The sequence below is a fragment of the Nocardia sp. NPDC049935 genome, from assembly GCF_055586645.1.
The window spans coordinates 1-110727 of record NZ_JBVJHV010000011.1 but is presented as its reverse complement, the minus strand read 5'-3'; the positions used below and the strand labels follow the sequence as shown (position 1 = coordinate 110727).

Below are 110727 nucleotides of genomic sequence, written 5' to 3'. Positions count from 1 at the left end.
CCGCCCACCGAGACCGCGCGCGATGAGGCAGCGTCCGTCCCGGCGGCCGAAACCGGCCTTCCCGCCGGAGAGAATTCCGCCGACAACGAGCCGTCCGCGGCCGGACCCGTCGACGATGCCGCGAAAACCGAGGCGGAAAACCCCGGTACCGGCGATTCCGACGGACCGGCACCGACTTCCGGCGGCCCCGAAGGATCGTGGGACTCCGGTCTCGACGCGAAGGCCGAACCCGGATCCGGCGAGCCGTGGGGGTCCGCCCCCGAATCGCAGCCCGTGCCGGGCCCCGCCGGGGCCTGGGCACCCGGACCGGACGGGCCGCCCCCGGCCGAGGGCCAGTGGGCGCCCGGTCCCGGCGGACAGTTCTCGCCCGCACCGGGGCAGTTCGCTCCCGGCGGTCCGGCCGGCGCCGAGTGGGACCAGCAGAACGGTTTCGCCCCACCACCCCAGGGCGGCAACGGGATCCCCTACGGCGCCCCGGCCGAGCAGTTCACCCCCGCCGCGCCCGGTCAGTTCACCGCGCCCGGGGCCGAGCAGTTCCCGCAGCAGTACGGCAGCGGCCAGTTCCCGCAGCCGGATCCGAACCAGTACCCGGCGGGACCGCACGGGAGTGGGCAATTCGCCCAACCCGACCCGAACCAGTTCCAGGACCCGGGCAACGCCTACGGCGGCGGCCAATTCGCGCAGCCGGGCCAGTTCCAGGCGCCGGGGCCGGGCCAATTCGACCAGCAGATCGACCCGTTCCAGGTGCCCGGACCCGATCTGTCGGCGACGCCGGGCAGCGGACAGTTCCCGCAGCCGGACCCCGGCCAGTACGCGGGCAGGCCGAATTCGGAGGCCCCCGGGGCCGCCCCGAGTTCGGCCGGCAGCTCGCCGTACAACCAGGTGCCCGGCGCGGATCAGCAGCAGCCCGGATACCCATCGGCCGGCGCCCCGGAACCGGGGCCGGCACCCGCTCCGGACGCCGAACCCGGCGGCCCGATCTACAGTTGGGCGCCGCCGCCGATGCCGGCCCCGCCCCCCGTGCCCCAGCAGCAGTTCCAGCAGGCACCGCCGCCGCCGATGGGCAACCACAACCCGCCGACCGGCCAGTTCCAGCAGCCGAATTGGGGCGCGCCGGGCCAGCAGCCGCCCGCGCAGCAGCAGCAACCGCAGCAGTTCGGCCAGCCGGGTCAGCAGCAGCCGGGCCAGTTCCAGCCGGGGCAGCCGGGCCAGTTCCAGCCGCGGCAGATGCCCGAACCCGGCCAGCTCGGTAACTCGGTCAACGATCTCAACCTGCTCAAACGGGCCCGCAAGGCCCCGCGCGGCGGCTGGCGCAAAGCGGTGCACAAGGTCTCCCGGGGCGCCATCAACCCCGGTGAATCGGCCGCCGATGTAGTGCACCGCGATCTGGTCGGCCGGGTGAACGCACCGGTCTACGGGGATTTCCGGATCGCGATCCTCTCCCTCAAGGGCGGTGTCGGTAAAACCACCACCACCGTCGGGCTGGGCGCCACCTTCGCTTCGCTGCGCGGTGACCGGGTGATCGCCATCGACGCCAACCCCGACCTGGGCACCCTGGCCCACCGGGTGCCGCGGCAGACCCGCTCCACCGTGCGCAACCTGCTGGAAGACCAGAACATCACGCGCTATTCGGATGTGCGGGCGCATACCTCCCAGTCGCCGAGCCGGCTGGAGGTGCTGGCCAGCGAACAGGATCCGGCGGTGTCGGAGGCGTTCAGCGAGGCCGACTACCGGCGGGCCATCGGCATCCTGCAGTCGTTCTACAACATCATCCTCACCGACTGCGGTACCGGACTGATGCATTCGGCGATGTCCGGAGTGCTGGATATGGCGAGTTCGCTGGTCCTGGTGACCTCCCCCGCCATCGACGGCGCCCGCAGCGCCTCGGCCACTCTGGACTGGCTGGATTACCACGGCTATTCGCATCTGGTGCAGCAGACCGTGGTGGTCGTCAACGCCTCCCGGCGTGGCTCCACCTCGGTCAACCTGGACCATCTGCGCCGGTTGTTCCTGGACCGCACCCGCGCCGTGCAGGTCGTGCCGTTCGACGATCATCTGGCGGAAGGCGCGGAGATCGACCTGGAACTGGTGAGCAAGCCGACCCGGCAGGCACTGCTGGAACTCGCGGCGATGGTCGCCGACGATTTCGCCAATGTGGACGGCTACCCGTACGGCAACCGCTACTGATCGAGCGCGGGCGGCGGTTCGGCGGTGACCTGCCGGGCCGCCACCGCGAACGAGTCCAGTACCGCGGCGATGGCGGGACGGTGGTCGGCCCGGGGCCGGGTCACCAGATCGTAGAGCCGGGCCGCCCGCACCCCGGACAGCCGCAACTGGGACAAGCCGGGATGGGTGACGACGTAGCGGGGCATCAGCGCCACCCCGTACCCGGCGGCGACCAGGGTCTCGATCATCCGGAAATCGTTGAGGCGCTGGACGATACGGGGTTCCACGCCGGTGACGGTGGCGATCGAGCGCAAGACGTCGTCGACCGGGAAACCGCCGCGGACGCTCAACCACGCTTCCTCGGCGAGTTCGGCCGCCGAGACCTCGGTCCGGCCGGCCAGTGGATGGTCGGGGGCCACCAGGACATCGATGGGCTCGCGCATGAGCACTCGCGAACTGATCCGGGGTCCGGCCACCGGAGCGGCCCGTTCGTCGCGGTGGGTCAGCACGATGTCGTAGTCGGCGAGCAGGGCGGGTGTCTCGTGCGGGGGGACGTCCTCGTCGCCCGCGACGATCTCCACCCCGCTCCCGGCCATCGCCGGCAGCACATGCGGTAGCAGCAGCGCGCCGCCGGAGGGGAACACACCGACCCGCACCTGGCCTCGCGGCGAGCCGCGATAGTGGGCCATCTCGGCCACCGCGCGATCGAGCGCGGCGAGCACTTCGTCCGCCCGGACCACCAGCGCGTGGCCCGCGTCGGTGAGCCGCACCCGGCGGCCGCTGGGTTCGAGCAGTGTGACGCCGGCCTCCCGGGTCAGGACCTTGAGTTGCTGTGAGACCGCCGACGGTGTGAGGGACAGCGCGGCGGCGACCGCGCCGATGGTGCCGCGATCGGCGAATTCGCGCAGGATACGCAGGCGTTCCACGGACAGGGAGGAATACGCGCCGACCATTAAGCAATACTAAATCATTACTCCATAACAATTCGATTGTGCTCACCGATCAATACATCCCACGATTAACGGGTGACCTACCGTGACCGCGCACTCGCCCTGACCGTCATCCTGCTGTGGGGCCTGAACTTCCTTGCCATCCGCGTGGGACTCGACCATCTGCCGCCGTTCTTCTTCGCCACGCTGCGGTTCGCGGTGATCGCGGTCCCGGTGGTGCTGTTCGTACCGCGCCCGGCGGTGCGGATGCGCTGGATCCTGCTCTACGGCGCCGGGTTCGGCATGCTGCAATTCGCCTTCCTGTTCACCGCGATGCGGGTGGGCATGCCCACCGGGCTCGCATCACTGGTACTGCAGTCCTCGGCGCCGTTCACCGTGCTGCTGGGCGCGGTACTGCTGCGGGAGCGGTTGCGGCCGGTGCAGATCGCGGGACTGCTGGTGGCGGTCTCGGGAATGGCCATCATCGGCTGGAATCAATTCGCCCACGCCGCACTGCTTCCGGTCCTGCTCACGCTGGCCGCCGGGCTCGGCTGGGCGTTCGGCAACATCGGCGCCCGCCAGGCCACCGTGGAATCACCGGGTATCAACCCCCTGCATCTGACCCTGTGGATCACCGCGGTCCCGGTGCTCCCGCTCTTCGCGCTGTCGGCGCTGTGGGAAGGTCCGGCGACCGGGATCCGCGCGCTCGCCGATACCTTCACCGCCGACGGCTGGCCCGCGCTGGTGGCCCTGGCCTACATCGTGGTACTCGGGACCGTGGTCGGGTCGGGGGTGTGGACCTACCTGATGAGCCGCTATCCCGCCGGAAGCGTCGCGCCGCTGTCGCTGCTGGTGCCGGTGGTCGGCTTCACGGCCGCGTGGGTCTTCCTCGGCGAAACGCCCGCGCCGGCGAGTCTCGTCGGCGGTGCGGTGGTCATCGCCGGCGCGTTCACGGCCACCGCGACGGCCCGCCGGGCTCCCGCCGCGACCCCCGGGGCCGACGCGGAACCGGCGCCCGACACGGCCGCGGCGACCGTCCCGCCGCGGACCCGTGCAGACCTTCCGGAGACCGTGCCCGCCGCCCGGATCGTGTCCGGCGACGAACGCGCGCGGGTCGCGGTGCGCTGAAAACCTGCCGGTAATTCGCTCGGCCGGTGCGCCGGACCGCGCACGCCCCGTTAGAGTATGGCCCGTTCGCCACAGCTAACCGGGTATAGGCAGTAGACGACATGACTGAATATCGGTGGCCCGCGCCGGGCACCGCAGGGGTATCGGATCGACCGGCAGGCGCCATCGGGGGCCGCGACCTCTCGCGCCGCACGATGCTACGGGCCGGTGCGGCGGCGGGGATCGGGGCGATGGCGGCCGGATCGCTACCGGCGGCCACCGGTCGTGCGGCGCCCGGAGCCCGGGTCGCCGTCCTCGGCGGCGGCGTTGCCGGGCTGACCGCCGCCCACGAACTCGCCGAACGCGGCTTCCAGGTCACCGTCTACGAACGGCGCGCCCTCGGCGGGAAGGCCCGCAGTATGCCGGTGCCGGGGACCGCGGCCGGTGGCCGCCCCGATCTGCCCGGCGAACACGGTTTCCGCTTCTTTCCGGGTTTCTACCAGCACATTCCCGATACGATGCGGCGAATCCCGTTCGGCGGGAACGCCAACGGCGTCTGGGACAACCTGATGGGCGTCCCCGATGCCCGGTTCGCCCGGGCCGACGCCGACGATATCCGCGCCCCCCTGGGTTTCGGCCGGATGGACGCCGCCACCCCCGCGGGGATGCGGGAGAGCGTCGCCTCGGTGATCTCCACCACGTTGAAGATGCCGCCCGAGGAGGGCCTGTTCTTCGCGAACCGGCTGCTGGTCTTCAACACCAGTTGCGACGCCCGCCGCCTGGGGCAGTGGGAACACACGTCCTGGTCGGATTTCGTGGGCGCGCACGCGCGGTCGCACGAATTCCGCGCGCTGGTTTCCCGGACGCTCACCAGCCTGCTGGTGGCGGCCAAGGACGAATTGGCCAGTGTGCGGACCATCGGGTCGATGGGTGAGCAGTTCCTCGGCAACCCGATGCAGATCGGCAACGACGGTGATCTGGACCGGGTGCTCAACGGCCCGACGAATACCGCGTGGATCGATCCCTGGGTCGCGCGGCTGCGCGAACTGGGTGTGCGTTTCGAACTCGGCGCCGAGGTCCGCGGGCTGGAAGTGCGGGACCGGCGGATCACCGGCGCCCGGATCGTCTCCGCCGGTGCGCAGGACACCGTCACCGCCGATCATTTCGTGGTCGCGCTCCCCGCCGAACGGGCCCGTGAACTGTGGAATGCCGATATCCTCGCGGCCTGGCCGCAACTGGCCGCGATGAGCCGGCTGGTCACCGACTGGATGAGCGGTATCCAGTTCTACCTGCGCAGCCGTCCCGACCTGGGCGCCGGTCACGCCGCCTATATCGACTCCCCCTGGTCGCTCACCTCGATCGCGCAGAACGCCCTGTGGGCGCGGAAACTGGACGAGTACGGTGACGGCACGGTCCAGGACTGCCTGTCGGTGGATATCTCCGACTGGAACACCCCCGGCATCCTGTTCGGCAAAACCGCCAAGGAGTGCACCCATGAGGAGATCGCCAAGGAGACCTGGGCGCAGATCCGCGCGCATCTCAACGACCGGGAGGAAATACTGCGCGACGCCGATCTGCACTCCTGGTTCCTGGACCCCGGTATCAGCTGGAACGCCGAACGCGGCGAGAACGCCAACGCCGACCCGCTGCTGATCAACACCGCGGGCTCGTGGGAGTTGCGGCCGGAGGCGCACGGCGGGGTCGAGAACCTGTATCTGGCGGGCGATTACGTACGCACCGGTATCGACCTCGCCACCATGGAGGGCGCCAACGAATCGGCCCGCGCCGCGGTGAACGCGCTACTCGACGTCACCGGTTCCGACGCTCCCCGCTGCCGGACCTTCACCCTCTGGCGCGCCCCGGAACTGGAACCGTTCCGCCTCGCCGACGCCGACGCCTACGCCGCCGGACGCCCCAACGCCTTCGATATCGCGCTCTGACGGTGTTTCCCACAATGGAGAACGACGACGGGGTCCGGGGCACCGGCGTTTCGGCTACAGTCCGGGCACCCGAGTCACGCTAGGACTCGGGTCGCCGACCACCACCGGGGCTTCTCGCAGAGGGCAATGCGTTCGTGATCGCCAGAGCACTGGCAGATATCCACCGGCGCGTTTCGGGCGATCTCGCTGCGATTTTCACGCATGAGGCAGTCGCCTACCGGCATCGCACCGGAGTGTTGTCCAACAACATGAGAAGCGGGTCGGGAACCATCGACGGCCTCGACCGGATCTGGACCCGCAATCTCCTGCCGGCAGATCAGTTCAGGCAATTTCCGAGCCCCAGCGATCGCGCCCTCCAGTTGTTGGAACGCCAGGGATCGATCCCCCGTGGGACCGGCCGGGCCGTCTACTGGCATGAGCTGAGTCGTGACACCTCCGAACTCGCGCCGCACGAACTGGAAACCCTCAGACATCTGACAGCCATCAACCGCAGACTGGACGAAATCGCGGCAGCCCGTGGGATCGACCCCACGCGGTTCCGCGCCGAGATCACCGCTGATCTCCGGACACTTGTCACCGGCAAACGCATAGCGATACGGGTGAGGCCCGAGGTTCTGACCGCTGTTCTGCACGACGGGCGTTTCAAGACTCGATTCGAAACCGGGAACTCGGCCGGTGGCACCAAGGACGCGGGGCGCGCTCAACTGGAGCGGACCTGGTTCGGCTACGACGCCGACAATCTGCCCGATCATTTACGCCCGGTATACGGATATGTGATGGTGAACGGCGAGCGGGTGGCGGCAACCGGGCCCAACGGCCTCGGCTGGTGGGAGCGACTGGAAGATTCCAAGTGGGCATTGGGAATCGGTAGCCCGGATATGCTCAGCGCGTACGGCGAGGTGCAGGTGGTCCTCAAATCCGATATCGCGCAACGGACCACGTTCACCGTGGGCGACAGCTGGAATTATCGAGAATCGACCTTTCCCTCTCATATCCTGAACCCGCAACCCGAGTCGTACAACGCCCTGCAACCACCGCTCGCATCGCGTGCCGAGCCCGGGGGCCTGTACCCATCGGAACTCCCGCTTCTGACTGTGGACCGGCAATACGAATCGACCTGGTTCGCGTCCTCGGACTTCGTGGAAGCACAGGTCCACGGCGGGGTGAGCGTGCGCGATATCGATCACGTGCTGCTGCCCGGGGAGCCGGCACCCGAGCTCCGCGGCGCTCTCGACGAAGCCGGCACGTCATGGCGGGTATTCGACAACGAGACCATCGCCCGCGAAGGCAGCCCGGCCGAACGGGAGACGGCGCGCGAACAGTTGATCGAACAGCGACGCTGGATCGATCACCGAATCGAGGTCTACAAAGATATGACCGGCGCCGAACGCAATGCGGATCCGCACCTGGATACGGCCTATGAACGACGTAGCGAAATGGGCCGGGAAATCGAGCGGCACATCGGGACTCCGAACGGTGGTTCCCAACCGGGCACCGATACGTCCCCGGCTGTGTAGCCGGCACCGCCGGATACAGCCACCCGCTGTCCGGCTTCGGGTCGCGTGCTCGGCCGCGCCGAGTGTGGGCCGGTGCGACGGCTCATTAGACTGCCCGGCGTGGCAGAGATATCGGTGCGAGGGCGGATCGCCCTCGGGGTGGCCGGCGCGGCGGCGTGGGCCTCCCGGAAGGCGGGCCGCGGTAACGGGTCGATGATCGGCGGGCTGCTCGCGCTGAAAGTGGATCCCGGGATCATGACGCAGCTGGGCCGCGGGCGGCGCAGCGTGCTGATCACCGGCACCAACGGCAAGTCGACCACCACCCGGATGACCACCGCCGCGTTGAGCACCCTGGGTGCGGTCGCGACGCAGGCCGACGGCGCGAATATGGACGCCGGTATCGTCTCGGCGCTCAATGTGCACCGGACGGCGCCGCTGGCGGCCATCGAGGTCGACGAACTGCACCTGCCGCATGTCACCGACGCGCTGCGGCCCGAAGCGGTGGTTCTGCTGAACCTGAGCCGGGACCAGCTCGACCGGGTCGGCGAGATCAATATGATCGAACGCCGGCTGCGCTCGGGCCTGGCCCGGCACCCCGACACCGTGGTCATCGCCAACTGTGACGACGTACTGGTCACCTCCATCGCCTACGACCATCCGAATGTGGTGTGGGTCGCGGCGGGCAGCGGCTGGGCCATGGACGCCACCAGCTGTCCGCGCAGCGGCGAGCCGATTCTGTGGGAGTGCACGCACTGGTACAGCACCGGCGCCGATTTCTCCCGGCCGCAACCGGATTGGTGGCTCGACGGCGACAAACTCTGCGGTCCCGACGGGGTCCGGATCCCGCTGCGGCTCGCGCTGCCCGGCCGGGCGAACCGCGGCAACGCCGCACAGGCGGTGGCCGCCGCGGTCGCCATGGGCGCGGAGGTGGAACAGGCCTGCGCCGCGACCGGCACCGTCCAGGAGATCGCGGGCCGGTACCGCACGGTGCAGGTCGGCGAGCACGCCGCCCGGCTGCTGCTGGCCAAGAACCCGGCCGGCTGGCAGGAAGCGCTGTCGATGATCGACCACAGCGCGGCGGGGCTGGTGATCGCGGTGAACGGCCAGGTGCCCGACGGCGAGGATCTGTCCTGGCTGTGGGACGTCCGCTTCGAGCATTTCGAGGATGTCCAGGTGGTGGCCGCCGGTGAGCGCGCCACCGATCTGGCGGTGCGGCTGACCTACGCCGGGGTGGAGCACACCACCGTCGCCGACCCGCTGCGGGCCATCGCGTCCTGCCCGGCGGGGCAGGTCGAGGTACTGGCCAACTACACCGCGTTCCGCGATCTGAACCGTGACCTCCAGGAGCGGGCGAAATGAGTGACTCGACGGTCCGTATCGGGCTGGTCCTGCCCGATGTCATGGGCACCTACGGCGACGGCGGCAACGCGCTGGTCCTGCGGCAGCGGCTGCGGCTGCGCGATATCGATGCCGAGATCGTGGAGATCACGCTGCCCGATCCGGTGCCGGACTCGCTGGATATCTACACCCTCGGCGGCGCCGAGGATTCGGCCCAGCGGCTGGCCACCCGCCATCTGCTGCGGTTCCCGGGCCTGCAGACCGCGGCCGGGCGCGGCGCCCCCGTGCTGGCGATCTGCGCGGCCATCCAGGTCCTCGGCCGGTGGTACGAGACCTCCAGCGGTGAACGCGTGGAGGGGGTGGGCCTGCTGGACGCCACCACCTCCCCGCAGCAGACCCGCGCCATCGGCGAGGTGACGACGAACCCCCTGCTCGCCGGGCTGTCCGCGCCGCTCACCGGCTTCGAGAACCATCGCGGCGGCACCAGCCTGGGCGCGGACGCCACCGGCCTGGCCCGGGTGACCCGCGGCGTCGGCAACGGGGTGGGTGACGGTCTGGAAGGTGTGGTGCAGGGTTCGGTGCTGGGCACGTATATGCACGGCCCCGCGCTGGCCCGTAACCCCGAACTGGCCGACCATCTGCTGTGCCGCGCGCTCGGTGTGGACTCGCTGCCCGCGCTGGAGCTGCCCGAGGTGGACCAGTTGCGCCGCGAACGCCTGCGCGCCTGATGAGTTACGACCATGTACTGCTGCCCTCGGGAGTCGCCTCGACCCCCGAGGAGGTCGACGCCTACCTCGCCGCCCAGCGCGGACAGCCGGAAACGGCCGAGGTCGCGGCGCTGGCCGAGGAACTGAACGCGCGCAACGCCGACCTTCCGGAATCGGATACTTTCCTCAGCGTGTCACCGCTGGGCGGCAACCCGACCGGCTCGGTGCTGCAGGTGCCCAGCCCCTACGACGCCATCGGTTTCGTCCGTGACCTGCTGTTCCGGCTCGCCACACCGCGCGACTACGCGGTCTACGACCCCCAGCTGACCTGGTTGATGGACCCGGCCGGGCATATCCCGGTGACCGTGACCCACGGTGGGGCCGGAGAGTTCCCCTATCTGACCGAGGCGCTGGCGCACCGGTGGGTGAGCGAACTGGCGGACCCGAACCCGTATCTCATCGTGGAGCGGGCACCGGAACGCTATATCCAGACCTACCGCCGCTCCCCGGACGATTTCACCGTCGAATACCGCGACGGCGGGCCCGACCGGCATTTCGCGGCCGAGGTGCCGGGACCGGCGACGGTCGCCGAGCTGATCTGGGACTGGACCCGCGAAGACGGCACCCGGATCGACCGGGTGCCGTGGCAGCGCCTGGAACTGTGACCGCGTAGCGGTTACAGTGCGCGCCGGCCCGAGAAGGCCCGGCCCAGGGTCAGTTCGTCGGCGAATTCGAGATCCCCGCCCATGGGCAGGCCGGAGGCGAGGCGGGTCACCGTGAGACCGGGGAAATCGCGCAGCATCCGCACCAGGTAGGTGGCGGTGGCCTCGCCCTCGGTATTCGGATCGGTCGCGATGATCACCTCGGTGACGTCCACGCCGTCGTCCTGGTTACCGATGCGGGTCAGCAGTTCCCGGATACGCAACTGTTCCGGGCCCACCCCGCTCAGCGGATCCAGGGCCCCGCCCAGAACGTGGTACCGGCCCCGGAACTCCCGGGTGCGCTCGATCGCCGGCACATCCTTGGGTTCCTCGACCACGCAGATCATGCTCCGATCCCGGCGCGGGTCGGCGCAGATCCGGCACAGGTCGCCGTCGGCTACGGTGCCGCACTGGGCGCAGAACCGGACACCCTCGCGGATCTTCTGCAGTACCGCCTGCAACCGGTCGAGTTCCGGTGGTTCCACCCGGAGCAGGTGGAAGGCGATCCGCTGGGCGCTCTTGGGCCCTACACCGGGCAGTTTGCCCAGCTCGTCGATGAGATCCTGAACCGGACCCTCGTACACCGCGTGACCCCGGAGTGGTCAGAAACCGGGCAGGCCGGGCGCACCGCCGGCCAGCGGGCCGAGCCGCTGCGCGGCCAGTTCCTGGGCGTTGGCCATCGCGTCGTTGACGGCGCCGATCACCAGATCCTGCAGGGTCTCGACATCCTGGGGATCGACGGCCTTGGGGTCGATGGTCAGCGCCAGCACCTCACCGGTCGCCTTGATGGTGACCCGGACCAGGCCGTTACCGGCCTGCCCCTCCACCTCCGCGGCGGCGATCTCGGCCTGGGCGGCCATCACCTGCTCCTGCATCTGCTGTGCCTGCTGGAGCAACTGCTGCATATCGAACTGACCTTCGGGCTGCACGGCATTCCTCTCTGGGGGACGGGATCACATTTCAGCCTAGACCGCCGCCATTCCGGAAACCGCCGCCCCACACCCACCTAGAATTTCGGACCTAACGGTCATTTTGGTCCCGCGTTACCGAGCCCTCCCTGGAGACACCGTGTTCAAGGCGTATCTGCCCGCCGCGCTGATCGTCGCAGTCGCCGTACTGCCCGGGGCCGCCGCCCACGCCGACCCCGTACCGGTCGCCGATTACGGCAACGGCTGCGTGATCGATCCGGCCGATCCCGCCCGCACCGTCGATTCCCTGCGGTTCCGGTGCACCGCCGCGCAGGCCAACACGATCTACTCCGCCGCCGAGGCCGGTACGGTGCCCTCCGGGGTGAAGAACGGCTGGGTCACCGCGACCTCGATGATCGAACCGATCGCGCCCGCGTTCTGGGTCGGGAAAACCTTCTACACCGGACCGGACGGCGGCCGGTTGATGAACCGGGTGACCGGCGCCGGTATCGAGGGCTGGCCGGCGAACGTCTTCCGCGGGCCGTCGCGTATCGACGGCAAGACCACGTGGGCGCTGGATTACGCGCCCGCCGTCACGCCCCAGGTCTACGACGAGATCCGTGAGGTCACGCCGGGGATCTGGCTGGGCTATTCCTGGTGGCGCGGCGCGCTGCAGACGCCGTTGCTGCTGTCGTTCGTACTCGCCTGAGCCCGACTTGTCGGTGGGCCCGGCCAAGATACGCGGACCCCACTCTTCCGAGGACAGGAACCCTTCCATGGCACCGACCATCGCCGCCACCACCTACGACTGTGACAACCCGGCAGCGCTCGCGGATTTCTACTCGAAACTGCTCGACCACCCCGCCGATCCGGTGGATCCCGGCGCCGCCGATTTCTACGCCACGGTCGGCCGGGAGTCCGGGATGACCCCGCCGCTGATGTTCCTCAAGGTGCCGGACAAGACCCCGGGCAAGAATTCGATCCACCTGGATCTGACGGCCACGGATCTGCGGGCCGAGGTCGAACGCGCCATCGCCCTGGGCGCCCGGCACGTGGGGGATTTCAACGAGTTCGGCCTGAACTGGACCACCCTCGCCGATCCCGAGGGCAACCTCTTCGATATCGCCGAGCACGACTGAGCGCACCGGCGGCCGTCCGGACGCCCGGCGCCGGACCGGTGCGGCGAGCGACCCGCCGCCGCACCGGTCCGCCCTGTCAGGCGAGTTCGCGTTTCAGGTTGCCCAGCACCTCGTCCTGGATCTTGCGCAGACCCAGGGGAGCGAAGATGCCCTCGAAAATGCCCTTGATCCCGCCGGCGCCCTGCCAGACGGTGTCCAGGGTCACCAGCGAACCGCTACCGGCCGGGGTGATGGTCCAGGTGCTGACGAGAGTGGAATTGGCGTCCTTCTCGGTGACCACGTGATCGGCCACGGTGACCTGGGCGCGGATATTGCGCACCCGGCTCTCGGTGGCCTGCAGCGTCCATTCGGCGACGGTTCCGTCGCCCTGGCCGCCCTCGACCACCTTGTAATCGCGGTAATGCGCCGAGAGAATCTTCGGGCGCACCTCCGTGTAATCGGTGACCGCCGCCAGCGTGCGCTGCGGGTCTGCGGCGACCTCGATCGAGCTGCCGGCTTTGACCTGTCCCACGGTGAACTCCTATCCGGATACGTTGTGACAGCCCCATCCTGCTGTGTACACGGCGCGCTGTCGCGTGCGGGGCGGGAACGGAATCCAGACAATTCCGAAAAATACCGTCAAGCACCGTGAACACTCCGACGAACGCGATGCAACGGATATGTGACATTTCGCCCTCGGCGCTCCCCCCGCTGTGGCAGATCGAGACCGAGTAGGACTAGCGTCTAACCGTGGCAATGAGTCTGTTGGGGAAGGCCGGCCACAATCCGGCCGCAGTTGAATCCGGTTTCGCCGCATATCGGGCAGGTGTGGAACGCCTGCTCGCGAGTTACCGTGCCATCCCGGCGGGCGCCGATGTCCGGCTTGCCAAGAAAACCTCGAACCTGTTCCGGGCCCGGGCGAAGAACACCGCGCCCGGATTGGACGTATCCGGACTCACCCGGGTCATCGAAGTCGATCCCACCGCCAAAACGGCCGAGGTCGCGGGAATGACCACCTACGAGGATCTGGTCGCCGCGACGCTGCCGTACGGCCTGGCCCCACTGGTGGTGCCGCAGCTCAAGACCATCACCCTGGGCGGCGCGGTCACCGGGCTCGGGATCGAATCGACCTCCTTCCGCAACGGCCTGCCGCATGAATCGGTGCTGGAGATGGAGGTGCTCACCGGCGCCGGCGAGCTGGTCACCATCACCCCGGACGGGGCGACCGGGGATCTCTTCCGCGGTTTCCCGAACTCCTACGGCACCCTGGGGTACACGACCCGGCTGAAGATCGAACTGGAGCCGGTGCGGCCCTATGTGGCATTGCGTCATCTGCGATTCCACGACCTGCGCGAACTCGAGGCCACCCTGGACAGGATCGTGCGCGAGCGCGCCCACGACGGGGAAACCGTCGACTATCTGGACGGTGTCGTCTTCAGCGCGGACGAGAGCTATCTGACGCTGGGCCGCCAGACCGACGAACCCGGCCCGGTCAGCGATTACACCGGGATGGATATCTACTACCGCTCCCTGCAGCACGACGGCCCGGAGCCGAAACGGGACCGTCTCACCATCCACGACTACCTCTGGCGCTGGGATACCGACTGGTTCTGGTGCTCACGCGCCTTCGGAACCCAGAATCCGAAGATCCGCCGGTTCTGGCCGAAACGCTATCGGCGCAGCAGTTTCTACTGGAAGCTGATCGCGCTGGACCACCGATACAACATCGGCGACAAGCTCGCCGCCCGCAAGGGGGATCCACCGCAGGAGCGGGTGGTGCAGGATATCGAAGTGCCGGTGGAGCGCACCGCGGATTTCGTGGAATGGTTCCTGCGCGAAATACCCATCGAACCGATCTGGTTGTGCCCGTTGCGGCTGCGCGATACCGGAAACCCCGGTGACGAGCGGCCGTGGCCGCTGTATCCGCTGCGACCCGAGCGCACCTACGTCAACATAGGTTTCTGGTCGGCCGTTCCCAAAACGGCCGGGCAGATAGATGGCGCGGCGAATCGTGCCATCGAGAAAACCGTCACAGAATTCGACGGACACAAATCCCTGTACTCGGATTCGTTCTACGAGCCCGAGGAATTCGCCGCCCTCTACGGCGGTGACAGCTACACAGAATTGAAGAAACGCTACGATCCCGGCCAGCGCCTGCTGGATCTGTATTCGAAGGCGGTGCAACGCAGATGACGACATTCAAGGACAGATCCGACGCTTTCGCGGACCTGGGCACCCGGCTCAGTATCGCCGAGGTGGTCGAAGCCCTGGTCGACGGCGATGTTCCCATCAAGCTGACCGCATACGACGGCAGCACCACCGGTCCCGTGGACTCCGAGTTCGCACTCGAGATCCGCAATCCGCGTGGTATCAACTACCTCGCCAACGCCCCGGGTGACCTCGGTATGGCGCGGGCCTACATATCCGGCGATATGGACGCCGCCGGAGTCCACCCCGGCGATCCGTACGCCATCCTCGCGGCCATGACGGACCTGAAGTTCAAACGTCCGTCGGCGCTGTCGCTGGTGGCCATCGCCCGCTCGCTGGGCTGGGAGCGGCTGCGCCCGGTTCCGCCGCCGCCGCAGGAGACCCTGCCCCGGTGGCGCCGGATCGCGCTGGAGGGCCTCCGCCACTCCAAGACCCGCGACGCCGAGGTCATCCACCATCACTACGACGTCTCGAACACCTTCTACGAGTACGTCCTCGGACCGTCCATGACCTACACCTGCGCCTGTTACGGCGACCGGGACTGGTCGCTGGAGCAGGCCCAGGAGAACAAGTACCGGCTGGTGTTCGAGAAGCTGCGGCTGAAGGAAGGCGATCGCCTGCTCGATATCGGCTGCGGCTGGGGCGGTATGGTCCGCTACGCCGCCAAGCGCGGTGTCCGGGTCATCGGCGCCACGCTGTCGGCCGAACAGGCGGCCTGGGCGCAGGGCAAGATCGCCGAGGAAGGACTCGGCGAACTCGCCGAGGTACGGCATTCGGACTACCGCGATATCGCCGAGACCGATTTCGACGCGGTGTCCTCGATCGGGCTCACCGAGCACATCGGGGTCCAGAACTACCCGTACTACTTCCGGTTCATCCAGAGCAAGCTGCGCGACGGCGGCCTGTTCCTCAACCACTGCATCACCCGGCACGACAACACCCGCACCACCAAGGCCGGCGATTTCATCGACCGCTACGTGTTCCCGGACGGCGAGCTGATCGGCTCCGGGCGCATCATCAGCGAGATCCAGAACGTCGGGCTCGAGGTGGTGCACGAGGAGAACCTGCGTGAGCACTACGCGCTGACCCTCGCCGAATGGTGCAAGAACCTGGTGGCCAACTGGGATGCCTGCGTGGCCGAGGCGGGCGAGGGCACGGCCAAGGTCTGGGGCCTGTACATGGCGGGCAGCCGGCTGGGATTCGAACGCAATGTCGTGCAGCTGCATCAGGTGCTCGGCGTGAAACTCGGCCCCGGCAAACTCCCGGAGGTACCGCTGCGCCCCTGGTGGCAGCCCTAGCCTCCCTCAGCTGAGCAGGTCGTCGAGGAACCGGATGGGGACTCGCGTCCCGCTCAGGGTGCGGACCGCGTCGGTTCCGTCCGGCGCGGTCAGCGGCAGATCGTCACGCAGTACGCGCAGGATCTCGAGTACGGCCGGCCCCGCGTCCAGCAGGGGCCGGCTCCACCCGAGTCCGGCGCAGGTGGCGACCGCGGGCGCCAGCAACGCCGCGGCCTCCCCCACCCAGCCCGCGGCGGCCAGGCATTCGGTGAGCAGCAGCGACATATCGAGCTCGGCCCGGGGCCTGCCCTGATCCCGGGTGCGGCTCTGCAGTGCCCGGGCGTGCCGGGCCGCGCGTTCGTCCTCGTCCCGGCTACCGGTGGCGAGCAATTCCCGGATGGTGGCGACCTCGCCCGCTTCCAGGGTCAGGGCCGTCGGCGGTTCGGCCGCCGCACCCGGCTCACCGGCCGGGACCAGACCACGGGCGGTGCTGCCGCCGTGGAACGGCGCGGCATCGGGCGGCAGCACACCCAGCCGGACCTGTTCCGCGCGGACCTGCGCGCCCAGCCGGCCGAGCTGATTGTCGGCGGCGATACGCGCCCCTTCGGCGAGCCGCACCGTGGCCGCCGGAAGGTCGCCGCGCAGGGCCTTCACCCGGGCGCCGGTGACGATGGTCGCGATCAGGGATTCGATCGGCCCGACCCGGGCCACCAGCTGGTAGCTCTCGTCCAGCAATTCCTCGGCCGCGACCAGATCGCCGCGCCGGTATTGGAGTTCACCGAGCAGCCCGGCCGCGGCGCGTACTCCGTTGGACCGCGGACCCGCCCGCTTCCGCGCGACCTCGTGGGCCCGCCGGTAGGCGTCGAGGGCCGCCGGGATATCGAGCTGTTCGTAGGCGATCAGTCCCCGTCCGCACCAGGCGAAGATCTCGCCGAGCGGCTCCCGCGACCGTTCCTGGTACGGCCGCGCCCATTCGAGCATTTCGGCCGCCGCCGGGAAATCGAATTCGCAGATCTGCACGTAGGCGTGGATATTGGCCGCGGTGGCCACCGTCCAGGCCGGGAGTTCGTCCGGATGCCGCAGCGATTCGGCCACGCGCTCCTGCACTCCGGCGGAGCGGTCGTGGGAGATCTCGTCGGCCGCGGCGAGCACCTCGGCCTGGCACCGCTGCCGGCGCACCTCGGAATCGTCCTCGGTACTGCGTGACAGCGCGTTCGACAACCGGTTCAGCGCCGACCGCGCGGCGGTGGACTGCTGCAGGTTCACATTCGCCCGCGCGACCGCCATCAGCAGTTTCGACCGCGAGGCCACCTGCTGCACCGGCAGTTTCGACACCGAACCCAGCAGGGTCGCCACCCGGGAACCGTCGATCAGATCCATACCGCCGCTCTCCAGCAGGTCGAGGGCGGTTTTGAAATCGGTACCGGCCAGCGAATGATCCACCGACTTACGCAGCAGCTGATGTTCGGCGTACCAGCGGGCGGCCCGCCGGTGCAGGGTCCGCGTCCGCCCGGTGCGTGTACGGTCCAGGCGCGCCCGCAGGTATTCGGCGAACAGCGGCTGCATCCGGTACCAGTCGGTGTCCTCATCGGTGCGGCGCAGGAACAGTTCCCGCCGTTCGGCCTGTTCGAGCAGTTGCGCGGCCTGCTCGTTCCCGGTGAGCGCGGCGGCCAGCGACGCGTTGACCTCCTCGGCGACCGAGATATCGGAGAGGAAGTCCAGCATCTCCGGTTCGAGCGAATCCAGCACGTTCTCGGCCAGATACTCGCGGATACCGTGCCCGCCCTCGGACAACCGGGCCAGCAGCCGGGTGGGATCGGGGTCGTCGCGCAGGGCCAGGGCGATGAGCTGGATGGCGGCGGGCCAGCCGTCGGTGGCCGAATACAGCTTGTCCAGCTGGTCGGAATCGAGATCGAACCCGTTGCGCTGGACCAGGATCTCCCCTACCTCGGCGCGGGTGAGGCGCAGCTGTTCGGAATCGAGCTGCACCAGTTCGTCGTTCACCCGCATCCGGCCGATCGGCAGATCGGAGGCGTCGCGGCTGGTCACCACGAACCGCAGGTGGTGGCAGCCGCTGTCCAGCAGCGAGGACAGCACCCGCAGCGCACCCGGGTCGGTGAGGCGATGCCAGTCGTCGATGATCACCACCACCGGCTCCCGGCTGGTGTGCAGTTCGTCGATGAGGCTGGATACCGCGTAGGCGACGGTATCGGCCGGGCGTTCCTCGAGCATCTGCCCGAGCCCGGCGCCGATATCGGGACGGACCCGGTGGATGGCCTCGATCAGATGCGCCAGGAACCAGACCTCGTTGTCGTCACCGCTGTCGATACCGATCCAGGCCGCCGGGAGGTCCAGCACCGCCAGTTCGTCACGCCACTGCGCGGCCAGCACGCTCTTGCCGAATCCGGCGGGCGCGTGGATCACCGTCAGCCGCCGTTCCACCCCGCGCCGCAGGATATCCAGCAACCGCGGCCGGCGTACCGGTTCCCGGGGCGTACTCGGCGGCCGGAACTTGGTGGCCGGACTCGGCGGCAGCGTCGTCGGACCCGATACCCAGGCGCCGCCGGTGGCGCGCGGTCCGGGACCGTGGTGACCGAGCCGCGGACCGGTCACGCCCAGTCGTCCACCCTCGGGTGTCCGCGCCGCCGTGCTCCCGCGCGGACCCTCGACCCCCGACGGTGCGGGCGCCACGGGCGCGGCGCCGCCGAGCAGCGCACTACGCGAACCCGACTGTGTGGGATGCAGCAGCGGCCAGCTGCGGCGCGCGGTCACCGACGGACGGTCATGCGGCGCCGCCACCGCGTCCAGTCCGGTGACCTCGGGATCCAGCAGCGCCATCTCGTCGGGGACCTGCCCGTGGGCACTCTGCACCGCGCGCAGCATCTCGCCGAACTCGTAGGCCGATTCCGGGCGGTCGGCCGGATCCTGGGCCATGGCCTCTTCGATCACCGATGCCACATCGGCGGGGATGTCCTGTTCGCGCAGATCGGGGACCGGCTGGGTGGTGATGCGCAGGAACTGCGCGACCACCCGCTCGCCCGCCTGCCGCTCGAACGCCGCATGGCCGGTGAGCAGTGCGAACAGGGTCGCGCCCAGCCCGTAGACATCCGAGCGGACCGTGGGGTCGGCGCCCTTGAGGACCTCGGGCGCGGTGAAGGCGGGTGAACCGGTGATCTGGCTGCTCGAAGTGCGGAAACCCCCGGGCATCCGGGCGATTCCGAAATCGGTGAGCTGCGGTTCTCCGTAGGAGCTGAGCAGCACGTTCGCCGGTTTCACGTCACGGTGCAGAATGCTGGTGCGATGCGCGCTCTCGATCGCGCCGGCCAGTTTCACCCCGGCTCGCAGCGTATCGGGCCAGCCGAGCGGGCCGTGGTCGTGCACGAGCCGTTCCAGCGACCCGTGCGTGGCGAACGGCATCACGATGAACGGCAGTCCGCTGGCGGTGACGTCGACCTGCAGGATATCGACGATATTGGGATGCCCGGACAGCCGGCCCATGGCATGTTCCTCGCGCAGGAACCGTTCCCGGCTCTCCGAGTCGAGATCGGAGGACAGCACCTTCACCGCGACCACCCGGTCCAATGCCCGCTGTACACACCGGTAGACGATGCCGAAACCGCCGCGCCCGATCTCCTGCGCCTCGGTGAAACCCATGGCCGCCAGTTCGGCGGCGATCTTCTCGGTCTCCTCGGCCCCGGCCCGGGCATCGGGCCCCGGAACGGCCATCGTGGGTTCGGGACCGGGCTTTCCGCGCTCGCCCGCTTCGGCCGCGGCGGCCTCGTCCGCGCGAACCTCGGCGGGCTCGCCGGTATCGGCGGCGACGTAGGCGACGTAGGCGTTCTCCGATTCGCGGCCCTCCGGGCCCGAACGCGCTCGTGGAGTCATCTCACCACCTCGCACTCGTAACGAATCGGCTGCGGCGGCCGGACCACCGCGATTCCGTTCCGGTCTTCCACTCCAACGTAGCGCGCCACAAACCCCGATGTGCGGGATTCCCGGCCGTTCGCGTGTCTACCTCGACCGATCCGATATCGACCGGTGACGTGCCCGGAACAGGACCACCCGCCCCGCGCGGTGCGCGGGACGGGTGGTCGTGGGTCGTTCCGGGAGGAACACCGCCCGGTCCGGATCCTTACTTACGCAGCGAGGCCGGAACCTCGAAGCGCTTGCCGTACTTCGCGGCCAGTTCGTCGGCGCGGGCCACGAACCCGGCCTGACCGCCCGGGTAGCCGACGATGAACTGGTGCACACCACCGGTCCAGGCCGGGAACCCGATACCGAAGATCGAGCCGATGTTCGCGTCCGCGGTGGACTCGAGCACGCCCTCGTCGAAACACTTCTGGGTCTCGATGGCCTCGGCGAAGAGCATCCGGTCGATCAGGTCCTGCAGCGGCGCGTTGAAATCGCGCACCGTCTTGAAGTGCTCACGCAGCTGCGGCCAGATGTTGAGACGCTTGCCGTTCTCGTCGTACTCGTAGAAGCCCGCCTTCTCCAGACGGCCCGGGCGGCCCTGCTCGACCATGTAGTCGACCACGTCGATGGCCGGATGCCGTTCGGTGCCCATGGCGGCGTCGCCGGCCTTGGCGGCCGCCTCGGTCTCCTTGGCGATCTTCTGCATGAGCTTCATGTTCAGCTCGTCGGTCAGCTGCAGCGGCGGGGCCGGGTAGCCCGCCTGCGAACCGGCCTGCTCGATGGTGGCGGGCTCGATGCCCTCGCCGAGCATGGCGATCGCCTCGTTGACGAAGGTGCCGATCACGCGGGAGGTGAAGAAGCCACGGCTGTCGTTGACGACGATCGGGGTCTTCTTGATGGCGAGGGTGTAGTCGAACACCCGGGCCAGGGCCTCGTCGGAGGTCCGCCCACCCTTGATGATCTCCACCAGCGGCATCTTGTCGACGGGCGAGAAGAAGTGGATGCCGATGAAGTCTTCCTGGCGCTTCACACCTTCGGCCAGGCCGGTGATCGGCAGGGTCGAGGTGTTGGAGCCCAGCAGCGCGTCGGGGGTGACGACGTCCTCGATCTCCTGGAACACCTTGTGCTTGAGCTCGGTGCTCTCGAAGACCGCTTCGATCACGAAGTCGACGCCGGCGAAATCGGCGACATCGGCGGACGGCTTGATCCGGTCGAGCAGCGCCTTGGACTTCTCCTCGGTGGTCTTGCCCCGGGACAGCGCCTTGGCCTCGATCTTCTCCGAGTAGTTCTTGCCCCGCTCGGCCGCCTCGATGGTGACGTCCTTGAGCACGACCTCGTAGCCGGCCTTGGCCGATACGTAGGCGATACCGGCGCCCATCATGCCCGCGCCGAGCACGCCGACCTTCTTGATCTCCTTCTTGGGGACATCCTTCGGGCGCGAACCACCGTTGTTGATGGTCTGCAGGTCGAAGAAGAAGGCCTGGATCATGTTCTTCGCGACCGGCCCGGTGAGCAGGTGCACGAAGTAGCGGGACTCGATCAGCGACGCGTCGTCGATGCCGACCTGCGAGCCCTCGACCGCCGCGGCCATGATGGCGCGCGGGGCGGGCATATTGGCGCCCTTGAGCTGCTTACGCAGGTTGGCCGGGAAGGCGGGCAGGTTGGCCGCGAAGGCCGGCGAGGCGGGGGTGCCGCCGGGGATCTTGAAGCCCTTCTTGTCCCAGGGCTGCACGCCGCCCTCGGGATTGGCCTTGATCCACGCCTTGGCCGCGGGGACCAGTTCGTCGATGGAGCCGACCAGCTCGTCGACCAGGCCGATCTCCTTGGCCTTGGCCGGCTTGTTGCGCTGGCCCTGCAGCAGCACGCCCATGAGCGCGGTCTGCAGGCCGAGCATGCGCACGGTGCGGATGATGCCGCCACCGGCGGGCAGCAGGCCGAGGGTCGCCTCGGGCAGGCCGATCTGGGACCCGGGGACATCGGCGGCGATCCGGTGGTGGGTCGCCAGCGCGATCTCCAGGCCGCCGCCGAGCGCGGCGCCGTTGATGGCGGCGACGACGGGCTTGCCGAGGGTCTCCAGACGGCGCAGCGCCGACTTGATCTCGTTCAGCTCCGCCATCAGCTCGGGGCCGTTGTCCGGGCCGACCTGCATCATGTTCTTCAGGTCGCCGCCGGCGAAGAAGGTCTTCTTCGCCGAGGTCAGCACGACACCGGCGATATCGTCCTTCTCGGCCTCGAGGCGCTCGACCGTCGCGGTCATCGACTTCTTGTAGAGGTCGTTCATCGTGTTGGCGCCCTGGTTCGGGTCGTCCATCGTCAAAACGACGATGCCGTCCGAATCCTTCTCCCAACCGATCATGTTGGCTTCGCTCACAGCTCTGTGTCTCCTTGTTGAATCAGTGACCGGTGGGATCAGACCCGCTCGATGATGGTGGCAACACCCATGCCGCCGCCGATGCACAGCGTGACCAGGGCGTACCGGGCGTTACGACGCTCCAGCTCGTCGACCATGGTGCCGGTGATCATGGCGCCGGTGGCGCCCAGCGGGTGGCCCATGGCGATGGCGCCGCCGTTGACGTTCAGCTTCTCGTCCGGGATCCGCAGATCCTTCTGGAACTTCAGCACCACGGAGGCGAACGCCTCGTTGATCTCGAACAGGTCGATATCGTCGACCGTCAGACCGGCCTTGGCCAGCACCTTGTGCGCCGCCGGAGTCGGGCCGGTGAGCATGATGGTGCTGTCGGCGCCGCTGGTGGCGGTGGCGACGATCCGGGCGCGCGGGGTCAGGCCGGAGGCCTTACCGGCCTCTTCGGTGCCGACCAGGACCAGCGCGGCGCCGTCGACGATGCCGGAGCTGTTGCCGCCGTGGTGGACGTGCTCGATCTTCTCCACGAAGTGGTACTTCTGCAGCGCCACCGCGTCGAAGCCGCCCATCTCGCCGACGCCGGCGAACGACGGGTTCAGCTTGGCGAGGTCTTCCAGGGTGGTGCCGGGACGCATGTGCTCGTCGCGATCCAGCACGGTCAGGCCGTTGATGTCCTTGACCGGGACGATCGACTTGGCGAAGTAGCCGCCGGTGGTGGCCTTGGCGGCCAGCTCCTGCGACCGCACCGCGTAGGCGTCGACGTCTTCCCGGCTGAAGCCCTCGATGCTGGCGATCAGGTCGGCGCTGACACCCTGCGGTACGACGTAGGTGTCGTAGTTGGTGGCCGGATCGAGCATCCAGGCGCCGCCGTCGGAGCCCATGGGCACGCGGGACATGGACTCGACGCCGCCGGCCAGGACCAGATCCTCGAAACCGGAGCGGACCTTCTGCGCGGCCATGTTCACGGCCTCGAGGCCGGAGGCACAGAAACGGTTGATCTGCACACCGCCGACGGTTTCGGGCAGGCCGGCGGTCAGCACGGTGGTACGGGCGATATCCGAGCCCTGGTCACCGACCGGGGAAACCACACCGAGGATGAGATCGGAGATCCGGTCCTCGTCCAGGTTCGGGAACCGCTTGCGCAGCTCCTGCACCAGCCCGGTGGTCAGATCGATCGGCTTGACCGAGTGCAGCGACCCCTTCTTGTTGCGGCCGCGCGGGGTGCGGATGGCCTCGTAGATGTAGGCCTCTGTGGTCATATCGGAGTGTTTCCTTCCTAGGAATACGCCTGCTGCGCACCTGGCGGGGCAGACGCGAGTTACCTCGCCGACCGGCCGTTCGACCGACCGTCCGTATTCAGTTGGGCCAGCATTCGGTTGGTCAGTGTCACGGGTGGGTCACCCGCGCGGGCATACGCTGTACAAACCACGGCACGCCCCGGCGGACGGGTACCCGGCGGACCGTACGTCACGGCCCACCATAGAACCTCGTCACGCCGAAGTCCGCAGCCACCCGCCCATACTACCGCCGGATGCGAACTCCGGTTAACTTAACGTGGTCGAACAGGTGCTTGTCAACCATTCAGCCGGGTGGCGCCCAGCTCACTGGCCAGCAATTCCAGAGCGACCTCGTCCGGGTCGCGCCGATCGCCCGGCGCGACCGGTCGCGCCGACTCCGCGAGCATCTCCTGTTCCTCCTCCGGAGTGGAGGCCGGAACCGCCGCCGCGCTGTATCCGTACTCCCCGCCGCCGGGGTCGTCCGGCAGATCGGGGAAGTCGGGGGGCGGCACATCGCCGTAGGGGTCCACGGCCGCCGATGTGCCGGATTTGGCCTGGCTGGGACGGGAGAAACGCGGCGGCCCGCCCGCGGTCCGACGGGACGGGGCGCGGCCCGGATCCTCGGTCCGGGCCGCACCGGACGCGGCCGGGTTCGCGGCACCGGCGGTGGAACTCTCGGTCGGCGGTGTCGCGCTATCGCCCGCCCGGCCGGACGGAGCGTCCTCGGCGGCGCGCCCGGCCGTGGACCGCCGGACCGGTGCTCGGCGACCGCCGCCGTCGGAGTCACCGGAATCACCGTCGCGCGCCGGCTTGCGGCCACCGCGCTCCCGGCCGGCGGACGCCCGGGCGGTCTGCTGCCCGGCCACCACCCAGCGCACCGGGTATTCGCGTCCGAGCACCGCGGCGACCGCCGAACGCACGGCCGACAGCGGCTGCGGCTGCGACAACCGCTGCACCAGCGCGGCATGGTGGGCCAACTGGATCTCGCCGTCCTCCACCCCGGCCACCGAGGCCCCCGAGGTGAGCATGGCCCCGATGGTCGGCCCGAACTCCCGGACCTTCACCTTGATCTCGGGCCAGGCCGCCTCGACCTCCGCCAGGAGGTCCTGGCCACCGGTCGCCGGGGTGGGCTCGGGCCCCGGTGCGGCGGGCGCGGGTTCCGCCGCGGCGGCGGGATCGGAGCCGGGCGCTGCGGCGGATACCGGCCCGGCGGCTGTGGCGGCCTCGGATCCGGGTGCCGAGTCGCTCCCGGGCCCCGAAACCGCGGCGGCCCCGGGCCCAGCGTCCTGCCTCCGGCCCGCGGCAGCTTCGGAACCGCCTTCGGGTGACCCACCGGGCCGGGCGGCGGCAGTCGGCCCGGGAACGGGCCCTTGGTCGGGGGCGGTCTGCGATTCCTCGGCGCGGGCGGTCTCGTATCCACCCCCGGCAGCCGATTCGGCCGACGGTACGGCGCCCCTGGCGGCACTCGAATCGCCCGCTTCGGCCTGCGGTCCGATCTGCTCGGTACCGGCCTTCGGCACCTCGGCCGCGGGCTCCGGCGCCCGCCTGGGCCCGACCTGTTCAGGGGGACCCACCCGGTCGTCCGCCGCGGCCGGAGCCGACGAGGTCGCGGGGGCCGGCGCGGCCGGGCGAGCCGGTGCGGGCCCGGAATCCGCCGGTTCACCCGGGACCCGATCCGGAGTCCGCGCCGTCCGGGACTCCCGGACGGCCGCCAAGGCCTCTGCCCCCCGGCGCCGCGACGGATCGGCCGGTGGACGAGCCGGCGCGGGCGCGGCGGCAGGCGCGGCTTCGGCGGGTCCGGCACCGGGAGCCGCCACCCCACCGGCGGCCACCCGCCGTTCCAGCTGCTCGAGCCGCTGCAGGGTCGCCGCGGCGGATTCGTCCGCCGCCGGCAGCACCATCCGCGAGCACACGACCTCGAGCAGCAGCCGCGGCGCGGTCGCACCCCGCATCTCCCCCAGCCCGGAATGCAGCAACTCGGCGCAGCGGGTGAGCGTCGCCGGGCCGATCCGCCCGGCCTGCTCCCGCATCCGGTCCATCAGATCGCCCGGGGCCGCGACCAGGCCGCGTTCGAAGGCATCGGGCACCGCCTGCACCAGGATCAGATCGCGCAGCCGTTCCAGCAGATCCACCGCGAACCGGCGCGGATCGTGGCCCGCCTCCATCACCCGGTCGACGGTGCCGAACAAAGCGGCGCCGTCGTTGGCCGCCAGCGCGTCGACAGCGTCGTCGATCAGCGCCACATCGGTCACCCCCAGCAGTGCGACGGCGCGCGAATAGGTGACGCCCTCGTTCCCGGCGCCCGCGAGCAACTGGTCCAGAACACTCAAGCTGTCCCGGGGCGAACCACCGCCGGCCCGGATCACCAGCGGATACACCGCCTCCTCCACCGGCACCCGCTCCTGCTCACAGATATCGCCCAGCAGGCCGCGCATGGTGGCGGGCGGCAACAACCGGAACGGATAGTGATGGGTCCGCGAGCGGATGGTGGGCAGCACTTTCTCCGGCTCGGTGGTGGCGAAGACGAAGATCAGATGCGCCGGCGGCTCCTCGACGATCTTCAGCAGGGCGTTGAAACCCGCCGTCGTGACCATATGCGCCTCGTCCACGATGAACACCCGGTAGCGGGACTCGGCGGGAGCGTAGAAGGCGCGGTCACGCAACTCGCGGGTGTCGTCCACACCGCCGTGGCTGGCGGCGTCCAGCTCGATCACATCGAGATTCCCACCGCCGCCGGGCGCCAGCGACACACAGGACGCGCAGGTACCGCACGGCGTCGACGTCGGCCCCTGGGCACAGTTCAACGACCGGGCCAGAATCCGCGCCGACGAGGTCTTACCGCACCCCCGCGGCCCGGAGAACAGGTAGGCATGACTGATCCGGCCGGTATCGAGCGCCGTACACAGGGGGTCGGTGACATGCTCCTGGCCCACCACATCAGCGAACGTTGCCGGTCGGTACTTCCGGTACAGAGCCACGGCCAGAGGCTACCGAATCTTCGGCCCCGCCTCCGGCGGGGCGGGTTGCGGGCCCCGAGGTCCCGTGTTTCGGCCCTCGAGACTCGTGGCTGCGCCACATGCGCTTCGAGGGCCGAAACACGGGACGGCCCGCAACCTCGGAGGGCCTCGCTGAACTCGGCGCCGGGTGGGGGCTCGGGGCGGGTGGGTCTGTTCGGGGGTGGGAGGGGGTTCCGCTCTTGGGTTAACGGCGTTACGCTAACGCCACTAACCTACTAGCCGGGGGCACCAATGTTGATCCGAATTGCGCATCTGGCCACCAGATTCCCGCGGGCGATACTCATCGGCTCGCTGGTGGTGGCCCTGCTCTGCGGCGTCTTCGGCGCCGGGGCGGCGTCCGGGTTGAAGTCGGGTGGGTTCGTCTCGTCCGACGCCGAATCGACCCGGGCCACCGAAATGCTCGCGGACCATTTCGACGGCGCGGCCCCCAACTACATCCTGCTGGTCGAGTCGTCGGCGGGGGTTGACGATGCGGCGGCGCGGGCGCTGAGCAGTGTGGATACGATCCGGGCGCACGAGCGGACCACCGATGTCCAGTCGTACTGGACCGCGCCCTCGCCGGCGATCGCCAGTGCGCTGCGCAGTACCGACGGGGAATCCGGGCTGATCGCGGTTCATCTGGAGGGCGACGAGACCGATATCCAGAACAGCGCGGGGGAGCTCAGCGCGCAGCTCGCGGGGGACGCCGACGGGATCACCGTGCGGGCCGGTGGCGCGGCGGCGACGTTCCACGAGGTGAACGAGCAGATAACCCATGATCTGGCGATCGCCGAGACGGCGGCCATCCCACTCACCCTGGTGGTGCTGGTGCTGGTGTTCGGCAGCCTGATCGCGGCCTCGCTGCCCCTGCTGGTCGGATTGTTCGCGATCGCCGCGACGCTGGCGATCCTGCGACTGTTCACCCTGTTCACCGACGTATCCATCTACGCGATGAACCTCACCACCGCGCTGGGCCTGGCGCTGGCCATCGACTACAGCCTGTTCATCGTGAGCCGCTTCCGCGAAGAGCTCGCCAACGGTCTCGACCCCCGCGCCGCCACGGTGCGCGCCCTGCAGACCGCAGGCCGGACGGTGCTGTTCTCCGCGCTCACAGTGGCGTTGTCGCTATCGGCGATGCTGGTCTTCGATCTGTACTTCCTGCGCTCCTTCGCCTACTCCGGGGTGGCGGTGGTGGTCGCGGCGGCGGCCGCCTCGGTGCTGGTGCTGCCGGCGGCACTGATGCTGCTGGGTCATCGCGTCAACTCGCTCGACCTGCGGGCGCCGATCCTGCGGCTGTTCGGCCGCGAACCCGCCCCGCTCGGCGCGATGGTGCCCGAGCAGACGGGCTGGTACCGGCTGGTGCGGCGGGTGATGCGGTTCGCCGTCCCGGTATCCGTGGTGATCGTGGCCCTGCTGCTGTTCCTGGGCTCGCCGTTCCTGGGTATCAAATTCGGCTATCCCGATGAGCGCGTGCTGCCGTCCTCGGCGGCCAGCCGCCAGGTGGGTGACGAGATCCGCTCCGAATTCCCCCGGGCCGATCCCGGCGGCAACACCACGATCGTGCTCGACGGTTTCCGCGATGACCGCGCGGTCGGGGCCTACGCGGCACAACTGTCGGAGGTCGACCAGGTCACCGCGGTGCTCTCCAGCGCGGGCGTCTACGTTTCCGGCAACCGGCTGGCGCCGACTCCACCGGGTATGGCCAACGACTCCGGCACCTATCTGTCGGTGACCTCGGCCGTGGACCCCTTCTCCCCCGCGGGTGGCGACCAACTGGCGAGCCTGCGCGCGGTGCCGTCCCCGGCGCCCGCGTTGTTCGGCGGGGCCGCGGCCATGAACGACGATTCCCTCGACGCACTGGCGGACCGGCTGCCGCTGGCGGGGCTGCTCATCGTGCTCACCACCTTCGCGGTGCTGTTCCTGTTCACGGGCAGCCTGATCCTGCCGCTGAAAGCCCTGCTGCTGAACACTCTGTCGCTGACCGCGGCGTTCGGCGCGATGGTGTGGATCTTCCAGGAGGGGCATCTGGAGGGCCTGCTGGGATTCACCGCGGTCGGCTATCTGGTGCCGACCATGCCGATCCTGATGTTCTGCCTGGCCTTCGGGCTGTCGATGGACTACGAGGTCTTCCTGCTGTCCCGTATCCGCGAGGAATGGCTACGGCGCCGGGCCGGGCGCACCGGCTCGGAGTTCGCGTCCGAGGACAATGCCGAAGCGGTCGCGATCGGCGTGGCCCGGACCGGGCGTATCTTCACCGCCGCGGCAGTGCTGATGGCCATCGTGATCGGGGCCCTGACCACCTCGAAGGTGTCGTTCATCCAGCTCATGGGCCTCGGCCTGACCTTGACCGTGCTCACGGACGCCACGGTCATCCGGGCGCTGCTGGTACCGGCTCTGATGAAACTGATGGGCCCGTTCAACTGGTGGGCGCCGAAACCGCTGGCCCGGCTCCACGAACGGTTCGGGTTCAGTGAGGAGCCGGAGGAGGAGCGCGCCAGCACCGAAAGCCCGGTACGCGTATGACGGGGCGGCCGCGGTCACCGCGTGGCACCGGGCCCCGGCTGCGGGCCGAGATCCTCACGGCCACGCGGGAACTCCTCGAACGCACCGGCAGTGTCGGGGCGGTTTCCATCCGCGCGGTCGCCGAACTGGTCGGGGTCAGCGCACCGTCCATCTACCGCCATTTCGCGGACAAGGACGCGCTGATCGAGGCCGCGGTCGCCGAAGTATTCGAAGCGCTCGATACGGCGATGCAGGCCGCCGTCGACCCCGCGGAACCGTCGCCGTTGCGGCTGCGCCGCCTCGGACTGGCGTATGTGCGCTTCGCCCTCGATCATCCGGAGCAGTACCGGCTGGCGACCATCCCGACGGTGCACCGGGGCGCCGTGGACATGGTGCTGACCAGCGGCGCCTTCCGCTATTTCGCGGGCACCGTCGAGGAGGCCATGGCCGAGGGCCTGATCGACCGCGGTGATCCGACCCCGCTGGTGCTCGAACTGTGGGCGGCGGCGCACGGTATCGCCTCACTGCTGCTGGCGAAACCGTTTCTGCCCTGGGGCGATCCGATGGCGGTCGCGGCCCGGGTACTCGACGCGGCGTGCTTCGGACATGTGGTCGGCGAACTGATGGGACCGGGCGCGACACCGGAAGAGGCGACGCGCTGGCTGACGCAATTACGCGACCGCGTACGCGGTTCCGGCCCGCTCAGCTGACCTCGCCGTCCGGCGCGGTGAAGGTATTGCACCGGTCGGTGCGATTGTGTTCGACGCCGAGCCCGAACCAGCGGCCACCGTTCTCCGGGGTGCCGTGGTCGCGCATATCGCCCCGCTGGTCACCGCGGTGGTCGGCGTCGGTGCGGGCCTGGCTCATCTGCTGCTCGGTCAGCGAACCGCCGTCGGCGGAGGAGACCAGATACATACCGTCGAAACAGTTGGCCTGCAATTCCACCCGGCGCGACAGTTCCAGCCCTTCCGGACTCCGGGCGCCCGCGTCGACTCGTTCACTGTTGGCCGCGAGCAGGATTCCGGACATGTTCTGGATGTGGTGGCCGTATTCGTGGGCGAATACGGAGAGATACACCACCCAGTTGTCGCCGTAGTAGTCGGTCTGCAGCTGGCTTATCGGCATGTAGACGGTGCGATTCGCGGGGCAGTAGAACGCGGCGAATTCCCCGGTGGATCCCGTGCACGGCGTGGAGATCCCCTCGGTATCGGCCGATACCAGCACGGTCGGCGGTTCGAACGGCAGCCCCGCGTCCTCCAGCACCGGTTTCCACGCCGCCTCCAGGCACTGTTCGGCACTGCTGAAGAAGGCCCGGGCGGTGTCCTCGTCGGCCGACCACGGCGCGTAGTCGCAATTCGCCGGAATCAGGGTGGCATCGGGATCGGTGAGCAGCGGGTTGGCCGCGGTGACGGCGGGCCCGGTGGCGCCGGTGTCGTAGGTGTGCTCCGGTTGCGGGCCGAGTACACCGAGACCTCCGGAGTTCAGTGCCCCGCGCACCAGGGCGCCGAGAACCACGACCAGTACGACGAACATGACGACGAGCAGCCGGCCGCTGCTGCCCCGCGACCGCGGCCGGGGCGCGTTCGGCACCCGATGCGGAACGGGCGGCGGCATGGGCGGCGCGACGATCGGACGGTATCCGGGCATCGGCCCGCGCTGCGGCGGAACCGGATAGCCCGGCGGCCGCTGCTGCGGATAACCGGGAGCGGGCGGATATCCCGCCGGCGGGCGCTGCTGCTGGGGTCGCTGCGGATAGCCCGGCGGCGGACGCTGCGGCTGTCCCGGCGGACGCTGCCCCGGCTGCGGGGGGCGCTGCGGCTGCCCCGGAGGCGGCGGATACGACGGGCGCCCACCGGCCGGATTCGGCCGGTGGCCGGGCGGCGGAACGGGACCGCGGGCGAAAGGTGGTTGTGTCACTCCCCCGGACTCCCTCACATTCTCGGTTCGCCAACGGCCGCTGACGGCAGGATAGCAAGCTGTCTAAGGTAACGAGTCATGCTCACTTTTCGGGGGGGCGCACCGGCGCTACTGCTCGCACTGACCGCACTGGTCGCACTGCTCCTACCGGCCGCACCGGCCCGGGCACAGGAACCCGGCGGGGCGATCGTGAATCTCGAGATGACCCTCGGCCGCGACGGTGTGCTGGATGTCACCGAACGGGTGACCGTCCCGCCGGGCGGCCGGTTCACCATGTCGCTGCCGCTGCGGGTGCAGATCAGCGAGAACTCCGAACGCCGGTTCGCGGTCACCGATATCGAGGCCACCGGCCCTGGCACCGCCGAGGTCGCCGACGATCTGTTCACGGTCGACGCCGGCCCCGGGGAATCCACCTTCCACTACTCGGTGCAGAACACGGTCAGCGATGCCGAGGGCAGTCAGGTGTTCCGCTGGTTCGGCGTGCTCAATGTCGATATCGCCGAGATCCACGCGTCGCTGATCAGCCCGAGTTTCGAAATGGGCATCGTGGACTGCGTTCTGGGACCGCTGGGCGCCACCCGGCCCTGCGCGCAGGTGCATATCGAACCCGACGGTGTCCTGTATCTGGACCAGACGAATCTGCGCAAAGGTGAATCCGTCGATCTGACCCTGCAGGTGCCGCCCGGCACGGTACCGGCCAATGCCGATATCAGCGGGCCCGGTGTCTCGGCGTTCGCGATCACCGGACCGGTGATCGTGGCGTTCGTGGTGCTGCTGATCGCCCTGATCGTCCTGATCCTCTACCTGGCTCTGGTTCGGCGGCAGTCCGTTCCGGCCGCCGCGATGGAACCGCTCGATCGCAGCACCGGCCGGACGCTGTTCAGTTCGCCCGCGGGCATCCTTCCGGGCGAGGCGGGGGTACTGCTCGACGGCTACGCCGATCCGACCGATATCGCCGCCACCGTCGTCGATCTGGCCGTGCGCAACTATCTCTGGATCGGCCGTATCGGCGAGGAGGAATGGCGGATCGTGCGGGTCAACCCCGCCGACGATCAGTTGCGCGGCTACGAGCGGGTGTTCTACGACGCCCTGCTGCCGGCGGGCGCGCACGAGGTGACCATGGCCGAATTGCGCGTGCCGGGCAGGCTTCCGGTCGACCCGCTGCGTCGCGCGATGGTGGCCGATGCCGTGGAACGGGGCGCCTTCATCGACCCCGCCCGCCGCCGGATTCCGCTCTGGCTCGGCGGCGGACTGATCGCGCTGGGCGCGGCCGTCACCGTCGTGGCGGCACTGCTGTCCGGTCACGCCCTGGTGGGTGTGGCGATCGCGCTGGCGGGCGGTGCGCTGCTGGGCGCGCAGAAGTTCCTGCCGGTCCGCACCGCGTACGGCCGCACTCTCACCGGACAGGTGCGTGGCCTGCAGCGCGGTCTCGAACAGGTCCGCAGCGCGCAGATCCCCGCGGGCGACCGCGAACTCGTATTCTCCCGCGGCCTGCCCTACATGGTGGTGTGGAGCCGGGCCGACAACTGGGTGCGCGCCTTCCGCGATATCGACCCGTCCGACGACGACGAGCCCGGCCTCTACTGGTTCGGCGGTTTCGACGACGACCGCGATCTGCACCGGTTCGCCGTCCACTTCCCGTATTTCATCACCGCGGTCGAAACGCTGTTCCCGGCGAAATGACCCCGGGGCCCACGCGCACCGGCGCGTGGGCCCTGCCGGGCGGCTCGAACTCTCAGGCGGTCACGCGGCGCAGCGCGGCGATCGGATCCGCGTACAGCGCGCTGAGCGAGGTGACGACGGCGGCGAACTCCTGCACCTTCGACGCGTAGCCGGTGACCCGGATATCGGTGGGCGGCAGCACGGTCGCCTCGTTGAACGCGCGCGCGACATGCGCCAGGCCGGGGCGATAGGCGGTGAAGGCCTGCCCGCCGAGGACCACCCGGTCGGGGTTGAGCATGTCCCGGACCAGCGCCACCGTGCGGCCGAGGACGTCGGCGCGTTCGGCGAGCAGCTCCCGCGCCGGTTCCGAACCGGCCGCGGCGGCCCGGTACAGATCGGCGACGGCGGAACTGGATTTTCCGTTGTGCGCCGGGATGATCCCACGCCCGACCGCCCGCGCGTGCAGCGCGCGATCGCCGACCGTGGCCTCCAGGCAGCCGCGCCGGCCGCAGGCGCATTCCACCGACGATCCGGTGGGCAGATGCGCGATCGACCCGGGGCCGTTGCTCGGGGTGTGTACCCGGCCGTCCAGTGTCACCGAGATACCCGCGGTTTCGCGGACGTAGAAGTACAGGCTGCTGCCCCGGGCGCCGTCCGCGCGCTCGGCGTCGTCGGCGGGGTTGCCGACGACCGCGGGCAGCAGGAGTTCGGCGGCGGCCATCGCCTCGACGTGCGGAGCCACCGTGATCGGCAGCCCGAGCACCTCACTGAACACCGCGCCCACGGGCGCGGCCTGCCAGCCCAGTTTCGGATGGTCGACGATACCGGTGCGGGGATCGACCCGGCCGCCGAGCGCCACCCCGACCCATAGCGGGGTGCGCCGGTACCAGCGCTGCAGAAAGGATTTGGCGCTGTGGGCGACGGTTCTGACGGCGAACTCGCTACCGGTCTGCGGGGTCGCGATGGTGAGACCGCCGAGGATGCGGCCCCGCAGATCGGAGACGACGATCCGGGTGGTCTCCGCGCCGATATGGACGCCGAGGGTGCCGAAGGTATCGACATCGGCCTCGAACGGGACACGCGGACGGCCGACGGCTCCGGAGGCGGTGAGATCGGCGCGTTCCCGCAGCAGTCCGGCGGACAGCAGCGAGGACACCTGGCGGTTGACCGTCGCGATACTCAGTCCGGTGGCGCGGGCGGTTTTATCGCGGAACACCGGGCCGGTGGTGGCGGCGCGCAGGACGGCCGCGGCGGGGTTATCGGAAAGGCGCAGGTCGGGGGCGACGACCGGGCGGGCTACCCGAGTGCGGACGGTGGTGGGGGCCTGCGACGCGGTGCGTTCGGCGGTGCGGACAGCCATATGATTTTCCCTCGATGAAGATCCCGGATCACGGGAGGCCTACAGGTACTGCAACGAGGCGGCGAGTGAATCGGAATCGCTCAACCGCGGAAGCGGGAGCAACACAACTCGCGGGTGAGGGGCAGCCGCAGACCCAGAGCGGCGGTCACATAAGTGACCGGCTTCGGGGTGACTCGGCTGTCGGACATAACAAATAAATTAACATCCTCCTCGGCGATCCACCAACGTTTCCGGAGAATCCGCAACCCCGGTTCGGCGATTTCCTCTGGTAGAGGTGGGTTTCTTCGGCAATTCAGCCACCTGGAGACCGGATGCGCGTGCACCGCGGCATGGCGTATACCTGGATGTTTCCGGTATTCGTTCCCGATTCGGATGAATTCTCCGCTACGGCATGGAGAATTCACGAAACAAACCCGCCGCATATTCTCCGCGAGTATCCGGGAAATATTCTCCGCGAAACTGCGGGAAATATTCTCCCGACTGCTACGGAGAATCCCCGGCGACCGGTACCCGCACCCCCGGCGACCGGATTCCGCCGGCGGCCGCGCCGGAGCCCCGGCCGCTCCGGCGACCGGAAAACGAACGAACGACCCTGTTCCGAGCGGTTTTCCGCTGCTATGCTCCGACCCGCTGGGTGGGGAGTTCGAAGGGGGACCGTCATGCCCGTACCTGATCCGGATCGGCAACCGGCGATCGGCGACGACGCCGGAACGGCCGGCCGCTACGGAACCGAAGCCGCGCGCCTCTACACGGCGGCGCGGGCCGGCGAGTTCCAGATGTCCGAAGACGTGGCCCGGCAGTTGGCCGGGTCCTGCGATCGGCTGGTGGAGCGGGTGCGACTGGCCCGCGAGAACGCGACCGCCCTCACCACGGCCCGGGGGTTTCCGGATCTGCCGTCCGGTCACGCCTTGTCCCGCGGTTTCGGGGCGAAGGGTCAGGAGTACCTCGACGCCCTGCTCGCCTTCGAACAGGCGGCACTGCGCCACAAGGCAGCCTACCTCGCCGCGGCCGCGCTGTTCGAGGAGGCCGATGCCGCCAACCGGGCCGCCCTGATCCGAACTGTGGCGGAACCGGCGTGACGTGCGGCATCATTGCGAACTACGCAGGGGTGCAACAAGATTGATAGCGACCGGTTTGCCGTGACCACAGCGGTCGACGGCGGGCCGGACAACCGAGGGGGCCGATGGTGGCGCACAAGGGGCAGACCGAGACGACCGATGCCGGAACGGATCCGGCCTATGTACCGGATCGCGAGGTCTTCGACGCCTATACCCACCAGCAGATCTGGGATCTGGTGCACGAACCGCTGGCGCCGGGTGAACTGAGCCGCCTGGCCGGTGCCTGGGAACTCGCGGCGGGCTCGGTCGATACGGCATTCGACGAGTTCGCCCGGGATATCGCCCGGCTCTCCGGCGAATGGTCCGGAATCGCCGCCGCCGAAGCGGCCCGGGCCGCCGCCGCGCTGGTCCGGGCCGGTGACGACTCGGCCACCGTATGCCGGGTGGTCGCGCAACTGCTGGCGGGCGATGCCACCGCCGCCGAATCGGTGCGCGCGGCGATCCCCGCGCCACCCGAACCGTATCTGCCGGATCCGGACCCGGCGGTCGAGGCGGCCACCGGCCCGATCCGCCGCACCGCCTACAACACCGCCGCGGCGACGCTGACCGCCGAGGCGCAGGACGCCATGACCTACCGCTACAACCCGGCCATCCCGGCCAGCGGCGACCAGGTCCCCCGTTTCCCACCCTCCACCGCGATCCCCCCGGGCGCGGACTCCGCCTCCGCACCGGGCACGTCACAGCTCACCGGCACACTCTCCGGACCGGTACCGCACACCGAGGACGAGACCGGCCCGGCGGCGCGGGAGCGACCTTCGCGGACCGGAACCGCCCCGGAACCGCCGGATACGGCACCCGGGAACCCGGAGTCCACGGCGGCTCCGGGGGCAGCGCCCGCGGAAACCACGCCGGCCGCCCCCGGGCCGGGCGGTCCCACGCCGGAGTCCGCTCGGAGCGGCCCACCCGACGACCCCGCCGACCAGGGCCCCGGAGACCACCCGACCGGTACCGCCGCGACGGACTCCCCCGCAGGCGCTCGTTCCGAATCCACGCCCGGCGAATCCGTCCCGGGTGATCCGACCGCCGCCCCACACGAGCCGCCGGCCGATACCCCCGGATCCCCGCCACCCGGCGCAACCGCCGGTCCTCCTCCCGATACCGGTCCCCCGGCCTCGGGCGACGGGGAACGATCCCCATCCGCTCAGGACACGGTCACCGAATCCGCCGGATTCCGGGCCACGGACCCGGGGTCCGGGCACCCGAACTCCGGCGTGCCCGGAACCCCCTCCGCCACCACATCTTTCGGCGGCCCGGCAAGCAGCCCGGGTGCCGAGCGCCCCGCGACCGAAGGAGCGGGCGCACCCCGCGCCCTACCCGGATCGCCCCTATCCGGCGCGACGGGTTTTCCCGCCGCACCCCCACCGGGGACAACCGGCTCCCCCGGCACACCGGCCGGTGGTCCGGGGACGACACCGCCTCTCGGTCCGGCACCCCAGACGTCCCCCACCGGCGGTCCGGCACCCCAGACATCCGCCACGGCCGGCCCCTCCTCTCAGGCACCCGGCGCCTCGGCCTCGGCCGAGACAGCGCGCCGAACCCCTCCTGTCACCCCCGGCTCGCCCACGGGCCCCGGACTCGACGACGCCGTATCCGGCCGGACCACCGAAGCCCCCGAATCCGCCGGTACCGAACCGGGCCGAACCGGAACCCCCCACAGCGCCGACCCGCCCGCCCCCAGGCCGCCCCGGTCGTTCCCGGCCGGATTCCCGCTCCCGCCGGCCGGGCCACCTGCCACCCGCGGTTCCCGGCCGAGCCCCGACTATCTGCACGCACCGAACGAGGCGCTCACCGAAACCCCGCCCCGGGTGCCCCCGGTTCTCGGCGAGCAAACCGGCTCCGAGAGACCGGACAGAGCCGATCCGGGCGGTGGGAGCCGCTGATGGAGTGGGTGTTCACGCCGGACGAATTCAGCCATATCTGGCAGACCGAGACCGGACTGGACCGGCGTCCCCATCCCATCGACCTCGCACCACGCGCCACCGCGGCCACCGAGCGGGCCCGCGCCGAACTAGACCTGCCGGGGCGTTTCCCGCCCAACGGCGATGCCGACCTCACCGGCACGCTCCGTTTCGTGGCGAGGACCGACGTGACCCGGGTGACCGTGTTCGGCGACGAATTCGACGGGCCGGAGCGCGGGCCGGATCCGGTGCTCGCGGTCGCGGTGGCGTTCGGGAGTTGGGGTGCGCTGATCCGCGCGCACGCGGGCGCGGTGACCGTCGTGGCCTGCCATGCGCGCACCCTCGGCAAACACCTGGTCAACACGCTGGGTCCGGCTCGACCCGGCATTCTGCCGGTGATGCGGGAACCGCGCGCGGCCGTGCTCTGCCCGGACCCGGCGGACGGACCGGGCACAGCCGCCGACCGGGCCGCGAGTCTACGGTCGACGCTGCACCGGCCCATCGACGCGCGCGGGTTCTTCACCATCGCGGTCGCCCCCGACGATCCGATGTCGCCGCCACCGATCCACCGCACCTGGCTGGATTTCACCGGAGACGGCCGCTACCTGCTGAGCGCGGGCAGCCACCTCACTCTCACCCCCGTGGACGAGGCCGGGCTGGCGGCCGAACTGACCCGCCTCGCCCGAATCCGCTAGACGCCGCCGTACCCCACGGCGTTCACTTCTGCTTCGCGGCGGCCTTCATCTCCTTCTTGAACGCCCGAACCTCGAGCAGGGTCTCCGAATCGACGATATCGGCCGCCGAACGCCGCGAACCGGGCTCGGCATAGGCGCCGGCCGCGGTTTCCCAGCCGGCCGGGCGCACATCGAGCTGCTTACCCAGCAGAGCGAGGAAGATCCGGGCCTTCTGATCGCCGTAACCGGGCAGCGCCTTCAGACGTTTCAGCACCTCTTTGCCGTCGGGATCCCCGGCGGTCCAGATGGCGGTGACATCGCCGTCGTACTGTTCGATCACGTACCGGGCCAGATCCTGGATTCGCCGCGCCATGGAGCGGCCGTACCGGTGGATGGCCGGCGGTGTCGCCGCCATATCCTCGAATTCGGCCTGATCGGCGGCGGCGATCGCGTGGATATCCAGCCCACCCATCCGGTCGGCGATCTTCTTCGGCCCGCGGAAGGCGTGTTCGAGGGGATACTGCTGGTCGAGGAGCATCCCGATCACCAACGCCAGGGGACTCGTCGACAGCAGTTCGTCCGATTCGGGGTCCTGCGCCAGGCACAACTCGGCCATACCGTGCTCCTCACTCTGGACTACCAGCGATGATCCCACGACCGCCCCAGCGGCTAGGCTCGCCCCATGCCACACACGGCGATACACCCACCCACCACACTGGATGGACACGGACCCATGGACAGTTTCGGGTTACGCCCCGACCGTTTCGATGCCGCAGGCCAGGATCAGCTGGTCGATATCCGCGATCTACAGGCCACGCTCCCCGGCCTCACCAGATTGCGGGAATGGGCGCACGAGGCGCTCGCGCTACGCCCGGGTGAGAGCGTCGTGGACCTCGGATCCGGGACGGGCTCGGAGGTCATCACCTTCGCCGGGGAGGTGGGGCCCACGGGGTTCGCCGTCGGCGTGGAACCCGACCCCAATCTGCTGGCCGCCGCCGAGCAGCGCGCCGCGGCCGCGAATTCGGCCGCTACCTTCCATTCCGGCGACGCCTACGGTATTCCGTTCGGCGCCGCCACCTTCGACGCGGTGCTGTGCGAACGCGTGTTCCAGCATCTGACCGCCCCGGCGCGCGCGGCGCGGGAGATCGCCCGGGTACTGCGGCCGGGTGGGCGCACCGTGGTGATGGACGCGGACTGGGGTTCGGCGATCGTGCACCCCGGCGAGCACCGCGTGATCCGCGACGTGATCGACACCCTCGTCTCCGCGACCACCAACCCCTATTCCGGCCGGCGGCTGCAGGGCCTGCTCACCGGTGCCGGTCTCGAGGTGGAGACCACCGGTTCGCAGGCCCTGGTTCAGGACCGCTCGGTCGGGGCGGGCGCGCTGGTCAGCCGGGTCTCGGCGATGGCGGTCGCGCGCCGGGTGATCACCGAGACCGAACGGGAACGGCTGCTGGCCGACCTGGCCGCGGGCGCGGCCGCCGGCGATATCCACCTCTCGGTGACCATGTTCGCCGTCTACGCCCGCAAACCCGCCTGACCGGCCGGGCGGCGAGTCCGCCTACTTGCCGAGTTTCTCGGTCGCTGCCAGCAGGACGCAGGTCGCCAGACCGTCCATGGCCTGCTCCAGCTCCGGCAGCGCCGGGAAACTGGGCGCGATCCGGATGTTCTTGTCCTCCGGATCGTTCTTGTACGGGAAGGCCGAGCCGGCGGCGGTCAGCGCGATACCGGCGCCCTTTGCCAGCTCGATCACCCGCGCGGCGGTGCCCTCGAGCACATCGAGACTGATGAAGTAGCCGCCCTTGGGCTCGGTCCACGACGCCACCTTGGAGGCGCCGAGGCGTTCCTCGAGAATGCGCAGGACCAGTGCGAACTTCGGTTCCAGAATGGCGCGATGCTTCTGCATATGCGCCCGGACCCCGGCGGCGTCGGTGAAGAACCGCAGATGGCGCAGCTGGTTGATCTTGTCGGGCCCGATGCTCTTCTTCCCGGCATGACCGAGGTACCAGTTCAGGTTCTCGGTGGAGGAGCCCAGGAAGCTGACCCCGGAACCGGCGAAGGTGATCTTCGAGGTCGACGCGAACACCAAGGGCCGGTTCGGATTCCCGGCGGCGGCCGCGGGCTTCAGCACATCCAGCACCGGCGCCGCCGTATCGGTCAGCGGGTGCACCGCGTACGCGTTGTCCCAGAACAGGCGGAAGTCCGGGGCCGCGGCGGGCATCGACAGGAGCTCGCGCACAACGTCTTCGGAGAACACGGCTCCGGTCGGGTTGGAGTAGTTGGGAACCGCCCACATCCCCTTGATCTGCGGATCACCGGCGAGCAGATCCGCGACCACCCGGGTGTCGGGACCGTTGGGTCCCATCGGCACGGCGATCATCTCGAAGCCCAGCGATTCGGTGATCGCGAAGTGGCGGTCGTATCCCGGGCTGGGGCACAGGAATTTCACCACCGGCTCATCGGCCCACCGGCGCGGTGAATCGGGGAAACCGAACAGGGTGGCGAAGACGATGGTGTCGTGCATCAACTCGAGGCTGGCGTTGTTGCCGGCGATCAAGTTGGCCACATCGATACCCAGGAGCTCGCCGAAGATCGCCCGCAACTCCGGAAGTCCGTGCAGCCCACCGTAGTTGCGGCAGTCGGTACCGGTACCGTCGCGGAAATCGCCGTCGCCGGGCAGCGAGAGCAGGGCCGAGGAGAGGGCGAGTTGTTCCGGCGAGGGCTTTCCTCGGGTCAGATCGAGGGTCAGCTGAGCGGCCTGCAGTGTCGCGTAGTTCGCGGACTGGAGTTCGTGCTCGGCGGCGAGTTCGTCGGAACTCATCAAACCGATCTGCGTTTGCCGGGGCATCCTGGACAGCCTTTCCAACTACCTGGTGAGGTGAATGCTTACGGGGCGGCCGCCCAGTGCGGCAACCCCCGGGCCACGTTACCCGGGCGGCGGGCGTCACCGGGAGGTGTTGGGTTCACCGGCGGGATCCGCCTGCGTGAAAACTCGAAATCCGTACCGGCGAGACCGGGAATCACCCGCGGATCCGCACCGCGCCCCACCACCGGCCCGGTACCGCGGCTCGAATCACACGGTCCGGAAATAAGGGGACCCCGCGCACCCGGCAGAGCCCGTTGACCCTTGCTGCCTTCCGGCCCTGGGGGAGTTCACAGGATGCGCGCCGCGCGGGATCCGTGGGCCAGTGTAGCGGTTGTCCGCCGTCCGGTGCCCCCGGGGGCGCGGGCGGGTGTTGACCGGACCCCTCCGCCGGGTGACCGGTGCTCGCTACCATTCTCCTGAGCGGGAGGGGATATGCCCTCACCAGACGAGGGGATGGCGAGGATGTCGGAGACGAATCCGCCGGAGCGCGATCGGGCGGAGCAGACGAAATGGTGGGAGACACCCGGGGCGGGTGGTTCGGACCCGGCACGGCCGCAATCCGGGGGCTCGGTTCCCGACGCCACCATGGTCAACCCGAACGCCGGTGCGGCGTTCCCGAGCGATCAGCACGGGCAGCCGTATTCCAGCGGCGGGCAGCAGCACCCGAGCGGGCAGCAGCAGTACTCCAGCGGGCAGCAGTACGCGAGTGGTCAGCAGTATCCGAGTGGACAGCAATTCGCGAGCGGCCAACAGCCCTACCCCGGTGGCCCGCAGTTCCCGGCGCCCGGACAGCAGGCGCCCGGACCGCAACCGGGCGGGCAGTGGCCGGGGCCGCAGCCCGGGTTCCCGGCGCCGAGCGGTTATCCGCGGTCGCGGTCGAACAACACCGCGCTGATCGTCGTCGGTGTGGTGCTGCTGGTGGTGGTCGTGCTCTGCGGCGGCGGTATCGCGCTGCTGAACGCGGGGGGCGACGAGAAGGACAAGGAATGGGCGGGTGACTACGGTATGGCCTCGGTCACCAACTCCTGCGATCTCATCGACGCCAGTGTGCTGGACCAGTGGGCCGCGACCCGTGACGAGACCACCCACCAGGAGAACGCGCCCACCGATTACGGCGGCGGCTCCCTCAACTGCCGGATCAGCAACGAGGGCACCGATACCAACAGCGCCCGGCTGACCCTGGATGTGGCCTTCACCGGCGAATACACCACCTACGGCTACGACGACTGGAAGAAAACCGATACCGCCACCACCGGTACCGACTACGACTCCGGCGCGGTGAGCGGTCTGGGACAGGAGGCGTACTACGCCTCCCACGTCAGCGATTACTCCTCGTTCGAGACGGTGGACTATTCGGTCGCCGCGAAGGACAGCAATGTCTCGGTGAAAGTGACGATGTACGTCAGTTACGACGGCCCGGTGGACACCTCGACCGTCGACCAGCTGTGCCGGGATCAGGTGCGCAAGGTCCTCGACGAACTGCGTGAATAACGCGGGCGCCCGGCGCCGCGACGAGAACGGCCCCGCCGACGGATCTCGATCCGTCGGCGGGGCCGGTTGCGGAGGATGCGGGATTCGAACCCGCGAGGGCTGTTAACCCAACCCGCGTTCCAGGCGAGCGCCATAGGCCACTAGGCGAATCCTCCGCCGAGCAGCATACCCGCCACGTGGTCGCATCGTGAAAACGCCCGCTCATCGGCGCCCCGTGACCGATTCGCCCGCCCGCGCCGATCACAGAATTGTGACGGCCGTCGCGCCTGCCCGCCTCGACGGTGCCATGATGGGCGCCGTGGATCCCCAGGTGATCGAGATCGTTCAGAGTTCCCCGGCCTGGTGGCAGTCGTGGCTGCCGCTGCTCGGCTCGCTCGTGCTCGGCGGTGTGGCCGTTATCGCCGTACTGGTCAACAACCGGACGAACCGGGACGCCATCGCGGCGGCCGACGATCGCGCCGCGCGCGCGTTGACCACGGCCACGCAGCAGCAGACCGACAGCGCGCAGCGGCAGTCCGATGCCACCCGGCTGCAACTCGACGCCGCTCATCACCAGGTGAAATCCGCGCACGCGGTGGCGCTCCTGCAATCGGGCGAGCACTGGCGGCGCAATACGGTGGTCGCCGTCGTCGCCGATTCACTGGGCATCTCCAGCCGGATCTGTCAGGCGTTACGCCGCGACGACAACTGGACCGATGAACTCATCGGGGACCTGATCCACGACCTGGAAGCCGGCTCGGACCGGGCGAACGTCCTACGCCTGGTCGGCTCGGATCCGCATTACAAACAGTGGCGGCAACTGGCCGATACCCTCTCCGACGCCCTGCTGGCCGCGCTGACCCTGCAGCGCAAGAAAGTGCAGGACGCTCCCGAGGAGGAGATCCGTGCCGCGCTCGACCACAAGGTGCGGATGCTGGCCGAGGTACACGCCTCCGAGCGCGATCTGATCATCGCCACCCGCGAAGAGCTGAATATCGAACCGGACTGATGCGGGGAAACCCCTGAAGAGGAGCGCTGTCACTTCCTCCCTCTCAAATCTATACCGCACCCGGGGCCTTGCGGCAAGACCCGGGTGATGCCGCAGAATTGCCCGCCGAAGCCAGAAGCTGCGGAAAGGCGGGCTTGTGCCGACTCAGGGATATGAGGAAGAACTGCGCTCCGAGCGCGACTACGTGGCCGGGCTCTATACGCGACTCGACGAGGAGCGCGCGCAGGCAAAGGGCCGATACACCGCCGCGCTGCGCGGTAACGGCGGGACCCTGGTGGACCGCGATGTCGAGGTTCGTACGCTGGCCCGCGAGGTGAAGCGGCTGGATGTGGCCGATAACGGGTTGTGTTTCGGCCGGTTGGACTCGGTGGCGGGCGAGCGCAGCTATATCGGCCGGATCGGCCTGTTCGACGCGGCGAACGAATACGAGCCGCTGCTGCTCGACTGGCGGGCCCCGGCCGCACGAGCGTTCTACGTCGCCACCGGCGCCTCACCGGAGGGTATGCGGCGGCGCCGGCAGTTCCATACGCGAGGCCGGCGCCTGCTGGATTTCACCGACGAGACCTTCGGCCGGACCGGCGCCGACCGTCCCGGGGATGTGCGGGGCGACGCGGCGCTGCTGGCGGCGGTCGACGCACCGCGCGGGCCGGGGATGCGCGATATCGTCGCCACGATCCAGGCCGAACAGGACGAGATCATCCGGCTGGAGCATCCGGGTGTGGTGGTGATCGAGGGCGGTCCGGGCACCGGTAAGACCGTGGTGGCCCTGCACCGTGTCGCCTACCTGCTCTATACCCGGCGCGAACGGATGGAACGCAACGGTGTGCTGGTCGTCGGCCCCAATCCGGCGTTCCTGAACCACATCGGACGGGTGCTGCCCTCGCTGGGCGAATCCAATGTGGTGTTCATGACCACCGGTGATTTCGTACCCGGGCTGCGCGTCACCGCCGAGGACACCCCGGAGGCCGCCCGGCTCAAGGGTTCCCGCGCGATCCTGGACGTACTCGCGGCGGCGATCGCGGACCGGCAGCGCCTGCCCGAGCAGCCGCTGCCGATCGAACTGTCCGACGCCACGGTGCGTATCGACGCCGAAACCGCGGAATGGGCCCGCGAGGAGGCCCGCGCGACCGGGCTGCCGCACAACGAGGCCCGCGCGAAGTTCATCGAGATCGTCACCTATGTGCTCACCGAGCGGGCCATCGGCCGGATCGGCCGGGGCTGGCTGACCCGCGACGACCGGGAGGCGTGGGAGCATCTGCGGGCGGATCTCACGGCGGAGCTGGCGGGTAACGAGGCATTCGCCGCCGCGCTGGACGCACTGTGGCCGGTCCTGACGCCGGAAGTCCTGCTCTCGGAGCTGTATTCGTCGGCCGACCGCCTGCGTGCCGCCGGCGCCGGCCCCGCCCTGCGGCGCGCCGACGGCGCGGCGTGGACGGTATCCGACGTTCCGCTGCTCGACGAACTGGTCGATATGCTGGGCGCCCCGGAACCGGAGGACCGGACCGCCGAGCGCGAACAGCAGGCGCAGGCCCGCTACGCCGCGGGCGTATTGGATCTGATGGTCGGCCGCGAGGACATGATGGACGACGAGGACCATCTGTTCGCCCAGGATCTGCTCTACGCCGAGGATCTGGCGGAGCGGTTCGTCGAGCGCGACAGCCGCGATCTGGCGGAACGGGCCGCCGCGGACCGCGATTGGACCTATCGCCATATCGTCGTCGACGAGGCCCAGGAACTCTCCGAGATGGACTGGCGGGTGCTGATGCGGCGCTGCCCGAGCCATTCCTTCACCGTGGTCGGCGATCTGGCCCAGCGGCGGTCACCCGCGGGGGCGACCTCCTGGGACACGATGCTGGAACCCTATGTGCCGGGTCGCTGGCTCTACCGGTCGCTGACGGTGAACTACCGCACCCCCGCCGAGATCATGGCCGTCGCCGCGGCGGTACTCGCCGAGTTCGCGCCCGGGATCACCCCGCCGGAATCGGTCCGCGCCAACGGCGTGGCGCCGTGGTCGCGCCGGATCACCGGCGACGACGAGTTGCGCGCCGCGATCGCGGAATTCACCGAAGCGGAGGCCGGGCGCGAGGGGACCTGCGTGGTGATCGGGCCGCCGGGAGTTCCGGGCGCCGTATCGGCTTCGGATACCAAGGGCCTGGAATTCGATGCCGTACTGGTGGTGGAGCCGGACCGGATTCTCGCCGACGGGCCACGGGGCGCGGCGGAGCTGTATGTCGCGCTCACCCGCGCCACCCAGCGCCTCGGGGTGCTGCACAGCGGACCGCTGCCGAGGTCGCTGGCCGGGCTGACCGGAACCGGTCACGAGGTCAGCGCAGCCGAGCGCTGACCTCGGTCGTCGCCGCGCGCAGCAGATCGGCGTAGTGGTCGATATCGGGCACGGTCACCGGGTCCGCGTGCAGGGACAGGGTGACGGTCTCGCCGAGACCGTGGATCCCGTGGGTGAGATGCATCACGCTGCCGAGCGCCGGGAACCCGCCGGTGAACCGCACCGGGGCCCCGCCGAGGGCGAGATCGGCGGAGCCCCGGTTCACGCTGGAGACCACGGTGTGCCCGGTGATCTCGTCGGGCAGCAGATCCACCGGGTACCTGCCGACGTCACGACGCAGCAGGATCGGGGGCACCGCTTCGGTCACCGCGTCCTGCGCGTTCAACAGCGGATGCGCCGCCCGCCGCCGGCGGTCCGCCAGTCCGGCGGTGATGGCGGCGGCCCGGCGACGCGGATCGGATTCGGCGACGGCCAGATCCACGCCGAGGCCGCGGTAGTTGTTGCGGACACCCGGTCGCGGCGGCAGCGCCATCGGCACCTGCGCGCCCAGCCGCGCGACCTCGGCACCGCGTTCCCGCAGATAGCGCTCGAGCGCTATCGAGATCGCGGTCAGACCCACGACGGTGACGCTCGCTCCGGCCACCCGGAATTCCGCGGCCGGGCGGACCAGCAGGCACACGGTATGCCCGCCGACGACGGCCGGCGCGTTGAGCGGTCCGGGCGGGTATCCGGACGGGGGCGGCGGCACCGCACCCGATGCGGTGAGTTCGGCCAGCTCGGACCCGGCGCGGCCGGCCCGGATCCCGCGGCCGACGGTGCGGACCACAGCGGCGGGCAGGGTCGCGGCAGCCGTGAGGGAACGCCGGACGCCTGCCCAGGTGGACGAATCCGGTACGGAGGGTGGTTCCGCGGGGGTTTCGGGAGTTCCCGGATTCGCGGCGAACAGCGCCCGCGCGATACCGGACGCGCCGCGACCGTCGACGAGGGCGTGTGAGATCTGCAGGACCACCACCGTCACGGCGGCATCGGCCGCCGGGCTGTCACGAATACGCCGGAAGACGTGCAGGCGCCAGGGGTACCGTGTCGCATCGACTCCGGTGCCGACCAGTTCACCGAGGGCCGCGAGCAACGCCGGCCAGGTGGGGCGCTCCGGGGTGTGCTCGACGAACTGCGCGGGGTCCGGTTCGGCGGGCACCCAGGCGGGCATCGCGAGACCGGTGGGATCCACCCGCAATCGGACACCCAGTTCCGGGATCAGCGCGCCGCGCCCGGTGATATCGGCGCGGATATCATCGCTGGTCCGGGCGGATTCGGCGAAACAGTACAGCAGGAACTGATCGTTGCGGAGTCGCCGCGACAACCAGTACATGGTCGCGTCCGGGGAGGCCAGCGGAATCATCGGGACGACCCTAGCGCCGCCCGGCCGGACCGGCCGGACCGCCTCGGATCGGTCGTGTGCGAACGAATGCACGTGCAACGACCCCGGGCCGTACAGGCCCGGGGTCGTCCTGCCCGATATGGGTACAAGGATCAGGCGCTGTGGAACTCCCCTGCCGAAACTCCGGTCAGGAAGCCGGCCCACTCGCCGGGTGCGAAGGCCAGCACAGGCCCGCTACCTTGATCTTTGGTATCACGGACCGCTACGTTGCCGTCTCCGAGAAATGCCACCTCCACGCAGTTCCCGTCCGGGCCACTGTATGAACTCTTCCGCCACACAGCACCCGTCATATCCACCTTCACGGCACTGCACTCCTTCGCTGCGTCGATAATGAGATTCGATTCCTGCATAGTTCCTGACTAGCTGGTATCCGGTGGACTACACCGAATACACCGATGCACGCGCAGATAGCGAGCAAATATCCGGTTTGCCAGGATCGGACTCGCACATTCCGCGAACACATCTGACGCGGTGACCAAAAGCCCCTGTGAGCTTGCCCCGCATCTGCGACACTAGCAGGTTCGTCCAAGATTTGCCGATCTCTTGCCAACTGCGCCAACAGCTTTGCCAATCCTGCTAAGATGCCGTATTGCTGCGTAATTGCGCACTTATAAGTATGATTTTGCTCGAAAATCGAGGGCTCTCGCTAATGTCCGGGCGTGATTGTTACGTGATTGCCCGTTTATCGTCCGTCAATACCCCTGACGCCCGGTCCGCCGGTCTCCGGAGGCATGATGGCGCCATGCCCGAACGCGACCGTGACGATCAGGGCCGGGCCACCAACGCCCGTCCCCGGGACCGGCTGGGCCGTCCGCTACCGCCGGGAAGCCCCGGTGTCCCGCGGATCCCCGACGACCTGGACCTCGAACCCCCGGAAGCGCTCGAGTACGCCCAGCAGCTCCTCGATCGCGGCCTGGCCTTCAACGCGCACGAAGTCCTGGAATCGGTCTGGAAGAACGGGCCGGAGGCCGAACGCATGCTATGGCAGGGCCTGGCCCAGTACGCGGTCGGGCTCACCCATATCCAGCGCGGAAATCCCAAAGGCGCGCGCACGCTGCTGCGCCGGGCGATAGAACGGCTGCGGACCTTCGATGTCGCCGCCGCCGGGCACCCCGGCGACGCCCTGCCCTACGGCCTCGACCGGCCCGGTCTGCTGGCCCACGCCACCGCGCTGCTGGCGGAGCTGGACGCCCGGTTTCCGGAGAACGGCACGCCCGAGGTAGCGACCGGGCCCCTCCTCGACGAGTCCGCGCTGATGCCCCGGCTCACCCGCGACCTACCATGACCTCGATGCCCACCGACTCCTCGTCCGCCCCGGCCGGCGCCGGCCGGTACGCACCGAGCCCCTCCGGTGACCTGCACCTGGGGAACCTGCGTACCGCCCTGCTGGCCTGGTTGTTCGCCCGCACCACGGGACGCCGGTTCGTGCTGCGCGTCGATGATCTGGACCGGGTGCGGCCCGGGGCCGAACAGCGCCAGCTGGCCGATCTCGCCGCCCTCGGAATCGACTGGGACGGACCGGTCCTGCATCAGTCGGAGCGGATCGCGCAGTACGAGGCCGCGGTGCGGCGGCTCACCGAGGCCGGCCGCACCTACGAGTGCTACTGCACCCGAAAGGAGATCCAGCAGGCCGCGGCCGCGCCGCACGGCCCCCAGGGCGCCTACCCCGGCACCTGCCGCGATCTCACCCCCGCCGACCGTGAACGCCGCCGCGCGACCGGCCGGCCCGCCGCGATCCGGCTCCGCTCGGCCCGTACCGAATTCGAGATCACCGACCGCCTGCACGGGCGCTACCGCGGACCGGTCGACGATTTCGTACTGCGACGCGGGGACGGTATCCCCGCCTACAACCTGGCGGTGGTCGTCGACGACGCCGGACAGGGCGTGGATCAGGTGGTCCGCGGTGACGATCTGCTGCCCTCGACGCCCCGGCAGGCCTACCTCGCGACCCTGCTCGGCCTGCCGGTGCCCGAATACGCGCACGTTCCCCTGGTGCTGAACACGGCCGGGCAGCGGCTGGCCAAACGCGACGGCGCGGTGACGCTGGCCGACCGGCTCGCCTGCGGCGATACGGTGGACGGGGTGGTCGCCGGACTGGCCGCGTCACTGGGATTCACCGGGCGCACGGCCGCGGCGCTGCGCGCCGAATTCGATCCGGACCTGCTCCCCCACGACCCGTGGGTGCTCGACCCCGGCCGCTTGGTGCGCACCGGCGCGGGTCCGTAACCTGGCCTGCGACCGGGTCTTTACGAGTTTCGAGTTCAGGCAGGCGAGATGACCAGTGGCGGGTACCAACCCAGCAACCACCCCCAGGCCGGGCAGCCGTACGGGCAGCCTCCGCAGTACGCGCCGGGACCGTACGGGCAGCAGCCCGGGCAGTACGCGCCGCCACCGCAGCAGCAGCCGTACGGGCACCGTCCCCCGCCCCCACCGCAACCCCCGCAGCAGCCCGCCCCGCCGAAACCGCCCTACGAGCAGCAGGTGTTCCCGCAGGCACAGTACGGGGGTCAGCAGTACGGGCAGTACGACCCGGCATTCGGTGTCCCCGGCAAGCTGTGGCCGCGGTTCGCCGCCCGGCTGATCGACAATCTCATCGTCGCCCTGCCGCTGGCCATCCTGCTGAACTTCATCATCATCCCGAATATGGTCGGTTTCGCCGGGGTGGCGGTCAGCTACGCGATCATCTTCGCGGCGATGCTGGTGTACTACGTCGCGATGGAGAGCCGGACCGGGGCCACCCTGGGCAAGAAGATCCTGGGTCTCAAGGTGGTGGCGCCCAATGGAGCGCCGACCGTCGCGCCGCTGGCCTCGCTGAAACGCAATATCTACCTGGCCGCGCAGATCGTGCCGTGCCTGGGCTGGGTCGTCGGACTCGCGCTGATGCTCTACATCGCCGCGACGCTGGACAAGGACCCGAACAAGCAGGGCTGGCACGACAAGCTCGCCGGCGGTACACAGGTCCTCACCGCCTGATCCGGGACGTCCCCGCCGGCCGGGCGGGGACTCAGCCGGTGGCGGCCACCACGATCATCACCACGAAGTAGAGGGCGATCAGCACGATCAGCGCCACCCCGGCCCAGATCCCACCGAGCGCCAGGCCGCGGCCCTCCTGCCCGCTGTCACGAATCTGGTTGAGCGCGATCACCCCGAGGATGATCCCCACGATCGAGGTGACACCGCAGGTGGCGAAGCCGGCCAGGGAGGTCACCAGCGAAGCGATCGCCAGCCCGTTGGTACCCCGGTTGGCGGGGTAGCCGTAGGGCTGATAGCCCGCCTGGTAGCCGGGGGCCGCCGCGCCGTAGGGCGTGGCCGGGTACGAGGGCTGTGCCGGGTACGGGCCCGCCGGGGGCGGGGACTGATAGGACGGCGCCGAGGGCGCCGGGGACGACGGGTACTGGGGCGGCGGAGACGAAGGGTACCGGGGTGCCGAGGGATAGCTCGACGGACCACTCGCCTGTGATCCGCCGCCCGCGGCCGCGGGGTCCGACGAGACGCCCGACCCCCCGTATTGCTTCCACCACTCGTCGGAGTCCCCGGGGTTCGTCATGACTACACCATATTCCAGAATTTGATTGGATAGCCCGGTGGAAGATCCGAAGAATGCCCCGTTATCCGGCCAATCTGGACACCCCGCGCCCGCTCATGCGGCGTTCGCCCAGGTGGCGCGGGGGTACTACACGCCGATTGTCGTCCTGTTCACCGCTACGCTCATCATCTCCAATATCTGCGCGACCAAGGGCGTGCAGTTCTTCACCGGCAGCTCACTGACCCTCGGCCCACTCGAGGTCCTGCCCATCACCACCGATGCCGCGTTCTTCCTGTTCCCGCTGGCCTATGTGCTCGGCGATGTACTCAGCGAGGTCTACGGTTTCCGGGCCACCCGGCACGCGGTGTTCTACGGTTTCGCCGCCCTGCTCGTCACGGTGCTCTGTTTCGCGGTCGCCATCCGGCTGCCCGCGGCGTCGTTCTACGAGAACCAGGAGGCGTTCCGCACCGTCATCGGCACCACACCGCAACTGGTCGCGGCCGGGCTGGCGGGCTACGTGGCCGGTCAGCTGCTCAACTCCGCGACCCTGGTGCTGATCAAGGAGCGCACCCGGGAGAAGCATCTGTGGGCCCGGCTGATCGGCTCGACGGTGGTCGGCGAACTCGCCGACACCCTGATCTTCTGCTCGATCGCCGCCACCGCGATCGGTATCGACAGCTGGGGTCAGTTCGTGAACTATGTGATCGTCGGTTTCCTCTGGAAAACCCTCGTGGAGATCGTGATGCTCCCGGTGACCTACCGCGTCATAGCCCTGCTCAAGAAACACGAACCCACCTACGCCCCCCGAGAAACCACCCCCCTGCACTCCTGACCTTCACGAACCAGCGGTGCCCACCCGGTCCGGTTTCGGCGCACACACGATCATCCAGAGATCGCGGCCACCGAAACATCCACTCGATCGCAAGGACATCATGGCCGCACCGACGGCCCACGTACCTTCATCCAAAAGGTCACACCCCTGCGGGGTGGGGCCCGCCCGGTTCTGGAGCGACCAGAGGGAGGGAGCGCAGCGACCGACCGCCGGGAGTGAAGAACCGGGCTACCAGGGGCCCCACCCTCGAGGCGCGGAGCGCCTCCAAAATTACAGTCTGCCCTGCCAGCGGCCCATGGTTTCGGCGCGGAACTCGTCGAAGTAGCCGCCGTCGATACTGGCCCGGATCCGGTCCACCAGGCGGATGGTGAACCGCTCGTTGTGGATCGTGCACAGGGTGGAGGCCAGCATCTCCTTGGCCTTGAACAGGTGGTGGATATAGGCGCGGGAGTAGTGGGCGCAGGTGTAGCAGTCGCAGGTGTCGTCGATCGGCGTGAAATCCCGTTTGAACCGCAGCGTATCGATATTGAACCGGCCCGCGTCCACGTAGATACCGCCGTTGCGCCCGACCCGGGACGGGTTGACGCAGTCGAAGGTGTCGGCCCCGGCCTCGATGGCGGCGAACATATCCTCCGGTTCGCTGATGCCCAGCATATGGCGGGGTTTGTCCTCGGGCAGCCCATCGCAGCACCAGCCGACGATGGTGCCGAGGTTGTGTTTCTCCAGCGCTCCGCCGATTCCGTATCCGTCGAACTCCGACCCGTCCGCACCGCGGATCTCGGCCAGATCCCGCGACGCCTTACGCCGCAGATCCTCGTATTGCGCGCCCTGCACCACCGCGAACAGCGCCTGATAGGGGCGATGCGACCGGCCGGTGGTGAGCCGTTCGTGCTCGTCGATACAGCGCTGCGCCCACTCGTGGGTGCGCTGCACCGATTTCTCCTGGTAGCCCCGCGTGTTCATCAGGGTGGTGAGTTCGTCGAAGGCGAACATGATGTCGGCGCCCAGCTGATGCTGGATCCCCATGGAGACCTCGGGGGTGAAGCGGTGCCTGGACCCGTTGAGATGCGATCGGAAGGTGACACCGTCGTCGTCGACGGTGGCCAGTCGCTCCTTACCCTTGGCGATCACGTCGTCGCTGCGGATATCGACGGTTTCCATGGCCAGGACCTTCTTGAAGCCGACCCCCAGTGACATCACCTGGAAACCGCCGCTGTCGGTGAAGGTGGGTCCGGGCCAGTTCATGAAGGCCGCCAGGCCGCCGGCCTCGTCGACGATATCGGGGCCGGGCTGCAGGTAGAGGTGGTAGGCGTTGGCCAGCAGCGCCTGCGCCCCGAGCGCGCCCATCGCCTCGGGGAGCACCGCCTTCACCGTCGCCTTCGTCCCGACCGGGACGAAGGCGGGCGTGGCGATCTCGCCGTGCGGGGTCCGGATCACCCCGGTCCGGCCGTGCCGCCCTTCGAGGCGGGTACCGATATTGAACGAGAATCCGACGCCATCCGACACGGCGGCCATCCTCTCAGGAGGTGACGACAGTGCGTGAGCGAGGGCCCCGCGCGGTCACACCCTCGCTCACGCCCCGGATCAGGCCTCGACCGCGGCCGCCGCGAACTGGGCGCTGTAGAGGCGGTAGTAGGAGCCCTGCCGGGCCAGCAGCTGGTCGTGGTTCCCGGTCTCCACGATGCGGCCCGCTTCCATCACCACGATCAGGTCGGCGTCGCGGATGGTGGAGAGCCGGTGCGCGATCACGAAGCTGGTGCGGTCGCGGCGCAGTTCCGCGGTGGCCTGCTGGACGAGCAGTTCGGTGCGGGTGTCGACCGAGCTGGTGGCCTCGTCCAGCACCAGGATGGTGGGTTTGGCCAGGAAGGCCCGAGCGATGGTGATCAGCTGTTTCTCGCCGGCGCTGACGCCGGTGCCCTCTTCGTCGATCACCGTGTCGTAGCCGTCGGGCAGCGAGTGCACGAACCGGTCCACATAGGCGGCGCGGGCGGCCTCGAGGATATCGTCCTCGCTCGCCCGCGGATTGCCGTAGGCGATGTTCTCCCGGATGGTGCCCTTGAACAGCCAGGTGTCCTGCAGCACCATGCCGATCCGCGACCGCAACTGTTCGCGGCTCAGCTCGGTGATATCGATCCCGTCGATCCGGATGGCGCCGGAGTCCAGTTCGTAGAACCGCAGCAGCAGGTTCACCAGCGTGGTCTTCCCGGCGCCGGTGGGTCCGACGATGGCGACCACATGACCCGGTTCGGCGACCAGCGACAGATCCTCGATCACCGGCTTCTCCGGCTCGTACCGGAACGACACGGCGTCGAATTCGACCAGCCCGCGTTCGGGCGGCCGGGTGATCTCGTGCGCCGGATCGGGACTCTGCTCGTCGGCGTCGAGGATTTCGAAGATGCGCTCCGCGGAGGCCACCCCCGACTGCAGCAGATTGGCCATCGCGCCGATCTGGGTGAGCGGCTGGCTGAACTGCCGGGAGTACTGGATGAAGGCCTGCACCTCGCCCAGCGACAGCTGACCCGAGGCCACCCGCAGGCCGCCGATCAGCGCCACCAGCACGTAGTTGATATTCCCGAGGAACATCGAGGACGGCATGATCAGGCCGGAGATGAACTGCGCCTTGAAGCTGGACTTGAACAGGTGATCGTTGCGTTCGTCGAATTCGGCGGCGACCTGCTTGCTACGGCCGAACGCGGTTACCACCTCGTGCCCGGTGTAGGCCTCTTCGACCTGGGCGTTCACCAGACCGGTGTACTTCCACTGGTCCACGAAGTGCGGTTTGGACCGTTTCGCGATCTGGGCCGTCACCACGATCACCGCGGGCACGGTGAGCAGCGCGATCAGCGCCAGCAGCGGGGAGATCCAGAACATCATGCCGAGGATTCCCAGCACGGTGAGCACCGAGATCAGCAGCTGGCTCATGGTCTGCTGCAGGCTCTGGGAGATGTTGTCGACATCGTTGGTGACCCGGCTGAGCACATCACCGCGCGGCGCGGTGTCGAAATAGCTCAGCGGCAGCCGGTGGATCTTGTCCTCCACCTCGGCGCGCAGCCGTTTGATGGTCCGGTTGATCAGGTCGTTGAGCAGGTAGGCCCCCAACCATCCGAACAAAGCGGCGCCGAGATAGAGCACCAGTACCAGGGTCAGGACCCGGCCGACGGCGTCGAAATCGATCCCGACACCGGGGACCACGTCCATCCCGGTCAACATATCGGCGAAGGTGTCCTGGCCCTGGGCCCGCAGCCCTTCGATGGCCTGGTCCTTGCTCACGCCCGCCGGCAGCTGCCGTCCGACCACCCCGTCGAAGATGAGGTTGGTGGCCTGGCCGAGCAGGTACGGTCCGGCGATATTGAGCACCACCGAGATCACGCCGAGCGCGATGATCGTGATCACCCGGAGCCGTTCCGGGGCCAGCCGCCCGGCCAGTCGTTTGACCGAGGATTTGAACGATTTGGCCTTCGCGTCGGGGGCGCCGGCCGGCATTCCGGGTCTCATCGGGCCTCCTCCACGCTCAGCTGGGATTCGACGATCTCGCGGTACTCGGCGCAGTCGCGGAGCAACTGCTCATGGGTTCCGATACCGACCATCTCCCCGTCCTCCACGACCAGGATCTGATCGGCGTCGCGAATGGTCGTGATCCGCTGGGCCACGATGATCACCGCGGCATCGGCGGTCGCGGGCCGCAATGCCTCGCGCAGCCGGGCGTCGGTGGCGACGTCGAGCGCGGAGAAGGAATCGTCGAACAGGTACACCCGGGGCTGCCGGACCAGCGCCCGGGCGATGGCCAGCCGCTGGCGCTGCCCACCGGAAACGGTGGTGCCGCCCTGCGCGACCGGGGTGTCCAGGCCCTGCGGCATCGCGCGGACGAAATCGGCGGCCTGCGCGATCTCGAGCGCACGCCACAGTTGGTCGTCGGTGGCGTCCGGATCGCCGTAGCGCAGGTTGCTCGCCACGGTGCCGGAGAACAGGTACGCCTTCTGCGGGACCAGCCCGATCCGCGACCGCAGTTCGGCGAGGTCCAGTTCGCGCACATCGGTACCGCCGACCCGGACCGCTCCCCCGGTGACGTCCATCAGCCGCGGAATCAGATTCAGCAGGGTGGTCTTGCCCGCGCCGGTCGAACCGACGATGGCCGTGGTCTGGCCGGGCCGCACCCGGAAGGTGATATTGCGCAGCACCGGTTGATCGGCGCCCGGGAAACTGAACGTCGCGTCGTCGACCTCCACCCGGGCCGGGTCGCCCTCGAAGGGTCGCGGCCGCTCCGGCGACCGCACCGACGATTCGGTGTCGAGCACGCCCGCGATGCGGTCCGCGGATACCGCCGAGCGCGGCGCCATCATGGCCAGGAACGAGGCCATCATGACCGCCATCAGGATCTGCATGATGTAGGAGAGCAGCGCGGTCAGCGAGCCGATCTGCATCTCACCGGCGTCGATGGCCTTACCGCCGAACCAGATCACCGCGACCGAGGTGACGTTGCTGATCAGCATGACGGTCGGGAACATCAGCGCCATCAGCCGGCCCACCCGCACCGAGATATCGGTGAGGTCGCCGTTGGCGACGCCGAACCGCCAGGTCTCGAGAGGTTCACGGACGAAGGCCCGCACCACCCGGATACCGGTGATCTGCTCGCGCAGCACCCGGTTGACCTCGTCGAGCCTGGTCTGCATGAGACGGAACGCGGGCACCATCCGGGCGATGATGAATCCCATGCTCAGCGCCAGCGCGGGCACCGCGATCAGCAGCAGCCAGGACAGGCCGAAATCCTCGCGCAGCGCCATGATGATGCCGCCGACGCACATGATCGGGGCCATCACCGCCACGGTCGAGGCCATCACGACGAGCAGCTGCACCTGCTGCACATCGTTGGTGTTGCGGGTGATCAGCGAGGGCGCCCCGAAAACCCCGACCTCCCGCGCCGAGAAGGTGTTGACCCGGTGCAGCAGGGCCGCCCGCAGATCACGGCCCGCGCCCATCGCGGCCTGCGCGGCCAGCAGTACCGAACTCGCCGAGGCCACGATCTGGACGCCCGATACCGCCAGCATCCGCAGGCCCGCGGTCCAGATATAGCCGATATCGCCCTTGGTGATGCCGTCGTCGATGAGATCGGCGTTCAGGCTGGGGAGATACAGCATGGCGATCACCGAGATCAGCTGCAGCACCACGATCCCGGCGAGTTGTTTACGGTAGGGCCGCAGGAAGTCGCGGAGCAGTCTGATCAGCATGATGAACGCACGCTACCGCCGGAGCCCGCCGAGGGCCCGAGAATTTCCGTCGCGCCGGACCGGTCGTCGCCGGCGGACCCGGCACGGGGGTCGCGGCGGGCCCAGGCGCCCGGATCGGCGGTCAGTGCCGTGACGAAATCCGGCAGGCCGTCGGCGGCGATATCGGCCAGGGTCACGTTCTCCAGGACGGCGCGCAGATTCACCCGCAGCGCGATCCACACCCGCTGCAGCGGTTCGGCCGCGCCGGGGTAGCCCACATCCTCGGGCCGCTGCCCGCGTACCGAGGCCAGCGGCCCTTCCACGGCGCGGATGATATCGGCGATCGAGATCTCGGCGGCCGGGCGCGCGAGGCGGTACCCCCCGTCCGGTCCGCGCCGGCTGGTGACCAGTCCGGTGCGGCGCAACTCGGCGAGTACGCCTTCGAGCACCTTCGGTGGTATCCGCTGGGCGTCCGCGATCGATTCGGCTTTCACCGCGGCGGTCTGATCCGCGGCCGTGATCTCGAGCAGGGTCCGCACCGCATGATCCACCTTCGCGGTGATGTGCACGACAAACCTGACCTTTCCGCTGTGCTGTGCGCGGCCCGCGGAGTCTATTCCGCGTCCGGCCGCAGGGCCGCGATCGCCGCGTCCAGCAGCGTCGTCTCCACCACATCATCCCCCGCGTCGGGCGCCACTTCGTTGGAAACCAGTGCGACGGTCAGAATCTCCATGGCCGCGCTCGCGCGCAGCAGCCGCACCGCGGTGGGATCGGGTCCGGCGAGCCAATCGCGCAGAGCCTTGTTGGCGTCGACGACCACCGGGAACTGGTCGGCGACGGCGTTGACGATCGGGACCGCGTTGCGAACCATCATCTCTCCGGCGTCGCGGTGGCGGATCATGGCGCGCAGATAGTTGCGCAGCACGGTGCGCCGGCCTTCGGCGTCGGGGGCGATCTCCTCCACCTGCTCCGACAGTTTCTTCAGATCGTCGAGGAGCGGATTGATGATGGCCACGAGGAGTTCGAGTTTCGACGGGTAGTGATAGTAGAGCGACGGCTTTGTGATTCCCACCGCATCGGCGATCTCCCGCAGGCTGGTCTCCTCGAAACCTTTGGCCACGAAGAGCCGCACCGCGGCGTCATGGATGGCCTTCTTGGTGTCGCGACCTGCGGTAACGTGGTCTTCAGATCTCCGATTCGCCATGCTCGGCCCTCTCGTTCTTCCCGGCATCGCGCCCGGCCTGCCACCCGGAAGTCGAGCTTGTACCTCCACTTAACCTCCACGTAGTCTACCTACCGTACGGTAGATACCAGGCGTCCACCGTGTAGGCGGGTCCATCCGACTCCGCGCCCGAGCATGCAGTCTCGCCGCGCAGTCCGGTCCGCGAAAGCGACGTCGGCCGTCAGCTCGTCACAGCACAACGACCAAACCGTCTCGGCCTCGCCTAGGAGAAATCCCTCGTGTCCGTATTCCTGTACAGATGGGGAAAGTTCGCTTTCCGCCGGAAATGGATAGTGCTGCCCGTCTGGGCGCTGATACTGGTGGTCCTCGGCGGGGCCGCTGCCACGCTGGCCAAACCGTTCCAGGACAGTTTCGAGATGCCCGGTCTGCCGTCGGAGCGGGCCACCGGAATCCTGGAAGAACATATGCCGCAGATGGCGAAGGCGTTCAGCCTCGACGCCGTCACCGGCCAGTATGTGATCGCGGCGCCGAACGGCACCCTGGCCGACGAACCGAATATGGCGGCCCTGGACGCCATGGTCGCCCGTCTCAACGAGATGGAGATCGTCGACCACGCCGAGCCGGTGGTCAACCCGGTCACCGCGACCGCGATGATGCCGGCCAGCCAGGCCGCCGCGAAGGAACAGGCCGAGGCCGCCGCTAACCTGCGGCCCGGGCAGACCCCGCCGACACCGGAGCCCAACTGCCTCGACGGTGCGAACTCCCCCGATTTCAAGGCACTGTGCGGCGGCGCGCCGCTCAATGTGCTGAACGAGGACAAGCCGAAAACCGTCGCCGTCCTCGACGTCAAATTCTCGATGCCGAGCTTCTCCGATGTCACCGACGAGCACCGTGAGGCCGCCGAAGCCGTGGCCCAGCAGGGTCGCAATGCCGGTCTCACCGTGGAGCTGACCGGCGCCATCGCCCAGACCCAGCCCGAGAGCGGGCAGGCCGAGATGATCGGTATCGGCGTGGCGCTGGTCGTCATGGTCATCGCCTTCGGCGCCATCGTCGCGGCGTTCGTGCCGATCGTCACCGGAATCGTCGGCGTGGCCTGCGCGGGTGCGCTGATCCTCACCGGCACCTCGCTGACCGAGGTACCGACCTTCACCCCGATCCTGGCCTCGATGATCGGCCTGGCGCTGTCGATCGACTACGCCCTGTTCATCGTCTCCCGGTACAAACACGAACTGGTCGTCCAGGATTCGCCGGAGGAAGCGGCGGGCGTCGCGGTGGGCACCGCGGGTTCGGCGGTCGTCTTCGCCGGACTGACCGTGATGATCGCGCTGCTCGGGCTGTCGGTGGTCGGTATCGGCTTCCTCACCATGATGGGTATCGGCGGCGCGATCGCCGCGGTGTTCGCGGTGCTCGCGGCCATCACCCTGCTGCCCGCGCTGCTCGGCGCGCTCGGCCGGTTCCTGTTCAAGCCCAAACTGCCACTGGTCGCCCAGCACGACCCCGAAGACGACGACTCCGTCACCAACGGAATGCGTTTCGCCCGCGTCATCGCCCGGGTGCCCGTCCTGACGTTGATCGCCAGCGCCCTGGTCCTCGGCGCGCTGGCCGCCCCCGCCACCCAGCTGAACCTGGGCCTGCCCGGCGGCGACAGCATGCCGGAGGATTCGTCGGCCCGTAAGGCCTACGAACTGCAGACCGCGGGCTTCGGCGAAGGCAAGAACGGCACGCTGGTGGTGGCGGTGGATCTCTCCGAGACCCCGCAGGATCAGCGCGACGCGGCGCTCACCGCGCTGCGCGACGAACTGGCCGGGTTCGACGATGTGGATTACCTCAGCGTCGCCCAGCCCAGCCAGGACGGCCAGGCCGCGCTGTTCCAGGTGGTACCCGAATCCGGCCCGAACAGCGCCGCGACCCAGGATCTGGTGGAGCACGCCCGCGACGCCGAGGCCGGCCTGAACGACCGCTTCGGTATGGAGTACGGCATCACCGGCCAGACCGCCATCTACGCGGATGTGAACAGCGTCCTGCTGACCAGCATCATCCCGTACCTGGCCATCGTCGCGGTCGCCGCGTTCATCCTGCTGCTGCTGGTGTTCCGCTCGATCCTGGTACCGCTCACCGCCGCGCTCGGCTTCCTGCTGTCGATGGCCGCCACCTTCGGCGTCACGGTGCTGATCTTCCAGGAGGGTGCGTTCGGCCTGGTCGAGGACACCCACCCGATCATCAGCTTCCTGCCCATCGTGCTGATCGGCCTGGTGTTCGGCCTGGCGATGGATTACCAGGTCTTCCTGGTGACCCGTATGCGCGAGGAGTACGTGCACGGCAAGGATCCGAAGGAGGCCATGATCAGCGGCTACCACCACGGCGCCCGCGTGGTGGCCGCGGCGGCGGTCATCATGATCTCGGTCTTCGGCGGCTTCATGCTCTCGCCGGACATCACCTCGAAGTCGATGGGCTTCGCGCTGGCGGCGGGCGTCTTCTTCGACGCCTTCCTGGTGCGGATGGTGCTGATCCCGTCGCTGCTGGCACTGCTGGGCAAATGGGCCTGGTGGATGCCGGCCTGGCTGGACCGCATCCTCCCCGATATCGACGTGGAGGGCACCAAGCTGCGCGAACTGCAGCAGCGTGACCGCGAGGCGGCGGTCCGGTCGGAACCCGCCGGGGTCTGATAAACCGCGACCCGAGACCCGGCCGGCATCCCTCACGGATGCCGGCCGGTTTCGTTTTCAGCGCCAGGCGGGCAGTTCCGGCAGCGGGCCGGCGAACGCCGCCCCGGAATCCCGCCCGAGCAGCCAGGCCAGCAGTAGCGCCCCCGGACCCTCCACCACCGGCCCCGCCTCTTCCGATCCCACCACGGCGGAGAACCCGGAATCGGTGGCACGCAGCCCGAACCCCGCCACCCCGGGTCGCTTCCCCAGATCGGCGGCGGCGTCCCCAGCATCTCGTCCACGAATTCGGCCGGCCACCGCGCGGGCGTATATCCCGCGTCCAGGTCGACATGATGGATCAGCAACTCCTGCAGCCGCATCCACGGAACCTTCCACGCCGGTAGCGGTGTGCCCTGCCTGGTCCGGACCTCGGCCTGCCACTGCTCGACGGTGAGCAACCGCGCCATCCCGGTCAGCCGTTCGGCCGATTCCACGAGGTCGGCGCGCTGTTCGGCGAGCGGGCGCGGGGCACCGAGTTCGATATCGGCGTCGCGCAGTTCGGCACTGGCGTACTGCGGTGTCTCGACTCCGGTATGCGCCCAGAGCAGCAGATTGACCAAACCGTCGGCATTGCGCGCCAGATGCGCGAGCACATGGCCGCGGGTCCATCCCGGCAGCGCCGAGGGAGCGGCGAGGGCGGCGGCGTCGAGCCCGTCCACGGTGGTGAGCAGTTCGGCGCCGGCGGCGGCGACGGCGGTCATCCGCGCGGTGAGCTGTTCGATCAATTCGCTGGGCACGGCTCCGACCCTAGCGCCGCGATCCGGGGACGCCCCAGCGGTTTCCGGTATCGGCGCCACCCGCCGTCAGCGGCCCAGCGCGGCCTGCACCCGGTCGGCCGCCCGCACCGGATCCTCGTGCTCCCAGACCCGCACCACCTGCCACCCGGCCGCGATCAGCGCCGCGTCGGTGGCCCGGTCGCGGGCGACATTGCCCGCCAATTTCTCCGCCCACCACTCGGCGTTCTTCTTCGGGTCGGTCGCATGATCGGGGCAGCGATGCCAGAAACAGCCGTCGACATACACCGCGAGCCGCCGCCGCGGGAACACCAGATCGGCCCGCCGCCGCTGGCCCCGGATCGGGGCGCGATCCACGAAGTACCGGACACCCCGCCGGTGCAATTCCCGGCGCAACGCCAGCTCCGGGGCGGTATGCGCCCGTCGCTGCCGCGACATCCGCGCGCTGGTCGCCGCATCGGTCGAGGGTCGGTAACCCCCGCTCATGCTGTCGCCTCCGGGCGCGCCCCGCTCATGCTGTCGTCCTCGGGCATGACCGGCGCCCGCCCTTCACGCCGCCCACCCGCCCATTCGGTCCAGGTGTGCCTGCACATCGTCGAGGAACCCGGCGGGGAAGCGCAGCGTTCCCATCCCGGTGCGCCGCAGGAAACCCGCCGTGGCCCGCGCCGACAGCAAGCGGGTGTCGGTGAGGAACAGCTTCAGGTCCTCGTAGGGCCGGTGCACCGGCCACGGCGACAGCGGCACCTCGAAGACCTGACCGGAATGCCCCCACGCCGCTCCCGGCCACGGACTTCCCGGCGGCAGCGGGATATGCCCCGGTATCGGTTCGCCCGGTTCCCGCAGCCGGGACCCGACCCATTCCGCCATCCGCACACTCACCGCGTTGCCCACGAGTTTCCACCGCTGTCCCGGCCGGAATCCGGGCACGCTCAGCGCGGGTTCGGTCCAGCCGGGCGCGAACCCCTGGAGCCGTTCGCCGTCGGTGATCCCCGGGGTGACGATCTCCCCGGACGGCAACCGCACCGCCGGGGCGCTGGGAATCCCCAGACCGGACCCGCCTTTGAGGGTGGGCACGGCGTTCACCACCCAGCCCAGTCCCCGGACGCCTTCGGTCCAGTAGAAACCGCACGGGTCGATATCCACCGACCCGAGCAGCCGCGGGCCGGCATCGTCGGCGAACAGTACGGTGCGCGGATCCTCGGTGCGCGACGCCAGCATCAGCACCCGGTTGCGGCGCTGCGGCAGCCCGAAGGCGCGCGCGTCCACCACGCGGTAGGCCCAGGTGTAGCCGAGTTCGTCCAATGCCTCGGTGATATGCCGCATCGCCGCCCCACGCCCGAGTTGCAGCATGAAGGGCACATTCTCGACCAGCAGCCAGCGCGGGCCGCGTTTGCGCCGGACCAGCCGGAACACATGGTCCACCAGGCTCGACCGGGTGCCGGTGATCCCGGCGGTCCGGCCCGCCTGGGAAAGATCCTGGCAAGGGAAACCCGCCGCCACCAGTTCGGTATCGGGAGGCAGTGCCCGCAGGCGGGTGATATCGCCGTGGATCTCGGCGTCCGGGAACCGGGCCGTGAGGACGGCCTGCGCGCCCGGGTCGATCTCGCACAGCAGCTCGGTATGCCACCCGTGCGCCGCCAGTCCGAGTTCCAGTCCCCCGATCCCGGCGAAAAGCCCAACCATCCGCGCGCCCGTCACGAGGTCCTCTCTCCATCCGGCCCGGCTGTCGAAGGGAGGTTACTCCGCGGGCCGGGGCTGCTTCCGGGTCCGGTCGCGACACCGCGGACCGCTGCCGCCGCCGCGAAAACCGGGCTGTGATTCACTCCGCCGAACGATGTGATTCGTGCCACCGAATCGCCGGGCGGTCCCGCGAGTCGATCATCACGTCATCAGATCCATTCCGCTGCAAGGCGATAGAAAACCGCAGGTAAAAGGCCATATTTCTGATATTCGGGGTCCGCTGGGGAAACGGGCATCTCTGGCAGGATGGGCGCCATGAAGTATCGCGCAGGACTGGCCACCGTGATCACGGGCGCCTTCGCCCTGTCCGGCGCGGTCCTGCCCGGCATGGCGGCGGCGATGCCGCCGGACGCGCATACCGCGCCCGCGCGCCCCGATACCGGCTCCGCCGAAGACCCCGGTCCGGTGGAGAAAGCCGAACCGGTGCGCGCGCCGCGGGCCGCGATCGTGGGCACCGAACAGGTCACCGACCGCCTGCAGCGTGTCTTCGTGGACTCCCCCGCCATGCACCGCACCGTCCAGGTCCTGGTGCTACAACCGGCGGACCGCAGCAAACCGCGCCCCACCGTGTACATGCTCGACGGCCGCAGCACCCAGCCCGACAGCAACAACTGGCTCGATCGCGGCGGCGCCGCCCGGTTCTATGCCGACAAACCGGTGAACGTGGTGTTCACCGTCGGCGGCCCGGCCAGTTTCTACACCGATTGGCAGCGCCCCGACCCGGTGCTCGGCGTCAACAAATGGGAAACCTTCCTCACCGAGGAACTGCCCCCGCTGCTGGATTCCACCTTCTCCGGCAACGGCCGCAACGCCGTGGTCGGCACCTCCATGGGCGCCGAGGCGGCCATGATGCTGGCCATCCGCAAACCGGAACTCTATTCGGCCATCGGCGCCCACAGTGGCTGTTTCTCCACCGGCACCGACCTCGGCCAGGCGCAGGCCCGCGTGGTGGTCTCCACCTACAAGGGCGATCCGGAGAACATGTTCGGCACCCCCGAGGACCCGGCCTGGCTGGCCCACGACGTCACCCTGCACGCCGCGGAACTGCGCGGTAAGGCCCTCTATCTGTCGGTGGGCAGCGGCCGGCCCGGCGTCCACGATGTGCTCTCCAACCCGGAGACCCCGGTGAGCGTCATGATGGGCGGGCCACTGGAGGCCGCCACCGATTTCTGCACCCGCCGCCTGGCCCAGCGCCTCGACACCCTCGGCATCGAGTACACCGCCAACTTCCGGCCGCAGGGCACCCATTCCTGGCCCTACTGGGCCGACGAACTGGTGACCTCCTGGCCCACCATCGCCGGCGGACTCGGCCTGAACTGACCGCGCTCCTACTGCCCGGTGAAGCGGGCGACCGTCTCCGGGGCGGTGGCGAAGCGCAGGAAGAGATCGTTCTCGTGCGGGTCGCCCGCGGTGACCCGCACGCCCTCGCCCGCGAACGGCCGGATCAGCACCCCCGCCTCCGCGCTCGCCTCGGCGAACTCCGTGGTCGCGGCGCCGAGGGCGATCCAGACGAAGTTCGCGTGGCTCCGCGGTACCCGGTAACCGGCCACCACCAGCTCCGCCCGGATCCGCTCGCGTTCGGCGATCACCGTCTCGGTGCGCTCGAGCAGTTCGTGCCGGGCCTCCAGCGAGGCGATCGCCGCCGCCTGCGCCACCCGGCTCACGCTGAACGGGATATGCACCTTCAGCAGCGCCGCGATCACCTCCGGCGCGCCGACCGCGTACCCCACCCGCAGCCCCGCCAGTCCGTAGGCCTTCGAGAAGGTGCGCAGGACAACCACATTGGGCCGGGTGCGCCCCAGATCCACCCCGTCGGGATGATCCCCGGGCAGCCGCAGGTATTCGTAATAGGCCTCGTCCAGCGCCACCAGGACACCGGCGGGCACCCGGTCCAGGAACTGTTCCAGCTCGCCCCGGCCGAGCGCGGTGCCGGTCGGGTTGTTCGGGTTGCAGACGAACACCAGCCGGGTGCGTTCGGTGATGGCCGCCGCGAGGGCGTCCAGATCGTGCACATGGTCGGCGAGCGGCACCGTCACCGCGGTCGCGTTACCGACCTGGGTGATGATCGGGTACGCCTCGAACGACCGCCACGCGTACAGCACCTCGTCAGTCGGATCCGCGCACGTGATCTGTACCAGTTCCTGGCACAGCGCCACACTGCCGCAGCCGACCGCGACGTTGGCCGGGGTGACGCCGAGAAACTCCGCCAGGGCCGCTCGTAGTTCGCCGGACTGGTTGTCCGGATAACGGTTGGCCTGCTCCACCGCCTCCGCCACCGCTTTGCTCGCGGTGGGCAGCGGTCCGAGCGTGGTCTCGTTGCTCGCCAGTTTGACCGCGCCGGGATGGCTGCGGCCGGGAACGTACGCCGGAATGGAATCGAGGTCCGGCCGGATGTGCGCGGTCACGTATCGAGCTTAGTTCCGATCTCGATCGGGCCACGTTCGGGCTGTTCACCGGAGGAATCTTTCCGGCCCGGAGATATCGCCCTACGCTGGGAACATGTCGGGCACTTATGACGATGTCGCCCTGCTCAGGCGCGGGGAAACCGAAGCGAACGGACACGAACAGGAACCGCCGGGAGCCCCGACCGGTGCGGAAGCCGGCGCCAGTGTGCCCATCACCGTGATCGAACCCGACGGTTACGCCCGGGGCGGGATCGTGCTGCTGCACGAGGCCCGGGAGTTCACCGGAACGTTGCTGGAGTTCATGCGCGCCCTCGCCGGCGAAGGCTGGCTGGTTGTCGCGCCGAACCTCTTCCACCGGGCCACCGCCTCGTCGGCCGGGGTGTTCGGCGAGGAACTGTTCGAGGATTTCGACGCCTGCTTCGACTGGCTCACCCAGCACGGCGTGTTCCCCGACTGCATCGGCGCCCTCGGCTTCGACACCGCCGGCACCGCCGCCCTGCTGGTGGCCACCAACCGCCCGATCGGCGCCGCGGTCAGTGTCGCCGCCCCCGGTATCGCCACCCCCCTCACCGACCAGGCCGAAGCCCTGGTCTCGGCGGTCCCCCGCCTCCAGGCCCCCTGGCTCGGCCTGTTCGGCGCCGAACCCAGCACCCCCGCCGACGACGTCGACCGCCTCCGCGACGCCGGCGCCCAGGCCTCGGTCGCCAGCCTCGTGGTCACCTACCCCGGCCTGCTGCACCGAGCCGACACCCCCGGCGACGACGACTCCGAGGAACTCATCGACTCCCGAACCCGCATCTTCGACTGGTTCGACAGCCATCTACGCTGATCTACCTGCCGTTTTGCAGGTTGGGGATCTGCTCGGGTAACCTTTCTGCTCGGCGGTTCCGAAGGGACCGGTGCCCTCGTAGAGAAGGCTCCAGGAGGCGTGCCAGAGCGGCCGAATGGGACTCACTGCTAATGAGTTGTCCCTTCACGGGGACCGGAGGTTCAAATCCTCTCGCCTCCGCCACGCCCGGTTCACCGGGCGACAACTGAATACGCGCATGCGCCCGTAGCTCAACGGATAGAGCATCTGACTACGGATCAGAAGGTTAGGGGTTCGAATCCCTTCGGGCGCACATCGGTTGATTGCCCCCCGTCCGGACCATCCGGACGGGGGGCATTTTCATGCCTGCCGGTCAGCAAATAGACGGTAGAGATTCCCGTCACATTCTCGATCAATTCGAGTTCGTCGGTATTCAGCGCGACCTCGCCACGCAGCCGGCGCGCGATCACTTCCCGATTGAGCTCGGTCAATTTCGCGAGCTTCAAACCGGAGATTCGGCGCTCGGCCAGTTGGCCGCGTAGACGGCGCGCGACTGCCTCGGTCAAGGTCTCCGCGCGGCCCCCGACCACCTCGAGTGATGTCGTCATGCGGCCGATTTTCGCACGGTAGGCGTGCGAACTCAACTGTGAGCGTCCCCATCCCTTGACCGCCGCACAGTCGACACGTCTACGGAGTTACACGTTCGTTGCTCGAACTGCACTCTCAGCGTGTAATGTCGCGCTCATGCCAGAACAACACGCTCAGCGGGTAGCCGCCATGGTGCGCGGGCATATGGCACGCGCCAACGTGTCGCGCGCCGCGGTCGCCGCCGCTCTCGGGACGAGTCCCGAGTACGTCGGCCGCCGCCTGCGCGGCGAAGTCGTCCTCAATGTGGCCGAGGTGGCCGTCATCGCCGAACTGTGCGGCGTGACTACCGCGCAGATCCACGAAGAGGCCGACCGGCAAACCGCGGGCGCGGCATGAATCCCCCCGGAAACCGAGCCCGCCGAGTTGCACCTCGGCGGGCTCGCAGCGAACACACGACTCACATCTCAAGGAGAAACAGAGTGTTCATTGCCAAGCTTATCGCCCTGTTCACGGGACCGGCATTCGTCGGTATCTGCGCACTCAGCCTCACGGGGTGCCACTTCGGCGACGATCCGGTTCCGCCGGTGCTGCGCATCCCGGCCCCGCGCACCGTTCCGGCCTCGCCGGAGTTCACGGCGCCGAGTTCGACGATCGTCGTCCCGCCGCACACCTGGACCTACGGGCCCGGTCTCGAAGGCGTGGAGGTGTCCCAGTGACCGAGGGCACTCGCGAATTCCTACCCCGCTCAGCAACTCCCGCCCTCATCTGGGATGCAGCCTACTTGCACACTCGGGTGCAGCAGATCCTTACCGAGGCGAATGAGTTCGCCGACAAGTATCCGGGAGACGACCGCGAATCCTCGCGCCGTATCTCGGTCCTGGTGAGCGTCGAGCATCTCATCGCCGATATCCGTCTCTACGGCGAGCCCGGCGACCAGGCTCTCGATGCGCTTCGCCGGAGTGTCCCCGACCTGAACTGGCATCGCGCGGTTGGGGATATCTACACATTCACGGTCGACGACAGCGCGGCCGAGGCGGCAGCAACGACGCTGGGGCTCTCCGAGCACCCCGCCGCCGAAGGCCGCGGGCGCGAGTGGCGTGGAACCCTCGGCGAGTTCCCGATCCGGATCTACGGTCCGGCGCCAGCGCAGGAGTCGGGCCGGTGACCGCGGCACGCCCGACGCGGGCAGAGCTCAACGACTTACTCAGGCGTCTTACGGACGCGGCAGATCTGGCCGAGATGAATTCCCATCTGAGCGAACGGCATTACCGGCGCTGGCGCGAGCTGGCCGACCGGGCCATCGCAACGCGTACCTTGCTCCGCCGCGTGCCGCTGGATCCCGAACAGGTGATAGAGCTCGTCGACTTGCTTGAGGCTCAGCCATGACCGGGCGGCACCGGCCCCCGCCGGTCCCGTGGCGCGACGCGGTAACCGTCGCGCTCATCTGGGGATTCCCGATCGCCGCCGTGTTCGTCCTGCCGCCCGTGCTCGGGGGGTGGCTGCTGTGATCATCGACCCTCGCGGCAACTGCCTCCATGCCGATTCCGTTGTCAGCCTGTCTTTTTCGAGTGGCGCGGGATGGTACGAGCGCGTCTGTTACGACTGCGGTCTCCACATTCACAGCCTGGTCGTCGATACCGCCGCCGATGCCGCCGCGAGGGTCGAGCCATGACCGAGCGGTGGGAATCGATGGAACTGCCGGTCGAGCTCGCCGACGCGATTCGATACGGGGCCGTGGCGACGATCGTCGGCCGCGATCCCGATTCGGTCGGCGAGCTCCGAACCGACGTCCTTCGGCTGGTCCCGCCGCTCACGCCCGGGCGGTATCTCATCGCCGCCCGGGATGTCGCCGCCGCGCTGCGCGCCGCGGCCGACGAGCTCGAATCCGATAACCAACCGTTGTAGGAGAACCCGAACCATGCACATTCTGAAACTCGCCGCCGCTGCCGTCACGGCGGCCGGTGCGACCGCGCTCGCCGCACCGGCCGCCCTCGCGGCGCCCGCGCCGGACGCCGCACATGTGGCCTGGCTGCCGCCGGAGTGGGCCCCGCACGAACTGAACGGGCGCCTGTTGATGATCGGCACTCACCAGACCATCGACCAGCAACTCGCGACCGCCGATAAGGCCTGCGCGGTGCTGCGCACCGACCCGACCGTGACCGGGAAGCGCGCCGCGTTCGAGGTGGTGGTCGACGCCGGATATCGCGACCCGTTCGCGTCCGGGTGGGCGCTCGGCTCGATGGCCGATGTTCGGTGCGCCGATCTGCGCTGGGTGCTCACGCACGCTCTCTGACCGTCCGCCGTGCGCGGACCGCGAGGCCGGGCCGGCGGTGCCCCGCTGGCCTGGCCTCGCGGCCGGACATTCAACCCGACACGAGGAAGCATGAAGATTCTCGATCAGATCAACGACTACCTCGCGGTGGCGGTGCTCGCGCTCGTTACCGCGCTGGTGATGGCCTGCGGCAACAAGGGTGCGGCGCCTCGCGATTGCCCGTACTGCCGCGGCGCGGGGTGCCCGCGCTGCGGATGGTCCGGCGACGCCGATTCCGACATCGACGACCAGGCCGCCGATGAGGTGGGGACGCGATGACCACCCACGAGACCCACGATCCCGAGGCCGGCCGCACGATCCGGATTAGCACCAACCGGCGCACCACCCACACCGTTGACGCGGAATTCCTCGCCGACGAGGCCGGGACCGACACCACGCTCGCCGACTTGCGCGCCGCGGTCGAGGCCTCGGCCGAGCTTCCCGATAACGCGCTCGTACAGGTGTGGGTCGATAAGAAGTGGCGCACGCCGGGCCGTGTCCGGGTCGAGTACTCGGTCGACGAGTCCGAGCTCGCGCACGAGTGCGGCCCGGACTGCTCTCCGGAGAACTGCGAGGCGGTCGAGGCCGAGCTCGCGGGATTCGATGCACCCGAACCGGCGTCGGCCGCGAACGATACGGACCCGGCCGCTCAGGCGGTGCGGTAATGGCCCTGAGTGCTGCCGTCGACCGCGACGTGAGCGTCCCGTGTGCGGGCGATCATGGTCCGTGGTTCTCGTCGGACCCGGCCGCGATCGCGTACGCGAAAGGCCAGTGTCGACGCTGCCCGGTCCGCCGCCGGTGTGGCGAGATCGCTCTCGCGCAAGAGCACTTGCGCGAAGGCGTCTACGCCGGTTTCAACGTGGCGAACACGCGGCAGCTCTGGGCCCTCGAGAAGTTGATCGGCACCACGTCGAAGGACACCACCCGCGGCACCGACGCCGGGAAGCTCCGCGTTCACACGTGCACGGAATGCGGCCGCGAGTTCGAGGGCGCGAAGCCCTGGGCGCGCTGCTGGCCGTGCCGTAGCGACCTTGCCGACCCGGCGCCGGTGCTGGCCCATCTCGACCGCCTTCGCGAGACCGGCGAGGCCTGGCGATCAATGAGCCTGCGCGCCGGGCTCGGCCCGAACACCGTCGCCAGCATCCGCCGCGGCGGCAAGTGGATTCAGAAAGCGACCGCGCGGGCGGTGCTCGCGCTCGAACCACACACCCCCGAGGAGGTCACCGCCCGTGATTGCCCGTAACCCGCGGCGCTGGCGCCGCGCCCGCCTGGTCGCTCACATGGTCCGGCTCGCCGGTCGCATGACTCGCAGGTGGGACACCGTAGCCGAGGCCACCGACACCCCGAGAGGAAACGCTCGTGACCTGTTCGCGTAACCACCCGACCCCGATCAGCACCGCGCCCGAGGAAATCGAGCCGTCGCGCCGACATATCGACCACACCGCCATTGCCGCGCTGTTCGGCGCCGCGCTCGACCAGTGCGTACCGTGCCAGCGCGCCGGGCTCGATGCGCTGGCGGCCGACCCGGCCGCCGCGGTGCGGCTCGTCGAAGTCGCGTGCGTCTCGCTGAGCGAAGTAATGGGCGGCATCCCAACCGATCTGGCGGCCAAGACGGAAGCACTCGGAATGGATCCCGCCTTCGCCGCACTGGCTACCGCCGGTGTCGGTGGCCATAACGACGCCATGTACAAGCTCGGCGCCGAGATGGGCCCGGCACAGCTTCGCGCCGCCGCCGAGTGCGGGCTCGACCTGTTGCTCGGCTCGGTCATGGCGGTTGTCCTGCCGCCGGCAATTGCGGGACCCGGCCGATGACCGGCTTTCGCGTGTCGGCACTGGATCAGGACGCATTCGACGCCGCGCTCGACCTGATCGGCCGAACCGGTGCGCGCGCGCTCGAAATCGGATACGTCGGCAACGACGACGAGCCCGCGGATAAGGCCAAATGGTGGGCCCGCGCGGAATACCGCGGCGCGCGAATTTTCACCGAAGGCCACCGCGGGCCGGTCGTCGCAACCGAGCAACTCGCCCGCGAGTTGCTCGACCGCGGGCAGTGCCGCAACTGCGGTGGCGTGATCACCCTCAGCGACAACCCACCCGCCCCACCGGCGCGGGTGCTGCTGGACGGAACCCACATCGACGCCGAGGCCGCGGGCAAGGCCGGTCATTGCCGTTGGAGACGGCACGGGCCCCGTTGGGTCCGCGGGTGCGCTGATACCCGCCCGGGCCCGGAACCGCCGGACCGGTCATGAGCACCGGCCGCCGCGGCGACGACCGCGATGTGTTGCTCGGCCCCTGGCCGGGCAGCACCACCCAACCGCGCGCGCCGCGGCGGCCGGTGCAACTTCCCATTTACCCGCGCCGCCCGCGTGCGGGCATTCCGCGGCACTACACCACCGACAAGTACGGCAATCGCGCCCTCATGGATTGCCGCGAGTGCCGTACGCCCTGGGCGCCCGGCGTCGAGATTCCGCGCGACCGGCTCTGTAGCCGATGCCGCCCGCCCGACAACCAACTCGCCCTTATCCCGCTTTCCGAACTGGACGAAACATGAATCCCGCTCGTACCACCGAAACCACGTTCGATGTGCCCGACGCCGCGCTCGCGGTGGGCGAACTCCCGGACGGCACCCCGGCCCGGCTGGCGGTGCAGTGCGCCCGCTGCGGCGGATGGCTGGTGACGCCGAAATCGATCCGGAACCGGCTCGGCCCGGTGTGCTCCGAGCACGCCACGGCCGACCCGATGGCCGGCGAGCCCGGCCTGTTCGAGCTCGAAGAAACACAGGAGGCCTAATGGCGCGTTCGTACCATCGCACCCGGCTCAACATCTGGGACCGCGACGCCTATCTCGACCTCTCCCCGGGCGCACAGCATCTGCACTATGTGTTGTCCACGCACGGTGACCTGTCCTATGCCGGCGTCGTGGACTGGCGCCCGAAGCGGCTCGCCGCCCGGGCCCGCGGCTGGACCGAGATCGCCATCCGCACCGCCGCGGCCGAGCTCGACGACTCCGGAATCGTGCTGTTCGACGACGACACGGAAGAGGCGTTCGCCGCGTGGCACATCGCCGATGACGAGATCCTCGTCAACCCGAAACTCGCGGTAGCGCTCTCGAATGCGTACGGCTCGGTAGCGTCGCGGCGCCTGCGCGCCGCCGTGGTGACCGCGATTCAGGAGGTCCGCAAGACCGAACCGGATTACTCATCCTGGACGCACGCCATCAGCAATAAGCACCTTGAGCGATTGCTCTCGCTGCCGGGTCTGGATCAGTACGAGATCACCAATCGGATTGGTAATCCGATTGGTGACGACATCGGCAACGGCATGGGCAACGACATCGCCAACGCGAAGGCCAACGGCTTTCCCAACGGCAACGCCGATGCCTCGGCGGTGCCGGTCACCAATGCCGAACGGTCCGGAACGCCGATGCCGACCCGGGACCGGATTACCAATCCGGATCGGTCCGGAACCTACCTAAGCCCCTTACCCGTAAACCCAACACCTGACGGGGGTTACGTAACCGGGGTACGTCACCAGGGCCCGACGAGTGCAGCGCCGGAGCTCGGCCCCGCCGCCATCGATGACGAGCTCGCCGGACATGCCCGTTCCGCCGAGGAGCGTCTCGGTCCCCGGCCCCCGGGGCACTGCGCGAGGCACCCCGGCGGCACCGGTGACCCGTGCCGCGCCTGCCAGACCGAGCGCCACAAGGCCGAACGCTGGGACAGCGAGCGCGCCGTCGTTCTCGACCTGCTCGTGAACGGCTGGCGCGCACAGGTCGCCGAGTGCCACCTGTGCGACCGGTCCGGCTGGCGCATACCGCCCGCCGAGCTCGACGACCCACCGCCCGCGAAGTGCACCCACACCGACCCGCTACCCGCCGATTGGCTCGCGCTGCTGTCCGCTGCCACCACCACACCCGAGGAGACCGGAACCCATGCCTGATATCGACCCCAACGACCACGACCAGGCCGTCGATGTGCCCGGGCCCGCGGCGCCGCCGATCGAGGGCGACGACCGAATCGGCGAGGCTCTCGCGGCCGAGCTCATGCCGGGATTGCTCGACACCATGACGCACCTCGGCGCCGAGGTCCGGCCGATTCTCGCGTCGTGCCTCGGCGCCGCGCTGCGGACCGGCCTCGCAACCGCCGGCCTCGCGATCGTCCCGGCCGCCGAGTACGCCGAGACCCGCGAGCGCGCCGAGGTCGACAACTTCCGCGTGAGCGAATACCAGACCATGGCCCGCGAGCGCTTGGCGCGCGTTCTCGCGTTGAATGGCGCGCTGATCGATATCGCGCGGCTCACCTGGGGCCCGGGCTCGACCGAATACGAGCACACCCGCGAGTGCCACAAGGCCGCCTGCCCGGCCTGCTGGGCCGAGGAGATCCGCCGCGTACTGCGCACGGTGGACGCATCGCACCCCGGCGGCCCGGACGCCGCGAGGCTCACGACGTTCGATACCGCGAAACACATCGTCGTCGACCGGCAAGCGGGAACGGTGTTCATCGACGGTTTCGAGCTCCCCTGGCTGATCGCTCACGCCGGGCCCGCGGTCGAGGCCGGCGACCCGAACCGGGTCACGCTGACGCTGCTGTCCGAAAGTGTCGAGGTCATCCGATGAATCGCGACCAGGCCGCGGCGCCCGAATACGGCTACCGCTACACCGAATCCGGGCACGTCTTCCCGCTGTCCGGGCTCAACCACGACGCCGCTTCCGGCGTGGTCTACGAACGCCGACACAACCAGGGACTCAACGGCACGAAACCGAGCGTCGAGCTCGTCGAGCTCGGCCCGGACGGCTGGCGCCCCGTATCGCTCGCCGAAGGAATGGCCGCCGATGTCTGAGCCCGCCGAACTGCTCGCCGACGCGCTCAAGGGCGCGGCCGATCGGATATCGCTGCTACAACCCTCGCGTAGTCGGTTCTGGCTGCCGGTCGCGCGGCAGGTCACCGAACAGGGATGGATCGCCCCGGAACGCGCCGCCGAGCTGCTCGCCCTGGTCGATGATTTCGCCGACCCCGACCCGTGCGAGAACATCGACCACCACGGCAATTGCCAGACGCATCTCTGGTTCGGCGAGGGTCGCTGCCCGCACGCCCGCGCAGCCGAGCTCCGGAAGGGGCCGGCCGATGGCTGAGCTCACACCGCTACAGCGTGCGCTCGCGGGCGCGATCGAGTTCGCACGTCGGCACGGCGTCGACAAGGACATCGGCCCCGACGATTTCGGTATTCAGCGCAGCGACGCCGGGTTCACGCACGCAACCCACGTGGACCGAGAGCACGTGATCATCGCGGTTCTGTGGGATGGCGAAGAACCGCGGTACGGCGTCGGCCCGATCGATTGGATTCACAACGAGCCGATGCAGCACCCCGACCCGTGCGCGGTGTGCGTCCAGACCGGCGAGCCCACACCCGCTGAGCGGCTCGTCGAGGCGCTCGACGGCGCGGCCGAGGCCCTCGCGCGGGTCGGCATCGACATATCGGCGTACGCACCGGCAGCGGTCGACGAGCAAGGCCTCGCGCAGTGAGCGGCATCGGCGGGCACGAGTCGCGGCGCCGCGGCTCGAACGTCTGGCTCACGCCCCGCGGAATCATCGAGGCGCTCGGTCCGTTCGACCTGGACCCGTGCGCCGCGGCCCCGCGACCGTGGGACACCGCGGCGCGGCATATCGCCCCACCCGACGACGGGCTCGCCGCGCCATGGTCCGGCCGGGTCTGGCTCAATCCGCCGTATATCGAGGCCGGCCTCTGGCTGTCCAAGCTCGCCGACCACGGCACCGGCACCGCGCTCACGTTCGCGCGGGTCGAAACGGCATGGTTCGCCGAGCACATCTGGCGGCGGGCAACCGCGCTGCTGTTCCTACGCGGCCGACTCCGGTTCTGCCTGCCGTCCGGCGAGCCGAGCCGGGACAACGCCGGGGCGCCGAGCGTGCTCGCCGCGTACGGGCTCGACGACGCGATACGGCTCGCCGGTCTCAACCTGCCCGGAACCTACGTCGCGCAGTGGCGGAACGCATGAGCGGGCGCGCGACGATCGAGCTCCCCTGGTCCCGGCCGCCCCTGTCGATGAACGACCGCGGCCGCACGGCCGGCGCCGTGTTCGCCAAGGCCCGGATCCTCGCAACGGTCCGGGCAACCACACAGATGCTCGCCCGGGCCGAGGAGTTGCCGCGCGGCGTCGCGCACGTAACCGTGCACCTGCACTACCGGCCGCGCGATCGTCGTCGGCGCGATACCGACAATCTCGTCGCGACGCTCAAACCGATCTGCGACGCGCTCGCGGCCGGTACCACGAAGCATCCGGGCTACGGGATGGTGCCCGACGACATACCGGCATTCATGGCGAAGCCCGAGCCGGTCATTCACGAGCCCGAGAAGGGCAAGGGCGGCGCGCTGTGGCTCGAAATCTCGTGGACCGAAACCGATTCCGAGGAGAGCGAGTCATGACCGGCGAGGAGAAGCGCGCCCTTGTCGCGCAAGCGCTCACCGAGCGAGCCGACGAGCTCGCCGCGGCGGGCGATCGCATGGCGGTCGACGCCGGTTCCGCGGTGGTGGCCGCGGGAATGAAGCTCGCCGCCGAGCACCTACGCGCGTACATCGCACACCGTTTGCCATTCGAGTACGAGGAGGACTGAACCCATGGAGACCCGGAATCCGGAACAGGACGTGATAGATGCGATAGCCGAGCTCGAGGCGCTCGACGAGCCGGACGAAATCCACGAGCTCGTACGCCACCAGCTCGAGGAGGGACGCAGACGCGAGGCCGCCGCGCGCGACCTCGAGCTCGAGGCGCTGGCCGCCGCGTGGGCTCGCCATGCGGTCGACGTGGCAATCGCCATGTTCATACGGCGGCGGACCCGGCGGGTATCGCTACGCCGGGTCTGCCTGTGGACCGGCCGCCCGTACCCGCGCAGTGTCGACACGCGAGCGCTGCGGCCGATCTACGACCGGCGAATGATGCCCCTGTCGGCATACCTCGGGCCGATGCTGACCAGCGCGCTCGACGATCCGGCTGTACGTATGCCCGTGCTCCCGGCCGCTACCGGTCCGGTGTGCGCGCCTCGGCCGCCCGAGCCTCGGCCGCTGCGCGACTGGCTCACTATGTCGATTCCGGGAGTGATCACTCCGTGGCAGGCGGCCTTACTCGGGAACACCCTATGACCGGTGCCGACTCCGACCACCTGTTTCTGTCCCGGCCCGAGTGTCGGCAACTGGTGAAACTGCTACGCCGGATCCCGGCCGTAGTCGATGAGCTCGCCATCGTGATCACCCGGCAGGCGCACACCCACAAGGCCGGCCTCGGCCCGGGCGGCCGGGCGCACCCCCGCTCCCGGCCGCCGCTGCACGAGGGCGCATGGATCGCGGGCGCCGAGCTGCACAGCGAGCTATCCGGGTGGGTCCGGCTCGTCTGCGAACAGCGCGCCATGGACCCACCCGGCGCGAGCGATGTGCTCACCGCGGCGCGCTGGCTCGACCGGAACGTGATCGCGCTCGCGATGACCGAAGGCGCGGAAACCGCCTTGCTCGATATCGAGGCCGCGGTCATCGAGTGCGACGCCCTGATCGACCTGCCACCCGACGATCACGTACACATCGACCGGGCGGCACTACGGGCCGCGAACAACAGCATTGTGACCGCGTACCAAGTCGAGAAAATCGCCGGGAAGCTCGGCGAGCCCGGCCGCGGGCTCACCCGTGACCGGGTGCGCTACCTCGAGAAGCACGGTCTCACCGTCGCCGCCCGCGACGGCGACACGAAGTTCTACCGGCTCGGCGATGTGCTGGTAGCGCACATGAAACGCAGCACCCGGCCGCGCGGCGGGTCGACGGTATGAGAACGGCGCAGCGGTTCACGGCGTGGCTGCCGTGCCCAAGGTGCGGGCGGTTCGAGTGCCATAAGATGCGACCACCTCGGCCGGCCCCGACCGACGCCGAGCTCGAGGAGTGGGGCCGCACGGTCGACCGGCTCGCGGTGCGCGCGTTCGGCGCCGGTGTGGTCCGGGTGATCGAGCATCCGCCGCGCCCGGCCGATGAATCCGAATACGAAGTCGTCCGTATCTGCCGATGCGGGCATGAATGGGGGATGGTGTGACCATCGCGGAATTCATCGCCGCGCGGATCGCCGAAGACGAGTCGACGGCGCACGCGGCGGCACTCGTGGACGACGAGGGTCCATCGTGGCGCGTCCGGAAAATCGAGCACCAAGGCATGTACGTGTTCGGCGAGCACCAAGTCGTACCGCCCGGTGGGCGCCTCGGGCGCCTCGGCCTCGAGGCGGACGCGCAGACCGAGCACATTGCTCGCCACGATCCGGCGCGCGAGCTCCGGCGCATCGACCACGATCGCAAGGTGCTCGCCCGACACTCGCCGCTGCCGACGCTGCCGGGCGTGCACCTGTTCGGCCGCACGCCGGGCCCGGTATGCGCAGGTTGCGGGCACCGTGGCAACGGAGTGGGCCCGCTGAATTGGCCGTGCGTCGAGGTGCGCGAGCTCGCGGCTATCTGGGACGACCACCCCGACTATCAGCAGGAGTGGGCACCATGAGCGAAGCACCGACCCGCACGGTTGCCGTAGGCGAACTACAGCCCGGCGACCAAATTACGAACTCCGGCACCTACTACGAAGGCGCGATAGTGGCCGCCACCGCCGCCGAAAAGCACGAGCCGGGCATCGGTATCTACGTCGAGGTGCCGCTGACCCGGGGCGACTCGATAAAGCTGGACGGGTGGGGCGCCGAGGTAACCATCACCGACACCCGAGGAGCGGACCAGGTATGAGCGACGAATTCGACGGCGTGGATTGGGACGCGCCACTCATCGGCCACGATTACGCGGTGCTGCCGGACGGGCGCGTTCCGGTGTACGTCTTCATGACCGTTGAGGACCAGGCGCACAGCGTAACCCCCTGGCACACCTACGAGAACGCGCTCATTCTCTCGGCCGCCGAGATCGGCCGCGACTGCGATATACCGCCCGGCGAAGTGCTCGACCGCGAGTTCACCGCGGCCGGTTCACAGGCCGGACCGCTGCACGACTTCCGGCTCGTGCACGATCCGCGCAAGTAGGATGAGACGCGGGAAAGCCCCGGCGGGTAGCTGCCGCCGGGGCTTTCTCGTTACTGCTGTTCCTCGAACCGAATCACTTCCACCGTGGCCCAAAACCGGGTGAGAGCTTCATCCGCGATGTCCCCGTACCAGGATTGGACGTTGGCCATTCGGACCATGACCAGGGCATTCAGCCAATCGAGCATGAGCTGATCAACCTTGTACCTCCGATCGTCATCGGCGGGCATGTCCCGGAGAACCTCCCGGGCTCGTACCACCATCTCGAGCGATCGGCCGGGCTTGAAGTACCCGCCCCGAACGTCGGGAATCTCGATCGGAAGCGGAAGCGCGGTAAGGAGCATCTTCCGAAGCTCCCGATACGCCTCATAGAGGCGCTTGACGCGGTTCTCGGTCATCCGAGTTCCTTTCTCTCTGTGTACTTTTCAATGTGTTTGTCGGCTCTCGCTGACATCTCCTATTATGCCAATTCAGTTGGCATAGCGCAAGTTGATTGGCCAACTAATTTGGCCTATATTTGGGGCATGGACGAACTCGACCAGGCACTCGCGGAGCTCGAACGCGCCGAGGCGCGCGTCAATGAGGTGGTGCTCGAGATGATGCGCACCGGCAAGCGCGGCATACAGGCCGAGCTCGCACGACGGACCGGGAAGTCACGCGAGTACTTCCGCCTCATGGCTCGCGAGAACGGGCTGTGACGCGCGATACGTGAGCCTGCTTGACACCGGTTGTCCCTGCCAGCACTCTTATGGTGCGGCAGGAATCCACCCACAATGCGGGTGAGCCTCCGCATTCCAAGCCGCTGCCAGCGACGCACCCCTCAGCATGCGACCGGCAGCGGCTTTCTTCTTGCCCGGATTCGGGCCACCACGCCGAGGAGCACCGCCCATGTTCTCTAGCCTGTCTGCCGCTGCCGCCGCGCTCCCGTGGCCGGCCCTCGCCGGCCTCGCGGCCGATGCCGTGGTTCTGATCATCACTGCTCTGATCTGAACCGCCGCGGGCCCGGCCCGCCCCTGGACTTCGCAGCGCGTCAAACCGGCCCCAACCTTCCGGCAAGCACCCCAACGGGCGAGCCTCCCGCGCCCCGCAAGCTCGGCATCGGGCCGAGTGGGCCCGCTGCGCGCTGCGAAGTTCCACCCCGACAATCCCGATGGAGCTCCGATGTCCGAACCATTCCGCCGCTGGCTGGCTGGTGTCGTCGGCGCGCTGCGCGAGCGCCTGGCCCCGCTGCCCGATCTGCTGTATCCGAACTACACCAGGCGGACGCAGGTCGACCAGTTCGACGACAGAACCGTTCACCGCCTCCCCGAGATGTGGAGCGACGAGCGTCCGCACGATATGACGCCGGACTGCTGGTGCGAGCCCGAGCTCGGCCGCTACAAAGAGACCGAGCTCGCCGAGATTCGGCACCGGCGCCCGGTCGCGGCTCAGGCCATCGGCGATCCGCGATGGTCGGTAGTCGGTTCGTCGTGGACGCTGCCCGACGATCCGTTCGACCCGTCCCAGCGGGGCGACCTCAAGTACCCGTTGCCTAAGCCGCGGTGGCAGCAATGAGGCTGCCGCGATGGATGACGCGCCGTTACCCGTGCCCGCGCTACATCTGCGAGCGGTGCGGGCGCCCGGCGAGCACGGCCGACCAGCACCCCCCGCCACCACCGCCGCCCGGGCCCGGACAAGGGCGGGCGCGCTGACACAGCGGCGTACCACCACACAGCGCGGGCTCGGCTGGCGCCACCAGCAGGAGCGCGAGCGCCTACTTGCTCGGCACCGCGAGGGCACGCGGTGTTGGTGGTGCGGCGACCCGATGTACCGCGCCCAGGCACTCGACGCCGATCACTCTCAGGCCCGGGCTCGCGGCGGCACCGTCGCCGACCGGTTGCTACATGCCAAGTGCAACAAGGAGCGCGGCGCCGGTGACCGCGACCACCTTCGGCCGGCGCTGCTCCGGAGCACCGGCGGCCACGCGGGCAACGTCCTCCCCTGGGGCGCATAACCGCAGGTCAGGGCACTATTTCGGCAAAACCGCAGGTCAGGGCCATAATATTCGACCCCCCGGGGCCCTGACTCGACGGCGGTAGTCAGGATTTTTTTTCACACAGGCCGAAAAATCGGCGGGTAGGGGGTGATTTCGTGGCCCCTGACCTCGAAAAAGGTGGCACCGAGCTCTACGAATCACTCTGTAGCGCAACGGATTCGGTCGAAATCCGGGCCCTGATTACCGAGTGTTCACGCATGAAAGACCGCCTTGACCTGCTAAATCGCGTGATTTCGGGCGATGAAGACGTGTGGATGAGGCTCGTTTCGTCGCGGAACAGCGACGACATTCTCGAAATCCGCATCGACGCGGCTGCCGTCGAGGCCCGGCAGCTCGCTACGGCGTGGCGCCAGATGCTCGCCGAGGTCGCCAAGCGTCGCGGCGAGTCCGGCGGTGGCGACGACGATGACCCGCTCGCTGATATCTGACGCCGATATCGACGGCGAGTTCGCCGCGATCATCGCCGCCGAGTGGCCGAAGCTCACCGGGCGGCAGTCGCCGGCGGCCGTGCTGTTCACACCGGGCGACCCGGACCTCGGCCAACGCGCCGCGAAGCTCGGCAAGCTCTCGGCCTCCCACATCCGGGTCATGCCCTGGCAAGGCTGGGCGCTCGATCGGATCATGAGCCGGAATCCGGACGGGACGTGGACGCACCCCGAGTGCTGCCTGATCGTCCCGCGCCAGAATGGTAAGTCGCTGGTCCTGGTGCTGCGCGTGCTCTATGGCCTGTTCAAGCTCGGCGAGAACATCATCTTTTCGGCGCACCAGTGGATGACCGCTAAGGCGCTGTGGAAACGCGCATGGCACATCGTGAAGACGACGCCATGGATGCGCAAGCGCGTCGTCGGGCACACGTGCTCACAAGGGCGCGGAACCATCGAGCTCGCCTCGGGCGCCGAGGCGGTTTTCACGACGCGCTCGGCGAACCTCGGCCGCGGCCTGGAAACCATCGACCTCGAGATTTACGACGAGGCGTACGACTTGACCGAGGCCGACATGTCGGCCCTGTCGCCAACCAAGATGAACGCGAGCGACCCGCAGACGATTTACACGTCGAGCGCGGTCAACGTGGACCAACACCCGAACGGGCACGTACTCGCCGCGGTGCGCCGCCGCGGCCAAGCCCGCACCGAGCCCGGCCTGTTCTTCGCCGAGTGGATGGCGGCCGGTGGTGACCGGGCATCGCCGAAAACGTGGGCCGCGGCGAATCCGAGCTACGGCGTCATTGCGACCGACAAGAAGCTCGAGGCGGAGTTTCGGAAGTTCTCGACCCCGGCCGGTCGCAAGGTGTTCGACACCGAGTACCTCGGCCGCGGCGACTGGCCGGCCGACTCCGAGGATCTACCGCCGGCGGTGCCGGTCGATGTCTGGGGAACCATGACCGAACTTCGCGTGAAGGTGCGCGGGCCGATCGCGCTCGCGGTGGACATGACCCCCGATCTGCGAGTGTGCGCGCTCGGCGCCGCGACGTGGACCGAGGCCGAGCGCATCCGGGTCGAGCTCGGTTATCACGGATCACCGACAGATGTCGTCGAGCGAATCGTCGACCTGGTGGACCGGTGGGACCCGTGCGCGGTGGTCATCAACTCGTCGAGCCCGGCGAAGTCGCTCGTACAGAAACTGATCACGTTCGGTATCGAGCCGGAGATCACCACCGCGGCCGACGCGGCCGACGCAACGGTCGGGTTCGTCGATGACGCGCTTGCCGGTCGCCTGTCCCACGGTGGCGACGACCGGATCGTCGAGGCGCTCGGCGAGGCGCAGACACGGGAGATGACCGGCGGCCGGATCGGGTGGAACTACGCAAAGAGCGAGATCACCCGCGTGCAGGTGATCACCCTCGCGCGGTGGGGACTGCTGACGTTCGGGCTCGATCGCATCCCACCGCAGATGCCGACACAGGCGGACGAGACCGAGCTCGTCGAGGACGAGCTCATGGTCATGGGCTTCTAGACGGGAGGTGAGAGCGTGGCGAAGTCGAGCAAGTCCCCGACAATGCCGACCGCCGAAATCGGCTACGGCACAGACGGATACGGCTACAGCGGCGACATCACGTTCTGGCAATCCGCCGAGGAAACACCCGAGCTCCGCTGGCCGCTGAGCGTGCGCGTGTTCCGCCGGATGGAACGGCAGGATGCGCAGATCATCTCGGTAATGCGCGCGGTCAAGCTGCCGATTCGGCGTACACCGTGGCGGATCGATCCGGCCGGCGCCCGGCCCGAGGTGGTCGAGCACATCGCGACTGACCTCGGCCTGCCGATCAAGGGCCGGCCGGAGATACCGCGGCGGCGCCGCGGCCGGTTCTCGTGGTCGGAACATCTGGCATCCGCGCTGCTGTGCCTGCGCTACGGTCACCAGTTTTTCGAACAGGTCTATCGGATCGACGAGGCCGGGCTCTACCACCTGCGCAAGCTGGGCCCGCGGTTGTCCGAAACCATCTCCGATATACAGGTCGACCGCGACGGCGGCCTGATCAGCGTCGAACAATACGGATTCGGCGAGACCGCGCACGCGACCCGGATTCCGGTCGAGCGGCTGGTCGCCTACGTCGTCGAGCGGGAGGGCGGCGACTGGACGGGCAACAGTCTGCTGCGCCCGGCCTACAAGAACTGGATTATCAAGGACCGGTTGCTACGGGTGCAGGCACAGACCATCGAACGTAATGGGATGGGGGTGCCGGTCTACGAGGGCGGACCGCAGGACGATCAGCGGCAGCTCGAGGCCGGCAAGAAGATCGCGCAGAGCTACAAATCCGGCTCGGCCTCGGGCGCATCGACCCCGTACGGTGCCAAGCTCCGGCTCGCGGGCGTCGAGGGGAATTTGCCCGACGCTCAGCCAGCGATCGACTACCACGATTCGCAGATCGGCAAGAGCGTGCTCGCGCACTTCTTGAACCTCGGCGACAAGACCGCGAGCTACGCACTCGGCGATACCTTCCGCGACTTCTTCACGATGAGTCTGCAATCGGTCGCGCAACTGGTCTGCGACACCGCACAGGCGCACATCATCGAGGATTTGGTCGATGCGAACTGGGGTGTAGACGAACCGGCGCCGCGGCTCGTGTTCGACGAGATCGGAAGCAAACAGGCCGCCACCGCCGCTGCGGTCAAGATCCTGGTCGACGCCGGGATTCTCACCCCGGGCGAGGAGCTCGAACAAGCCACGCGGCAGGACTACGGGCTACCCGCGAAACCGGACGACGAGGACGACGAGCCCGCCGAGCCTGCTCCCGCACTCGCGCCGGTCGCGCGCCGGCGGATGCGTGCTGCCCGCATCGAAACGAATGGAGCGCTGACGCTGTGGTGAAGAACTACACCGAACGGGCCCGCAGGAAGGATCCGGGCCCGTGGTACCGAATCCGCAATAGCGCCGACGCCGGGGCCGAGGTACTGATCTACGACGAGATAGATCCGTGGTGGGGCGTCTCGGCGAATGACTTCGCGCGCGACCTGGCGATGATCGACGCCGCGACGATCACGGTCCGGATCAACTCCCCCGGCGGCGATGTGTACGAGGGTCTCGCGATCCTGAACTCGCTGCGCGGGCACCGGGCCCGGATCGTCACCGTCGTTGATGGGCTGGCGGCGTCGGCCGCGAGCTTTATCGCGATGGCCGGCGATGAGGTGGTCGTCTGCCGCAACGCCGAGATGATGATCCACGACGCGAGCGTGTATGCCGGCGGAAACGCAGAGACGATGCGCAAGCACGCCGAGAACCTCGATCGAATCTCGGACAACATCGCCAGCATCTACGCCGGGCGCGCCGGGGGCACCGCGGAGGACTGGCGCGCGGTCATGCGCGCCGAAACCTGGTTCTCGGCGAGCGAGGCGGTCGCCGCCGGCCTCGCCGATCGAACCGAGCTCGCGCCGAGCACCGAGCTCGCGCCGGTCGCGCGATTCGACCTGTCGCGATTCCAATACGCCGGGCGCCGCGCCGCGCCGGCACCCCATACCCCCTCAGCCACCGAGGCCGAGGCCGAAAAGAAGGGAACGCGCATGACACTGCCTGTTGCCATCGCGAAGCGCCTCGGCGTCGCCGAGGATGCCGACGAGACCGCCATCGCCGCGGCGCTGGACGCCGCACTGGCCGCGCGGCCGAAGGACGCGATCACTCCGGTACAGCTCCCGTTCAACGACAACGACATCGCGTTTCTGCGCGTGCTCGTCGCGTCCGGGCCCGAACTGCTGAGCACCGCGACCGCGGCAACCAGCGAGGGTGTGTCTCCGGATGTGGCCGCGCTGGCTCAGCCGATCGTCGATTCGTTCGAGGAGGCCATCGCCACTGCGAACGAGGCGCTCGAGGTGTGGGGGCAGAAATCCGAGCCCGAGCCGGCCCCGGCCCCGGCCGAGCCGGCCCCGGCATCGAATGCGCCGGCGAACGGCGCGCGGCTTCCCGCCGGTGTGGTCGCGATCGACTCGGCCGCGCTCGACGTGCTTCGCGGGCAGGCCGCGCGCGGCGACCAGGCGCGCGCCGAACAGGAGCGCGACGCGCGAGTCGCCGCGGTCGACAGGGCGATTCACACCGGCCGCATCGCCCCCGCGGACCGCGCGAAGTGGCTCGACCGAATCGAAAAGGTTCCGGCCGAGGCCGCGGTACTGGCTTCGCTGGCCCCGGTATTTCCAGTCGGCGCCGAGATCGGCCACGCCGGAACCATCCACGACGACGACGGCGACACCGTTTACACGTCGCTGTTCGGAAAGGAGGCCTGACCTATGGCCGAACACACCGCAATCTACGAGCCCGGCGACGCGATCACCCTCACTGCCTCGGCGACCATCACCGGCGGGCAACTGGTCATCGTGTCCGGAAACAACACGGTCGCCCCGAGCTCGGCCGCATCCGCGGCATGGGCAGGCGTCGCCGCGTTCGACGCCGCGAACGGCGAGGCGGTCACGGTGCTTTCGGGCGGCGTGCGCGAGCTCGCCGCATCCGGCGCCATCGCCGCCGGCGCTCTCGTCATCCCGGCCGCCGCCGGTGCGGTCGCGACGATCGGCTCGGAAACCAATTACGGAATGGTCGTCGGAACCGCCCTCGCGGCGGCGTCCGGCGGCAAGGTCCGTGTGAAGCTCGCCCGCTGAAAGGACAGCACAGATGCCGTACACCTACCCGCCCGCGGCACCCTCCATCTCGGGCGACAACATCACCATTTCGCGGTTCCTCAAGGATCCGCAGTTGATCGCGCGCCGGTTGCGCACGCTGGCCGAACAGCGGTTCATCGCCGATGTTCTGCTGACCGGTCGATTCGACGCCGAAGGCGGCTCGATCGCCTACGAGGAAAGCGAATCGCTGTACTCGGACCGGCCGCCCGAGCCGGTCGCGCCCGGCGCCGAGTACCCGCTCACCTCCATCAGTGAGGGAACCGCGCAGTTGGCGCGCACCGCCAAGTGGGGCCGCGACGCCAAGATCACCGACGAGGCGATCGCCCGGCGCAAGATGGACCCGGTAAATCGCGGTATGGCGAAGATGGTCAATCAGATGGTGAAGACCATCGACTCGGTTGCCCTGGCCGCGATCGCTTCCCGCGTTACCCAGAGCTCGCCGGCCTCGGCGGAATGGGACGCGGACACCGCGAAGATTCTCCGTGACGTGCTCGTGGTCGTCGCGGAAATGCGCGCGCTGAACGAGGGCTACGAGCCCGACATCATCGTCGTTGACGATGTGACCTGGGCGCACGTGATGTCCGACGAGAAAATCGCGGCGCTGTTGTCGCGTGAGGACGGCATGGCGCCGATCTACACGGGCAACTTCCCGACGATCGCCGGATTGCGGTTCCTGCCGACGCCGAACCTGCCGACCGCCGGCTCGGCATGGGTGGTCGACTCGGCACAGCTCGGCGGCATGGCCGACGAGAAACTCGCCGGTCCGGGCTACTCGTCGGCCGGCGGAAGTATCCCGGGCGTCGAGGTGAAGAGCATCCGCGACGACGACAACGATCAGTGGAAAGTGCGGTCGCGGCGCGTGACCGTGCCCGTGGTCATCGAGCCCGATGCGGCATGGGAAATCACCGGAGTTGCGTCGTGAGCCTGACTGTCGCCGCCGCCCTGGTGGTCGCCGCCGATCACGCCGGGAAAGTGCGCTACTACTACCACGGCGCCACGGTGACCGATATCTCGGAAGCGGACCGCGCTCGTCTGGTCCGGTCCGGGATGCTCGTCGAAACCGCGGACGAGGATCCGCCGCTGCCCGACCCGGCGCCGGTCATCATCGGCGGCGGCGGGGGTGGCGGTAGTTCGTTCGCTCCGCTGCCCGCGGGCGGCGGTAGTGGTGAGGTCACCGTCGAGACCGGCAAGGCCGGCGCGGATGCCGACTCGCTCGGCGACGACCCGGGCGACGACGAGCTCGGCGAGCACCAGGCCGACGCCGAGGAGGTCGAGCGGCCGAAACAGGCAGCGCTGAAAGACGCATGGGTCGCCTATGCGGTTGCACGCGGGATGGACCCGGCCGAGGCCGAGGCCTTGAGCAAGGCCGAGCTCATCGCGCGAACGGTGTAGTTGTGGCGCTGGTCGAAGTCACCGAAGTTCAACGGGGCTGGCGCACGTTGGACGATGGCGAACAGGCCGACGCTCAGCTATTGATCGATGCCGCGGTCGCCTGGATACGCGACCCGGACCGCCGGCCGGACCTCGCCGAAGATGACCCGATCGCGAAACGTGTCGTGATCGAAGTCGTTCGCTCGGCGATGTCCGTCTCGGCGGATTTCCATAACCACACGTCCTACACCGACACCATGGGCCCATGGTCGCAGGGCGGGACGCTGGCGACGCCGGCCGGAACACTCATGTTCACCGAGGCACACGAGCGCATGCTCGGTATCTCGTCTCAGCCTGAGCCCCGCGGCGATTTCGGCGATCCGCCCGGGTACCGGTATCCCCCGTCGTGCCCGGTGCTGCCGTGAGCGAGACCGTGATCCGCCACCGCGGTGGCGGATACGACGGCGACGGCAACGAGATTCCCTGGACCGATGAGCCGCTCGAGGCGCTCGGCGTCGAACCGGGCGCGACCGCCGAGAATCTCGACCGCGGCCGGAACGGTCAGCAGGTCGCGTGCTCGGTCTACTTCGCGCCGGCGGTTGATCTGACCGGCGCCGACGAGCTCACCGTTCGAGGTGAGCGCTACCTAGTGCAGGTCGACCAGTGGCGACCGCGCCGCGGCCGGCGCACCGGCACGGTTGCACGCTGCACGCGAGGAGAGGGGTAACCCATGGCGAGCCGTCCGAAGGTGCACCTACACCGGGCGAATATCGGCCGGATGCTGCGCGAGAAGTTCCGCGAGCCGACCAACGCGCTCGCCTACGCGATCGCCGAGAAGATCGGCGACGACGCCGAGGTCGACGAGTACACGACCGACCGATCGGCGGCCGGTGTCACGGTGCCGGCGCATCGGCAAACGGTCGATGGTGCGGTTACCCGCGCGGTGGGTGCGCTCGGCCTCGAGGTGCGCTCGAAGCCGTGAAGCCGTACCGGCGCCCCGCGGACCCGGCGAAGGTCGCGAAGAACTACCTTGCCGGTGTCCTGCCGCCGCTGGTGGCCTCACCGGCGCCGACGTTCGGGCTCGTGGTGCCGGCGGACTGGACGAAGACGAAGCCCCCGCACCTCGTCGTGTTCGACGACGCCGGTCCGCACCGGTGGCCGGTCACCACGCGGCCGACGCTGCGCGTCACGGTGTGGGCTTCCGGCCGCGACCGCGGGCGCGAGATCGCCGAACGCGCGTTCGGCGTGCTGATGTCCCATCGCATCCCGGGCATATCGACGATCACGAATCCGACGCTGTTCGTCGAGGGCATCGACCCCAGTAACCACGGCCTCACGGTCTCTTTCACCGTGACCGCGCAAGCCCGCACCCTGCCGGGCTGAGCGCGGCCCCCATTCCTACCTGCCCCTTTCGGGTGGGAGAACCACGCGCCCCGAGTAACCGCTCAATCCTCACGAAAGGGGACGATCCGTGTCTCTGACTCGCAATCCCGACATGGTGCAAATCTTCGCCGACGCCGCGGTGTTCGTCGGTAAGACGCTCACCCCGACCCGCCCGTCGTCCATCACGGCGGAGTTCGATACCACCTGGGACAACGCCGGAATTCTCAACGGCGACAGCGGTATCACCAATGCTCGCGAGTGGGACGTGACCGAGCATTTCGGGTGGGGAATTGGCTTGTACCGCAAGGGATACAAGAACTACAAGGAAAACCGGGTGTTCACCTGCCTCGAGTCGAACAACACGACTCGGCGGATCGCGCACCCCGGATCGAGTCAGACGCAGATCATGGTTCCGCGGCCGGGCCGGTTCGCGCTCGCGTTCGAGTTCATCAACGATATGGGCGTGCTCGAACGGCTGTTCCCCGAGCGGCCGGCCGAATGCTGGATCCCGAATCTCGATCGGAACGAGTCCGACCCGACCGGGCACGAGATCACCGCCGATATCTTCGCGACCGGTTCGGGTCTGCTGTACACGCGGCAGTACACCCCGATCAACGAGGTACAGCTCGTCACGGTCGCCAATGCCACCGACGGCACGTTCACTCTCGCCATGCCGGGCGGCACCCCGACCGCGAATCTCGACCACGACGCCGCGGTCGCCGCGGTCGAGGATGCGCTCGCGGCCATCCTCGGCGCCGGAAACGTCGAGGTCGCCGGTACACCGGGCAACTACACCGTGAGCCTGATCGGCGAGTACGCCGGGCAGGCGAACGAGTTGCTCATCGCGAACGATTCGGCCCTTGTCGGCGAGGACGCCGGGGTCACCGTCGCCGAGGTAATCGCTCCCTAGTCGCGGCGCGGGGCCGGAGTTCTGGCGTGGTTCGCCGGCCCCCGTCGCTTCCGCAACGCAACCGCGCCGGAAGGGGAACCGCGCCATGTCCCACCGAGTACCCACCGAATCGGAGATCCGCGAAGCCGCGAAGGCCGCCGACCTGGCCGACGAGAACGGCAACTACCCGCAGCGCGAACGCGCTCGCATCGCGGCGGCGATCGTCGAGGCCGACCAGATTCGGGCCGACGAAGCCGACCCGATGACCGGCCCGACCGCGGAAATCCTCGGCCGGTTCGACAACGAGCTCGCCGAGGCGGGCGTATGCGGCGAAGCCGCGGCCCGCGCACTCGGCGCCGCCGCGGCTCATCTGCTCAAGACCAAAGGCCTCGAATTGAAGGAACAGGAGTAACCACGCCATGGCCACCACTCGAAGCACCAGCGCCACCGCCAAGAAGGCGCCCGCGCGCAGCACACCGCACAAGCCCGCCGGGGTGAAAGAACCGCAGGATCATTTGCCGCCGGCCGCGCAGCGCGAGGGAGAGGGCGGCAAGTACGCCACCGTCGAATGGGGAGGCCTGACGTTCTCGGTACTCGCCGACCCGGACGATTGGGACTTTTTCACCGTCTCGGCGCCGCTTTCTCAGGGCAACATCTCGCAAGGCCTGATCGGCATTCTCGGGAACAAACAGGTGATGGAGCTCCGGAAGAAGTTCCCGCGGCTCACACAGGGCGAAGCGCGCGAGCTGTACGACACCATCGGCGTGACGCTCGGATTCGGTAAGTCGGGAAACTAACGGCCGAGGTCGCGCGCCTCGGTATCGATGGCGCCAAGCCGGGCGCGCTCGTCGAGTTGGTGATCCTGCTCGGCGGGCTGCCCGATGGCCTGGTGTCCGTGCTCGCGATGGTGGCGCGCTACCCGAACGCCATCGAGCGCGACCTCGCCCGTATCTACGGGATCCGCTACTCCGACCGCTGGCGCCGCGACGAGCACGGCGGTCGACTGCTCACGCTCCGCGAAATCTGGGTCCGGATCGAGGCCGATGTACCGGCCGACTCGTCGCTCGTGATCGCCACCAACGACGGTCGGCCGCGGTGGACGCAGACCGACTACCTCATCGCGGACCTGTGGCAGGTGTGGACCGGAAAGCCGCACTACGCCCGGCCGAAGACCGAGAAACAGAAGAAGGCCACCGCGGCGCGCAAGCGTGCCGAACGGCAGGTCAACGCGCGGTTTGCCGCACGAAATCGGCGGCTCATGGCCGGGAGCACCAACCGGAAGGGGTGAGGTCTGATGGCGGACAACGACGCAGCATTCGGATACACCACCCTCCAAGTCATCCCGACCGTGGTCGGTGCACAGGCAGGCCTCGAGGGACAGCTCGCGGGCCCGATGGTCGCGGCCGGTCGCTCGGCCGGGCAACAGGCCGGCGAGGCCATCGCGGGCGGCATCGAACAGGCACAGGCCGCGGTCGACGCCGCGACGACCAAGCTCGCAGCGGCACAGGACAAAGTTGCCGATGCCGCGGGCAAGGTGCGCGTCGCCGAGCTGAAATTACAAGAGCTCCGCGACTCCGGCCGCGCCAGCGCGGCGCAGATTGCCCGGGCCGAGGAAGCACTCGAAACCGCGCGCCGCGGCGAGACCCGAGCCGCGGGCGCGGCCGAATCGGCGACCCGCAATCTCGCGCAGGCGCGCGAGCGGCTCGACAATGCCACCGATGAGGCGGTCGAATCAGAGAGCCGATTCGGCGACATGCTTTCGGGCTGGTCAAGCCGGGCCGGTGACGCAACCAAGAGCATGGCCGGACTCGCCGCGGCGACCGCCGGCGTCGGCGGCGCCATGGCCACCGCGGCCGAGGCGATCGGGCGCGAGGCGTCCGTCGATGTGCTCGCCGCGCAGCTCGGCGCGAGCGCCCCGCTCGCCGCCGAATACGGGCAGATCGCGGGCGAGCTCTACAACAAAGGCCTCGGCGAATCGTTCTCCGACGTAACCGGCGCGGTCGGTGCCGTGCAATCCGCCTTTGCAACACTGGGATTCGAGGGCGAGCGATCGATCGATGCCGTGACCTCGGACGCGCTGAACTTCGCGAAGGTGTTCGGCACCGAAGTGCCCGAGGCCGTGCAGGTGGCCTCCCAGCTCGTGAACAACGGGCTCGCGAAGGACAGCACCGAGGCATTCGACCTCATGACCGCGAGCTTTCAGCGCGTGCCCGCAGCGATGCGCGACGAGCTTCCGGCGATTCTCAATGAATACGGGACCCACTTCCGCGGCCTCGGATTCGACGGGCAGGAAGCCTTTACGCTGCTGGTCGATGCCGCAGGGCAAGGCGCATGGGCACTGGACAAGACCGGCGACGCGCTCAAGGAATTCACCCTACTTGGGTCCGATATGTCGGAATCGTCGCAGGCAGCCTATGAGGCAATCGGGCTCGATGCGCAAGCGATGTCCGATAAGGTCGCGGCCGGCGGGCAGGGTGCACAGGACGCCCTACAGCAGGTAGCGGCCGGCCTGATGGGTGTCGAGGGCCCGGCCGAGCGCGCCAATCTGGCAATCGCACTGTTCGGTACACCGGTCGAGGATCTGGCCGTCGACCAGATTCCCCAGTTCCTCTCGGCCCTCGCGGGCGGCTCGAACTCCATGGCCGGATTCGCGGGCAGCGCCGAGGCGATGGGCAACACCGTCAACGACAACACGGCGGGCGCGCTCGAACGGGTCAAGCGCGAGATACAGGGCGGTCTCGTCTCCGCGCTCACCGATACCGCATCGTGGTTCGAGCAAAACCGCGGCGTCGCGGTCGGGCTCGGTATCGCGCTCGGCGTCCTGGTCGGCGGGTACGTCGCGGCCCGGGCCGCGGCGATGGGCTACGCCGTTGCGCAGGGCATATCGGCGGCGGCGACGGGTGCCGGTAGCGCCGCACTCGCGGGCAATACCTTGGCACTCGGCGCGTACACCATCGCGACCGGCGTAATCCGAGGCGCGACGATGGCCTGGTCGGGCGTCCAGTGGCTACTCAATGCCGCCCTGTCCGCGAATCCCATCGGCCTACTGGTCGTCGCCATCGGCGCACTGATCGCCGGTGTGGTACTCGCGTACAAGAATTCTGAGACCTTCCGCAATATCGTCGATGCCTGCTGGAACGCGATCAAAGTCGGCGCACTCTGGGTGTGGGACAACGTACTCAAGCCGTTTTTCGACTGGTGGACCGGCAATTTCAAGAAGGCAGGCGAGATCGCCTCCAGTCTGGCTGATGCGGCAATCGAGATGAAAGACCGGGTGGTGTCCGGTCTCGGCGACCTGATCAGCTGGATAACCGGCATGCCGGGCAAGATCCGGACGGCGGCCGCCGGTCTGTTCGATGCCATCCCCGATGCCTTCAAGTCGGCGCTCAATTGGCTTATCGGCAAGTGGAATTCGTTCTCTCTCGGGTTCGATTTCAACATTCCCGTGATCAACCAGCGGGTGAGCTTCCAACTCGATACCCCGGACCTGCCCACCCTCGCGGGCGGCGGTGTGGCGGGGCGCACGAAGTCGGGCCAGCTGTGGGGCCCGGGCACACCGACCAGCGATTCGATTCTCGGCGTCGATGCCCGCGGCATCCCGACCGCGCTGGTATCCACCGACGAGGGCGTCGTCAATGCCGCGGCGATGGCGCGCGGCGGCGCCGAGCTCGTCGCGTGGCTGAACGCCGGCGGAGTGCCACCGCTGGAAATGCTCCGCGCGATGCTGCCCGGCCTCGCCGGGGGCGGCCTGGTCGACGTGCAGAACTGGGCCCGCGGCGAAGTCGGCAAGCCCTATGGCATGGGTGATACCGGCCCGGGCTCGTGGGACTGCTCGGCGATCGCGGGCGCGCTGTGGGCGGTGGCGACCGGCAAGAATCCGAATCAGCGGTATTTCACCACCGACGCCGATTTCGGGTCGATGGGCTGGCGCCCCGGCCTCGGCGGTCCGAATGACCTCAGCATCGGTACCAACGGTCTCAGCGGCGCATCCGGGCACATGGCGAGCACTGTCGGCGACCTCAACGTCGAATCGAATTCGAGCGACGGCGTAGAGGTGGGCGCAGGCGCGCTCGGCGCGGCCGACTTCGCGAACCAATGGCATTGGCCGTTCGGCGGCGACCCGGGCGGCGCGCTCGGCACCGATGGCGGGCTCGGTTCGGGCACCGGCGCCGGGGCCGGCGGGCTCGGCGGGGCGGCCTCGGGTGCCGGCGGAAGCGCCTCGGACGGGTCCGCCGGCGGCGCCTCGGGCACTCGGCCGGCCGGGACCGCGGTACCGGTGTGGGTGGACAACTGGCCCGACAACTTCGGGGCGGGCGGCGGGTCTGCGCCGAGCTCGCCGAGCACCCCGTCGACCGGCGCGGCGGCATCGTTCACCCCGGGCGGCTCCGTCGATGGCCAGTTCGACCAGGAAGCCGCGGTCAATACCGCGCTCGACAAGGCGCGGACCGGTTTCGCCGATGCCGGCGCCGCGTTCTTCAAGGGGCAGCTCGACGCGACGCCGTTCGGCGGCGCGATCGCCGGAATCGAAAAGCAGATTTCGAACATTCAGATCGTCGTCGCGGACGTGTACGAGGCGGTCGCAGTGATCCGCCGCGAGGACGCACGTAAGGCCATGGCGCCCGGAAGCCGGTTCGGGTGAGCGGCGATATCGCGGTCGAGCTCGTCGGGTGTGACGGGTCGCGGTGGGTGATCACCGGCGGCGGCGAGGGCGTGCAGCTCGGCACAGACAGCGGCGGCATGTACCGCGGAGCGGAGGACTAGCCGCGTGGGTGTGTACGTCAAGGCCGAGCTCTACGGGTGCGACGGCTCGTATTTCTGCCTGTCCGGTGAGGGCGCCGGCGACGAGGGGGTCGTACTCGGAACGAGCCCGCTCGGCATCTATGACGCGCCGGTGAAGGTCGGCATGAAGCGCGGTGCTTTCGAGGTCGGCGGCAAGCCGGGCAAGATCGACCGTCCGTACCGCGAGATTCAGCTCGGACTCGGCGCGTCCGGCGACGATCCCGAGGAGTGGGCCGAGAACGACTCTCGGCTCAGGATGGCGTTCGATTACGAGCTCGACCCGTGGGACCCCGACGCACAGTTCGCACAGTTCAAACTGACGACGCCGCGGTCGGTGCGGTGGCTCGATGTGCTGTTACTCGAGTCCCCGCTCATGGCGCTCGACACCGACCCGTGGGACTACGGGCATTCGCTACTGCCGGTGACGCTGGCGGCCGGGCAGCCGATGTACAACGCCGGCACCTGGACCGGCGACGACGAGCACCCGGCAGGGTGGCAGCTCAACGGCGAATCGTCCGGCTCGGGTGAGGTCTGGGTCTGCAATCCCACCGACCGGCCGATGAATCAGGAGTGGATCATCTCCGGCGACGGCGTAGCCGTACTGCCGGATTTCTCCTGGCGCGGCCCCAAAGGTGCGCGCGTCCCGGGTGTCGATTTCCGTACCGGCAAGGACGACAGCGATCGGACGCTCATCCTGCCGCCGATCGACGAGACCAACGGGCACGGTGCCCGCGCCTACGTCGAACGGCTCAAGCTGCCGCTCGTCGATGTGCTCGACACGAACCTGTCGGCGCTGCTGGACGGTAACCGCTTGCTGTATCAAATCCCGCCTTATACGCCCTGGACGGCGTTGCCGGTCTCGGCCTACGACGTGACGAGCGAGACGTTCGGGATTCTCTGCAAACAGCCGCGTTTCTGGTCGCGCCCGTGGGGACTCGAGAGGCTCTGACATGGCTGTGATGACCGCCGATGTTCTCGCCGAATGCGAGGCGATTTGGGAGGTCACCGAACAGCACGAGCGGCAGCGCCAAGCCGCGCGCCTCGAGGCACCCGAGACCCGGCTGTGGGATGGCGACTGGAACCTACAGGGCTGGCTCGCCGGTGAGTACCTCACCGATATCGAGTGGGTCGACAACGACACCGGAGCGGGTGTCACCGAGATTCCCTGGGACTCGTGGGCTGGTCAGTGGATATGGGACGAGTGGGGGCGAATAGAGCGCGGCGAGAAGCGCAACGTTCACATATCGATTGATACCCACTGGAACGGCGCGAGGTGGACCGGACGCCTCGAAGATGTCTCTCCGGAGAAGCGCGAGGACGGCACCCGAGTTCTAGTTGTCCACTGGCTCAGCGATTTTGAGACGCTCAAGTGGTACACCGTTTGGTCGAACGCGTTCCTACCTGCGGCTTTCCAGTGGCCGCGCATTTTCTGTCTGGCCGGCGGGGCCCGCTGGTGCCTGCTTTTGGCGCTGTTCATGCAGGTAATGCGCGACGAGCTCGGCCGCGGTGGCCTGCTGTGGTCGTTGCCCGACGATCCGCTCGACCCGTCGACATGGGGCGGCAGCCTGGATATGTCGAACTGGTCGGTTGTCGTGAAGCCACACAGCTTCATGGACGACTTGAACGACGGAATCCTCTGGTCAATCCTGATTTCGCGGTTCAAGAACTGGTTCGATATCGCGAAGCCGATCCTTGAAGATGCCGAACTCTCGGTCGTCTGGCGGCGGTTCCTGCCCGGTGACGAGCCCCCGATTCCGGGCCAGACATTGCGGCCGGGCGCGCTGGTTATCGACATCGAAGACCGGTCGGGCCGGTACCTCGGAACCTCGAACGGCGGCACCATCTGGGATGGTCTCGCGTTCTCGGTCGCGCAGTTCGTCTCGGACTTCATCGACCCCGTAGTCGATGCCACCACCCCGGTTGACGTGCCGGGCTACAGCGTTCCCGGCCTGCTGTTCTCGCACCCGCGCCGCCCCTATGTGATTTGGCTTGAGGGCGACGAGACCGGCATTCAGAGATCAAAGCTCACGCGCCGACCCGCCAAGGGCACAGTCGTCACGGTCGGCGGGCACTCGATGTCCGGCGTCAATGAGGCGCTGGAAGTAGCCATAAATCTGGCCGGCGACCTGATCGCCGCCGCCATACTCGTGCCCCCCATTGGGGGCGCCTTGGCGGCGGCCATCATGCCGCTGTTCCGAGACACCATCCTCGCATGGATGTCTGTGAAATCGCTTGAGCGAGCACAGAATTCGGGATGGTCTCGCTACTTTGAATACTTCCAAGACGGCGCCGATCGCGCCTACACGCTGCAATCGCTACTAGTGCTACGCGCCGGTTTCTGGGCCACAGCGACGAAGTTCTCGGCGAGCGTCGACGTGGGCGACGGGTCACCCTGGATCCTCGGCGACCAGGGCCGCGGGCATTGCTGGGTCGGCGATCGCGTCGGATTCGGGCTCATGGGCGACCGGACCGGCCGCATTCACGTCGACCGGATCAAGCGCATTCGGATGCGCTACAGCGATACCGAGCCGCTGGGATTCCTGCCCACGATCGGCGACGACAGCGCATCACGCGACCCGGCGCAACGCGCCATGGAAAAGCTTGAGGGTGTTCTCGCCGGTCTGCATGACCTCGGCGTCTATTCCTGACCTCCACTCACCACGCCACGAGGAGGAATCGTGTCCGCTCAGCTCGTCTACTGGCAGGTGCCGCGCCGCGGCCGGGACCTGTGCCGGCCGTGCTCGGAAGTGCGCTCGGCGGTCATGCCGAAACAGACTGCGCTCGCGCTGTGCCTGGTCGGCGAGATCGCGCAGTACGACGAGTGCGAAGACGACTGCGATCCGGAGACGCACCTTCCGGTGCGGTACCGCGGTCGCGTGATGGCGGCGCCGCTGATGGCACTGCGGTCGGTGGGCTGAGCCGTGCCGGAACCTACCTGTACGTGCGGCGTGGTGGGCTGTCCGTGCCCGGTGTGTCACGTGGTGTGCGGGCTCGATCACTCGCCGACGCTGCCACCGAACAGCTTCCCGGTCGCCGAGCTCTGCAACCCGCATTGCCCGGAAGAGTCCTGGTTACCGTCGCTGGTCGGGCTGCCCGGGATGAAGGGCGCATCGATGGTGCTGCCCATTGCCTATCTCAAGCAGTGGTCAACGCACCTCTACAACTGGGGCGGTCCGCCGAATCCCGCAGTTCGGCGCACGTTCTACCACCCGCCCGAGGCCGGCGACCTCAATCCGTCCACCGCGGCGGGCGAGTGGAAATCGACCCCACCCGAGGCGAAGCCCGACACCGGTATCGACATCTCGATGTTGTCGGACGTGATGCAGGCCGAGATAGCGCGGCAGGTCGACGAGAAGCGCGCCGCGGTAGCACCGCCGCTGCCGTCGAAACCGCGGGCCCGGGTGGGGCGCGTAACCCGATTCGACCCGAACGAGCACACCGTCGCCGAGGTGCTCGCGCACCTGCGCGCCGCGAGCGATTTCGAGGTCGCGCGGGTGATCGGCATCGAGCGCGAGACCAGCAAGCGCGCCGGAATCCTCAAGCGGCACAAGGAGGTCTGAGCTATGTCATGGTCCGGAGATCCGGTCTGGCTCGCGGACGTACTTCGCGATGCCGGTTTACGAGTGCTTGAGCATGACGGCTGGCGCCAGCGCGGGCACGGCGACTTTCTCGACATCCGCGGCGTGCTGTGTCACCACACCGCCGGAGGTGGGCCGAACGACTGGCGCGTCGTACAAGAAGGCCGGCCCGGCCTGCCGGGCCCGCTGGCACAGCTCGTACTCGAGAAGGACGGCACCTATCGCGTGATCGCGGTCGGTGTGTGCTGGCACGCCGGGCATGGCAGGTGGCCGGGCTGGCCGACCGATAACGCCAACTTTCACACGATCGGCATCGAGGCGGTTTCCGCCGGCGTCCGGAACAAGGCGGGGCTCTGGGACTGGACACCTGAACAACTCGACGCCTACGAGCGCGGTTGCGCCGCCATCCTGCGCCGCATCGGCCGCGGGGCGAGCGATTGCGTGGGGCATCGCGAGTACTCGAGCGAGGGGAAAATCGACCCGGCAGGCATCGACATGCCCACGTTCCGCCGGGGTGTTCAAGGACTCATCGACGGAAAGGGCGGCGGCATGTCGTTTCTCGACGAGAAGATCACCAACTACCACGGTCAACAGGTCACCGTGGGAACCCTGCTCCACTATCTCGACAAACACGTCGGGCTCACCCTGGACCAGGCCGCCGGGTCCGGAACATCTCGGGGCGCGGACTTCCCCGGGTGGGATTTCCTCGGCAACCGCACCACCGCCGAGGCGCTCGGCGTCATCGGCGCGGCGCTGAAAATCCCGGGCTTTCGGGATCCGCACGCGGACGGCGGCAAGAAGTGATCACCCGATGGTTGCGCAACGAGCCCGTAGTCGCGCGGGTCGGTACGGCAATCACCCTGATTGCCGCGTGGCTCGTCGGCCGCGGGCTCATCGACGCCGATACCGCCGAACTGATCGCCGGTCTCGTCGTCATCCTCGCTGGCGGCGGCGCGGTGGCATGGGCCCGCGCCAAGGTATGGCCCGAGGAGAAGGTCACCGCGGCGACTCAGACCGCGGTCGAGCACATACGCGAGCGCATCCGTGAGCAGTTCGGCGACCAGGGCGCCGCGGTGCTCGATGACGTGATCGCCAACGTCGGCGAGTACGTCGGCGAGTACGTCGGCCGGCACCGACTACCGGAGCGCGACGAGTGAACGCTCACCGGCCCGACATCGAGCCGGCCGTCGCCGCATCGTTCACGCGGCTATCCGCGCTCGCGCTGCTGGGATTCGCCGCGGTATACGGCGCGATCACCATCGCGGGCGGCCCGGAGCGGTGGACATCGCCGGCCTATGAGGTCGCGCTACAGGTGCCCGGCGCCCCGGAATCGTGGGGCGCGGTGCTGCTCGGCGCCGCCCTGATGGGATTCGGCGGATTCGCGGCACGCGCGCTGCCGGTAATCATGGTCGCGTTCGGCATATGCGCAGGTTGGGCAGGCTGTTTCGCCTGGTGTATCGGCCTGGTCGCTGCCCGCAATCCCGGTGTCGGGTGGGGCGGCGTGGCTACGTGGGTGTTCCTGGCGATCATGTATGCCGCGTGCACTGCGGCCGGGGCCGGGCGGTTCCATGCGCCTGCCTGAGCGGCTCGGCGAAGTGCTCGACGGCGAATCGGTGCGGCCCTATCAGGCCTTGATGTACATCGCATATTTGGTCGGCGGAATTCACGCCCTGGCGGTCGGTGCGCTACCCAACGCCGTAGGCCAGACACTCGGGCCGATCGCGCATATCGGGTGGCTCTCGCTGATCATCGGGGGCCCGCTGCTGCTGCTCGTCGGACGATGGGCCGAGCCCCGCAACATTGTTGGTCTGTGGCTACAGCTCGGCGCCGATCTGGCGATCGCCGCCGCTTCGCTGCTCTACGTGGTCGCGCTGAGTCGGACTCTCTACGCCGGTCAAGCCACCTTCGCAATGTGGGTCGTCCTGTTCCTGGCGTTCTGCGCGCTCGCGCTGGCTGCGCGCGGTATCCGCAGGATCCGCGCCGTAACTCAGGTGGTGAGGAGGCTCGATGGCTGAATCGTTGACCTGGGGCAATCTCATCGTTGGTGGCGGATTCTCCGCGGTGCTCGTCGCACTCATCGGCGGGCTTTTTCAGTGGCGGATGCGCAAGGCGGACTATGCGCGGGCGCTCGTCGAGACCGCCGGAAATTTCGTCGAGCGCGTCGACAAACGCAGCCGCGAACTCGAGGAGCGGCTCGGCGAGTTCGAGGTCAAGGTCGACCGGCTCGACGGGCGAATCGATGAGCTCTCCGATTTGATTCGGGCGGCAATCCCGGTGCTGATCACTGCCGGGCAGGAGGCCATGGTCGCGCAGATGCGCGAGGCCTTAGCGCGAGGTCCGGTGTAAGCCTTGACCTCGCCAGACGGCTACAGCCCCGACGAAAGAGTCGAGGATTTCGCCGCCTGGCAGGCGATGACGCAATCGACCGCGATGTCGCAGATGTACGGCCGGTTCGCGCCCTCATGGGAGAACGTGCAGACCGTTGCGCACGGCACCTATAACAGCGTTCTCGACGATCACACGCAACAGCTCGCGGACCTCGAAGCCGCGTTCCAGCAGATGATCTTGCAGGGCAACGCATGGGTGTTCGTCGATGGCGAGACCTGGACGCCCACCGAGGGCGTGCTCTCGCTTGAGGTAATCCTCATCGGCGCAGGCGCGGGCGGGGCCGCTGGTCGCTGGGATGTGGTTGCGGCCAACCGGTATGCCGGCGGCGGCGGTGGTGGCGGCGGCGAAGTACACACCACCATTCCCGCAAGCCTTCTACCGACCGACTCGAACGGGCACTTTCTACCGATCACGATCGGCATCGGCACAGGTGGGTCGGGCGGCGCAGTTGACGCCGGTTCGGGCACGGGTGGCGGAAATACCACCCTCGGCGTATGGCTTACCGCCGGCGGCGGACAGGGAGGCGCCGCCCGGACGGGCGCGCAGTTGGGTACCGGCGGCGGCAACGGTGGCGCCGGCATGATCCCGGGGGGCCGGGGCGCGAATGTTGGAGTAGGCGACGACGGCGGCAACTCGACCAGCGCGTACTCGCTGAACGGCGGCGGTGGCGGCGGTGGCGCCGGGATACTCAGCGAAGTATCGGGCGTTTCCACGGCACCGAGTTACGGGGGCATCGGGGGAATCTCGCCGGGGGGCAACCCCGGGCAGCCTGGCACGGCGCCGTCTTCTGTCGTGGCCACGGGTGGCGGTGGCGGTGGCGGCAGCGCCACGAGTACATCAAGCGGCGCCGCGGGGGCGTACCCGGCCGGCGGCGGGGGCGGCGGGGGCGGCAGCATCGGCGGCCCTCGCGGCAACGGCGCTCGTGGGGGCAACGGCATCGCGTACGTAATCGAGCGGTTCACGTAATGGCCAACGCGCTATTGACCATGCGCGTCTACACCGATTCGGACATCTGGGTAAGGCCCGAAAAACTGGTTCGGCTCGACGTTCTCGCGCGCGGCGGGGGCGGGTCGGGTAGTTCGTCCACTGGTGGCGGCGGCGGGGCGGCGGTGCTCGTCGAGCGAATCCGGGCGGCCGAGCTCGACGAGTCCGTCACGGTGACCGTTGGCCCCGGCGGCACCGGCGGGGGCGACGGCGGCGCGTCGGTGTTCGGGCCGATCATCGCGCCGGGCGGCAAGGGCGGCAGCAACGGCGGCGCCGGCGGAATGACCGGCGGCATGCGAGGCGCGAACGGCGGCGCCGCTGGCCAACCGGGCCAGTCGGCGAGCTCGGCCGCGGTGCGGCTACTCGCCGCCGGCGGCGGCGGCGCGGGCAGTGGATCCACCGGCGGCCGGTCCGGCCTGGTCGCCGCAGGCGTATCGAGCCCGGCCTTGTGGCAGTGGTGCCAGTCGGGCGGCGGCGGCAATGCGGGACAGGCCGGCGGATTCCCGTCCGGCGGCGGCGGCGCCGGTGCTGCCGGGGGCGCCGGATGCATCGTCGTCATCGAGTACACACAGGAGGTTTGAATGGCCACGGCTACAGTGCATATCGCCACGGTCGACGGATATTTCGGGGCGGCCCGCTGTTTCCGTCTCGACCCGCCCCGCGCGTTCGACGGTATCGACCGCGAGTATGTGACCATCGTGGTACAGCCTCGCATCGGCAAACAGGCGCCCGAGGTTCGTCTCTACCCGGCAACCGAAGACGGCACATGCGCGACGCCGCAACTGCTCCGCAGGGTAGGTAGCTACACACCCGACGAACCGCTCGATATCGAGGGGTGTTACTGGCTCGCGCTGCTGAACATCGGCGGATATCTACAGCCTGAGCATGCCCTGTTCATCAAGGGCGACTGATGGCGATCAGCTGGAAACCACTTCACGAGCCGCTCAATCTGAGCCGTGGTGACTTCATATTCTCCCGAACCGCCACGTTCACGCTGCCCGAGGAGACGACAGCCGAGATCATCTGGGCAAACGGCGTCATCTGGCCGGCGACGATCGTCGGCCGAACGGTCGGTTGGAACGTGGCTGCCTCGCTGTGCACCGCGGCAATCGTGCCGCATCACACCTATTACGAGATGTTCATTCGCTACCCGGCCGCCGAGGTGGGCATCACCGGAAATTTCGTGTGGATGCACGGACGCGCGGACCGGACCCCCGTAACCACCATCTAGGAGGCCATCTTGCCTATCCGTGTCGAGAGCACCGCGAACGACTGTGCCGACTTCTGGGCGTCGCGTGGCGACGAGTACGCCCTTCACACCGGCAATCCCGGTGCGAACGGGCTCAGTAACGAGCTCGTCTATGGCGAGTACGAGCGACAGACAACGGTCTGGACACCGGCCGTCGAAGGCGTCGCGGTCGGGTCGCAGATGACCTATGCCATTCCGGCCGATACGCCGATCACTCACATGACCCGCTGGGACGGATCGACTCTGCGAGACATCATGGATATCGAGGATGCCGAGGTCACCCCGGCCGGTGAGCTCAAGGTGACACCTACCTCGGGCGGCGGGCTCTATCTGGAGTGGGTCTAGCCCGTGGGATTCCCGCGGCCCGATACCGGCATCGGACCGTTCCCGCGGCCCGATGCCGGCAAGGCTGCATTCCCGCGGCCCGATATCGGCATCGGCCCGTTCCCACCGGCCCCGATGCCCTCACTCACCAGGGCGGCCGACGCCGGGCTCGTCATGGCACCGGGCGCGCTGTTTGCCATCGTGCCGGTTCGGCTGGCCTCTGCCGGGCTCGCGCTCGACCCGGCGGGCACGACGTACGCGATCGTCGAGTTATCGGCTGACGCCGGGCTCACGATGACCCCCGCCGCGTACCGGGTGCCCGACGTAGTGATCGCCGAGGCCGGGCTCGCCATGGCGCCGGGCGCGGCGATCACCCCGGCCGCGGTCGTCACCGGCGCGGCCGGTCTCGCGCTCTCGCCGGCCGCGGGCATCGCCCGGGCGCCGGTGCTCACTGCCGACGCCGGGCTCGCCATGGCGCCGGGCGCGACGCTCGCGCCGGCATCGCAGTTCACTGCGCCGGCCGGACTCACGATCACCCCGGCCGCGGCGATCGCCACGGTAACCGAGCGCCTGGCCGACGCCGGGCTCACCATCAGCCCCGGCGGGACGATAGAAATCGTCACCGGAATTACGGTGAGCGACAATTTCAACCGCACGAACGCGACGACTCTCGGCAGCGATTACACCGTGCTCGCCACGTACTCGCCGATCATCGCGACGAACCGCGCGCAGGGCGGTACCGCGGGCCCGCTGAATGCCGCGACGGCGTACGCGGCGTACCACAACACGCCGTTCGGTACGGATTCGCACCGCATCGAGTTCGTCATCGCGAGCCCTACGGCGAACGCATCGCTCGGCGTCGGCGGTGGGATGTTCTTCCGCGGGACCACCGGCGGCAACCGTGTCGAGGTACTCGCGACCAGCACGAATATCTATATATGCACTCGGATCGGTGGAGTGTTCACCCAACAGGCGGCCTCGGTATCGACGCCGATATCGGCCGGCGCGGTCATCAAATGCGAGGCGATCGGCAATGTCTATACCGCCTATCTGAATGGCTCGTCGACACCTGTCGTCACTTGGCCGGACACCGGCGGATTGATCGGCATCGGTCCGACAAATCGAAGGTTCGGGCCGGTCGTCATCAACAACGAAAACGTGTTCGGGCTCTCGCAGTTGGGCTACGCGGTCGACGAATATGTCGCGAGCGACCTTGCCGCGGCATAGCACCCCGGAGGAGAAAGCATGGCAACCGAGGTAATCCTCAGCGCCCCGCAGACGTGGAACCTCGTCGGGCTCGGCGGCGCGGGCCCGGTACAGCCGGGCGTCGCGGCGTGCGGCTTCGCATGGGATACCGAGACTGGCGAGCCGATCGGCGACGGGACCAACGCCGTACAGTTCGGCGGGATGGTCGCACTACACCGCGACGACACCGATGTCGAGGTGCGCACCCGTATCGAGTCCGAGCTCGTGTTTCAGCTCGGCGCGTACGGCGCGGCCGAGCCGATTACCTTCCGCTGGTTGAACGCGAGCGGGTAGCGCGGTACCGGACGCACGAGCGCCCCGGCCGATACCGGCCGGGGCGCTGTTCGTCGTTTCGAGGCCTACCGGGTGAGATCGACGACGCACGTATCGACCGCCGCGACGAGCGGGTCGCCGGGCGAGATCCCGAGCGCGTCGGATGCTTTCGGGAAGCTCGACCCGTTGCGCGCCCCGCCGGTCGACGAGTACGCGGCACCATCGCGCACGATCCACACATCAGAGCGGTTCTCGGTCCGGCCTGAGCCGTCGACCGTGGTCGCGCCGAAGTACGTCGTTCCGTCCGCAGAAATCACCGTCGCGTTGGTGAGCTCGTGCCCGTTCGTGGTGAGGCCGGCCGCGACCAGGGCGACGAGCTCGGCGCTCGCCGGGGCGCATCGCGGGTCCGAGTAGGCCGGCGCGGCGGTCGACGGCGCGGGCGCCGGCGCCGAGCTGCTCGCCGCGGCCGGCGGCGCCGCGGTCACCGGCGGCGCGGCGAGCGCGGTGGTCGTCGCCGCGGGCGCCGACTGCTCGGCGTCGTCCTGGTCGCCACCGGCGATCGCGCCGACGAGCCCGCACACGACGAGTAAGCCGAGGATTACGCCGGTCACGATCAGTACGTTTCTGTTCATCCGCCTACGTTTGGCCGCGTAGTCGTCCGGTGTGGTCACGATGTCCCCTGGTCTGCTGAGTGTTCGGCGACACGATTGCGCCCCCGCTGATCGATACAGAATCGGCGGGGGCGCATTCGGCGTTTCAGGGCCGGCTCGGAGTGTCGTCGGGTTTCCATCGCAGCACATCGGTAGCGGTCACGACATCAGCGAGCGCGAGCACTGCGCGCCATACTTGCTCGCCGCGGATTTCCTCGGGCGTGAAGTGCGGCGCGACGACCGCCTCGGCGTCGTGCTCAATGAGGTGCTGAACGGCGACGAGCGCGGCGAGCCGGAGAACGGACGGCACGGTCACCGTGAACACGATGTCGAGCCCATGCCGGTCTATCAGACGTTGCAGATCCGGCGTATCAGTCTCCCGTGTGCCGACGAGGATCGCCCGCCGCCCACCCTCACCGGACACGAGGCACCTCCTCGAAATCGGCAATCCTCAGATTGGCGATGGTGTTACCGAAGTCGCGCCGCAACCGCGCGGCGTCCGCGGTGGTCGGCGGTCGCGCCGGGCCGAGCGGGTCGCCTGAGAGATGTGCCGCTATCCGGGTAAGCGTCTCGACCTCGGCGTGATCGGTCCACCAGAGCGCAGCGTTAGCGCTCGCTGGCCCGGGAATGGTCTCGGTCATCGCCCGCCGCCCCCGAGGTCGACCGGGCACTCGCGGATCGCGCACACGACGCCCATTCCGGATGGCCGAAGCTGTAGCGCGTTCGGCTGCACTACCCACGAGCGGAACATCGCACTCCGCGGCGTAGGTGAGGGCAAGGCAATCTTGGCCGACTCGCGCACGACCGACACGTCGCGCCGGAACATATCGGCGAACACCATCGTGTCATCCGGGATGTCCGGGATGACGAGAAACGTCCACCGGCACGAGCGCGGATGGGAGATGACCGGGCCCGGAACGAGACCGCGACCGTGCATATAGCGCTTGACCGCGGCACCGAGCGCGGCGGGCATGGTGACCGCGCCAAGATTCCGGCAGGCCGAGACGACGATTGCGCCGGTCTCGGGCTGGACGACCGCAGGCAACCCGCGGGAGCGATAGAAGGCGCATCGTGCGGCGGGCGTATCCCCGCCGGGTCTGTCGATGGTCACGGTCATTGCTTCTCCCCTGGTGGAGGCTAGTCCGGTGACTGGACTAGCATTAGTCCGGTGACAGGACTATACCCCCGAACTACGTTGAGGGATGGGCCGAATCGGTTATCGTTGCTGGTAATTGGGAGTCCACCGACCAGACCAGGGGTACAAATGCCGACACTCGGCGACATCATCCGGGGGCGGCGCAAGGCTCTCGGAATGGAACAGGAGGACCTCGCCGAAGCTGTCGGTTCCAACGTCCGGCAAGTCGGGCGCTGGGAGAAGGCGGGCGGAGCGGGAGGCCAAGACCCGACCGCCCCGAATATCAAGAAGCTCGCTCGCGCGCTCGGACTATCGACTGACGAGCTGCTCGGCGAGATGCCAATGGGCCTTGACCTATCCGGCCGATGGTTCGCCGCGTGGGACACCAGCCGCAACCGCGAGCCGGTGATCGACCGGCACGAAATCACCGCGACCCACCGCGGAATAGAGTTCACATTCGCCGCGACCGGCGATTACCTGTGGTCGGGAAATCTGCGGTTTGTCGACGGTTCACTGATGGGCACCTACCTTGCGACCGAGCGCGCGCGAATGTTCCGCGGCTCGCTGTATTTCATGCTCGCCCCACAACTCGCCGACGCCGCAATCGGCCGATGGTCCGGCCTATGGGCCGATGGCATGGTCGGGGGCGGATGGGGCGTCCTGGCTCGCGACGAGACCCGAGCCGGCCGACTCATGGACACGATCAAAGCCCACGACGAGCCGCTTACCGAGTGGCCCAGAGAGGATGCGGCATGACCGCCTACCACGCCTTTTCGACCGGACACGTCTACGACACCACCGAGGCCGCCGGCGTCCGCGCGGCATGGCGCAGGAGCGGCGCCACGCTCGGCGTGATGTACGTCGAGGATCCGGGCAGCGACCGACCGGCCTTGCGGTGGCCCGACGAGCCAATACCCGCAGTAGACCCCGGGCATATCGCGTTCGATCCGGAGCGGTATCCGTCGCTCGACGAGGTTCGCGAGATACTGCCCGAGTATGCGGCGCTGTGGGATGCGGTGCGCGAGGCCTACCGGGATTCGCTGATACCGGAGCGCACACCGGACAGCGCCGCCGCACAACACGCCGCATTCTTCACACTGCCGGCATAATCTCCCCCCGAACACAGCGAAGGCGCCCTAGAGCTTCCCCACTCCCGGGCGCCTTTCTGCTGTGCGGATCAGGCCGCGGCATTCACCGCCGCTCTGACCTCATCGCGGTCGACCGCGGTGTATATCTGTGTCGTCGCGACACTGGCATGCCCGAGCGCTTCCTGTACCGCCCGGATATCGCGCGTAGCGCGGTAACTGAGTGTGGCGAAACGATGTCTGAGCTTGTGCATGGTCCACCGGTTCCCGTCGCCCTGGACGGCATCGAGGGCCCGGGCACACAGCGTGCCGACGTAGCGCGGCGACAGGTGCCCGTCGTCGGCGCCCGGGAACAGAAAGCCCTCGCGGGGCGCAAACGGATCGTCGGGCGAGTGGCCATGGGCCCCGGCCCGGACGAGCGCAGCGATATCGTCCGGTATCGGAAGCCGACGATCCTTGTCGCCCTTGCCGTGCACGATCAGCACCCAACCGTCTATCTCCTCGCAGAGGTCGCGGGTGTGCACCTTGGCGACCTCGGCGCGACGAAGGCCGCACTCCGCGGCGAGCCGGAGCATGATCCGGGTCCGAGGATCCGCCGCGGCCAACGCCGAGCGGTAGACCCGATTCGGGGCCGGCCGCGGCCGAGGCTTGGCCGCAGGGACAGGAGGCCACATGTTAACCGGGTTTTCGGTTGCATGACCAGCAGCAACCCCCCAGCCCCAGAACGATTTACAGGTGTTCCGATACCCCCGGCGCGTCTCTGTTGCCCACCTCTGCGCACCGGCCCATGCGACCAACGCTTGCCCCGAAAGTGCCCATGGTCCAACAGTTTTGCCGAGCTGCCGCGCAATGTTGCGCAGGTGGTACAGTCTCGTGCTCACCGTAGTTCGAGGCATTCCCGCTGCGGATAAATGCAGCTCGTAATGTCGTAACGGGTCATCCCATGCCGTAGGTATGTGCGAGTTCATGATCTTAGTTTGACTAATTCCAGTCTTATTGACGAGAGTTTCCACGTTTAATCCTCAAGTATTTTTTGGCCACGCAAAACCGAATTACATTCCTGTAATTATCGGGGCGTATTCCGAATGGGGAATTCCGCGCCGCAACCGGAGGGGAAGGTTAGCCATAGCTACCCGGTTGCGGCGCGGCGGATCTGAGCCTTACCCTCGAATTGCTGTGTAGTGACTCAGATCACGAATCAAGCGGCGGGCAGAACGGGCGCCAGCGGTGCCGAGGCCGGCCGTCGAGAGCGCAGCGGCGTCACGTTCTCGCAGGCAGCGAAGGCATCGGCTACAGACCAGAAGGTTAGGGGTTCGAATCCCTTCGGGCGCACAGAGATCGACCCGCTACCAGCATCAACAGGTAGCGGGTCGATCTGCATAGAGGGGACGAGAGGGCAAAGGACTTACTTTCGTCTTACATTCGAGTGCTTACTTTCCTTCCGCGTACCGATCGAGCGTTGCCCGGACATCCCGCCCCCGAGTCCGACGCGGGAGGTAGTGCTGCTCGGTCGTCGAGAGCTCGGCGTGGGAAAGCTGCGCCTGGGCTTGCGCCGGCCCGAGGTCGTCTCGAAACAGAACATGGCCCGATCCCATCGCGGACCGGGCCATGCTTCGTATCGGGCTACGGTTGCCGAACCCAGCCTTGCGCTACATCGGCGAGGTTCCACCAGGACACGTACTGCTCATCGACGCTGTTCAGTGACCACGCGGACGACAGCCGATCGAAGAACGCGTCGTCACCGGTTTTGCCGCCCTTGGGCTCGCCCATGAATACCAGGCGCCGGCCACCACGCGACTCGAAAAGCTCCAACGCCTCCGACGCCATCGTGTTGCCCCAGCCGGGCGGCCAGCACAGGAACAACACCGACTCCTCGTCCAGCTCGGCGGCGAACTCGTCCACACCACCCACCGGGAACCACACCGCGGGCTGTCCCGGTGTGTCCGGGAACGAGGGATTCGCGGAGGTATTCGGCGGCTCGGAGTCGAACGCTCGCACGACCACACCCTGCCCGTCGAGCAGCCGCGCCCAATATCCACGACCGGCACCCAACTCGACCACCGTGCGCCCACCCGCGAACGTCTTCAACCACTCGAGCGTGCCAGGAGAAGAGATCGAATAGGCGTAGGCAGCCTGGAGAATCGTCTGCACAAACCCCAGCCGAACACTGCCCTTCGCGCTTCCACCGTTGACCACCAAGCGCTCACCATCGGTACCGACGGACTGACCGACGATCTCCCAATACGGATTGCCGAACTCTGTCGCACCCCCGGTCATGAAGTGCACGAACCGCAGATCGAACGCCGCGTCAGCTTCCGGGTTCCCGGTCCCCGACAGCATCGGTGCCGTATCCAGATACTCCGCGACCTTCGGATACTCCGCCGTCAACCGTGGCCCGTCATCGAGCAGCGCGGCCAGTTCGGTTCGACGTTCAGGCGTCAGCGCGAGCCCAGTCATGCACTCGATTCTTCCGCCGCACATCATGTTCCGCGAGTGGTTGCCGAATTTCGCCATACAGGATCAAGAGGCGCCGGCGCTGCGCGCCGCCACCCACCGATCCGGGATTGCCGAGTTTTCGATAACCGAAGAAGTGTGGGCACGACGAGTGCCGTACCCGGCTTACCTCCCGCAGTCGCCCACGAATCCGCCGGCACTGTGCCCGGTCGACCGGCTGTGGTCCGGTCCCCGTCGAGGTACCAGGCGACACACGTTGCGATTCGGTTCGTAGGGCCATTCGTGGCCGGTGACGTTCACCCGCTCGGGTTGGGTGCCCGGTCGTGGTCACCCGGTGTGGTCTGCTCACCTCCGAGGCCCGGGGAGTGGACCATCGTCACCACCAGCGATGCCGCTTTCGGTCACCCCGTCCGGGTCGGGCGCGCGATGTTCCCCGACCACGAATGGCCCTACGAACCCGCCCACTGCACCTGGGATGGTGGCGGCGCCTGGTACCTCGACGGGGACCTGCTGCTCTGCATCGGCTGCGGATGCGATGCCACCTGACCGGACCGGGGGCTACGGCCCCCACTTCTCTCCCGGGGGTAGACCTGTCCCGGGGGAATCGGTGCGATGGGGTCGGAATCCTGAACTACTGCGCGACCTTCGGCCGCGTGGCCCTACTGACTGGTGGCCTGCATTGTGTTCCCGGGCCCCTCCACCGTCAAGGGCGCCTACGGCGTCAGCTCCGCTGATGGCTACGCCACCCTTGACCGCGGAGCCTCTACCCGAGAAAGGCAGGCCCTATGGGGCAGGCGGGGAAGCCAGCCCCTGTATGCGCAGACCACCACTCAGCAAGGCCAGGTTCGACCTCCGCCGGGGACGGATGCTTCCTGCCATCTCCTATTCACAGAGAATTCGACGGAGGCGGATCAACCACCTCGAACTTTTCGATTATTGAATCGACCGTAGCTATCAAATCTTTAAGCCGAAGCATATCCATTTCCCACTCAGCGTTTCTCAAGTTGAGGTCATAGGAAGGTTTCGGCAGCGGCTCAAGATCAGGGACGAGAGCGCGAGGAGCTACATCATTAATGTCCGGCGGAATTGAATTTGCATGAAAAATGACCCGCCTTCCGATCTCATTCGCTATATTCAATTCAAGCTTGGGCCCCGGACGGGTGAGACCCAGTGATATCCCGAGACTATCCGGCAGAGTGGGCCTACTACTGCCGAGGGCCATGTTCCCCACGGCGACGATGCTCAATTGACGATGCTTGTCCTTACTGTTCAGTCCCTGGAGCAGCATGAGTTCCGAATCTCTCCGGTCGATCTCATCGAGCTCATTGAACGGTTGACACTCACGAAGCGCCTCCGCAGCAGCCGCCCAAGCATTGGGAACCTTACTTTTCAAGGTCTTGTTCCACTTATCTTCATCATCCACTATCGGGAAATATACGTGAGTCGCTTCCTTTGTAGAGGCATCACCTCCAGCAGTTAGGAATATCTGCCATGCAATATAGTCTAGCGCGTTTCTCAGGTTATCTAGAATATCACCACAAATAGCCTCAATCGACTCGGACGGCTCCCGAACCTTGTATATATACCAGACATCCAGAGCTAAAAGGGGATCGCTTTTCAGTGCTAAATGTATTCCATTGCCTCCTGCCCACTCCCGGATAATCACAACTAAGTCGTTCCAAAGCAGTTTCGCTCGCCGAGTCTTTATTTTCGCGTCGCTCAGATCAAGCAAGCCACACCGTCCTCATACGTAGTCAATTATGGCAACTGTTCCACAATCGAAAGTGACCCGCTATAGGTTTCCGTGGGCCACGCACCACGCGCGGTGAGCTCACCAAGGCCGCCAACGAAGGGCGCCACGCGGGAAGGCAGGACCACCACCGGATGCCCGCAAGACCAGCGCGGACACGACGTATTCGACTCGCAATAAAGAGTGCGCTACCTGCGGCCCGCGTGGGCCCTGGTGCGACTCGAAGATCCCTGAGGTTCCCCCGCATTGTTGGAGGGCGGGGTTATCAGGTTCCGGCCGGAACCGGGTGATGGTAGCTCGCCTCGAACTCATCGGGTGATCGCCAA

Annotated in this window: 126 protein-coding genes, 3 tRNA genes and 1 other RNA gene; 95 read left to right on the top strand and 35 right to left on the bottom strand. The window is 68.5% G+C overall.

Annotated elements, in window-relative coordinates; translation table 11 throughout:
* Positions 1-729 precede the first annotated feature (729 nt).
* Positions 730-2187, top strand: coding sequence for a MinD/ParA family ATP-binding protein (locus ACZ6SF_RS31535; protein ID WP_466067257.1), 1458 nt, complete (start codon positions 730-732; stop codon positions 2185-2187).
* Here the strand turns inward: ACZ6SF_RS31535 and ACZ6SF_RS31530 are convergent.
* Positions 2181-3098 (bottom strand): LysR family transcriptional regulator, encoded by a 918-nt coding sequence (locus ACZ6SF_RS31530; protein ID WP_466067255.1) that lies wholly within the window; start codon positions 3096-3098, stop codon positions 2181-2183. The genes ACZ6SF_RS31535 and ACZ6SF_RS31530 overlap by 7 nt on opposite strands.
* A 93-nt stretch (positions 3099-3191) precedes the next feature.
* Here ACZ6SF_RS31530 and ACZ6SF_RS31525 point away from each other — a divergent pair, with 93 nt between their 5' ends.
* The 6 genes from ACZ6SF_RS31525 (at position 3192) to ACZ6SF_RS31500 (ending at position 10348) form a co-directional block, all read left to right on the top strand.
* Positions 3192-4223, top strand: coding sequence for an EamA family transporter (locus ACZ6SF_RS31525; protein WP_466067163.1), 1032 nt, complete (start codon positions 3192-3194; stop codon positions 4221-4223).
* 230 nt (positions 4224-4453) lie between these two features.
* Entirely contained in the window at positions 4454-6142 is a 1689-nt protein-coding gene (locus ACZ6SF_RS31520; protein WP_466067161.1) for a hydroxysqualene dehydroxylase, read from the top strand.
* 134 nt (positions 6143-6276) lie between these two features.
* The gene (locus ACZ6SF_RS31515; RefSeq protein WP_466067159.1) at positions 6277-7659 is read left to right on the top strand and encodes a hypothetical protein; all 1383 of its coding nucleotides are present in this window, start codon (positions 6277-6279) and stop codon (positions 7657-7659) included.
* A 99-nt stretch (positions 7660-7758) separates the two neighbouring features.
* Positions 7759-8997 (top strand): DUF1727 domain-containing protein, encoded by a 1239-nt coding sequence (locus ACZ6SF_RS31510; RefSeq protein WP_466067157.1) that lies wholly within the window; start codon positions 7759-7761, stop codon positions 8995-8997.
* Positions 8994-9704, top strand: a complete 711-nt coding sequence (locus ACZ6SF_RS31505; RefSeq protein WP_466067156.1) for a type 1 glutamine amidotransferase — start codon at positions 8994-8996, stop codon at positions 9702-9704. The genes ACZ6SF_RS31510 and ACZ6SF_RS31505 overlap by 4 nt, the downstream gene beginning before the upstream one ends.
* Complete coding sequence (locus tag ACZ6SF_RS31500; protein WP_466067154.1) at positions 9704-10348, top strand: hypothetical protein; 645 nt, start codon at positions 9704-9706, stop codon at positions 10346-10348. The genes ACZ6SF_RS31505 and ACZ6SF_RS31500 overlap by 1 nt, the downstream gene beginning before the upstream one ends.
* A gap of 11 nt (positions 10349-10359) precedes the next feature.
* On the opposite strand, the gene recR is transcribed toward ACZ6SF_RS31500, so the two are convergent.
* Together recR and ACZ6SF_RS31490 are read right to left on the bottom strand one after the other, a co-directional pair.
* Entirely contained in the window at positions 10360-10968 is a 609-nt protein-coding gene (gene recR, locus ACZ6SF_RS31495) for a recombination mediator RecR (protein WP_466067152.1), read from the bottom strand.
* A gap of 18 nt (positions 10969-10986) precedes the next feature.
* Complete coding sequence (locus ACZ6SF_RS31490; RefSeq protein WP_466067150.1) at positions 10987-11313, bottom strand: YbaB/EbfC family nucleoid-associated protein; 327 nt, start codon at positions 11311-11313, stop codon at positions 10987-10989.
* Between the two features lie 139 nt (positions 11314-11452).
* Between ACZ6SF_RS31490 and ACZ6SF_RS31485 the strand changes: the two genes are divergently transcribed.
* Positions 11453-12001 carry a hypothetical protein gene (locus ACZ6SF_RS31485; protein ID WP_466067148.1) on the top strand — a complete coding sequence of 183 codons (549 nt, stop codon included), beginning with the start codon at positions 11453-11455 and terminating at the stop codon, positions 11999-12001.
* A gap of 67 nt (positions 12002-12068) precedes the next feature.
* Positions 12069-12431: a VOC family protein gene (locus tag ACZ6SF_RS31480; RefSeq protein WP_466067146.1), complete on the top strand. Its 363-nt coding sequence runs from the start codon at positions 12069-12071 to the stop codon at positions 12429-12431.
* A 76-nt stretch (positions 12432-12507) separates the two neighbouring features.
* Here the strand turns inward: ACZ6SF_RS31480 and ACZ6SF_RS31475 are convergent, their stop codons facing one another.
* The gene (locus ACZ6SF_RS31475) at positions 12508-12942 is read right to left on the bottom strand and encodes an SRPBCC family protein (protein WP_466067144.1); all 435 of its coding nucleotides are present in this window, start codon (positions 12940-12942) and stop codon (positions 12508-12510) included.
* Positions 12943-13166: 224 nt separating this feature from the next.
* Between ACZ6SF_RS31475 and ACZ6SF_RS31470 the strand changes: the two genes are divergently transcribed.
* Both ACZ6SF_RS31470 and ACZ6SF_RS31465 read left to right on the top strand, forming a co-directional pair.
* The gene (locus ACZ6SF_RS31470; protein ID WP_466067253.1) at positions 13167-14603 is read left to right on the top strand and encodes an FAD-binding oxidoreductase; all 1437 of its coding nucleotides are present in this window, start codon (positions 13167-13169) and stop codon (positions 14601-14603) included.
* Entirely contained in the window at positions 14600-15916 is a 1317-nt protein-coding gene (locus ACZ6SF_RS31465; protein WP_466067142.1) for a class I SAM-dependent methyltransferase, read from the top strand. The genes ACZ6SF_RS31470 and ACZ6SF_RS31465 overlap by 4 nt, the downstream gene beginning before the upstream one ends.
* A 6-nt stretch (positions 15917-15922) precedes the next feature.
* Here the strand turns inward: ACZ6SF_RS31465 and ACZ6SF_RS31460 are convergent, their stop codons facing one another.
* The 4 genes from ACZ6SF_RS31460 to ACZ6SF_RS31445 form a co-directional block, all read right to left on the bottom strand.
* Entirely contained in the window at positions 15923-19621 is a 3699-nt protein-coding gene (locus ACZ6SF_RS31460; protein ID WP_466067251.1) for a protein kinase domain-containing protein, read from the bottom strand.
* Between the two features lie 406 nt (positions 19622-20027).
* Positions 20028-22178: a 3-hydroxyacyl-CoA dehydrogenase NAD-binding domain-containing protein gene (locus ACZ6SF_RS31455; protein WP_466067140.1), complete on the bottom strand. Its 2151-nt coding sequence runs from the start codon at positions 22176-22178 to the stop codon at positions 20028-20030.
* Positions 22179-22216: 38 nt separating this feature from the next.
* Positions 22217-23428: an acetyl-CoA C-acetyltransferase gene (locus tag ACZ6SF_RS31450; protein ID WP_466067138.1), complete on the bottom strand. Its 1212-nt coding sequence runs from the start codon at positions 23426-23428 to the stop codon at positions 22217-22219.
* 314 nt (positions 23429-23742) lie between these two features.
* Positions 23743-26424 carry a DNA polymerase III subunit gamma and tau gene (locus ACZ6SF_RS31445; protein WP_466067137.1) on the bottom strand — a complete coding sequence of 894 codons (2682 nt, stop codon included), beginning with the start codon at positions 26422-26424 and terminating at the stop codon, positions 23743-23745.
* Between the two features lie 270 nt (positions 26425-26694).
* Here ACZ6SF_RS31445 and ACZ6SF_RS31440 point away from each other — a divergent pair, with 270 nt between their 5' ends.
* Entirely contained in the window at positions 26695-28965 is a 2271-nt protein-coding gene (locus tag ACZ6SF_RS31440) for an MMPL family transporter (RefSeq protein ID WP_466067135.1), read from the top strand.
* Complete coding sequence (locus ACZ6SF_RS31435) at positions 28962-29654, top strand: TetR/AcrR family transcriptional regulator (protein ID WP_466067133.1); 693 nt, start codon at positions 28962-28964, stop codon at positions 29652-29654. The genes ACZ6SF_RS31440 and ACZ6SF_RS31435 overlap by 4 nt, the downstream gene beginning before the upstream one ends.
* Here the strand turns inward: ACZ6SF_RS31435 and ACZ6SF_RS31430 are convergent.
* Entirely contained in the window at positions 29647-30861 is a 1215-nt protein-coding gene (locus ACZ6SF_RS31430) for a neutral zinc metallopeptidase (protein WP_466067132.1), read from the bottom strand. The two genes, ACZ6SF_RS31435 and ACZ6SF_RS31430, sit on opposite strands and share 8 nt — an antisense overlap.
* A gap of 78 nt (positions 30862-30939) precedes the next feature.
* Between ACZ6SF_RS31430 and ACZ6SF_RS31425 the strand changes: the two genes are divergently transcribed.
* The gene (locus ACZ6SF_RS31425) at positions 30940-32544 is read left to right on the top strand and encodes a DUF2207 family protein (protein WP_466067130.1); all 1605 of its coding nucleotides are present in this window, start codon (positions 30940-30942) and stop codon (positions 32542-32544) included.
* Between the two features lie 52 nt (positions 32545-32596).
* Here the strand turns inward: ACZ6SF_RS31425 and ACZ6SF_RS31420 are convergent, their stop codons facing one another.
* Positions 32597-33883: an ROK family transcriptional regulator gene (locus tag ACZ6SF_RS31420; protein ID WP_466067128.1), complete on the bottom strand. Its 1287-nt coding sequence runs from the start codon at positions 33881-33883 to the stop codon at positions 32597-32599.
* 659 nt (positions 33884-34542) lie between these two features.
* On the opposite strand from ACZ6SF_RS31420, the gene ACZ6SF_RS31415 reads away from it, so the two are divergent.
* From ACZ6SF_RS31415 to ACZ6SF_RS31405, 3 genes are all read left to right on the top strand, one after another.
* Complete coding sequence (locus tag ACZ6SF_RS31415; RefSeq protein WP_466067126.1) at positions 34543-34962, top strand: hypothetical protein; 420 nt, start codon at positions 34543-34545, stop codon at positions 34960-34962.
* A 104-nt stretch (positions 34963-35066) separates the two neighbouring features.
* Positions 35067-36881 carry a hypothetical protein gene (locus ACZ6SF_RS31410; protein WP_466067124.1) on the top strand — a complete coding sequence of 605 codons (1815 nt, stop codon included), beginning with the start codon at positions 35067-35069 and terminating at the stop codon, positions 36879-36881.
* Entirely contained in the window at positions 36881-37594 is a 714-nt protein-coding gene (locus tag ACZ6SF_RS31405) for an ESX secretion-associated protein EspG (protein ID WP_466067122.1), read from the top strand. The genes ACZ6SF_RS31410 and ACZ6SF_RS31405 overlap by 1 nt, the downstream gene beginning before the upstream one ends.
* Positions 37595-37616: 22 nt before the next feature.
* On the opposite strand, the gene ACZ6SF_RS31400 is transcribed toward ACZ6SF_RS31405, so the two are convergent.
* On the bottom strand, positions 37617-38189 hold the full coding sequence (locus ACZ6SF_RS31400; RefSeq protein WP_466067120.1) for an HhH-GPD-type base excision DNA repair protein: 573 nt from the start codon (positions 38187-38189) through the stop codon (positions 37617-37619).
* Between the two features lie 117 nt (positions 38190-38306).
* On the opposite strand from ACZ6SF_RS31400, the gene ACZ6SF_RS31395 reads away from it, so the two are divergent.
* Positions 38307-39113 (top strand): methyltransferase domain-containing protein, encoded by an 807-nt coding sequence (locus ACZ6SF_RS31395; protein WP_466067119.1) that lies wholly within the window; start codon positions 38307-38309, stop codon positions 39111-39113.
* Positions 39114-39134: 21 nt separating this feature from the next.
* Here ACZ6SF_RS31395 and ACZ6SF_RS31390 read toward each other — a convergent pair whose 3' ends face one another.
* Entirely contained in the window at positions 39135-40421 is a 1287-nt protein-coding gene (locus ACZ6SF_RS31390) for an aspartate aminotransferase type Ic (protein ID WP_466067117.1), read from the bottom strand.
* Positions 40422-40661: 240 nt separating this feature from the next.
* Positions 40662-40756, bottom strand: an RNA gene (gene ffs, locus ACZ6SF_RS31385) — signal recognition particle sRNA small type.
* 115 nt (positions 40757-40871) lie between these two features.
* On the opposite strand from ffs, the gene ACZ6SF_RS31380 reads away from it, so the two are divergent.
* A complete protein-coding gene (locus tag ACZ6SF_RS31380) occupies positions 40872-41930 on the top strand; it encodes a hypothetical protein (RefSeq protein ID WP_466067115.1) in 1059 nt (352 codons plus the stop codon).
* Between the two features lie 69 nt (positions 41931-41999).
* On the opposite strand, the gene ACZ6SF_RS31375 is transcribed toward ACZ6SF_RS31380, so the two are convergent.
* Positions 42000-42085 (bottom strand) — tRNA-Ser (locus ACZ6SF_RS31375).
* 59 nt (positions 42086-42144) lie between these two features.
* On the opposite strand from ACZ6SF_RS31375, the gene ACZ6SF_RS31370 reads away from it, so the two are divergent.
* Both ACZ6SF_RS31370 and helR read left to right on the top strand, forming a co-directional pair.
* Positions 42145-42918: a hypothetical protein gene (locus ACZ6SF_RS31370; RefSeq protein ID WP_466067113.1), complete on the top strand. Its 774-nt coding sequence runs from the start codon at positions 42145-42147 to the stop codon at positions 42916-42918.
* A gap of 136 nt (positions 42919-43054) precedes the next feature.
* Positions 43055-45262: an RNA polymerase recycling motor ATPase HelR gene (helR, locus tag ACZ6SF_RS31365; protein WP_466067112.1), complete on the top strand. Its 2208-nt coding sequence runs from the start codon at positions 43055-43057 to the stop codon at positions 45260-45262.
* Here helR and ACZ6SF_RS31360 read toward each other — a convergent pair.
* Together ACZ6SF_RS31360 and ACZ6SF_RS31355 are read right to left on the bottom strand one after the other, a co-directional pair.
* A complete protein-coding gene (locus ACZ6SF_RS31360; protein ID WP_466067110.1) occupies positions 45243-46601 on the bottom strand; it encodes a wax ester/triacylglycerol synthase domain-containing protein in 1359 nt (452 codons plus the stop codon). The two genes, helR and ACZ6SF_RS31360, sit on opposite strands and share 20 nt — an antisense overlap.
* Before the next feature lie 131 nt (positions 46602-46732).
* A complete protein-coding gene (locus ACZ6SF_RS31355) occupies positions 46733-46930 on the bottom strand; it encodes a DUF397 domain-containing protein (RefSeq protein WP_466067249.1) in 198 nt (65 codons plus the stop codon).
* A 452-nt stretch (positions 46931-47382) separates the two neighbouring features.
* Here ACZ6SF_RS31355 and ACZ6SF_RS31350 point away from each other — a divergent pair, with 452 nt between their 5' ends.
* From ACZ6SF_RS31350 to ACZ6SF_RS31340, 3 genes are read left to right on the top strand one after another with little or no spacing between them, the layout of a single operon-like run.
* Complete coding sequence (locus ACZ6SF_RS31350) at positions 47383-47925, top strand: DUF309 domain-containing protein (RefSeq protein WP_466067108.1); 543 nt, start codon at positions 47383-47385, stop codon at positions 47923-47925.
* Complete coding sequence (gluQRS, locus tag ACZ6SF_RS31345; RefSeq protein ID WP_466067106.1) at positions 47922-48866, top strand: tRNA glutamyl-Q(34) synthetase GluQRS; 945 nt, start codon at positions 47922-47924, stop codon at positions 48864-48866. The genes ACZ6SF_RS31350 and gluQRS overlap by 4 nt, the downstream gene beginning before the upstream one ends.
* Before the next feature lie 48 nt (positions 48867-48914).
* Positions 48915-49613, top strand: coding sequence for an RDD family protein (locus ACZ6SF_RS31340; RefSeq protein WP_466067104.1), 699 nt, complete (start codon positions 48915-48917; stop codon positions 49611-49613).
* Positions 49614-49644: 31 nt separating this feature from the next.
* Here the strand turns inward: ACZ6SF_RS31340 and ACZ6SF_RS31335 are convergent, their stop codons facing one another.
* Positions 49645-50187, bottom strand: a complete 543-nt coding sequence (locus ACZ6SF_RS31335; RefSeq protein ID WP_466067103.1) for a DUF4190 domain-containing protein — start codon at positions 50185-50187, stop codon at positions 49645-49647.
* 112 nt (positions 50188-50299) lie between these two features.
* Between ACZ6SF_RS31335 and ACZ6SF_RS31330 the strand changes: the two genes are divergently transcribed.
* Entirely contained in the window at positions 50300-50998 is a 699-nt protein-coding gene (locus ACZ6SF_RS31330) for a queuosine precursor transporter (RefSeq protein ID WP_466067102.1), read from the top strand.
* Positions 50999-51268: 270 nt separating this feature from the next.
* On the opposite strand, the gene tgt is transcribed toward ACZ6SF_RS31330, so the two are convergent.
* The 5 genes from tgt to ACZ6SF_RS31305 form a co-directional block, all read right to left on the bottom strand.
* The gene (gene tgt, locus ACZ6SF_RS31325; protein WP_466067101.1) at positions 51269-52513 is read right to left on the bottom strand and encodes a tRNA guanosine(34) transglycosylase Tgt; all 1245 of its coding nucleotides are present in this window, start codon (positions 52511-52513) and stop codon (positions 51269-51271) included.
* Positions 52514-52582: 69 nt separating this feature from the next.
* Positions 52583-54493, bottom strand: coding sequence for an ABC transporter ATP-binding protein (locus ACZ6SF_RS31320; protein WP_466067100.1), 1911 nt, complete (start codon positions 54491-54493; stop codon positions 52583-52585).
* Complete coding sequence (locus ACZ6SF_RS31315; protein WP_466067099.1) at positions 54490-56223, bottom strand: ABC transporter ATP-binding protein; 1734 nt, start codon at positions 56221-56223, stop codon at positions 54490-54492. The genes ACZ6SF_RS31320 and ACZ6SF_RS31315 overlap by 4 nt, the downstream gene beginning before the upstream one ends.
* Positions 56217-56771, bottom strand: a complete 555-nt coding sequence (locus tag ACZ6SF_RS31310) for an RrF2 family transcriptional regulator (protein WP_466067097.1) — start codon at positions 56769-56771, stop codon at positions 56217-56219. Before ACZ6SF_RS31310 ends, ACZ6SF_RS31315 begins: the two co-directional genes overlap by 7 nt.
* A gap of 44 nt (positions 56772-56815) precedes the next feature.
* Entirely contained in the window at positions 56816-57406 is a 591-nt protein-coding gene (locus tag ACZ6SF_RS31305) for a TetR/AcrR family transcriptional regulator (protein WP_466067095.1), read from the bottom strand.
* A gap of 257 nt (positions 57407-57663) precedes the next feature.
* Here ACZ6SF_RS31305 and ACZ6SF_RS31300 point away from each other — a divergent pair, with 257 nt between their 5' ends.
* A complete protein-coding gene (locus ACZ6SF_RS31300; protein WP_466067093.1) occupies positions 57664-60051 on the top strand; it encodes an MMPL family transporter in 2388 nt (795 codons plus the stop codon).
* Between the two features lie 32 nt (positions 60052-60083).
* On the opposite strand, the gene ACZ6SF_RS31295 is transcribed toward ACZ6SF_RS31300, so the two are convergent.
* The 3 genes from ACZ6SF_RS31295 to ACZ6SF_RS31285 form a co-directional block, all read right to left on the bottom strand.
* The gene (locus tag ACZ6SF_RS31295) at positions 60084-60827 is read right to left on the bottom strand and encodes a maleylpyruvate isomerase N-terminal domain-containing protein (protein WP_466067091.1); all 744 of its coding nucleotides are present in this window, start codon (positions 60825-60827) and stop codon (positions 60084-60086) included.
* A 66-nt stretch (positions 60828-60893) separates the two neighbouring features.
* The gene (locus tag ACZ6SF_RS31290) at positions 60894-61310 is read right to left on the bottom strand and encodes a very short patch repair endonuclease (protein ID WP_466067090.1); all 417 of its coding nucleotides are present in this window, start codon (positions 61308-61310) and stop codon (positions 60894-60896) included.
* Positions 61311-61373: 63 nt separating this feature from the next.
* Entirely contained in the window at positions 61374-62507 is a 1134-nt protein-coding gene (locus ACZ6SF_RS31285) for a DNA cytosine methyltransferase (RefSeq protein ID WP_466067088.1), read from the bottom strand.
* A gap of 312 nt (positions 62508-62819) precedes the next feature.
* Here ACZ6SF_RS31285 and ACZ6SF_RS31280 point away from each other — a divergent pair, with 312 nt between their 5' ends.
* Positions 62820-63884: an alpha/beta hydrolase gene (locus tag ACZ6SF_RS31280; RefSeq protein ID WP_466067087.1), complete on the top strand. Its 1065-nt coding sequence runs from the start codon at positions 62820-62822 to the stop codon at positions 63882-63884.
* A gap of 8 nt (positions 63885-63892) precedes the next feature.
* Here the strand turns inward: ACZ6SF_RS31280 and hisC are convergent, their stop codons facing one another.
* Positions 63893-64969: a histidinol-phosphate transaminase gene (gene hisC, locus ACZ6SF_RS31275; protein ID WP_466067085.1), complete on the bottom strand. Its 1077-nt coding sequence runs from the start codon at positions 64967-64969 to the stop codon at positions 63893-63895.
* A 94-nt stretch (positions 64970-65063) separates the two neighbouring features.
* Here hisC and ACZ6SF_RS31270 point away from each other — a divergent pair, with 94 nt between their 5' ends.
* From ACZ6SF_RS31270 to ACZ6SF_RS31260, 3 genes are all read left to right on the top strand, one after another.
* Positions 65064-65798: a dienelactone hydrolase family protein gene (locus ACZ6SF_RS31270; protein WP_466067083.1), complete on the top strand. Its 735-nt coding sequence runs from the start codon at positions 65064-65066 to the stop codon at positions 65796-65798.
* A 93-nt stretch (positions 65799-65891) separates the two neighbouring features.
* A tRNA-Ser gene (locus tag ACZ6SF_RS31265) sits at positions 65892-65981 on the top strand.
* Positions 65982-66017: 36 nt separating this feature from the next.
* Positions 66018-66090: transfer RNA gene (locus ACZ6SF_RS31260), tRNA-Arg, on the top strand.
* Here ACZ6SF_RS31260 and ACZ6SF_RS31255 read toward each other — a convergent pair.
* The gene (locus ACZ6SF_RS31255) at positions 66056-66385 is read right to left on the bottom strand and encodes a helix-turn-helix domain-containing protein (RefSeq protein ID WP_466067081.1); all 330 of its coding nucleotides are present in this window, start codon (positions 66383-66385) and stop codon (positions 66056-66058) included. The two genes, ACZ6SF_RS31260 and ACZ6SF_RS31255, sit on opposite strands and share 35 nt — an antisense overlap.
* A 136-nt stretch (positions 66386-66521) precedes the next feature.
* Between ACZ6SF_RS31255 and ACZ6SF_RS31250 the strand changes: the two genes are divergently transcribed.
* The 28 genes from ACZ6SF_RS31250 (at position 66522) to ACZ6SF_RS31115 (ending at position 77733) form a co-directional block, all read left to right on the top strand.
* Positions 66522-66761, top strand: coding sequence for a helix-turn-helix domain-containing protein (locus ACZ6SF_RS31250; RefSeq protein WP_466067080.1), 240 nt, complete (start codon positions 66522-66524; stop codon positions 66759-66761).
* An 83-nt stretch (positions 66762-66844) separates the two neighbouring features.
* A complete protein-coding gene (locus ACZ6SF_RS31245) occupies positions 66845-67081 on the top strand; it encodes a hypothetical protein (RefSeq protein WP_466067078.1) in 237 nt (78 codons plus the stop codon).
* Complete coding sequence (locus tag ACZ6SF_RS31240) at positions 67078-67530, top strand: hypothetical protein (protein ID WP_466067076.1); 453 nt, start codon at positions 67078-67080, stop codon at positions 67528-67530. Before ACZ6SF_RS31245 ends, ACZ6SF_RS31240 begins: the two co-directional genes overlap by 4 nt.
* The gene (locus ACZ6SF_RS31235) at positions 67527-67751 is read left to right on the top strand and encodes a hypothetical protein (protein ID WP_466067074.1); all 225 of its coding nucleotides are present in this window, start codon (positions 67527-67529) and stop codon (positions 67749-67751) included. The genes ACZ6SF_RS31240 and ACZ6SF_RS31235 overlap by 4 nt, the downstream gene beginning before the upstream one ends.
* Entirely contained in the window at positions 67748-67873 is a 126-nt protein-coding gene (locus ACZ6SF_RS31230) for a hypothetical protein (RefSeq protein ID WP_466067072.1), read from the top strand. The genes ACZ6SF_RS31235 and ACZ6SF_RS31230 overlap by 4 nt, the downstream gene beginning before the upstream one ends.
* Before the next feature lie 160 nt (positions 67874-68033).
* Positions 68034-68270 carry a hypothetical protein gene (locus ACZ6SF_RS31225; protein ID WP_466067070.1) on the top strand — a complete coding sequence of 79 codons (237 nt, stop codon included), beginning with the start codon at positions 68034-68036 and terminating at the stop codon, positions 68268-68270.
* A 13-nt stretch (positions 68271-68283) separates the two neighbouring features.
* Positions 68284-68658 carry a hypothetical protein gene (locus ACZ6SF_RS31220; protein WP_466067068.1) on the top strand — a complete coding sequence of 125 codons (375 nt, stop codon included), beginning with the start codon at positions 68284-68286 and terminating at the stop codon, positions 68656-68658.
* Positions 68659-68748: 90 nt separating this feature from the next.
* Positions 68749-68955, top strand: a complete 207-nt coding sequence (locus ACZ6SF_RS31215; protein ID WP_466067066.1) for a hypothetical protein — start codon at positions 68749-68751, stop codon at positions 68953-68955.
* Entirely contained in the window at positions 68952-69341 is a 390-nt protein-coding gene (locus ACZ6SF_RS31210; RefSeq protein WP_466067065.1) for a hypothetical protein, read from the top strand. The genes ACZ6SF_RS31215 and ACZ6SF_RS31210 overlap by 4 nt, the downstream gene beginning before the upstream one ends.
* The gene (locus ACZ6SF_RS31205; RefSeq protein WP_466067063.1) at positions 69341-69919 is read left to right on the top strand and encodes a WhiB family transcriptional regulator; all 579 of its coding nucleotides are present in this window, start codon (positions 69341-69343) and stop codon (positions 69917-69919) included. The genes ACZ6SF_RS31210 and ACZ6SF_RS31205 overlap by 1 nt, the downstream gene beginning before the upstream one ends.
* A gap of 116 nt (positions 69920-70035) precedes the next feature.
* Positions 70036-70488 (top strand): hypothetical protein, encoded by a 453-nt coding sequence (locus ACZ6SF_RS31200; protein ID WP_466067061.1) that lies wholly within the window; start codon positions 70036-70038, stop codon positions 70486-70488.
* Positions 70485-70925 carry a hypothetical protein gene (locus ACZ6SF_RS31195; protein WP_466067060.1) on the top strand — a complete coding sequence of 147 codons (441 nt, stop codon included), beginning with the start codon at positions 70485-70487 and terminating at the stop codon, positions 70923-70925. The genes ACZ6SF_RS31200 and ACZ6SF_RS31195 overlap by 4 nt, the downstream gene beginning before the upstream one ends.
* On the top strand, positions 70922-71227 hold the full coding sequence (locus ACZ6SF_RS31190; protein ID WP_466067058.1) for a hypothetical protein: 306 nt from the start codon (positions 70922-70924) through the stop codon (positions 71225-71227). Before ACZ6SF_RS31195 ends, ACZ6SF_RS31190 begins: the two co-directional genes overlap by 4 nt.
* Positions 71224-71466 (top strand): DUF6011 domain-containing protein, encoded by a 243-nt coding sequence (locus tag ACZ6SF_RS31185; RefSeq protein ID WP_466067056.1) that lies wholly within the window; start codon positions 71224-71226, stop codon positions 71464-71466. The genes ACZ6SF_RS31190 and ACZ6SF_RS31185 overlap by 4 nt, the downstream gene beginning before the upstream one ends.
* Complete coding sequence (locus tag ACZ6SF_RS31180) at positions 71466-72614, top strand: hypothetical protein (protein WP_466067054.1); 1149 nt, start codon at positions 71466-71468, stop codon at positions 72612-72614. The genes ACZ6SF_RS31185 and ACZ6SF_RS31180 overlap by 1 nt, the downstream gene beginning before the upstream one ends.
* Positions 72607-73290 (top strand): hypothetical protein, encoded by a 684-nt coding sequence (locus tag ACZ6SF_RS31175; RefSeq protein WP_466067052.1) that lies wholly within the window; start codon positions 72607-72609, stop codon positions 73288-73290. Before ACZ6SF_RS31180 ends, ACZ6SF_RS31175 begins: the two co-directional genes overlap by 8 nt.
* A complete protein-coding gene (locus ACZ6SF_RS31170) occupies positions 73287-73514 on the top strand; it encodes a hypothetical protein (protein WP_466067050.1) in 228 nt (75 codons plus the stop codon). The genes ACZ6SF_RS31175 and ACZ6SF_RS31170 overlap by 4 nt, the downstream gene beginning before the upstream one ends.
* Positions 73507-73806 carry a hypothetical protein gene (locus ACZ6SF_RS31165; RefSeq protein WP_466067048.1) on the top strand — a complete coding sequence of 100 codons (300 nt, stop codon included), beginning with the start codon at positions 73507-73509 and terminating at the stop codon, positions 73804-73806. Before ACZ6SF_RS31170 ends, ACZ6SF_RS31165 begins: the two co-directional genes overlap by 8 nt.
* Positions 73799-74197, top strand: coding sequence for a hypothetical protein (locus tag ACZ6SF_RS31160; protein ID WP_466067047.1), 399 nt, complete (start codon positions 73799-73801; stop codon positions 74195-74197). Before ACZ6SF_RS31165 ends, ACZ6SF_RS31160 begins: the two co-directional genes overlap by 8 nt.
* Positions 74194-74688, top strand: a complete 495-nt coding sequence (locus tag ACZ6SF_RS31155) for a DNA N-6-adenine-methyltransferase (RefSeq protein WP_466067046.1) — start codon at positions 74194-74196, stop codon at positions 74686-74688. Before ACZ6SF_RS31160 ends, ACZ6SF_RS31155 begins: the two co-directional genes overlap by 4 nt.
* Positions 74685-75116 (top strand): hypothetical protein, encoded by a 432-nt coding sequence (locus ACZ6SF_RS31150; RefSeq protein WP_466067044.1) that lies wholly within the window; start codon positions 74685-74687, stop codon positions 75114-75116. The genes ACZ6SF_RS31155 and ACZ6SF_RS31150 overlap by 4 nt, the downstream gene beginning before the upstream one ends.
* Positions 75113-75304, top strand: coding sequence for a hypothetical protein (locus ACZ6SF_RS31145; protein WP_466067042.1), 192 nt, complete (start codon positions 75113-75115; stop codon positions 75302-75304). The genes ACZ6SF_RS31150 and ACZ6SF_RS31145 overlap by 4 nt, the downstream gene beginning before the upstream one ends.
* Before the next feature lie 4 nt (positions 75305-75308).
* On the top strand, positions 75309-75830 hold the full coding sequence (locus tag ACZ6SF_RS31140; RefSeq protein ID WP_466067041.1) for a hypothetical protein: 522 nt from the start codon (positions 75309-75311) through the stop codon (positions 75828-75830).
* Positions 75827-76504, top strand: a complete 678-nt coding sequence (locus ACZ6SF_RS31135) for a hypothetical protein (RefSeq protein ID WP_466067039.1) — start codon at positions 75827-75829, stop codon at positions 76502-76504. Before ACZ6SF_RS31140 ends, ACZ6SF_RS31135 begins: the two co-directional genes overlap by 4 nt.
* A 65-nt stretch (positions 76505-76569) precedes the next feature.
* A complete protein-coding gene (locus ACZ6SF_RS31130) occupies positions 76570-76761 on the top strand; it encodes a hypothetical protein (protein WP_466067037.1) in 192 nt (63 codons plus the stop codon).
* A complete protein-coding gene (locus ACZ6SF_RS31125; RefSeq protein ID WP_466067035.1) occupies positions 76758-77213 on the top strand; it encodes a DUF6221 family protein in 456 nt (151 codons plus the stop codon). The genes ACZ6SF_RS31130 and ACZ6SF_RS31125 overlap by 4 nt, the downstream gene beginning before the upstream one ends.
* The gene (locus ACZ6SF_RS31120) at positions 77210-77446 is read left to right on the top strand and encodes a hypothetical protein (RefSeq protein WP_466067033.1); all 237 of its coding nucleotides are present in this window, start codon (positions 77210-77212) and stop codon (positions 77444-77446) included. The genes ACZ6SF_RS31125 and ACZ6SF_RS31120 overlap by 4 nt, the downstream gene beginning before the upstream one ends.
* Positions 77443-77733 (top strand): hypothetical protein, encoded by a 291-nt coding sequence (locus ACZ6SF_RS31115; RefSeq protein ID WP_466067031.1) that lies wholly within the window; start codon positions 77443-77445, stop codon positions 77731-77733. Before ACZ6SF_RS31120 ends, ACZ6SF_RS31115 begins: the two co-directional genes overlap by 4 nt.
* Positions 77734-77783: 50 nt before the next feature.
* On the opposite strand, the gene ACZ6SF_RS31110 is transcribed toward ACZ6SF_RS31115, so the two are convergent.
* Positions 77784-78128: a hypothetical protein gene (locus ACZ6SF_RS31110; protein ID WP_466067030.1), complete on the bottom strand. Its 345-nt coding sequence runs from the start codon at positions 78126-78128 to the stop codon at positions 77784-77786.
* A 126-nt stretch (positions 78129-78254) separates the two neighbouring features.
* On the opposite strand from ACZ6SF_RS31110, the gene ACZ6SF_RS31105 reads away from it, so the two are divergent.
* From ACZ6SF_RS31105 to ACZ6SF_RS30940, 34 genes are all read left to right on the top strand, one after another.
* Entirely contained in the window at positions 78255-78428 is a 174-nt protein-coding gene (locus ACZ6SF_RS31105; protein ID WP_466067028.1) for a hypothetical protein, read from the top strand.
* Positions 78429-78891: 463 nt separating this feature from the next.
* Complete coding sequence (locus ACZ6SF_RS31100; protein ID WP_466067026.1) at positions 78892-79284, top strand: hypothetical protein; 393 nt, start codon at positions 78892-78894, stop codon at positions 79282-79284.
* Positions 79285-79860: 576 nt separating this feature from the next.
* Positions 79861-80193, top strand: a complete 333-nt coding sequence (locus ACZ6SF_RS31095; protein WP_466067025.1) for a hypothetical protein — start codon at positions 79861-79863, stop codon at positions 80191-80193.
* Positions 80171-81718 carry a hypothetical protein gene (locus ACZ6SF_RS31090; protein ID WP_466067023.1) on the top strand — a complete coding sequence of 516 codons (1548 nt, stop codon included), beginning with the start codon at positions 80171-80173 and terminating at the stop codon, positions 81716-81718. Before ACZ6SF_RS31095 ends, ACZ6SF_RS31090 begins: the two co-directional genes overlap by 23 nt.
* Before the next feature lie 15 nt (positions 81719-81733).
* The gene (locus ACZ6SF_RS31085; protein WP_466067021.1) at positions 81734-83071 is read left to right on the top strand and encodes a phage portal protein family protein; all 1338 of its coding nucleotides are present in this window, start codon (positions 81734-81736) and stop codon (positions 83069-83071) included.
* Positions 83065-84474 (top strand): head maturation protease, ClpP-related, encoded by a 1410-nt coding sequence (locus tag ACZ6SF_RS31080; protein WP_466067020.1) that lies wholly within the window; start codon positions 83065-83067, stop codon positions 84472-84474. The genes ACZ6SF_RS31085 and ACZ6SF_RS31080 overlap by 7 nt, the downstream gene beginning before the upstream one ends.
* A 3-nt stretch (positions 84475-84477) precedes the next feature.
* Positions 84478-84843, top strand: a complete 366-nt coding sequence (locus tag ACZ6SF_RS31075; protein ID WP_466067018.1) for a capsid cement protein — start codon at positions 84478-84480, stop codon at positions 84841-84843.
* A gap of 94 nt (positions 84844-84937) precedes the next feature.
* On the top strand, positions 84938-85786 hold the full coding sequence (locus ACZ6SF_RS31070; protein WP_466067016.1) for a phage major capsid protein: 849 nt from the start codon (positions 84938-84940) through the stop codon (positions 85784-85786).
* Positions 85783-86256, top strand: a complete 474-nt coding sequence (locus tag ACZ6SF_RS31065) for a hypothetical protein (RefSeq protein ID WP_466067014.1) — start codon at positions 85783-85785, stop codon at positions 86254-86256. Before ACZ6SF_RS31070 ends, ACZ6SF_RS31065 begins: the two co-directional genes overlap by 4 nt.
* Before the next feature lie 2 nt (positions 86257-86258).
* The gene (locus ACZ6SF_RS31060) at positions 86259-86660 is read left to right on the top strand and encodes a hypothetical protein (protein ID WP_466067013.1); all 402 of its coding nucleotides are present in this window, start codon (positions 86259-86261) and stop codon (positions 86658-86660) included.
* On the top strand, positions 86657-86962 hold the full coding sequence (locus tag ACZ6SF_RS31055) for a hypothetical protein (RefSeq protein ID WP_466067011.1): 306 nt from the start codon (positions 86657-86659) through the stop codon (positions 86960-86962). Before ACZ6SF_RS31060 ends, ACZ6SF_RS31055 begins: the two co-directional genes overlap by 4 nt.
* Before the next feature lie 51 nt (positions 86963-87013).
* Positions 87014-87217 (top strand): hypothetical protein, encoded by a 204-nt coding sequence (locus tag ACZ6SF_RS31050; RefSeq protein WP_466067009.1) that lies wholly within the window; start codon positions 87014-87016, stop codon positions 87215-87217.
* Positions 87214-87618 (top strand): hypothetical protein, encoded by a 405-nt coding sequence (locus tag ACZ6SF_RS31045; RefSeq protein WP_466067007.1) that lies wholly within the window; start codon positions 87214-87216, stop codon positions 87616-87618. Before ACZ6SF_RS31050 ends, ACZ6SF_RS31045 begins: the two co-directional genes overlap by 4 nt.
* A 112-nt stretch (positions 87619-87730) precedes the next feature.
* Positions 87731-88528 carry a hypothetical protein gene (locus tag ACZ6SF_RS31040; RefSeq protein ID WP_466067005.1) on the top strand — a complete coding sequence of 266 codons (798 nt, stop codon included), beginning with the start codon at positions 87731-87733 and terminating at the stop codon, positions 88526-88528.
* 85 nt (positions 88529-88613) lie between these two features.
* A complete protein-coding gene (locus ACZ6SF_RS31035; RefSeq protein ID WP_466067003.1) occupies positions 88614-88919 on the top strand; it encodes a hypothetical protein in 306 nt (101 codons plus the stop codon).
* A gap of 7 nt (positions 88920-88926) precedes the next feature.
* Entirely contained in the window at positions 88927-89304 is a 378-nt protein-coding gene (locus ACZ6SF_RS31030; RefSeq protein WP_466067001.1) for a hypothetical protein, read from the top strand.
* Positions 89305-89360: 56 nt separating this feature from the next.
* Positions 89361-89795: a hypothetical protein gene (locus tag ACZ6SF_RS31025; protein WP_466067000.1), complete on the top strand. Its 435-nt coding sequence runs from the start codon at positions 89361-89363 to the stop codon at positions 89793-89795.
* A gap of 6 nt (positions 89796-89801) precedes the next feature.
* Positions 89802-93146: a phage tail tape measure protein gene (locus tag ACZ6SF_RS31020; RefSeq protein ID WP_466066998.1), complete on the top strand. Its 3345-nt coding sequence runs from the start codon at positions 89802-89804 to the stop codon at positions 93144-93146.
* 126 nt (positions 93147-93272) lie between these two features.
* Positions 93273-94235 (top strand): hypothetical protein, encoded by a 963-nt coding sequence (locus ACZ6SF_RS31015; protein ID WP_466066996.1) that lies wholly within the window; start codon positions 93273-93275, stop codon positions 94233-94235.
* Between the two features lie 10 nt (positions 94236-94245).
* Complete coding sequence (locus ACZ6SF_RS31010; RefSeq protein WP_466066995.1) at positions 94246-95934, top strand: Gp37-like protein; 1689 nt, start codon at positions 94246-94248, stop codon at positions 95932-95934.
* A 30-nt stretch (positions 95935-95964) separates the two neighbouring features.
* On the top strand, positions 95965-96204 hold the full coding sequence (locus ACZ6SF_RS31005; RefSeq protein WP_466066993.1) for a hypothetical protein: 240 nt from the start codon (positions 95965-95967) through the stop codon (positions 96202-96204).
* Positions 96205-96267: 63 nt separating this feature from the next.
* Complete coding sequence (locus ACZ6SF_RS31000) at positions 96268-96846, top strand: phage gene 29 protein family protein (RefSeq protein ID WP_466066991.1); 579 nt, start codon at positions 96268-96270, stop codon at positions 96844-96846.
* A gap of 3 nt (positions 96847-96849) precedes the next feature.
* Positions 96850-97668: a peptidoglycan recognition protein family protein gene (locus ACZ6SF_RS30995; RefSeq protein WP_466066989.1), complete on the top strand. Its 819-nt coding sequence runs from the start codon at positions 96850-96852 to the stop codon at positions 97666-97668.
* On the top strand, positions 97665-98021 hold the full coding sequence (locus tag ACZ6SF_RS30990) for a Pam3-gp28 family putative phage holin (RefSeq protein ID WP_466066987.1): 357 nt from the start codon (positions 97665-97667) through the stop codon (positions 98019-98021). The genes ACZ6SF_RS30995 and ACZ6SF_RS30990 overlap by 4 nt, the downstream gene beginning before the upstream one ends.
* Positions 98018-98446 carry a hypothetical protein gene (locus tag ACZ6SF_RS30985; RefSeq protein WP_466066985.1) on the top strand — a complete coding sequence of 143 codons (429 nt, stop codon included), beginning with the start codon at positions 98018-98020 and terminating at the stop codon, positions 98444-98446. Before ACZ6SF_RS30990 ends, ACZ6SF_RS30985 begins: the two co-directional genes overlap by 4 nt.
* The gene (locus ACZ6SF_RS30980; protein ID WP_466066983.1) at positions 98433-98879 is read left to right on the top strand and encodes a hypothetical protein; all 447 of its coding nucleotides are present in this window, start codon (positions 98433-98435) and stop codon (positions 98877-98879) included. Before ACZ6SF_RS30985 ends, ACZ6SF_RS30980 begins: the two co-directional genes overlap by 14 nt.
* Complete coding sequence (locus ACZ6SF_RS30975) at positions 98872-99210, top strand: hypothetical protein (protein WP_466066981.1); 339 nt, start codon at positions 98872-98874, stop codon at positions 99208-99210. Before ACZ6SF_RS30980 ends, ACZ6SF_RS30975 begins: the two co-directional genes overlap by 8 nt.
* 3 nt (positions 99211-99213) lie before the next feature.
* Entirely contained in the window at positions 99214-100218 is a 1005-nt protein-coding gene (locus tag ACZ6SF_RS30970) for a glycine-rich domain-containing protein (RefSeq protein WP_466066979.1), read from the top strand.
* On the top strand, positions 100218-100817 hold the full coding sequence (locus tag ACZ6SF_RS30965; protein WP_466066977.1) for a glycine-rich domain-containing protein: 600 nt from the start codon (positions 100218-100220) through the stop codon (positions 100815-100817). The genes ACZ6SF_RS30970 and ACZ6SF_RS30965 overlap by 1 nt, the downstream gene beginning before the upstream one ends.
* Entirely contained in the window at positions 100818-101147 is a 330-nt protein-coding gene (locus tag ACZ6SF_RS30960) for a hypothetical protein (RefSeq protein ID WP_466066975.1), read from the top strand.
* Entirely contained in the window at positions 101147-101467 is a 321-nt protein-coding gene (locus ACZ6SF_RS30955; RefSeq protein WP_466066973.1) for an LtfC-like domain-containing protein, read from the top strand. The genes ACZ6SF_RS30960 and ACZ6SF_RS30955 overlap by 1 nt, the downstream gene beginning before the upstream one ends.
* 9 nt (positions 101468-101476) lie before the next feature.
* A complete protein-coding gene (locus tag ACZ6SF_RS30950) occupies positions 101477-101830 on the top strand; it encodes a phage tail fiber protein (protein WP_466066971.1) in 354 nt (117 codons plus the stop codon).
* A gap of 3 nt (positions 101831-101833) precedes the next feature.
* The gene (locus tag ACZ6SF_RS30945; RefSeq protein WP_466066969.1) at positions 101834-103036 is read left to right on the top strand and encodes a hypothetical protein; all 1203 of its coding nucleotides are present in this window, start codon (positions 101834-101836) and stop codon (positions 103034-103036) included.
* 18 nt (positions 103037-103054) lie between these two features.
* The gene (locus ACZ6SF_RS30940; protein ID WP_466066968.1) at positions 103055-103348 is read left to right on the top strand and encodes a hypothetical protein; all 294 of its coding nucleotides are present in this window, start codon (positions 103055-103057) and stop codon (positions 103346-103348) included.
* Between the two features lie 65 nt (positions 103349-103413).
* Here ACZ6SF_RS30940 and ACZ6SF_RS30935 read toward each other — a convergent pair whose 3' ends face one another.
* From ACZ6SF_RS30935 to ACZ6SF_RS30920, 4 genes are all read right to left on the bottom strand, one after another.
* Positions 103414-103998 carry a DUF2510 domain-containing protein gene (locus tag ACZ6SF_RS30935; RefSeq protein WP_466066966.1) on the bottom strand — a complete coding sequence of 195 codons (585 nt, stop codon included), beginning with the start codon at positions 103996-103998 and terminating at the stop codon, positions 103414-103416.
* Positions 103999-104083: 85 nt separating this feature from the next.
* On the bottom strand, positions 104084-104401 hold the full coding sequence (locus ACZ6SF_RS30930) for a hypothetical protein (RefSeq protein ID WP_466066964.1): 318 nt from the start codon (positions 104399-104401) through the stop codon (positions 104084-104086).
* On the bottom strand, positions 104391-104618 hold the full coding sequence (locus tag ACZ6SF_RS30925) for a hypothetical protein (protein ID WP_466066962.1): 228 nt from the start codon (positions 104616-104618) through the stop codon (positions 104391-104393). The genes ACZ6SF_RS30930 and ACZ6SF_RS30925 overlap by 11 nt, the downstream gene beginning before the upstream one ends.
* Complete coding sequence (locus ACZ6SF_RS30920) at positions 104615-105094, bottom strand: DNA-directed RNA polymerase subunit beta (protein ID WP_466066960.1); 480 nt, start codon at positions 105092-105094, stop codon at positions 104615-104617. The genes ACZ6SF_RS30925 and ACZ6SF_RS30920 overlap by 4 nt, the downstream gene beginning before the upstream one ends.
* A gap of 147 nt (positions 105095-105241) precedes the next feature.
* Here ACZ6SF_RS30920 and ACZ6SF_RS30915 point away from each other — a divergent pair, with 147 nt between their 5' ends.
* Complete coding sequence (locus tag ACZ6SF_RS30915; protein WP_466066958.1) at positions 105242-105868, top strand: helix-turn-helix domain-containing protein; 627 nt, start codon at positions 105242-105244, stop codon at positions 105866-105868.
* A complete protein-coding gene (locus tag ACZ6SF_RS30910; RefSeq protein WP_466066956.1) occupies positions 105865-106221 on the top strand; it encodes a hypothetical protein in 357 nt (118 codons plus the stop codon). Before ACZ6SF_RS30915 ends, ACZ6SF_RS30910 begins: the two co-directional genes overlap by 4 nt.
* Positions 106222-106289: 68 nt before the next feature.
* Here ACZ6SF_RS30910 and ACZ6SF_RS30905 read toward each other — a convergent pair whose 3' ends face one another.
* Both ACZ6SF_RS30905 and ACZ6SF_RS30900 read right to left on the bottom strand, forming a co-directional pair.
* Positions 106290-106871 carry a tyrosine-type recombinase/integrase gene (locus tag ACZ6SF_RS30905; RefSeq protein ID WP_466067248.1) on the bottom strand — a complete coding sequence of 194 codons (582 nt, stop codon included), beginning with the start codon at positions 106869-106871 and terminating at the stop codon, positions 106290-106292.
* A 949-nt stretch (positions 106872-107820) separates the two neighbouring features.
* Positions 107821-108654 (bottom strand): hypothetical protein, encoded by an 834-nt coding sequence (locus tag ACZ6SF_RS30900; protein WP_466066955.1) that lies wholly within the window; start codon positions 108652-108654, stop codon positions 107821-107823.
* A 279-nt stretch (positions 108655-108933) separates the two neighbouring features.
* Here ACZ6SF_RS30900 and ACZ6SF_RS30895 point away from each other — a divergent pair, with 279 nt between their 5' ends.
* Complete coding sequence (locus tag ACZ6SF_RS30895) at positions 108934-109197, top strand: hypothetical protein (RefSeq protein WP_466066953.1); 264 nt, start codon at positions 108934-108936, stop codon at positions 109195-109197.
* Positions 109198-109537: 340 nt separating this feature from the next.
* On the opposite strand, the gene ACZ6SF_RS30890 is transcribed toward ACZ6SF_RS30895, so the two are convergent.
* Positions 109538-110383: a hypothetical protein gene (locus tag ACZ6SF_RS30890; protein WP_466066952.1), complete on the bottom strand. Its 846-nt coding sequence runs from the start codon at positions 110381-110383 to the stop codon at positions 109538-109540.
* Positions 110384-110727: the final 344 nt, after the last annotated feature.

Coding starts and splice junctions, on each gene's coding strand:
- ACZ6SF_RS31520 (WP_466067161.1), top strand. CDS start 4,454: ATGGCGGCCGGATCGCTACCGGCGGCCACCGGTCGTGCGGCGCCCGGA.
- ACZ6SF_RS31505 (WP_466067156.1), top strand. CDS start 8,994: ATGAGTGACTCGACGGTCCGTATCGGGCTGGTCCTGCCCGATGTCATG.
- ACZ6SF_RS31500 (WP_466067154.1), top strand. CDS start 9,704: ATGAGTTACGACCATGTACTGCTGCCCTCGGGAGTCGCCTCGACCCCC.
- ACZ6SF_RS31480 (WP_466067146.1), top strand. CDS start 12,069: ATGGCACCGACCATCGCCGCCACCACCTACGACTGTGACAACCCGGCA.
- ACZ6SF_RS31470 (WP_466067253.1), top strand. CDS start 13,167: ATGAGTCTGTTGGGGAAGGCCGGCCACAATCCGGCCGCAGTTGAATCC.
- ACZ6SF_RS31465 (WP_466067142.1), top strand. CDS start 14,600: ATGACGACATTCAAGGACAGATCCGACGCTTTCGCGGACCTGGGCACC.
- ACZ6SF_RS31460 (WP_466067251.1), bottom strand. CDS start 19,621: ATGGCCGTTCCGGGGCCCGATGCCCGGGCCGGGGCCGAGGAGACCGAG.
- ACZ6SF_RS31450 (WP_466067138.1), bottom strand. CDS start 23,428: ATGACCACAGAGGCCTACATCTACGAGGCCATCCGCACCCCGCGCGGC.
- ACZ6SF_RS31440 (WP_466067135.1), top strand. CDS start 26,695: ATGTTGATCCGAATTGCGCATCTGGCCACCAGATTCCCGCGGGCGATA.
- ACZ6SF_RS31435 (WP_466067133.1), top strand. CDS start 28,962: ATGACGGGGCGGCCGCGGTCACCGCGTGGCACCGGGCCCCGGCTGCGG.
- ACZ6SF_RS31425 (WP_466067130.1), top strand. CDS start 30,940: ATGCTCACTTTTCGGGGGGGCGCACCGGCGCTACTGCTCGCACTGACC.
- ACZ6SF_RS31420 (WP_466067128.1), bottom strand. CDS start 33,883: ATGGCTGTCCGCACCGCCGAACGCACCGCGTCGCAGGCCCCCACCACC.
- ACZ6SF_RS31415 (WP_466067126.1), top strand. CDS start 34,543: ATGCCCGTACCTGATCCGGATCGGCAACCGGCGATCGGCGACGACGCC.
- ACZ6SF_RS31410 (WP_466067124.1), top strand. CDS start 35,067: ATGGTGGCGCACAAGGGGCAGACCGAGACGACCGATGCCGGAACGGAT.
- ACZ6SF_RS31405 (WP_466067122.1), top strand. CDS start 36,881: ATGGAGTGGGTGTTCACGCCGGACGAATTCAGCCATATCTGGCAGACC.
- ACZ6SF_RS31400 (WP_466067120.1), bottom strand. CDS start 38,189: ATGGCCGAGTTGTGCCTGGCGCAGGACCCCGAATCGGACGAACTGCTG.
- ACZ6SF_RS31395 (WP_466067119.1), top strand. CDS start 38,307: ATGGACAGTTTCGGGTTACGCCCCGACCGTTTCGATGCCGCAGGCCAG.
- ACZ6SF_RS31390 (WP_466067117.1), bottom strand. CDS start 40,421: ATGCCCCGGCAAACGCAGATCGGTTTGATGAGTTCCGACGAACTCGCC.
- ACZ6SF_RS31380 (WP_466067115.1), top strand. CDS start 40,872: ATGCCCTCACCAGACGAGGGGATGGCGAGGATGTCGGAGACGAATCCG.
- ACZ6SF_RS31360 (WP_466067110.1), bottom strand. CDS start 46,601: ATGATTCCGCTGGCCTCCCCGGACGCGACCATGTACTGGTTGTCGCGG.
- ACZ6SF_RS31355 (WP_466067249.1), bottom strand. CDS start 46,930: ATGACGGGTGCTGTGTGGCGGAAGAGTTCATACAGTGGCCCGGACGGG.
- ACZ6SF_RS31350 (WP_466067108.1), top strand. CDS start 47,383: ATGCCCGAACGCGACCGTGACGATCAGGGCCGGGCCACCAACGCCCGT.
- gluQRS (WP_466067106.1), top strand. CDS start 47,922: ATGACCTCGATGCCCACCGACTCCTCGTCCGCCCCGGCCGGCGCCGGC.
- ACZ6SF_RS31340 (WP_466067104.1), top strand. CDS start 48,915: ATGACCAGTGGCGGGTACCAACCCAGCAACCACCCCCAGGCCGGGCAG.
- ACZ6SF_RS31335 (WP_466067103.1), bottom strand. CDS start 50,187: ATGACGAACCCCGGGGACTCCGACGAGTGGTGGAAGCAATACGGGGGG.
- tgt (WP_466067101.1), bottom strand. CDS start 52,513: ATGGCCGCCGTGTCGGATGGCGTCGGATTCTCGTTCAATATCGGTACC.
- ACZ6SF_RS31320 (WP_466067100.1), bottom strand. CDS start 54,493: ATGAGACCCGGAATGCCGGCCGGCGCCCCCGACGCGAAGGCCAAATCG.
- ACZ6SF_RS31315 (WP_466067099.1), bottom strand. CDS start 56,223: ATGCTGATCAGACTGCTCCGCGACTTCCTGCGGCCCTACCGTAAACAA.
- ACZ6SF_RS31305 (WP_466067095.1), bottom strand. CDS start 57,406: ATGGCGAATCGGAGATCTGAAGACCACGTTACCGCAGGTCGCGACACC.
- ACZ6SF_RS31290 (WP_466067090.1), bottom strand. CDS start 61,310: ATGAGCGGGGGTTACCGACCCTCGACCGATGCGGCGACCAGCGCGCGG.
- ACZ6SF_RS31285 (WP_466067088.1), bottom strand. CDS start 62,507: ATGGTTGGGCTTTTCGCCGGGATCGGGGGACTGGAACTCGGACTGGCG.
- ACZ6SF_RS31280 (WP_466067087.1), top strand. CDS start 62,820: ATGAAGTATCGCGCAGGACTGGCCACCGTGATCACGGGCGCCTTCGCC.
- ACZ6SF_RS31270 (WP_466067083.1), top strand. CDS start 65,064: ATGTCGGGCACTTATGACGATGTCGCCCTGCTCAGGCGCGGGGAAACC.
- ACZ6SF_RS31255 (WP_466067081.1), bottom strand. CDS start 66,385: ATGACGACATCACTCGAGGTGGTCGGGGGCCGCGCGGAGACCTTGACC.
- ACZ6SF_RS31250 (WP_466067080.1), top strand. CDS start 66,522: ATGCCAGAACAACACGCTCAGCGGGTAGCCGCCATGGTGCGCGGGCAT.
- ACZ6SF_RS31230 (WP_466067072.1), top strand. CDS start 67,748: ATGACCGGGCGGCACCGGCCCCCGCCGGTCCCGTGGCGCGACGCGGTA.
- ACZ6SF_RS31225 (WP_466067070.1), top strand. CDS start 68,034: ATGACCGAGCGGTGGGAATCGATGGAACTGCCGGTCGAGCTCGCCGAC.
- ACZ6SF_RS31220 (WP_466067068.1), top strand. CDS start 68,284: ATGCACATTCTGAAACTCGCCGCCGCTGCCGTCACGGCGGCCGGTGCG.
- ACZ6SF_RS31215 (WP_466067066.1), top strand. CDS start 68,749: ATGAAGATTCTCGATCAGATCAACGACTACCTCGCGGTGGCGGTGCTC.
- ACZ6SF_RS31210 (WP_466067065.1), top strand. CDS start 68,952: ATGACCACCCACGAGACCCACGATCCCGAGGCCGGCCGCACGATCCGG.
- ACZ6SF_RS31205 (WP_466067063.1), top strand. CDS start 69,341: ATGGCCCTGAGTGCTGCCGTCGACCGCGACGTGAGCGTCCCGTGTGCG.
- ACZ6SF_RS31195 (WP_466067060.1), top strand. CDS start 70,485: ATGACCGGCTTTCGCGTGTCGGCACTGGATCAGGACGCATTCGACGCC.
- ACZ6SF_RS31190 (WP_466067058.1), top strand. CDS start 70,922: ATGAGCACCGGCCGCCGCGGCGACGACCGCGATGTGTTGCTCGGCCCC.
- ACZ6SF_RS31185 (WP_466067056.1), top strand. CDS start 71,224: ATGAATCCCGCTCGTACCACCGAAACCACGTTCGATGTGCCCGACGCC.
- ACZ6SF_RS31180 (WP_466067054.1), top strand. CDS start 71,466: ATGGCGCGTTCGTACCATCGCACCCGGCTCAACATCTGGGACCGCGAC.
- ACZ6SF_RS31175 (WP_466067052.1), top strand. CDS start 72,607: ATGCCTGATATCGACCCCAACGACCACGACCAGGCCGTCGATGTGCCC.
- ACZ6SF_RS31170 (WP_466067050.1), top strand. CDS start 73,287: ATGAATCGCGACCAGGCCGCGGCGCCCGAATACGGCTACCGCTACACC.
- ACZ6SF_RS31165 (WP_466067048.1), top strand. CDS start 73,507: ATGTCTGAGCCCGCCGAACTGCTCGCCGACGCGCTCAAGGGCGCGGCC.
- ACZ6SF_RS31160 (WP_466067047.1), top strand. CDS start 73,799: ATGGCTGAGCTCACACCGCTACAGCGTGCGCTCGCGGGCGCGATCGAG.
- ACZ6SF_RS31150 (WP_466067044.1), top strand. CDS start 74,685: ATGAGCGGGCGCGCGACGATCGAGCTCCCCTGGTCCCGGCCGCCCCTG.
- ACZ6SF_RS31145 (WP_466067042.1), top strand. CDS start 75,113: ATGACCGGCGAGGAGAAGCGCGCCCTTGTCGCGCAAGCGCTCACCGAG.
- ACZ6SF_RS31140 (WP_466067041.1), top strand. CDS start 75,309: ATGGAGACCCGGAATCCGGAACAGGACGTGATAGATGCGATAGCCGAG.
- ACZ6SF_RS31135 (WP_466067039.1), top strand. CDS start 75,827: ATGACCGGTGCCGACTCCGACCACCTGTTTCTGTCCCGGCCCGAGTGT.
- ACZ6SF_RS31130 (WP_466067037.1), top strand. CDS start 76,570: ATGCGACCACCTCGGCCGGCCCCGACCGACGCCGAGCTCGAGGAGTGG.
- ACZ6SF_RS31120 (WP_466067033.1), top strand. CDS start 77,210: ATGAGCGAAGCACCGACCCGCACGGTTGCCGTAGGCGAACTACAGCCC.
- ACZ6SF_RS31115 (WP_466067031.1), top strand. CDS start 77,443: ATGAGCGACGAATTCGACGGCGTGGATTGGGACGCGCCACTCATCGGC.
- ACZ6SF_RS31110 (WP_466067030.1), bottom strand. CDS start 78,128: ATGACCGAGAACCGCGTCAAGCGCCTCTATGAGGCGTATCGGGAGCTT.
- ACZ6SF_RS31105 (WP_466067028.1), top strand. CDS start 78,255: ATGGACGAACTCGACCAGGCACTCGCGGAGCTCGAACGCGCCGAGGCG.
- ACZ6SF_RS31100 (WP_466067026.1), top strand. CDS start 78,892: ATGTCCGAACCATTCCGCCGCTGGCTGGCTGGTGTCGTCGGCGCGCTG.
- ACZ6SF_RS31090 (WP_466067023.1), top strand. CDS start 80,171: ATGACCCGCTCGCTGATATCTGACGCCGATATCGACGGCGAGTTCGCC.
- ACZ6SF_RS31075 (WP_466067018.1), top strand. CDS start 84,478: ATGGCCGAACACACCGCAATCTACGAGCCCGGCGACGCGATCACCCTC.
- ACZ6SF_RS31050 (WP_466067009.1), top strand. CDS start 87,014: ATGCTGCGCGAGAAGTTCCGCGAGCCGACCAACGCGCTCGCCTACGCG.
- ACZ6SF_RS31040 (WP_466067005.1), top strand. CDS start 87,731: ATGGTGCAAATCTTCGCCGACGCCGCGGTGTTCGTCGGTAAGACGCTC.
- ACZ6SF_RS31035 (WP_466067003.1), top strand. CDS start 88,614: ATGTCCCACCGAGTACCCACCGAATCGGAGATCCGCGAAGCCGCGAAG.
- ACZ6SF_RS31030 (WP_466067001.1), top strand. CDS start 88,927: ATGGCCACCACTCGAAGCACCAGCGCCACCGCCAAGAAGGCGCCCGCG.
- ACZ6SF_RS31020 (WP_466066998.1), top strand. CDS start 89,802: ATGGCGGACAACGACGCAGCATTCGGATACACCACCCTCCAAGTCATC.
- ACZ6SF_RS31010 (WP_466066995.1), top strand. CDS start 94,246: ATGACCGCCGATGTTCTCGCCGAATGCGAGGCGATTTGGGAGGTCACC.
- ACZ6SF_RS30995 (WP_466066989.1), top strand. CDS start 96,850: ATGTCATGGTCCGGAGATCCGGTCTGGCTCGCGGACGTACTTCGCGAT.
- ACZ6SF_RS30980 (WP_466066983.1), top strand. CDS start 98,433: ATGCGCCTGCCTGAGCGGCTCGGCGAAGTGCTCGACGGCGAATCGGTG.
- ACZ6SF_RS30975 (WP_466066981.1), top strand. CDS start 98,872: ATGGCTGAATCGTTGACCTGGGGCAATCTCATCGTTGGTGGCGGATTC.
- ACZ6SF_RS30965 (WP_466066977.1), top strand. CDS start 100,218: ATGGCCAACGCGCTATTGACCATGCGCGTCTACACCGATTCGGACATC.
- ACZ6SF_RS30960 (WP_466066975.1), top strand. CDS start 100,818: ATGGCCACGGCTACAGTGCATATCGCCACGGTCGACGGATATTTCGGG.
- ACZ6SF_RS30955 (WP_466066973.1), top strand. CDS start 101,147: ATGGCGATCAGCTGGAAACCACTTCACGAGCCGCTCAATCTGAGCCGT.
- ACZ6SF_RS30940 (WP_466066968.1), top strand. CDS start 103,055: ATGGCAACCGAGGTAATCCTCAGCGCCCCGCAGACGTGGAACCTCGTC.
- ACZ6SF_RS30925 (WP_466066962.1), bottom strand. CDS start 104,618: ATGACCGAGACCATTCCCGGGCCAGCGAGCGCTAACGCTGCGCTCTGG.
- ACZ6SF_RS30920 (WP_466066960.1), bottom strand. CDS start 105,094: ATGACCGTGACCATCGACAGACCCGGCGGGGATACGCCCGCCGCACGA.
- ACZ6SF_RS30915 (WP_466066958.1), top strand. CDS start 105,242: ATGCCGACACTCGGCGACATCATCCGGGGGCGGCGCAAGGCTCTCGGA.
- ACZ6SF_RS30910 (WP_466066956.1), top strand. CDS start 105,865: ATGACCGCCTACCACGCCTTTTCGACCGGACACGTCTACGACACCACC.
- ACZ6SF_RS30905 (WP_466067248.1), bottom strand. CDS start 106,871: ATGTGGCCTCCTGTCCCTGCGGCCAAGCCTCGGCCGCGGCCGGCCCCG.
- ACZ6SF_RS30900 (WP_466066955.1), bottom strand. CDS start 108,654: ATGACTGGGCTCGCGCTGACGCCTGAACGTCGAACCGAACTGGCCGCG.